Raw genomic sequence first — 115343 nt, forward strand, 5'->3', positions numbered from 1 at the left:
GAACTCTCGACCCTCGCCTTGGCAAGGCGATGCTCTACCACTGAGCTATTCCCGCAATTCCGATACCTTGACGACCTCTTACTTTATACCACTAACTCTATAAGAGTAAGTGGCGTCCCATAGGGGGTTCGAACCCCTGTTACCGCCGTGAAAGGGCGGTGTCCTAGACCACTAGACGAATGGGACGTTTCATTGCCTCGTCGAGGTGGCGCGTATATTACTCAGCCCTTAATGTGCTGTCAAGCACTCTGAAATCGAAACGTTTTATCCTGCCACGAGCCGCGCCTGCTAAATGGGGTGCTTTGATCCCCCCAGCACTTTATATAAGAGCACCCGCTTATTTCTCATATACTTGCTACACCGTCACGGTAATGTCGCTAGCGTGTAAACGCCACACTGGCGGTTTTCTTACCTTTCACACATGCTGAACCTGAACAGGCTATCTACTGTCACTGTGCGTAGTGATACGCTAGCCTGCTTAGTAAGCCTCTGTTTAACGATAACCAGAGGGAGAGGAGATCCCCATGGCGAAAATAGAAAAATCCCCTGATGAATGGCGCAAGCAACTCACCCCGGAACAGTACCATGTGGCACGTGAGAAAGGCACTGAACGCCCCTTCACCGGAGATTATCAGGTCAGTGATGCCCAAGGTATTTACCACTGTGTGTGCTGCCATGCGCCGCTGTTTGAAAACGAACATAAGTTTGATGCGGGTTGCGGCTGGCCAAGCTTTGATCGCCCACTGGGAACACGCTGCATTGAAGAGCACAGCGATACCTCCCACGGCATGCGGCGCACTGAAGTTGTTTGCTCCCACTGCGATGCCCATCTGGGTCACGTATTTCCTGACGGTCCGCCAGACACGACGGGGTTGCGCTACTGCATCAATTCGGTGTCACTAGAGTTTCATCCTGACGAGTAATCGTCACTAAATCCTCGTTCAACGTCAGAAAGGCGGGCGCCATCTGCTAGAATGGCAGCCCGCTTTTTTTGTGCCCGTTTTTCGTGCTTGTATTTGCTTTGCGCTAATTAGGAGAAACTCATGCTCGGCTGGTTCCCCGGACATATGAACAAGGCCCGCCGCCAGATTAAGGACGCGCTGCCCGAAATTGATGTCGTGATTGAAGTACTTGATGCGCGTCTGCCCTACTCCAGCGCCAACCCGATGCTGGCCGAGCTGACTCGCCATAAGCCGGTATTGAAGATTTTGTCGCGGGCGGATCTTGCCGACCCTGAACGTACTGCTGAGTGGGTAGCTTTTTTCGATGCCCAAGAAGATACCCGCGCCCTGGCAATTACCACTACCAATATTCGCGAGCTTAAAAAAATCCCTAAGCTATGCCACGAGCTGGCAGGCGCGGTACGTGCAGATAGAGATGTCCGCGTGATGGTGATGGGCATTCCCAACGTCGGAAAATCGACGCTGATCAACGGGCTTGCTGGCCGCAAAATTGCTAAAACTGGCAATGAGCCCGCGGTCACCAAGCGCCAACAAAAGGTGCGTATCGACGGCCGCGTCGCGCTGATCGACACCCCTGGGGTGCTATGGCCAAAAATTGAAGACCAGGCTAGCGCCTATCGTCTGGCTGCTAGCGGTGCAATTCGTGATACTGCGATTGAGTATACCGATGTAGCCATCGTCACCAGTGCCGAGCTTGCCAAGCGCTATCCTGCAGAGTTGACCGCCCGCTATAAGTTAAAGGCGCTGCCGACTTATGAAGCGCCCGTAGCGCAAGAGGTGGATGCTGATGGCCCACAAAAGCCGGACTTCTTAGCCATTGCCGGTTTTGACGGCCACGCCATTTTGAAAGAAATTGCGAGTAAGCGCGGCGGCTTACGCCCCGGTGGCGAGGTCGACATACACCGCGGTGCCGAAGTACTGCTTCACGAACTACGCGATGGCAAGCTCGGTAGGCTTACTTTAGAAACCCCAGGTGATATTCCACCGCCACCGATACAAAACGACGAAGACAGCCACCTACAATCCGACGCATAATGGGCTGATCATCAGTAACACCCACGGCCACAGGACATTTTGGATAATAACCCCCATGGACACCCCGCAGCCTACAGAATCACACACGCTGAAAAAATCGCACAAACTGCATAACGTCTGTTACGACATTCGCGGCCCAGTGCTCGACCATGCCAAGCGCCTGGAAGAAGAAGGCCAGCGAGTTTTAAAGCTTAACATTGGCAACCCGGCGCCATTTGGCTTTGAGGCACCGGAAGAGATTCTTCAAGACGTGATGCGCAACCTGCCCACTGCCCAGGGCTACTGTGATTCTAAAGGCCTTTACTCGGCGCGTAAGGCAATTATGCAAGAGTGCCAACGTAAACGGATTCCCGGGGTTGGCATTGAAGATATCTACATCGGCAACGGCGTTTCCGAGCTGATCGTGATGTCCATGCAGGCGCTATTAAACGACGGTGATGAAGTACTGATCCCTGCCCCTGACTACCCGCTATGGACCGCCGCAGCGAATTTATCTGGCGGTCACGGCGTACACTACTTGTGCGATGAACAAGCCGATTGGGCACCGGACATAGCAGACATCCGCGCCAAAGTTACCAGCCGCACCCGGGCTATTGTGATTATCAATCCGAACAACCCTACCGGCGCGGTTTACCCGCCTGAAGTGGTACGGGAAGTGCTGGATATTGCCCAAGAGCACAATTTGGTGGTGTTCTCCGATGAGATCTACGACAAGATTCTTTATGACGGCGTAGAGCACACTGCCACGGGTGCATTGGCGGATGATGACCAACTGGTCATTACCATGAATGGGCTATCGAAAAGCTACCGCTGCGCGGGCTTTCGTTCCGGCTGGATGACCATTTCCGGCACGCTAGCCAAACAGCGTGCCAGTGATTTCATTCAGGGATTAACCATGCTGGCCTCAATGCGCCTGTGCGCTAACGTCCCAGCCCAGCACGCTATCCAGACCGCACTGGGTGGCTACCAGTCAATCAATGATTTGATTCTGCCGGGCGGCCGACTATTGGCTCAGCGAGATATTACGATAGAAAAGCTTAACGCCATTCCAGGGGTCTCTTGCGTGACGCCTAAAGGCGCGCTGTATGCCTTTCCCCGCTTAGATCCCAAGGTGTTTAACATTAAGGATGACCAACAGCTGGTGCTGGATTTATTGCTCCAGGAAAAAATCCTGCTGGTGCAAGGCACTGCGTTCAACTGGCCAGAACCGGATCACGTGCGCATTGTTACTCTGCCATGGGCCGATCAGTTGGGTGATGCGCTTGATCGCTTTGCTAATTTCTTGTCTCGTTATCGTCAATAAAAATAGCCATCAATAAAACGGCGACTTGAAACTGACATTAACAGCACGTATCTAAACTGTCATTCCACTAACGCTTTTTAATGACCTTTGAGGGAGAACCTGCACCATGATGCGAATTGTGCTGTTTTTAGCCACTAACTTAGCGGTGTTGCTGGTTGCCAGCTTAACGCTGCGACTGTTTGGGGTGGAAAGTTACCTAAGCAGTCAGGGTATCAACTTTACTAGCCTGCTGATTTTCTGCTTTATCTTCGGCATGGTCGGCTCGCTAATATCGCTGTTTATTTCCAAGTGGATGGCAAAGCGTTCGACTGGCACCGTGATTATCGAAACACCCTCTAATTCAACGGAGCAGTGGCTGCTGGATACGGTGGCTGAACTTTCCCGCGAAGCGGGTATTAAAACGCCAGAAGTGGGCATTTTTCCTGCTCAGCAGTCCAACGCGTTTGCCACCGGCTGGAATAAGAACGATGCATTAGTCGCCGTTTCAGCGGGCCTATTAAACCGTATGCGCCCTGAAGAAGTGCGCGCGGTGCTGGCCCACGAAATCGGCCACGTGGCCAACGGCGATATGGTCACGCTGGCGCTGATTCAAGGCGTCGTGAATACCTTTGTTATGTTCTTTGCTCGGGTCGTGGCTCAGTTAGTCGACAACTTCTTAAGAAGCCGTAGCGACGGCGAAGGTGGCCTTGGTTTTATCGGCTATTTTGCCGTGGTGATCGTGGCAGAAATCGTCTTTGGTCTTGTCGCCTCTGCAATCGTTGCCTGGTTCTCACGCTATCGTGAATACCGTGCTGATGAGGCAGGCGCACGCCTAGCGGGCACCGGCGCAATGGTGAATGCGCTGGCACGTCTGAAAGCGGAAACTGAAATGCCTGACCAGATGCCGGATACCCTGCGCGCGATGGCTATTACTAAAGGCCAAACCCGCTCTTTGCTAGAGCAGCTGTTCGCCAGCCACCCGCCGCTGGACGATCGCATTCGCGCTTTGAAAGAAGCGGCTTACCGTCAGTAAACGCATGTTCGCTAGCTGCATAACACACAAGGCCCGCAAATGCGGGCCTTGTGCTTTCTAAACACCACCTCACAATCAACACACCGTCACCACACAGCTATACGCAGCGCACTTGAAAACCAGCCGCCAGCAATGGCGCTTCCAACACCGTTGCGTCGTTCTCTAACAACACGCGCAGCGTGGCAAACTCTCGACGCAGTGGGTAATTTGACCGGCAGTCATCAAAGCCCTTTTTGATTCCCTGGTGAAACACGTGCCGCTGCAACGCATCGTGGTCGCGGCGCACATCGTAAACCGCGCGCGTGCATAGCCGGAGTGCTTCTTCTATCGGCATCGCTTGCTGCAGCGTTAATGCTGACAGCGCGGGTCGCGGGCAGAGTTCGCTAAACGTAACGCCACTTGGCCGCTCGATATGCTGAGCCAGCGCCTGCTGAATCATCCACGTACCACGCAACTTGCCATCAAGGCTATGCCCGGCAATATGTGGTGTCGCCAGCGCTACCAAATCACGCAACCCGGCATCAATCTCCGGCTCATCTTCCCAAACATCGAGAATCGCCGTGATATCCCCTTTACCCGCTAAACGACTACGTAGCGCCAGACCGTCAATACAGTCGCCCCGCCCGGCGTTTAGCAACACGGTCCCAGGGATTAGGTCATTAATACGCTCAGCATTAAGCAGTTGATACGTGGCATGGGGGCCCTCTTTCACCAGCGGAGTATGCAGGCACACTACGTCGCAGTGTTCGATGACGCTATCCAGCGAGCAAAACAGGCCCGCCTCCTGCACTGCTGCGGGCCCTTTTCCAGGATGTTCTTTTTCTGCGCGAGGCGGATCACACACCATGGTTTCCACACCCAATGCTTGCAAACGCTGCTGCAAACGGCTGCCAACGTTGCCAGCCCCCACAATACCCACCCTACGTGTCAGCAACGACCAACCTTGTCGCTCACTCATCAGCAGCAAGCTGCTAAGCACGTAGTCCACCACGGCGTCAGCATTACAGCCAGGCGCACTAGCAAAGCCAATGCCGCGATCACTTAATAACGCGCGATCAATATGGTCAGTGCCAATGGTGCAGGTACCCACAAAACGGACAGGGCTTTGTGCCAACAGCGCGTGGTTGACCTGAGTAATCGAGCGCACTATCAGTGCGTCGGCATCAGCCACATCGGCAGGACGGATCTCACGCCCAGGCAAGCGATGCAGTGTGCCAAACGATTCAAAACAGAGGTCTGCGGCGGGGATATTAGCGTCGATAACAAGTTTCATAGGCGTTTTCGTATCCGGGCTTTACAATACGCCCGCAACGGCTTGCTGTGCAGGCATGATCAAGAAGCAGTTAAGGAGATGGGTGTGATCGTACGCTGGGAAACCGACCATGACTATGTGTTGGTGCATATTCACCAGGATATGTTTGGCGACTGGATTTTCAGCCGCGCCTGGGGGCAAATCGGCACCCAGTTTGGCGGGCTAAAGCATCAGTTGGCAGATACCCTGGAGCAAGCACAAATGTGGATGGAAGATGAGGCCACTATCCAGGCCTCGCGAGGGTTTCGCAAGGTACTGGAAGCAGCCGATCATACGCCCGAAGGACAGGAAGCCATGCGGCAGTTGTCGCTACTTGATGCACTTTAGGTGCATCTAACTCCATGTTAGCGACAATGATTCAAACCTTAAAGGCTGGTTTAAGAGCGGTTTCAAGGGCTGTCTCAAGGACTGTCTCAAGGGCTATCTCAACCCAAGTAGCGCCGTCCATTGCGCTGATGCGCGCCAATTGGCGGCGCATTTTCGGGCGGTGTGGTAAGTGCCGCCAGCGCAGCCTCATCCAACCAGCCGCGCGCTTGTAACCAAGCGCTCAGCTTATCAAGATCAAAGCCTCGATCCAGCTCTTCCCCATTAGCATCCATCAAAACCGGAATGCGTACGCCATAACGCTCCGCTAGCGTATCGTCGTCGCTGATTTCAATGTGATGCAGCGATACCTCTTGGTTCGCCAACGTTACCACCAGCGCTTCTAACTGAGCGCACAAGTGGCAGCCTAACGTTGTATAAATCGACAGCTGAATCATATCCGATCTCTTTGTGCCCTTACGCTTTATGGCGTAGCAAAAACACGTGATGCAGGTTGGTTCGGCGTTGAAAATCCGGATCAAACGTACGCGATGTAATATCTTCCACTGCATAGCGCTCGCTGAGCCCCTCGTCTAACTTGAAGCGCCGCTGATTGTTCGAGAACACCAGGGTACCGCCGGGCGCAAGACGCGCCATGGCCAGTTCCACCAGCCGCGGATGGTCACGCTGAACATCAAGGGTATCGCGCATTTTCTTGGAGTTAGAAAATGTCGGCGGGTCCATAAAGATCAGGTCAAACTCGGCGTTCGCGGTTTCAAGCCAACGGAAACAGTCATCCCGCACCACTCGGTGTAACCTTGGGTCCAGCTTGTTCAGCGCAAAGTTGTCTCTCGCCCACTCAAGGTAGGTATTCGACATATCGACGCTGACGCTGTCGCTTGCACCGCCCAAGGCTGCTTGCACGGTTGCTGTGGCAGTGTAGCAAAACAGGTTTAAGAAGCGCTTCCCGCTAGCCATCTCGTTAAGCAGGCGGCGCACTGGGCGATGATCCAAAAACAAGCCGGTATCCAAGTAGTCACGCAGGTTAACCCACAACCGAGCGTCACCTTCCTGCACTTCAAAGCGTTCACCGCTGGCATCCCGTTTCTGGTACTGGGCACTGCCCGTTTGCCGCTCACGACGCTTTATATACACCTTGCCTGGGTCGACGCCGAGGGCATCTGGCAGCACTTCCAAGGCATCAAACAAGCGCTTTTGCGCCTGAGCGGGGTTAATTGAGCTGGGTGCGGCGTACTCTTGAACGTGCACTCGGTCACCGTAACGATCGACTGCCAACGCATACTCCGGCATATCAGCATCGTAAACACGATAGCAAGTCTCAGCGCTTTTCTTGAGCCACTTTTTCAGACGTTTTTGGTTTTTCGCCAGTCGGTTGGCAAACATTTGGGCATTTTCCGACACAGCAGGCTTGGCACTGGTACTTGTTTGCTGCGCCTCTCCACCATTTTCTGAGACAGAAGAAACGCTGTCACTGCCTGGCATGCTGGCCGTGTGAGTGGCAATTTCCATCAGCAGCAACTTCGCATCCAGAGCACCGTTCTTCAGCGCATACTGCTTGTGAGCACGTAGCCCAAGGCGATGCCCCAAATCGGGGTTACCGGTAAACAGCGCCAGTGTCCAACCGGGAAACAGCGCTTTCGCCTTTTCTCCCAGCTGGGCATACAAACGCACCAACTCAGGCAATTCGCCTAAGCGCTCGCCATAAGGCGGGTTAGTTATCAATAGCCCACGTTCGGCAGTAATAGTCTCTGGCCTGCTTAGCTGACTTAGGCTCTGCCCATGCAAGGTAATTAGCGCAGGAATGCCCGCACGCATGGCGTTAGCTTTCGCTGCTGTCAATGCCGCCGGACTCTGATCAAAGCCCACCAGCGCCGTTTTACAGCGTTTACGGCCTATCGACGCCCGTGCCTCAGCTTCGCGCTTTAACTCTTTCCACAGCGGCTCGTCGTGGCCTGCCCAGCCCTGAAAGCCAAAGCGCTCCCGATTGAGATTGGGCGCTTGGTCGGCAGCCATTAGCGCCGCTTCAATCAGCAACGTGCCTGCACCGCATAGCGGATCTAACAGCGGCTCACCGGCTTTTGCTCGTTCAGGCCAGCCAGCACGCACTAGCAATGCGGCTGCCAAGTTCTCTTTCAGCGGTGCATGTCCAACATCACGGCGGTAGCCACGGCGGTGCAAACTTTCGCCTGAAAGATCAATTCCCAGACTTAAGTTAGCGCGGTGTAGGTGGGCGTAGATGCGCAGATCAGGCGTTTTGGTATCAACATTTGGACGCTCCTGACCTGCTAGCTGCAGCGAATCAACAACGCCATCTTTCACCGTCTGGGCACCAAACCGAGTATGGCGAATGTGGTCGCTGCGACCATGAAAATCTACCGCCAGCGTTTTGCCTGGCGTTAAATGCTGTGTCCAGGGAAGCCGGGCAACCACGTCACGCACTTGCTCAGCGGTATCAATCATCGGCTCCCGAGCCAACAGCAAAATAATGCGGTTAGCTAGCCGTGACCATAGGCATATGCGATAGGCGGTTGCTAGATTGGCGGAAAAATAAACGCCCGCCACGGTCGTTTTACCTGGCTCGGCTCCTAGCGCTGAAAGCTCATCAGCTAAAAGGCCTTCAATGCCTTTGGGGCAGGTAGCAAGGAGGTTTAGAGGGGCAGTTTGGCTCGACTCAGTCATGTTTATCGCCGCGCGTAAGAGCGCGATATTCCTATATATGGCAAATGAGTTTACGTCTTATGACAATTTGATGGTCGACAAGTGACCCCATAATGAGCTAACAATAAGAGTGTAGCTACTGAAAAACGCATGCGTTGTTTGTCAGGGTTTTATAAGCAACTTGCTTTCAAGACCCTAATTTGTCGAGTCTGCCGCTTTGCCCGTTCAGCACGTGAGTGCTAGGCACTAGCGTTGAGTGGCGGCTTGCCAAAGTTATCTATCGAAATAGCACTGATGCAAATATAGCATTTTTGCCCAGCGTGCTTTTCTTATCAAAGGCTTTCGTGAAAAGAGGTTAGCCAATGAAACGACAAAAACGTGATCGCTTCCAACGGGCTTATGTTCACGGCTATAAAGCGGGCATTACGGGTCGCTCCCGAGATGACTGCCCCAGTCAAGATGTCAATTTACGCGAATATTGGATGAGTGGTTGGCGTGAAGGTCGCGGTGATCAGTGGGACGGGATGACCGGCGTCTCCGGTATCCATAAAAACCCCATGGTGATGACCTAGTTTTTTTACCTTTTTAAACATGACATTTGGAGTACGGAGCCCGCTGACAAGCGGGCTTTTTTATTGCTCAATTATGGCTGTTTCAATGCCTCGGCGCACGCTTTCACTAACCCAGGCCCTTGGTAGATCAACCCTGAATAGAGCTGCACCAAGTCTGCGCCAGCGGCAATTTTAGCAGCAGCAGCCTCACCGCTATCAATCCCGCCCACACCTATAATAGGCAGCGTTGGCAGTTGCGCGCGTAACAGGCGAATCACCCTATTCGATGCTTCAAAAACGGGTTTTCCAGAAAGCCCACCCGCCTCTTCTGACTGAGGGTCACTCTTAACGGCATCGCGAGCTATCGTAGTATTTGTCGCAATAACACCATCCAGCGCATTACGAGCAATACTGCCAGCCACCAGGGCGACCTCTTCTTCACTCATATCTGGGGCGATTTTAACCAGTAGCGGTACCTTGCGGCCTAACGCGCTGTCCAGCGCTTGGCTGCGCGAACGAATAGGCCCAAGCAGTGCATCCAGCTGCTCGCCAAACTGTAATGTCCGCAGCCCGGGCGTATTAGGCGAGGAAATATTGACCGCAATATAATCAGCCACGCTGTGCACCGCCTCTAAACAAAGCAGGTAATCATCGAGCGCATTTTCCACAGAGGTGGTTAAGTTTTTGCCAATATTGATACCCAAAACGCCTCTGTAGTGGCGCTTTTTCACCTGGGCGACAAGGTGCTCAACCCCTTTGTTATTAAATCCAAAGCGGTTAATGATCGCCTCGTGGCCTGCAAGCCGAAACAGGCGTGGCTTCGGGTTGCCTGGCTGCGCTTTGGGCGTCACGGTGCCTACTTCTACAAACCCAAAGCCCAGCGCGCCCAGCGCATCTAAGTGATCGGCATTTTTATCCAGCCCTGCGGCAAGCCCTACCCGATTACTAAAACGCAGCCCCATCAGTTCGACAGGGTCGCTCACAGGCTCACCATATACCCGCTGCACACCACCCACCCGATGCAGAGTATCTAACGCACCCAGCGCCAACCCATGAGACGTTTCTGGATCGAGTCGAAACAACAGCGAACGGGCGAAGTTATACATCAGCGAGGCTCTCCAGAGCAGTGGGCATAAAGCAGACGAGCGAACACGCTACATGTGGGCAAATAGACGACATAGCGCGCGGCGCGCAGAGTATAGCGTAAATCAAGTTATCTTCGCAGCGCTGAGCGGCGAGAAAGGCAATGCCGTGAAAAAGCGATCACAAGAGCGGTATCAAGAACGGTCTCAAGAACCGTTATAAAAAAACCGCGCCCTGATTCAGGGCGCGGTAGGTGGTGTTACTTATCGAGCAAGTCGATAGCTAGCTTGCGACTTACGCTTCGCTATCACTTTCAGCAAGGTCGACCAGTTCACGTACGGCGACGGCAAACAGTGCAAAACCACCTTCACTGCCACCGCGCACCTCGTCAATCAGGTGGCACCAGCGGCGGTGTAGCTCGGCGTGCTGCTCAAGCCACTGAGCCACACGCTCTTGAGTGTCACGACTACCCGCTTCCAGCTTCAGAACACTGGTCGTTAGTGCCAGTTGCTGGCGATCAATATCGTCACGGAAGGTTTCTCGCGCTTGCGCTTGCCACGCATCACGCACTTCCAGCTGGGTCACCTGCTGGATAATCCAAGGTAGCTCTAGACGGCTGCCAATTTCGTAGAACACTTCGGCCACACGCTGAGGCTTCTCATTGGTGACCCGTGCTGCGTGAATAATGCCCAAACCTGCATAGAGACTAGGCGATGCAGCCACCGTAGAGGCTAGCGCTTCTGGCACTCCTGCTTCTAGCAGCTCGTCACAACGCTTACGCCATGTCGCCTTCTCTTCTCCGCTGAGCAGTTCACCAATCCCTTCTTGCAGTTGAGCAAGGCGAGGTCCGAAGTACTCAATTGTATCTTGGGTCGACAATCCCAAATGCTGACGCAGGAACCAGCGCGTCGCGCGGCGAATCATGCGCATCAGGTCGAGCATCATTGAGTACTGCACACGGTTCGGCACTTGGTTGTCCAGCGCCTCAATCTGTTCCCACAGTGCCGTCAGGTTAAACGCGTCTCGAGCGACCACGTAAGCACGAGCAATGTCAGCTCGACCTGCGCCGGTAGAGTCCATTAGACGACGAACGAAGACGATACCCATGTGGTCAACTAGATCGTTGGCCACTTGGGTGGCAACAATTTCACGCTTCAGACGGTGGTCGTACATCTCGGTCTGGTAGCGTTCCGTCAACACCTCAGGGAACAAGCGTTCTAAATGACGATGAATGTAGGGATCATCCGGCACATCAGAGTTGATCAAATCGCCTTTCAGGGTGCTCTTAGCGTAAGAAATCAGCACCGACAGCTCAGGTAACCGCATGCCCTGATCATGACTGGCGCGCTCTTTAAGCACATCATCGCCAGGCAAGAACTCTAATTCACGATCAATTTGACCGGCTGACTCAAGCTCACTGATAAAGCGACGGTATGGCCCCATGCCTTGGTGAGACAGAATTTCTGACAGATCCAGCGCTTGGGTTTGACGATAGTTATCGAGAATGACTAGGTTAGCAACTTCCTCGGTCATATCTGATAGCAGCTGGTTACGCTGTTTGTCGGTCATGTCACCACGTTTAACCACTTCATCAATCAATATCTTGATATTGACCTCATGGTCAGAGCAGTTAACCCCGCCCGCATTATCGATAAAGTCTGTATAAACGCGCACACCTTTAGCGGCCGCTTCCATCCGGCCACGCTGGGTCAAGCCCAAGTTTCCGCCCTCACCAACAACGCGGCAATTCAACTCAGCGCCGTTAATACGCAGCGCGTCGTTGGCTTTGTCGCCCACGTCGGCGTCGGTTTCATCGGAGCTCTTCACATAGGTGCCGATACCACCGTTCCACAACAGATCAATCTTCGCCTTCAGCATGGCGCGGATCAGATCATTGGGTGAAAGGCGCGTTTCTTCGATACCAAACACCTGCTGCATTTCCGGAGTAATCGGAATCGATTTCGCGCTGCGGCTAAAAACACCGCCCCCCTGTGAAATCAGTTCAGCATTGTAGTCTTCCCAACTGGAGCGCGGCAGATTGAACATGCGCTTACGCTCGGCGAAAGCCGCTTCTGCGTCGGGGTTCGGATCGACAAAAATATGCAGGTGGTTAAATGCGCCTACCAGCTGGATTTTATCCGACAGCAGCATGCCATTGCCGAAAACATCGCCGGCCATATCGCCAATGCCCACTACCGTGAACAAATCTTGTTGGGTATTCACGTCGAGGTTTTTGAAGTGACGCTTGACGGATTCCCAGGCACCACGCGCGGTAATTGCCATTTTCTTATGGTCGTAACCGTTAGCACCGCCAGAAGCAAAGGCATCCCCGAGCCAGTGGCCATACTCTATGGATATCTCATTTGCGATATCCGAGAAAGTTGCGGTCCCTTTATCAGCAGCAACGACAAGGTAGCTATCGTCGCCATCATGGCGTACCACATTTTGCGGTGGCACAACTTCACCACCCACTAGGTTGTCAGTGACATCCAGCAGTGCGCGAATAAATATTTTGTAGCAGGCGATACCTTCTTTCTGCTGGGTTTCACGATCAGCATTTTCTGGCATGCGTTTGCATACGAAACCGCCTTTAGCTCCCACAGGCACGATAACCGCATTTTTCACCTGCTGGGCTTTTACCAGGCCTAACACTTCCGTACGGAAATCTTCGTGGCGATCTGACCAGCGCAAGCCACCGCGAGCGACTTTACCACCACGCAGGTGAACACCTTCTACGCGGGGTGAACAGACAAAAATCTCAAATGCCGGACGGGGCTTGGGCATGCCCGTAACTTTCGAGGGCTCCAGTTTATAGGAGATGTAATCTTTAAAACGGCCATCATCCGCTTTCTGGTAGTAGTTAGTGCGCAGAGTCGCTTGAATAAGCTCCATAAAGCGACGCAGCAACTGGTCATCATTGAGGCTGGCGACACTTTCCAGGTTCTCATTTAAACGAGCAATACAGTCATCTAAGCTGCTTGGCTGATGCTTGGGATCAAAGCGCAAGCGGAATAGCTCAACGAGCGCCTGAGTGATTACCGGGTAATTGGCTAGAGTAGCTGCGATGTAATCCTGCGACATACCAAAGCGAATCTGCTTAAGGTAACGGGCATAACCGCGCAGCATGGCGACTTCACGCCAATCAAGGCCAGCACCAATTATCAGACGGTTAAAAGCGTCGTTATCCGCCTCACCGGCCCATATACGCTTAAACGCTTCGCTGAAGGTGTCACGCATTTCGCTTAAATTAACGCCTTCGCGACTATGTTCCAGCTCGAAGTCATGAATCCAGTAACGCTGCTGCGGAGCATTAATGTCATAAGGACGCTCGCCAATAACGCGCAATCCCAGGTTTTCCATCATCGGTAGCACATCAGACAGCGGGATCTGCGTTTCACGATGGAAAAGCTTTAAGTTCATACCGCCCGCTTGCTCTTCCAGGGGGCGATAAAGTGACAACGAGAGATCGTCACCGCTATCCAGGGTCAGTAGATGCTGAACATCAAACACTGCTGTGCGCGCGTTGAAATCTTCTCGGTAACTGGCCGAGAATGCGTCATGGAAGTTATCCATTTGGTGATTGGCACGCTCTTCACCAAAGCCTTCAATCATCGCTTCCTGAAGCTCATCACGCCAGCTACGTGCCAAACGTGCCACTTTGCTTTCTAAGCGCTTAAGATCGTATTGACTTGGTCCTTCACCATTAAAGCGCAGAATAAGCTGAATACGAGCTAAAACCGACTCTGATAAATAGGTGTTAAAGTCGCCAAAATGAGCGTCTAGTTCATCGCATAGCATCGTTTGTATGCGCTGGCGCAGGTCGGTAGAGAACACATCTCTTGGAACAAAGACTAAGCAAGAGTAGAACTTACCGCTGACGTCCGCGCGAATAAACAAGCGCACTTGGCGGCGTTCGCGGATATTAAGAATACCGAGCGACGTGCTGGCCAGGGATTCGGTGCTGATCTGGAATAGGTCATCACGCGGATACACTTCCAACACTTGCAACAGCTGTTTACCGTTATGCCCCTGGGGGTTAAACCCGGCAATATCCATCACAGCTTTCAACTTGCGACGCAGCAGCGGAATATTGCGTGGCGATTCGTTATAAACCGTAGATGTGAACAAGCCAAAGAAGCGCCGCTCGCCGATCACATTGCCGTCGTCGTCATAGCGATCAACGGTAATGTAGTCTGGGTACGTGGGGCGATGCACCCGGGAGTGATGCGCGCTTTTAGCAAACGACAGTAGCTGGGGTACTAATACATAGTCGCCATTCTCATCAACCCCCTCTTCAGTGCGAATACGCTCACGGTAACGCGGCTGATCAAGGCGGAAAACCCCCAGAACACTATTAGGATCGCGCTGCAGCTCTTTGCCTTCCAGCAGGTACTCGTCGTAACCCAGGAAGGTAAAGTTGTCTTTGAGCAGCCACTCTAAAAACGCGATGGCCTCTTCATGATCGTCAGGATCAATTTGCGGGGGGCAGTTTTTCTCTAACTCTTGAATAGCCGACGTGATTTGACCGCACATCTCGTCAAAATCGCTGACTGCGGTTCTAACATCACGTAGCACTTCATGTAACTTATTCTCAATTTTGGTCAGCGATTCAGGATCCGAGTGACGATCCACTTCAATAACCATCAGCGACTCACGCGCCTCAGGCGCATCTTCATCTCTTGGCGAGGCAAGTGCTTTGAGCTGATGCTGACCGTCACGCGCCACGGCAAGCACAGCGTTCTGAATAGCGTGAACCGTCAGTCCGCGACGATTAAGCTCAATCCGTACCGAATCAACCAAAAATGGCATATCTTCGTGCAAAACGGCAACGAAGGTGTGGGTTGACTGCCAGCCATGCTCTTCAAAGTCGGGGTTGAAGATGCGCACCTTGGGATTTTGGGGATCGTGATGCTGTAAAAACTGCCAAATCGACAGTGTGGCCCCATACAAGTCGTCTAAACGCCGGTCAACCAAGTCTTCAACGGGTACCGTGGCGTAGAAGTGGCGAGCAAAGGCTTCGACATCTGCCGCTCGCTCCGGCTCCAGTCGCGCATCCAATCGCTCTTGTAGCTGCTTCAAAAGATCCCGCCGACTCTCTTCAATCGCAACGTAATGCATCCATCACCTCGACTGCCTGGGGCCACAATTTAGGCCAAAAAACGAAGGACAATAGGCCTTTAGGCCACACTATCCACTAGCTTACGCTACCGTTGCTTATCCCCCTAACCATCTGACAGCTTATTCATGGTGTATGCCGCTTATGCATCATAAGCACTATTGACAAGAGCTCTTAAACATTATCGGCAACTTCTCTATTGCCCAGCGCTCTTTCGTGTGAGTAATACACCGCATTCACAATGCTCGGTAAACGGAAACTGATCAAAAAGCGCGAACCGTTCAATATGGTGTGTTTGAGTCAGTATGGTTAAGTTTTCGGCTAGCGTTGCAGGATTGCATGAAATATAGACGATTTGAGCGTATTCGCTGATTTGATGACAACTTTCGGCGTCCAGACCCGCTCTTGGTGGATCGACTAGCACGGTGGAAAACTCATACGCATCCAACGCCATCTCCGCCACTCGGCGACCTGTTTTCTCGCCCTTTAGCGCCAAGGCGAACTCTTCAGCGGACATTCTTGCGACCTGAGCATTAGCTACACCGTTAGCGTCCAGATTGACGTTAGCGCTGGCAACCGAGGTGCGGGAAATTTCAGTCGCCAAAACGCGGCGGAAGTTATCCGCTAACGCAATGGTAAAATTACCGTTACCACAGTAAAGCTCCACCAAGTCTTCATCTTGCCGTCCAGCGGTGGCCTCCTTAGCCCAGCTAAGCATGGTCTGGCAGATATGCGCATTCGGCTGAGTAAAACTGTTTTCGACCTGTTGATACACCAGTTCACGGCCATCAACGGTTAAGCGCTCCCACACATGATCTCGGGTTAGCACCAAGCGCTGCTTGCGAGAGCGACCAATAATCATGATGCCAAGCGTCTCCTCCAGTGCGCGCGCTTCGGCTTCCCAGGCTTCGCCTAGCGGACGGTGGTAGATCAGCGTTACCAAGGCTTCGCCCGACAACGTGGTTAAAAACTCAACTTGAAATAAGCGCCGACGAAGTTCATCGCTGGCAAGAAACGCTTCTCGCAGACGCGGCATCAGCGCATTGATATGCTCACTAGCGACAGGGAACTGATCCAAACGCACGACACGCTTGTTTTTGGGATTGTGCGAATCGACCTCAAACATGGCGTAGAAGAGGTCATCATCTTCATGCCAAATACGAAATTCGCAGCGTTGCCGATAGTGGCTTGGCGGTGAGGGGTAGACTTCAAGCGTGGGCGTGGTGAACGCTGCAAAGGTTTTCTCCACGTAGGCTTGCTTTTCAGCGAGCTGTTCGGCATAGCGTTCTGGTTCTACAGTGGGGATCGCCAAGGTAGTTCCTCATTTAATTAAAAAAACATCAATAGAAACAAACAACCTAACAGAGGGACTACACCGCGTTAGGAATCGTTAATCGTTGTGGTGCGTGAAAACCAAAGCGTGCCAACCCGTTAGCAAGTTGCGACGCCGATGCTGTCGTGAAGCAACGCCCATCTTGAGCGCTGTTGGCTATGGTCGGTACCACTTGCCCTACCCGACGGGCAATTGCGTCGCCAGAATCCACCCACACCAAGGGTACCGGCGACAACCGGATTAGCTCAGTTTTCAACAGTGGGAAATGGGTACAGCCCAGCACAACCGTATCGAGTGCTGGGTTAGCCTGGGTAGCCTGCCATAAAGGTGTTAGCGCTAGGCTTAATCGCTGCTCGTTAATCGGTATGCCGGATAGCCACGCTTCCGCTTCTGTGACCAGTGCATCTGCCGCCACCCTGGTGACCACACAGTCACTCGCGAAGCTATTAATTAACGTCTGAGTATACGGCCTATTGACGGTCGCCGTTGTGGCGAGCAAGCCAATGTGACGTGTCTGACTACTCAACGCAGCAGGCTTGATAGCAGGCACAGTTCCAACAACCGGAATATCTAAAGTTGCACGCAATCCCTCTAACGCTAGGGTGCTAGCGGTATTACAAGCAACTACCAAGACACTCGCTTGACAGGCATCTACTGCCGCTTTACATACCGAGACAATACGCTGTGAGAGCGTCACATCATCACGTAGGCCATAGGGTAGCCACGCATTATCACAGGCATAACACATTGCCAGATGCGGATAATGCTGGCGAAGCGCATGGGCAACCGAAAGGCCGCCCACACCTGAATCAAACAGTAGTACAGGCCCAGACATCACTGCTTAGCCATCCGATACGCGTTGTACATGCCACCCTCCTCAAGCCGCCAATAAAAAACGGGGCGTTAGTTTAACACGCCCCGTTACACCTTGAGTGATCAGCTTGCGCGCTACATTGATGGCACTTCGGCACCACGCAATTCAGCGTAAAGTTCGGGGTACGCTTGCTGTAAACGCTCTAGTTCTTTTTCAGCCCCCTCAGGTAACGCTTGACGAAGCTCCTCCATATCCTCTTCGCTGAAATGCTTATCTATCAACGGGAACAGACCCTCTCTCTCATGACGGAGATAGGCACGGTGTGCATCAAGGTACGCTTTCAACGCCTCTGCAAAGCGATCCATGGGGAGCACGTTATCCATTAGAATCATGTCGATATCATTGGATAAACGGGACAGGCGCGGCTTTAATTTTCGATAGTCACTGGCCATTTGCTCCATCAATGGAAGGTGCTCAGGAGCCTGCTCTTGCAGACGTTCCACGCAAATCTTTTCCAGCGGAGAAGCAAAACCATCCATATAAGACAAAATGTAGTCCACCACCTCACGCATCAACTGGAAGTCGGGCCGTTCACCGCTCACGAGTGTTTTTTGTTTTAGCTGCAACACATGGAGCATTCGCGCCATGTTGGCATGATCTAGACGCAGTTGGTTTAACATCTTGCCGTCTCCTTTGTAAGTGCCTTACCTTTCGCCCATTGCCTACTAGCGCTTAAGCGCATGGCATGAGCTGGGTTCAACTACACTGGTGTTAATCGTTACCATGCGCCTTTGGCATTACCTAGGCAAGCAGGCGCTTATCCGTCGGTTATGCCCAAAGGTAGCCCGACGTAACATTATTTACCACAGACACTTGTTAATCGTTGATTGTTCAACGGCAAGATTTACGATGGAAATTTATAGGGAACGTTTATATGGATCTTTTTGACCGCGTGTCCGTTACCACGAGTGAAGACGCGCCCCTTGCCTACCGTATGCGCCCTCTAACCCTTAACGATTACGTCGGCCAGCAAGCATTAGTGGGGCCTGAAAAACCCCTACGTCGTATGGCAGAGTCCGGTGCCGTGCGCTCAATGATTTTATGGGGGCCGCCCGGTGTGGGGAAAACAACGCTAGCAGAGTTACTAGCACGCGCTTCTGGCGCTCATCTTGAGCATTTAAGTGCCGTCATGGCCGGTGTAAAAGAAATTCGTTTAGCAGTAGAGCGAGCACAGCAACGCACATCACCCACACTTCTATTCTTAGATGAAATCCACCGATTGAACAAGAGTCAACAAGACGCGTTGCTGCCCCATGTGGAGTCCGGCCTGCTAACACTGATCGGCGCAACAACAGAAAACCCCTCTTTTGAGGTCAACTCAGCGCTACTTTCCCGTGCTCGGGTCTATGTACTTAAACCGCTGAGCCATGACGAACTTCTACAGGTGTTATCTCAAGCATTAAACGATGCGGAGCATGGCCTGGGGAAGCGCCGCATCGAGATGGAAGAGGGAGTATTAGAGGCACTTGCTCATGCCAGTGCAGGCGACGCACGTCGCGCGCTGGGACTACTAGAAACGGCCTGCGACTTTACTGAACAGCATGGTGATAAAGAGGTGCTACACAAAGCGGTGTTAGCCGATGTGGTAGGTCATCAATCAAGCGCCTTTGATAAGCAGGGTGACGCTTATTACGATTTATTATCAGCCGTTCATAAATCAATTCGCTCATCACGTCCTGATTCAGCCCTGCTGTATATGGCACGCTTTTTACAGGGCGGCGGCGACCCGCTTGATATTGTGCGCCGCTTAACGGCGATTGCCTCAGAAGATGTAGGAAATGCTGACCCTCGAGCACTCCCCCTGGTCATTGCTGCCTGGGATGCCTATTTACGTTTAGGCGATTACGAGGGCCAGCGGGCGATCGCCCACGCCGCTATTCATTTAGCGGTTGCTCCTAAAAGTAATCGTATTGATCGTGCCTGGAAGGCTGCACAGCAGTTTGTGCAGCAGCAACCACAGCTGGAAGTTCCCAGCTATCTTCGTAACGCTCCCACCAAACTGATGGAGCAGCTAGGACATGGCCAAGGTTATCGCTACGCGCATAACGAAACTTATGGCTACCCTGCTGGCAGCGCTCATGACTGTTGGCCTGATGATTTACCTAAAACACGATTTTATGAACCGAGCGTCTTTGGTCAGGAGAAACGCTTTGGTGAGATAATGGCGTGGCGGGAACAGCAGGACCTAGAAGCAGATCAGGCACCATAAGGTGCCTGATCTATTCATCGTGCGACATTATTGCGAGAGTGTATTGCTCTTCTCACAACATTTTTTACAGCTCTTCGCGGATAACATCCGTACCTTCAGGAATATCAAAATTGAATAAGCTGCGGTCAATGCTACCGTTACGGGTAATGTCGCTAAACGTAATCGCGGTACGCTGACCAGTACTGTCCATCATCCACAGTTCCGTTAAGGTCTGATTGTCAAAGACCATGCTTAGCTCTTCAAATAACGTATCCGCTGAGATAGGAATCAGCGTAAATACGTCATCACCGTTCTGCTGCTCATGAAATACGTCATAGCTAGCAGTTAAATCGCTTGCACTGCCTGAAAGCAACAGCGCGGGTGTATGAGTGACCCGGTCATCCATTGCCTGAACGGTGACTTGCTCAAGATCAGGGTCATAGAGATAAACATCATCACCATCCGAGACGACGACTTGCGTATAAGGCGCATCTACTTCCCAACGTAGCATGCCAGGGCGCGAGAGCCACATTTCTCCACGCGCGCTTTGTAAACGCTCACCTCCACCGTCCAAAATTTGCTGTTCAAACGTCGCTTGATAGTTCTCAAGCGGGTCAAGCCGCTCAGTAAGGCGCTCTGCAGCCTCGTTTGCCCACGCAATAGGCGATGCAAAGGCTAACCCTAGCGCACTGGCTGCTAACGCTAACGCTGATGAGCGTCGAGTATGTGTATCGCGCATTATATTCTCCCTAGGCAGTCATTGCCGGATAGCGGACAAGGCAAGGAGCGTTAAGACGATCCGTGTAGCCTCTCAGACGCAAAACGCGCCGCAGGGTTTCACCTACGGCGCGACTTTCACGCTTATTGCATTATTGAGCCAAGCGCCGGGCACTCATTAACAGACAAGTCAGTGGCCTATCGGTGGCGGTGCCAACACTTCACGGGCACCGTTAGATCCCATAGAGGTAACCACACCGGCACCTTCCATTGCTTCCACCAGGCGTGCAGCGCGGTTATAACCGATTTTGAAGCGACGCTGAACGGCAGATATAGAAGCTTTGCGTGTTTCGGTAACGAACTGAACCGCCTCATCATAAAGCGCATCCTGCTCAGCATCATCGCCATCTACGCCCTCAGCCTCAAGACCCGTCAGTGCATCGGCGGTTACACCGCCTGACAAAATCTCTTCAATGTACTCAGGCGCGCCACGTCGCTTCCAATCATCCACGACCCGGTGCACTTCGTCATCGTCTACAAAAGCACCATGAATCCGGTTAGGTGGCCCTGAGCCAGCGGGTAAGTAAAGCATATCACCATGGCCGAGCAGGCTCTCGGCGCCCCCCTGATCCAGAATGGTACGCGAATCAATCCGCGACGATACCTGGAAGGCCATTCGCGACGGAATATTCGCCTTAATCAGCCCGGTCACCACATCAACAGAGGGGCGCTGAGTAGCCAAAATCAGGTGGATACCCGCTGCACGCGCCTTTTGTGCCAAGCGAGCAATGAGTTCTTCAACTTTCTTCCCGACGATCATAAACATGTCGGCGAATTCGTCGATCACCACCACGATGTAGGGCAGTTTTTCAAGGATTGGCGGCGTTTGATGCATTTCCCATGGCTGTGGCTCCCAAAGCGGGTCGGCAACTTGTGCGCCGGCACTCTCAGCCTCATCTAAACGACCATTAAAGCCTGCAATGTTACGCACCCCCATTGCCGCCATTAATTTGTAGCGGCGCTCCATCTCCGCAACACACCAGCGCAGACTATTTGCAGCTTCTTTCATATCCGTGACCACGGGAGCCAAAAGGTGTGGAATGCCATCGTAAACTGACAGCTCCAGCATTTTTGGGTCAACCATGATCAGCTTCAGCTCATCTGGGGTCGCTTTTAGCAGCATGGAAATCAGCATGGCATTAACACCCACTGACTTACCAGACCCCGTCGTACCAGCAACCAGAAGATGGGGCATCTTACCTAGATTAGCGACAACGGGCCCGCCGCCAATGTCCTGACCCAACGCCATGGTCAGTGGCGAGCTTTCTTGTTGATAACGGTCAGAGTCAATTACTTCACGCAGACGAATCATTGCTCGATGGGGATTAGGTATTTCAATGCCGACCGTTGGACGTCCAGGAATTACCTCAACCACACGTACACTCTTGACCATTAACGAGCGTGCTAGGTCTTTAGCAAGGTTACTGATTTTGGAAACCTTCACCCCAGCCGCTGGCTTAATTTCAAATCGGGTGATCACAGGGCCAGGCCATGTATCAACGACTTCCGCTTTAACACCATACTCACGCAGCCGCACTTCCAAGAGCTCCGCCATATCAGCAAGCTGCTCGTCCGTGTAATTTGGCTCATGCGGCTCTGGAGGCGTCAGCAGTTGGAGACTGGGCACATCCCCTTCTGGCTCATCAAATGTTTCAAACGCTGGACGCTGGCTCTGCAGATGCTCAACGGTCCACAGAGTAGGCCCATTGTCAGATTCTTTTTCCTCAGAAGACGCCTCGTCGGCAGACATGTCATTTGAATCCACCGTCTCAGAAGACTCATCTCGGGGAACCTCAACCCTGGGTGCCTCCGCCCTGGATACCTCAGTCCTGGATACATCAGAATCATGTAGCGTTGGCTCTTGGCGCGCGGCCGTAACGGCTGGTCGTGCGACAGGGAGATCATCTTCCTCATCATCCCATACTGGCTCAGGCACGACTTCAGGTACTCGTTCGGAACGAGGCTCAGGGGGCGTCGCATGTACAGGGCGAGAGTCACCAGCATCTCGCAGCGTGATTGCGGGCGTATGCTCGGGTTCAGGCATGCTGGTAGAAACAGGCGCCATCTCGCGTTCAACGTCGTCGCCTTGCTTAGCTGCATCATGCTGTTTTATTTCATGCGCTGCATAAGACATCGCCTGAGACGTAGCTTGATGCTCTGTTTCATCGCGTGATACGTCTGCCGATGAAGTAAATGGCTGCGTTTCTGCTGGCTGAAAACTAGGTGCAGGATGAGAAGCCGATTTTTCACCGGCTAGCTCATCACGCGCTGGCCGATCGAACGTTGGCTCTGCCTCTCTCGCGGAGAGCGGTACTGAAAGTGTTGGCTCGCTGCTTTCGTCCTTGATGCGCACCGCAAAAGCATCCTCGCGAGGCGCGCTGGGCAATTTTTCCTCGACGTCTTCTACAGCGTCTTCCGCAACCTTTTCCACATCGTTGTTCACAACAGGCTCTATTTTAGGCTCTGTTTTAACCTCTGTTTTAACTTCTGCTTTAGCTTCACGCCGCTCTTCAGCCGTGGTTTCAAGCGGCTGGTCATTAGGCTCAACCGACGGAACATCCTGAGGGGCGTCCATCTCAGAAGCAGGCTGTTCAGCCGCAGTTGAGGATGCACGCTTGGGCATCTCTTCCTCAGGCAACGCACCTGAAAATGCAGCCGCTGCCCATGGAATTGAGGTATCTGTCGTAGTGGTTGAAAAACTAGGCTCACGACGTACGCGGCTGCTTTCTTGGGCGGGTGCTTGCTGGTGACTACTCTCTTTTGTACTTGGGCGTTGCGAGTCACTCTCTGGTTTAGCCGCTTTAAATTCAGCTAGTGGTTTCTCTTTTACTTTCTGAGACGCCGCTTTCGCGGCGGCACGCACAGCAGCACGCTGGGAGCGCCTCTCACGCCCTTTAGCACGCCGAGCGCTGAACCAGCCCCCTACTTTACACAGACGACGACCAAGCTCATCAGCTACCTGTAACCACGACATGCCGCTAAACAGAGGAAAACCGATCAAGATTAGCGCAGCAGAAATAAGACCAACACCACCATTGCTGACAAGTGGTTTTAGAGTGCTGACTAACCCCTCGCCCAATATACCGCCAGAGGCGTAAGGCAAAATGCTGTCAGGATGATAAAAATGCAGCGCACCTAACATCGTCGTGCCGAAGATAAGCAGCACTAATCCTCCGGTGTGGACAGCAATCGCTACCGGATCGATATCAAACCGTACTTGGCGTGACCTCATTAGCCACCAGGCTGCATAACCAAACATTCCCGGCCACCACAAGGCACTTGCTCCCAGCAGTGAATAAAGCACGTCCGCAAGCCAAGCACCAACAGGTCCCATCCAGTTATGAACATCCGTTTCCGGCCCTTGATAAGACCAACCTGGGTCGGCAGGGTCATAACTAAACAGTGCTAATAACAAAAATACGCACAGCGCAAGCAGCACTACGACCACGCCTTCGCGTGCCGAGCCCTGCAAGCGCAGGCCAAATCGACGAGCTTTATCCTTTGCGGCTTTAACTCGCCCAGTTGAGGCCGTTGATGATGGTTGACGCGAGTTACGTTGCGTTCGCTTGTCTACCGCCTTATTTACTTTCAAGCGATTCTCCCTTTACACCTCAATGGTGTCTTTAATCCACTTGCGAGTTTGCATCATACCGAGCATCCTTTCGCCGTCACAGCGCTTCTATCGAAGTGTTCAGTAACAGGAGCAAACAATGCTACCTTGGCTTTCATCGCCACAGCCTATCTTTCCGTCTACCGACCTTGCCCTCGAGTCACCGAACGGCCTTCTTGCCGCAGGCGGAGAGCTCTCCCCCCACTGGTTAATCCACGCTTACCGAAAAGGTATTTTTCCATGGTATAGCGATGATGAACCTATTTTGTGGTGGAGCCCCAACCCACGTATGGTATTGCAACCAGCACAGTTTAAACGACGTCGTAGCCTTGTTAAGCGATTGCGTCATGGTGGCTTTATCGTCACTGTGGATCAACAGTTTGAAAACATTGTTAAAGCATGCGCTGCGCCACGCTCTGGGGAGCCAGGCACTTGGATCAATCAAGATATGCGTCACGCTTACCAACGTCTACATGAGCTAGGCATCGCGCATAGCATTGAAGTACATCTTGAAGGCCAGCTGGTTGGCGGGCTTTATGGATTAGCAATGGGGCCAATCTTCTTTGGTGAATCAATGTTCTCGAAAGTGCCCGATGCCTCTAAAATTGCCCTCGCCCACTTAGCCCATGCTATGCAACACCATGAGGGTAAGCTGATCGACTGCCAGATGCACACACCTCACTTGGCGAGCCTTGGTGCGACAACAGTCGCTCGTAAGACGTTCATCAACTATCTTGAAAAGTGGTTGCCTAACGAGGCATTTAACTTAACGAATATGACCAATGAAGCGCCTATTATACCTGGATCACCGTGGCTTGGTGCCATTGCCTCAGGCCACTCTTCAGAATGGTAAGCGTATTCAAACTAGTCCATATTCAAGCTAGTCCATGTTCAAACTAAGCAAGGAGGCAAGCCGTGAGTAGTAACGCTCCTCGCCGCCCTGTGCGGGATTTGCGCTTCTTCCTAACCGTTCCCCACGCCTGCAGCTATCTTCCTGGCAAAGAGGCAACCACTCTGTTTCTGGATCCCCAGGAATCTCCCGTTCCCGGCGTTTATGACTCACTTTCGTTACTCGGCTTTCGTCGCAGCGGTCGCCACCTATACCGCCCTCACTGCGAGGGTTGCAATGCCTGTCGCTCAGTACGCATTCCTATCAGCGACTTTAGCGCTAATCGCACCCAACGCAAACTCCGGCGTCTTAATGCCGATATTGCTACACGTGTAGTGCCTGCACGCTATGAGGCAGAGCATTATGCACTCTATGCAGACTATATCCGCTTACGCCACGCCGATGGTGACATGTATCCGCCTAGCCGGGAGCAGTATCGTACCTTTTTAACGCTCGAAGAACCCTATGCACACCTTTTAGAGATGCACCTGGATGGGAAGCTCGTCGCGGTCGCGGCATTTGACCAACTTGAACATGGGCTATCGGCTATTTACACGTTTTTCAGTGTCGATAAGGCCTTGGAAAAGCGATCACTGGGAACGTTTGCTATTCTCAAACTTATTGAGCTGTGTGGTGAAAAGTCTCTCCCCCACTTGTATCTTGGGTATTGGATTGAAGAGTGCCGTAAGATGCGTTACAAGCGCGCGTTCACCCCAATAGAGGTGCTCGACGGGCGACATTGGCGGCCTTTAATTTGCTAAACTTGCCAGCTTTTTTGCCTTGATGGCAGGCTTACGGCACAATATAGCGCTGCTTGCTGGGTAACCGTCACCTGACGACACCCATTGAAGTGACTAATTAGACCAAACCATTACGTTAAATAAGTGAGGATCTGCCTATATGGCACGCGAAGATCATATTGAAATGGAAGGCGTTATTGTTGATACCCTTCCCAACACCATGTTCCGTGTTGAGCTGGAAAACGGCCACGTCGTCACCGCTCATATTTCAGGCAAGATGCGCAAAAACTACATCCGCATCCTGACAGGTGACAAGGTAAAAGTAGAGCTGACGCCCTACGATCTGTCAAAAGGCCGTATTGTTTATCGCTCGCGCTAAGCCTTGGTAACGCCTACAAGCAAATACTGCCCGCGCATGCACGCATCTTGACTGAAAATATAGCGTAAGTACGGCGCCGCTCTCTGGAAACGACAACGCCCCGTCGGATGACAGGGCGCTGTGCTTTAGTGAGGCATGAGATAAGGGCTTAATGTAGACTTAGCGCCCTTTTCAGGGCGCATCCGCCATCTCCGACTCCGTTGACAAATGCAGCTCACCTTCTTCAAGGCTAACGTGCACAATGCCGCCTTGATCAGCCAGCTCGCCAAATAGAATCATCTCAGCCAACGGCTTCTTCAGTTTCTCCTGGATCAAGCGAGCCATTGGGCGTGCTCCCATATCGGGATCGTAACCCTTCTCTGCCAACCAGTCTCTCGCGGTATCATCCACTTCAAGCTGTACACGCTTTTCGTCCAGCTGTGCCTGTAGCTCGATCAGGAACTTATCGACTACGTTACGCACAACAGACGTTTGCAGCGCATGGAACTGGATAATACCATCCAAGCGGTTGCGGAACTCAGGCGAGAAGGTGCGACGAATCACTTCCATCGCGTCGGTTGAGTGGTCTTGGCTTTGGAAACCGATAGAGCGCCGTGATGCCTGCTCTGCCCCTGCGTTCGAGGTCATGATCAGAATCACGTGACGGAAATCCGCCTCGCGGCCATTGTTGTCTGTCAAACGACCGTGATCCATAACCTGCAGAAGCAGGTTAAACACTTCAGGGTGCGCCTTCTCAATTTCATCTAGCAGCAATACACAATGCGGCTGCTTGGTGACGGCTTCCGTTAACAGGCCCCCTTGGTCATAGCCAACATAGCCTGGAGGGGCACCAATCAAGCGTGAAACAGTATGACGCTCCATGTACTCCGACATATCAAAGCGTACTAGTTCGATACCCATGATATGCGCCAACTGCTTAGCCACTTCGGTTTTACCAACGCCGGTTGGGCCAGCAAACAAGAAACTACCTACTGGCTTATCTGGCGATTTCAAACCGGCACGGGAAAGCTTAATGGCAGCGGAGAGAGTATCGATGGCCTCATCTTGACCGAACACCAACATTTTCAAGTCGCGGTCGAGCTTCTCTAGCAACTTACGATCAGAACTTGAAACACTCTTTGGCGGAATGCGCGCAATAGACGCCACTACCGCTTCTACCTGTTCAACATCAATAGTGTTAGTCCGCACTTCTGGCGGTAGCATACGCTGGTGCGCGCCTGCCTCATCAATCACATCGATGGCTTTATCGGGTAGGTAACGGTCATTGATATAGCGATCAGCCAAACGAGCGGCACTCTCTAGCGCGCCATCGGTGTACTTAAGCTCATGGTGTTCTTCAAAGCGCGAACGTAACCCTTTGAGGATCTTAATGGTGTCATCCACAGAGGGTGCTAGCACATCCACTTTTTGGAACCGACGAGCCAGGGCGCGATCTTTCTCAAAAATACCGCGGAACTCTTGGAACGTTGTCGAACCGATACACCGCAACTCACCGGAGGAAAGCAAGGGCTTCAGCAAGTTAGACGCATCCATTACGCCACCCGAGGCAGCACCCGCGCCTATTACGGTATGAATCTCGTCAATAAAGAGCACGGCGTTAGGCTGCTTGCGTAATTCACTAAGCAAGCTTTTTAGGCGCTTCTCGAAATCACCGCGGTATTTAGTACCCGCTAACAACGCTCCCATATCAAGCGAGTAAACCACTGCATCGGCAATCACATCCGGCACATCTTCTTCAACAATGCGCTTTGCTAAGCCTTCTGCGATAGCGGTTTTACCAACACCAGCCTCGCCGACCAATAGCGGGTTATTCTTGCGCCGGCGGGCAAGGATTTGCACCACGCGCTCAAGTTCATGATCGCGACCAATCAATGGATCTATTTTGCCTTGACGCGCCTGCTCATTCAGGTTGGTAGCATAACCGGTTAACGGATGCGCAGCCCCTTCAGAACTACCCTCTTCAGCATCTTCACTCTCTTGAGAAGACGGCGATGGAGCAGCCCCATGGCCAGCCACCTTAGAAATACCGTGAGCGATATAGTTAACAGCGTCTACGCGCGCAACGCTTTGTTGCTTGAGGAAGTAAACGGCTTGGCTTTCCTGCTCAGAGAAAATAGCGACCAGCACATTAGCGCCAGTCACTTCACTCTTTCCAGATGACTGCACATGAAATACAGCACGTTGCAATACGCGCTGAAACCCAAGGGTAGGCTGGGTTTCGCGATCCGCCTGACTCTCAGGAATCAATGGTGTGGTCGAATTAATAAAATCCTGCAGATCGGACCGCAGCTTATCGAGATTCGCCCCACACGCCTTTAACACGTCAACTGCTGACGCATTATCCAACAACGCCAGGAGCAGGTGCTCAACGGTCATAAACTCGTGGCGCTTTGAGCGAGCCACGGTGAAGGCCGTGTTCAGGGTAAGTTCAAGTTCTTTGCTCAGCATGGCAGTCCCCTTTTCGCTACTACCTAGGGCGTGTCGCCACCTAGGGCTTGCGTCGGATCAGTTTAGTCGACCGGCACTTTCAACATCGGGTACAAATGGCGCACTTGCAAGGCCCATCGCTAATTTTTTTCAACGCTTTCAGTCAGCAGCTTCGATATCACACATTAAAGGATGCTCGCATTCGCGGGCATATTCATTGACTTGGTAACTTTTCGTTTCTGCAATATCCCGTGTAAAGATACCGCACGTCGCTTTACCTTGGGTATGCACCGCAAGCATGACCTGAACCGCCTGCTCACTATCCATATTAAAAAATTCCTGTAATACCTCAACAACAAACTCCATCGGTGTGAAATCATCATTGTGAAGTATCACTTTGTACAACGGCGGCCGAGCAAGCTCTGGCTCAGCTGGCTGAACGGCTAGATCATCATCATATTCAGGCGCATCTGGCCGAGTCATTCCTGCGTGCAGGATAGCCATGACGTATGGGCTGTCTGTAGTAGGCATAAGCAGCAAGGGTTATCGTCTCTTAGCTGGCAAGTGGTGTCTTACGGCGCTTGAATCATCCATCCTAGCTTGAAACTCACTAACTTTAACTAAGCTAGATTTAATCACTCTGATTTTGCTCTCCAAAGTAAGACGCCCGTTACCAGCAAGGGTTCATGGAAAATACAAAATTAGCATACTAAATAAGACAAAAAACCCTCGCCCACCAAAGCGGGCGAGGGATATCACAGCGTTTTCATGCGTATTGCCCAGCGGCAACGCAGACTGCTGGTGATTTAAGTCTTAACCGTTTGCGACCATTGCAAGGGCTTCATTGAGCGTCTTACTTGGGCGCATGACTTGACTAGCCACTTCCCCATTCGGGTGGTAATAGCCTTTAAGGTCAACAGGCTGGCCTTGCACGCCATTCAGTTCGTCAATGATCTTAGCTTCATTGGCTTTCAGCGTTTCTACCAAACGGGCAAAGCGTGTTTTCAGCTCAGCGTCTTGATCCTGAGCGGCTAGTGCTTCTGCCCAATAGAGCGCTAGATAGAAGTGGCTTCCTCGGTTATCAAGCTCACCCACTTTGCGCGAAGGTGATTTATTGCTCTCAAGGAACTTGCCGTTAGCTTCATCCAACGCTTTCGCCAGCAACTTAGCACGGTCATTGCCAAAACGTTTAGCGAGGTGTTCCAAAGAAGCAACCAGCGCCAGGAACTCGCCAAGGCTGTCCCAACGTAGGTGGTTCTCTTCAAGCAGTTGCTGAACGTGCTTAGGTGCGGAACCACCGGCACCCGTTTCAAACAGACCACCGCCATCCATCAACGGCACGATAGAAAGCATTTTGGCACTAGTGCCCAACTCAAGAATCGGGAATAGGTCTGTCAGGTAATCACGGAGAATATTGCCCGTCACCGAGATCGTATCGAGACCACGAATCACGCGCTCAAGGGTGTAACGCATCGCCCGAACTTGAGACATGATATGGATTTCGAGGCCATCTGTATCGTGATCTTTAAGGTACGTTTTGACCTTTTTGATCAGCTCATTCTCGTGCGGACGGTAAGGATCAAGCCAGAACACCGTCGGCATACCAGAATCACGGCAGCGCTCAACCGCCAACTTCACCCAGTCGCGTATCGGCGCATCTTTGACCTGACACATGCGCCAGATATCGCCCTGCTCCACCGTCTGTGATAGCAGTACTTCACCCGTGTCCAGATCAGTGATGTTGGCAACACCATCCGCTGGCACCTCGAAGGTCTTATCGTGAGAACCATACTCTTCAGCTTTTTGTGCCATCAAACCAACATTGGGAACGGTACCCATTGTGGCCGGATCAAACGCGCCGTGCCATTTACAGAAGTTGATCATTTCCTGATAAATACGCGCGAACGTCGACTCAGGCATAACGGCTTTGACGTCCTTGAGACGACCATCAGCACCGTACATCTTACCGCCAGCGCGAATCATCGCCGGCATCGAAGCATCAACAATCACATCACTGGGTGAGTGGAAGTTGGTAATGCCGCGAGCCGAATCAACCATCGCCAGCTCTGGGCGCTTGTCATGGCACGCATGCAGGTCACTAATGACTTCATCACGCTGGGATTCTGGCAAGGTCGCAATCTTATCGTAGAGATTAGCGATGCCATTGTTAACATCGACACCCAACTCTTTGAAGAGCTCACCGTGCTTCTCAAAGGCGTCCTTGTAGAAAATTTTGACGCAGTGCCCGAACACGATGGGGTGCGAGACCTTCATCATCGTCGCTTTTACGTGCAATGAGAACATCACACCGGTCTTACGCGCATCCTCGATTTCACGCTCGTAAAACTCCAGCAGCGCTTTCTTGCTCATAAACATGCTGTCAATGATTTCGCCGTCCAGCAGCTCGACCCGAGGCTTGAGCACCTTGGTTTCACCGCTGGCAGTGATCAGCTCCATCTTGACGTTGCGAGCGCGATCCAAGGTCATCGACTTCTCGCCGTGGTAGAAGTCGCCACTATGCATGTGTGAAACATGGGTACGCGACGCCTGGCTCCACTCCCCCATAGAATGCGGGTACTTGCGGGCGTACTCTTTCACGGCCTTCGGTGCGCGACGATCAGAGTTACCTTCACGCAATACGGGGTTAACTGCGCTGCCTTTCACTTTGTCATAGCGCGCCTTGATATCTTTCTCTTCATCGCTGCTTGGGTCATCCGGATACTCGGGCAGCTTGTAACCTTGTTCTTGCAGCTCTTTGATCACCGCCCGCAGCTGCGGCATAGAGGCGCTGATATTCGGTAATTTGATGATATTGGCTTCGGGAACCTTAGCCAGCGCACCTAATTCGGCCAGGTGGTCTTCGATACGCTGCTCTTCGGTCAAGTAGTCGGGAAATAAAGAGAGAACGCGAGCCGCCAGGGAAATATCCCGGGTTTCCACCTCGATACCCGCAGCGTCGGTGAAAGCGTCAATAATCGGTAGCAAAGAGTATGTCGCGAGCGCAGGCGCTTCGTCGGTGAGCGTGTAAATGATCTTCGGCGTTTTAGACATTTTGCGTTAACCTCTTTTTTCTATCGCTGTGATTATAGAGATCCTGAGCGACGCGACTTCTTCAACGAGAGACCATGCCGCGAAGCAGGCGGGGCCATTTAATTTGGCTTTCCCGGTTATCAATCGGTGGTTTTTACGGTGGTTATTTCAGTGGAAATTACGACAACTCCGGCACGACATAAACGCTATTCAAAGGCGGCTTTTCAAGAACTGCCTTTGAAATATTAGCCTCAAAGTATACCAGCGCTGCATTTTAATCGCATGAGAGATTGTCGACAAATCAAGGGCACCCTTCTAAAGAGATCATGAGCACTTTATATTTACTGCATAAACCCTATCGTATGCTCTCTCAGTTTACCGACAAACAAGGCCGCGCCACATTAGCCGATGTTATAGATGTGCCTGGCGTGTACGCCGCAGGGCGGCTTGATTATGACTCTGAGGGCCTGCTGTTATTAAGTGATGACGGCAGCCTCATTCACCGTATCGCCCACCCACGTCACAAGCAGCCCAAAACTTACTGGGTGCAGCTCGAAGGGCAGATTAATGATGAGGCAATTAGTGCTCTGAAAAACGGTGTCACCTTAAAAGATGGCCCAACCCAGCCAGCAAAAGCCCGGCGCATTGAGCCACCGGTCATCGCACAACGCGACCCAAGGATTGACCCTAAGCGCCACCCCTCCACCAGTTGGTTAGAGTTAACAATCAGCGAAGGCCGCAACCGCCAAGTACGGCGCATGACCGCCCATGTAGGGTTTCCGACGTTGAGATTGATACGCGCGGCGATTGGCACATGGCAACTTGGCGACTTGGCCCCAGGCGAGTGGCGCAAACAAACACTGCACGCTCCACGCCCCACTAAAGCGCCAAAGCGCAGCGGCGCACCTCGGCACAGGCACTCCAAATGAGCAGTGAGATGATAAAAAATGCCATCATCAGAAGTACCGTTGCCTGCGTGATTCAGCGCAATGACCACTTTTTGATGGTGGAAGAAGCCCGCGGCGGTAGGCAAACCGTGTTTAACCAACCGGCTGGACATGTAGAGCCAGGCGAAGGTCCTATGGTAGCCATCTTGCGTGAAGTGCAAGAAGAAACTGCTTGGCAGGTGACGCTAACCGACTACTTAGGTCTTTATGTCTTCCACACGCCAGAAGGCCTTACCTTTCATAGCCATGGTTTTATAGCCACACCAGACGTCATGCTCTCGTCCCCCATTGATAGCGACATCACCGCCACTCACTGGCTCACATTAAATGACATCAAAGCCCTCGGCAATGCCGGTAGGCTGCGCAGCCCCCTGGTGCTTAAACGGATCGAAAACGCCATTAACGGCCAATGTTATCCCCTGGCCGTGATTCATGAGTGAAGCACTCGAAGCACCAAGCCTCCATCGTGTATAATCAGCACCCAATTGCACACCACTTCAACTGAGGATGCCAATGACATCCACCCATGGCACGTCTATTCCTGAAGCGCCCGAGGCCCAAAAAGTAATTGTTGGCATGTCGGGCGGCGTTGATTCATCGGTTTCTGCTCTCCTTCTACTCCAACAAGGGTATGAGGTTGAGGGCCTGTTTATGAAGAATTGGGATGAAGACGACGGCACCGAATACTGCACGGCAAAAGAAGATCTTGCCGATGCAGAAGCTGTGTGTGAGAAGCTGGGCATCAAATTGCATACGGCCAATTTCGCATCCGAGTATTGGGATAACGTCTTCGAGCATTTTTTAGCCGAATATAAAGCGGGCAGAACGCCCAATCCCGATATCCTGTGCAACCGAGAGATCAAGTTTAAGGTCTTTCTAGACTACGCTGAAATGTTAGGCGCAGATAAAATCGCAACCGGGCATTATGTTCGCCAAGGAGTTCGCGGAGGACGCCCGCGCCTGCTAAAAGGTGTGGATAGCAATAAAGATCAAAGCTATTTCCTGCACGCGGTGCCTGAAGCAGCGATTGCGCGCACCCTGTTTCCGGTTGGTGAGCTTGAAAAACCTGCCGTTAGAGCCTTGGCTGAACAGCACGATCTTATTACCGCCAAGAAAAAAGACTCTACTGGTATTTGCTTTATCGGCGAGCGCCGCTTCCGCGACTTTTTGCAGCAATACCTGCCCGCACAACCCGGCAATATTGAAACGCCCGAAGGCGATGTCATTGGTAAGCATATGGGACTGATGTACTACACCCTCGGGCAGCGCCAAGGGTTAGGCATTGGTGGTCTCGCCAACTATTCGGAAGACCCATGGTACGTAGCGGCCAAAGACCTTGAGCGTAATGTATTGATTGTCGTCCAAGGCAAGCATCACCACCTGCTGTTCACCAATGCGTTGGCCACTGAAGCCATGGATTGGGTAGCAGGTGAACCGCCTGCCGCACAGGGCCGTTACACCGCCAAAACCCGCTATCGTCAAAGTGATTGCCCATGTGAAATCCATGCGCTGCCCGACGGCACTGTTGAGGTGGTGTTTGATGATCCTCAGTGGGCGGTCACACCAGGCCAGTCATTGGTACTTTATGATGGTGAAATTTGCTTAGGCGGCGGCGTTATTCGCGCCACTTGGAATACCACGGAGGCCGCTGCATGAGCGCTACCCCTATTCATCGCGCGCCGGATTCTCAAGCCGCTCGCCAAGCACTGGCACTGGCCGGCGTCTTCCAATCCGCTAGTTTGGTAGATGAACTCGCGCGTACTGGGCAAGTAGATCCTCGCGCCTGGGAAACACTCATCAATGCAACCGTGGACACCAACCCGGAAAGCTTTGAAGCTATTTATGGCGGCCACCCCAATAATTTACGCCGCGGGTTAGAAACACTCGAAGCCCTTGTTGGCCGCAAACAAGCCAATCCTGTGGTTCTCCGCTACGGTTTTTCGCTGCTACTGTTAATGAATAAACTGCGCACTGACCGCCATATGATGGATTTACTTGGTCAAAAGCTATCCCACGTACAGGGACAGGCAGAGCACTTCGGCAGCACTCATGAAAATGTGATTGCAAGCCTGGGCGATGCCTACCAAGAAACCATTTCGACGTTCAAAACCCGCATCGTGGTTCAGGGCGACCCCTCTTTACTGCAGACTCGCATGATGCCCGAGCGGGTGCGCGCTTGTTTGATGGCGGGCATACGTTTTGCGCTGCTATGGCACCAGCAAGGCGGCCGTCGCTGGAAGCTTGTTTTCCAGCGTAAAGCGTTGAGGCGCGCGCTTGATAGCCTTGGCTAAAGCGCCCAAAGATCATCGAGGCACTTCGAGCGATTTCTTTTCGACATATTGCTGTTCGAACCATTGACTTCAGACCACCTTGGAAACTAAGCCATGCAACTCTCTGCTTTGACCGCCCTCTCCCCCGTTGACGGACGCTACGGCGCAAAAGCCGCCGCACTACGGGAGCACTTCAGCGAATTCGGTCTTATCCGTGCTCGCGTGATTGTGGAAGTGCGCTGGCTGCAGCGCCTTGCGGACCACAGCCAAATTGTCGAAGTACCGCCGCTGTCAGTGGAAGCGACGGCTTTTCTTGAGCAGCTGATTCGTGACTTTTCTGTCGAAGATGCCGAACGCATTAAAGAAATAGAGCGCACCACCAACCACGATGTCAAAGCGGTTGAGTATTTCTTGAAAGAGAAGATTGCGGGGCAGCCCGAGCTCAACGCGGTCACTGAATTTATTCACTTCGCTTGCACCAGCGAAGACATCAACAACCTTTCCTACGGCGTTATGCTGGCAGATGGTCTAAAAGCCACTCTACCTACCCTGCATGAAGTCGCTGATGAGATTGCCAAATTGGCCATTGCGCATGCGGCTCAACCGATGCTATCGCGCACCCATGGACAAACCGCCAGCCCTACAACGCTAGGCAAGGAAATGGCCAACGTGGCCTACCGGCTTAAGCGCCAGCTCAAACAAATCGAACGCGTTGAGATTCTGGGTAAAATTAACGGTGCTGTAGGCAATTACAACGCCCACCTGACGACCTACCCAGACATTGACTGGGAAGCCAACGCACGCACCTTTGTCGAAGGTTTAGGACTAAGCTTCAACCCCTATACCACACAGATTGAGCCCCACGACTACATTGCCGAGCTTTTCGATGCAGTTTGCCGCTTCAACACTATTTTGATCGACTTTGATCGGGACGTATGGGGCTATATTTCACTGGGCTACTTTAAGCAGCGCACCGTCGAAGGCGAAATTGGCTCATCGACCATGCCGCATAAAGTTAACCCAATTGACTTTGAAAACTCGGAAGGCAACCTTGGGCTGGCCAATGCCGTGCTTAATCACTTGGCCCAGAAACTACCGATTTCACGCTGGCAGCGCGACCTAACGGATTCCACTGTGTTGCGCAACTTAGGCGTTGGCTTGGCTTACGGCCTGATTGGCTATCACGCTAGCCTCAAGGGTATCAGTAAGCTTGAAGCAAATCCTGAGCGTCTAGCTGAAGACCTGGATAACAGCTGGGAAGTACTGGCTGAGCCAATTCAAACGGTCATGCGTCGCTATGGCATCGAAAAACCCTACGAAAAGCTTAAAGAATTAACCCGCGGCAAGCGTATTGACCAAGCAGGCTTTGCTGCTTTTATTGATACGCTTGAACTACCCGAGCCGGTTAAAAATGAGCTGAAAGCCCTCTCTCCTGCCAGCTATATTGGTAATGCGAAGGCTCAAGCCGAAGCACTTAACCAGCGGCTTGCTGCACTCTAAACGACGCACTGCGTCCTTAGTAAGACGCAGCGCTCATTTGAACTAGGATAACGCCATGAGCCAACACGATAAGCCACTCACATTGCTGGGCGATTTAACGCCCGAAGACTTCTTGGCCAATTACTGGCAGCAGAAGCCGCTGCTGATTCGTGGCGCTATCCCCGACTTTATTAGCCCCATCGACCCCGATGAGCTAGCCGGGCTTGCCTGCGAACCCGGTGTAGAAGCGCGCCTTGTGGAAGAAAATGGGCCTGATGGCCCCTGGCAGGTTTCCCACGGCCCGTTTGACGACGCTACCTTTGAGCGGTTACCGGAAGGCAACTGGAGCCTCCTGGTTCAAGCCGTCGATCACTATGTACCGTCTATCGCTGCACTAATGGATGAATTTGATTTCCTTCCCCGTTGGCGGTTAGACGACATCATGGTCAGCTATGCGCCGCCCGGTGGTAGCGTCGGCCCGCATATCGACCAATACGATGTTTTCCTGTTACAGGCTAGCGGCCACCGGCGTTGGCAACTAGGCGGTAAGCAGCCAGACAACGCGCCCATTATCCAAGGTATCGATCTACGTATTCTTGAAACCTTTGAGATTGAAGCTGACTCTGACTGGACGCTATCACCGGGCGATATGCTATATCTCCCCCCTGGCTGGGCGCACCACGGCGTTAGCCAAACCGACGACTGCATGACTGTTTCGGTGGGGTTTAGGGCACCATCAGCGGATGAAGCCATCACATCCTACGCCGACTATCTAGGAGAGCAGCTTTCTGACTCCCACCGCTATAGCGATGCAGGCATGTCTCCTGCAAGCCAAGTTGGTGAACTAGATGATGCGGCCGTTGAACGTATGCGCCAGTTCGTACTTTCCACCTTGGACAATCCTGAGCAAATAGCCCAGTGGTTTGGTCGCGTCATGACCCAACCGAAATACATTGACCAAGTAGCGCCCCTTGAAGAGCCAATGACGGAAGCTGACCTTGTTGCGCAACTACAAGACGGTGAACCACTTTTTCATATGCCGGGTTCCCGCGTTGCTTGGCGAAGCGATGCCAACGGCACCACGCTCTTTGTCGACGGCGACGGACACTCCTGTTCAATCGAGTTAGCCAAGCGGCTTGCAGACCCATCGCCTATGTATGAAGACGTACTTGCCATTGATGGGGCAGCAGCGCTGATAACACAGTTAGTAAACACTGGAAGCTTAGGCTTTATGGGCGAAGAGGATGATGAGGAGTAGCTAGCGGTGTCGACGACAACAATTATTAACGGTGATTGGAGTACGCTAAAGGATATAGCTTCCGAGATCCGCCGCGTGGTGTTTATCGAAGAACAGTGCGTGCCCCAAGAGGAGGAGTGGGATGGCCATGACGATGAGTGCAGCCACTTCATTGCCTATCTTGAGGATCAGCCCGTGGGGACTGCGCGACTGCTGCCCGATGGCCATATTGGGCGCGTCGCGGTACTCGATAGCGCGCGTGGCGCTGGCATTGGCTATCAACTCATGGAAGCTGCCATTCAGGCTGCTCGAGAAGCAGGCCATACCCATGTAGCGCTGAGCGCTCAATTGCACGCTCTCGCCTTTTACCAGCGCTTGGGATTTGTGGCGCATGGTGGCACCTTTATGGATGCCGGAATACCTCACCGGGAAATGCTGCTAACGCTGTAGTTGCTTTTTTTTCACTACGATTGTGATCAATCAATGAGAGCGCCACTGCTATGTGGCGCTTTTTTTTGCTCCATTTTCAGCTCACCTGACGAAAAACGACTACACAAACAGAGCGTTTCAGCACGCTCCTGTAGTTGAACTACAACCCCTTCTGCCCCCAAGTGACAATTGTTGAACCTGCCGTTCTCGTTGATAGTTATTGCACCGCAGCGTTATGGCGCAACATCGAAGGTAGCCAAACTGGAAACGCTGTAACCGACGTTTAAACAAGCGTCTCAACAATGACTACTCTCCGATGCGACGTTTGACTAAGAGACGTTTTGCTCAGAGACAATTGGCGTAGAGACAGCGCTTTAAATTTCGATAATGCTGAACACATCTTCGCAGGTGCAGCATAAGAATAAGCTAACTTGCGAAATAGCTATCATGACCCCGGAGGAAACAGCTTATGTCAGGACTGCTCGACGATATCAAAGCAATGGCCCAACTGCGCGAAGCTCAAGGCGGCAAATGGGAAGCGATCAAACCTGAATACGCTGCACGCATGCGTGCTCAGAACCGTTTTCATACCGGTTTGGATATTGCACGCTACACTGCAAAAATTATGCGTGACGATATGGCGGCCTACGACGCCGACACGTCTAAGTACACGCAGTCTCTGGGGTGCTGGCACGGTTTTATTGGCCAACAAAAACTGATTTCCATTAAAAAGCACTTTGGCACGACGAAGCGCAGTTACCTCTACCTGTCAGGCTGGATGGTAGCCGCCTTACGCTCCGAGTTCGGCCCACTGCCCGATCAGTCCATGCATGAAAAAACATCCGTCGCTGATCTGATCGAAGAGCTGTACACCTTCCTGAAGCAGGCAGATGCTTGGGAGCTTAACCACCTGTTCCGTGCCCTGGATGAGGCCAAAGAAGCAGGCGACAGCGCTCAAGAGCAAGAGCTAATCAGCAAGATCGATAACTACGAGACACATATCGTACCGATCATTGCTGATATCGATGCAGGTTTTGGTAACGCTGAAGCGACTTACCTGCTGGCCAAGAAATTTATCCAAGCGGGCGCTTGCTGTATCCAGCTTGAAAACCAAGTTTCCGATGAGAAGCAGTGTGGCCACCAGGATGGTAAAGTCACCGTTCCCCACGAAGACTTCCTGGCAAAAATCAATGCAGTGCGTTATGCCTTCCTTGAGCTCGGCATCGAAGATGGCGTTATCGTGGCGCGTACCGACTCGCTAGGCGCAGGCTTAACTCAGAAAATTGCAGTGACTAACGAACCTGGCGATCTAGGTGACCAATACAACAGCTTCTTAGATGGCGATGTCATCGAAAATGCTAGCGACATCAATAATGGTGACGTGGTTATCAAACAAAACGGTAAGCTGGTTAAGCCGAAGCGTTTAGCGTCAGGCCTCTACCAGTTCAAACCGGGCACTGGCGAAGACCGCGTTGTGCTTGACTGTATCACCAGCCTGCAAAACGGCGCTGACCTGCTATGGATTGAGACCGAGAAGCCACACGTCGGCCAAATTGCCAGCATGGTTAACCGCATCCGCGCCGTCGTGCCCGATGCCAAGTTGGTTTACAACAACTCACCGTCATTTAACTGGACGCTAAACTTCCGCCAGCAAGTATTTGATGCCTGGGAAAAAGAAGGCAAAGATGTTTCCGCTTACCAGCGTGACAAGCTAATGGGTGTTGAATACGACAACACTGAACTTGGCCAACTAGCGGATGAGTGGACACGTAACTTCCAACGCGATGGCGCTCGTGAAGCCGGTATTTTCCACCACCTAATCACTCTGCCGACGTACCACACAGCGGCACTATCAACTGATAACCTGGCTAAAGGCTACTTCGGTGATGAAGGCATGCTGGCCTACGTCGCAGGGGTACAGCGTCAGGAGATTCGTCAAGGCATCGCTACCGTAAGACACCAGGACATGGCTGGCTCTAATATTGGCGACGACCATAAAGAGTTTTTCCACGGTGATGCGGCACTTAAAGCTGGTGGTAAAGACAACACCATGAACCAGTTCGGCTAATCACTTAATTAGCACGACACAACAGGGGGCTTAGGCTCCCTGTATTTTTTATAGCACTCCCTCCCCCCTCCTTCTCAAACACTGTGCACGCTTTTACACATTGCTTTCTTAATACTTGTCTACACTTAAGTTCGTGATCTTTCTTGCTGATGGCTAGTCAAAACTAGCCGCTTAGGTTATCTTTGGCGAACGCTGTTCTATAACTAGCTTACGTATTACCACCGCTACGGCTTAGCAGCCATGCGGGTCAAGACACACTGGAGGTTTGAATGAAACGTTTACTACCTATTGCAGCATTGAGCATTCTCACGCTGGCAGGCTGTGCCAACACTGCGCCTTATTCAGGTGATGTGTACCGTGGTAATCAAGCGCAAACAGGCCAAAGCGTGACCTATGGCACCATCGTGGCGGTCCGTCCTGTACAAATCCAGGCAGACAGCCGTACAGGCAACCTGTTGGGCGGCGGTGGCGGTGCGGTCATCGGCGGCCTGCTGGGCAGTCAAGTTGGCGGTGGTTCTGGTCGTCAGCTAGCAACCGTTGCAGGCGCATTAGGTGGCGCAATTGCCGGTACCGCAGCAGAAGATCGCGCTAACCGCATTAATGCGCTGGAAATGGAAATTCGTCGCGACGACGGCACAGATGTGATCGTGGTTCAAAGCGCAGACCGTCAATATCAAGCAGGCCAGCGTGTTCGCCTGATCGGTAGCGGCGCTAACTTAAGCGTAGCTCCATACTAAGTTCGTATTACCAAACGCTTCCTAGCCATTAACACAGGTAGCGCCGTAATAGAAAAATGCCCGACCAAGCCTACTTGGTCGGGCATTTTTGTCGCCTTCGTTAATGGCTAACAAGGCATAATTTAGTGAGCTACTTTATTGCTCGCCCAGCTTGCCAGCTTTGCGATTACTAAACCAATAATGGTCAACAGGATAACGACCAGAAGGATATCGACTGGACGAATCAGCGTTGTAGCCCCCAATACGGCTAATGCTGCCACCCATAAATAGCGATTTTCACCATGTGTTTTTAATACCTCAGGCAGCATTTTATCCAGCCCCTGACTGACACTGCTATCCCAGCGTTTGTTCGCAAAGTAGGCAATTAGCACAAAGGCGATAACCCAAATCAAGAAGATCGTCATAACCAGCTCCAGTGAATGTTGTCTAAAGGGGGAAAAGAAGTTGTCGTAGGGTATCCCCGGTTACCCCGTGGCGCAATAGCGCCAAAGGAGTGAGAGGAGGAAAAAGCCTGCTTACCCCCTGACAAGCAGGCTCTCACGCGTTACCATGTTGGGACATGCACTCACCGAAAGGTTATTAAATGCAAATTGCGCAAAACTCGGTTGTCGCGTTCCACTACACCCTGACCAATGATGCAGGTGAAGTGCTAGACAGTTCCGAAGGCCGTGAGCCGCTGACGTATCTACACGGCGCTGGCAACATTATTCCGGGTCTGGAAAAAGAACTCGAAGGCCGTGCCGAAGGCGATAAGCTGAACGTAAAAGTAACCCCAGAAGAGGGCTACGGTGAAGTTCAAGAACAGCTGATGCAAGAAGTACCTCGCGATGCGTTCCAAGGTGTTGAAAGCATTGAGCCGGGCATGCAGTTCCAAGCCCAGACTCAAGGCGGCCCGCTGATGGTTACCGTCAAGAAAGTTGAAGGCGACACAGTTGTAGTTGATGGCAACCACCCGCTGGCTGGCCAACATCTTAACTTCGATGTTGAGATTGCAACCGTTCGTGAAGCGAGCCAGGAAGAAGTCGAGCACGGTCATGTGCACGGCGAAGGCGGCGTAGAGCACTAAGTTGCTTAACGCGTGCTTATAGGGCGGCCTAGAGCCGCCCTTTTTAATGGGCGCTCCCCCGCTTTACTCCTCAGGGATAATCACCAACTGTCCATAGCGCACGCTACGTGACGATGTCACTTCATCAGAAAACTGCTTCAACGCGCTGCCCTGCCCCTTTAATAACGCCACTTCCAGACAGCTGTCATGATTAATATGCACATGAAGCGTCGATAGCGTTAGATCATGATGATCATGAGAGTGTCGGGTTAAGCGTTTCGATAAATCTCGCGCCGCATGATCGTACACATAGACGAGCGCGCCCATACACGGCGCTTCGGGCGCAACCTCCTCTTTGGCCTGCTTTAACCCACTGCGTGTTAAATCGCGTATCGCTTCTGAGCGGTTTTGGTAGCCGCGCGCATGCATCAATGCATCGACCTCGCTCAGTAGTTCCTCATCCAGCGTTACCGTTACCCGTTGCATATTCTCTCCTAAACTAACGCCGCAAGCGCGGTGCTGCCGTGACTTCCAGCCCTTAGAGTATGATGTTATTGTAAAAACATCATACGGTTGGTTTCTGGGGTGTCTCATGCGTCGTACTATCTTACTGGGTCTGGCGGCTACGTGCGTCGCGTTTAGCTCCCCCGCCATCAGCAAAGAGCAATTGGTGTTGGCAATCGGCGGAGAGCCCGAGCAGGGATTCGACCCACTGCTTGGCTGGGGCCAGTACGGTAGTCCGCTTTTTCAATCGACGTTGCTAACCCGCGGACATGACCTTACACCAGAAGCCGGTTTGGCTACCGCGTGGACACTGTCAGAAGACCGACTCACCTGGATACTCACTCTGCGCGATGACGCTCGCTTTAGTGACGGCACACCGTTGACTGCCAAGGATGTTGCCTACACCTTTAATGCCGCAAAGCAAGCCGGTGGCCGGGCCGATTTAAGCGCACTGAACAAAGCCAGCGCCATCGATAATACAACCGTGGAGCTCTCTTTAAACGCGCCGCGTATTACCTTCATCGATCAGTTAATGACGCTTGGTATCGTTCCTGACGCTAACAGAGAAAACGGTTATCGCGAAGGGTACGGTAGACAACCGCTAGGCTCAGGCCCTTATCGGTTAGTTGAATGGCAAGAGGGCGAGCAACTAATTGTTGAGCGGAATTCCTATTTCCATGGCCCCATACCGCCCTTTGAACGACTGGTGTTTGTATTTACTGGCGAAGAGTCCACGTTAAGCGCGGCCCATGCTGGACAGCTCGACCTTGCCGCTGTAACGCCAGCACTCGCCACCAATCTGCCAAGCGATATGCAGCGCATCGTAATGGAAAGCGTCGATAATCGAGGTATTCTGTTTCCTATGCAGCCTGCCACGGGCGAGCAGGCCGCGTCTGGTGCGCCTATCGGTAACGATGTTACTGCCGATAGTGCGATACGCCGGGCGGTTAATCTTGCCCTTGATCGAAACACCCTCGTTGACGTCGCCCTAAATGGTTTTGGACGCCCCGCCTTTGGCCCTGCCGATGGGCTACCCTGGAGCCTGGATGACGAAGCCTTTACAGCGCCCGACAGCGACCGTGCCAATGCGCTACTCGATGCAGCAGGCTGGGAGCGCCATGCCGACGGGCTACGCTATAAAAACGGCCAGCCCGCCCGTTTTCGCTTGACCTACCCTGCCAGCGACACCAATCGCCAACTGCTCGCTCAGGTAAGCGCCGAGATGGTACGCCCGCTGGGCATTGAGATGCAGCCGACAGGCCGTCACTGGGACGAAATACAGCGTGAAGCACTGCACCAAGACGCCATCGTCTTCGGCTTTGGCAGCCACAGCCCACAAGAGGTGTACTACCTGTTTCATAGCCAGCACGCCGGGTTTGGCTTCTATAACAGTGGCTATTACTCAAACGCGACAGTGGATAACCACCTAGAAGCCGCTCAAGCGGCCGCAGGGGCAGAAGAAGCGAACCGCCACTGGCAAGCCGCCCAGTGGGATGGCAATACGGGCTATGGCTTTAGGGGAGATACTAGCTGGGCATGGATGGTTAACCTAGCCCATGTATATGCAGCCAATACCTGCCTGGACCTTGGGGAATTAGGCATTGCGCCTCACGGCCACGGCTGGCCAATTACCGCCAACCTGCTTGAATGGCGCTGGACGTGCGATTGATTAAGATCCTGGCAAGCCGCTTAGTACGGCTAGCATTGGTATTGCTGTGCGTCGCGATGGTGACGTTTGGGTTAGTCATGCTGTCGCCTATTGACCCTGTAGACGCCTATCTTGGCCCCCAAATGGCACAGGTAAGCCCCGAACAACGCGCCCTGATCGCTGAAAGGTGGGACTTTGATGCCTCGCCTGCCGTTCAATTTGGTCATTGGCTGAGCCAATTGCTAAGTGGCGAGCTAGGTTGGAGCCATATCTACAATCAATCGGTTAGCGAAGTTATCAATCAACGTTTCCAACGCTCTTTTATCTTGCTGGGTAGCGCTTGGCTAATGTCGCTGCTTGTTGGCTTTGCGCTGGGCGTCATCGCCGGTGCGAAAGAAGGCTCACCACTCGACCGGATGATTAGTGGCTACGCCTATGTCACCGCCTCAACGCCTGCTTTTTGGCTTGGCATGCTGGCAGTGCTGCTGTTCTCCGTTTATCTCGGCTGGACCCCGACCTGCTGCGCCGGGCCGGTGGGCGTACTCAACCAAGACGTTAGCATGCTGACTCGATTGCACCACTTAGTACTACCAATGACGACACTGGCCCTGCTAGGCATCGCCACAATCACCCTTCACACCCGCGCACGCATGATAGCGCTGATGAACTCCGAAATCGCCCTTCACGCTTTTGCCCAAGGAGCCAGCCGATCAGATATCGCCTGGCGTCATGGCCTACGTCATGCCAGCCTCCCGGCACTAACGCTCGCTTTTGCTTCGCTGGGAGAGTTGTTTGGCGGCTCAATATTAATCGAGCAGGTATTTGCCTACCCCGGCCTTGGACAAGCCACTGTTGAAGCAGGACTACGTAGTGACGTCCCCCTACTGCTTGGGATAGCGCTATTTACCGCGCTGTTTGTCAGTGTCGGCAATCTGATCGCAGATAGCCTGTATCCACTTATCGACCCACGCATGGCACAGGAACAGCTATGAGGATGATCCAACCACGCTTAGCCGCCGCTGGCTATATTGGTCTTCTACTCATAGTGTTGGTTTTGCTGATAAGTAGCCCATGGTGGGCAGGTCATAGCGCGGCACAAATGCAGTTTGATGCGCGCCTTATGCCACCGAGCACCAGCCATTGGCTGGGCACCGACGCTTTGGGACGCGAGCTATGGTCGCGAACACTGGCTGGGTTAAGGCTCAGCTTTTGGGTAGGGCTAAGCGCTGCGCTACTCGGCACACTCATTGCGTTGACACTAGCGACGCTAGCCACACTTTCAACCACGTTAGATGCGCTCGTTAGCCTGCTGATTGACACACTGCTAAGCGTACCGCATCTGATATTGCTACTACTGTTAGCCTTTGCTTTAGGTGGTGGTACACAGGCAGTGATTATTGCCGTGGCGCTTACCCATTGGCCAAGTTTAGCTAGGATACTGCGGGCGGAACTCTTTTCATTACGCCATGCTCCCTATGTCGCTATTTCCCAGGCACTAGGAAAAAGCCGCCGTTTTATTTTAGTACACCACTTACTCCCCCATTTAATTCCCCAGTGCATTGTTGGCGCACTGTTGTTGTTTCCTCACGCCATTCTGCATGAAGCCGCACTGACTTTTCTGGGCGTAGGTTTAGACCCAACCCAACCCGCTATCGGGGTATTACTCGCCGATGCCATGCGCTACTTAACCGGGGGCTTTTGGTGGTTAGGGGTATTCCCAGGCCTAGGGCTACTGCTGATGGTGCTATCGATTGATCGTTTAGCGGTGCAATTGCGTCGCGCTCTATAACGGGAGGAAGCTAGCATGCTGAATATAGAGAACCTGACGCTGCAATTGCCCTACTACAAGCACTGGTGGCGACGAGAGTGGACCACCTGCATTGATAACCTGTCGTTAAGCATACAACCTGGTGAAGTACATGCCGTCATTGGTGCATCTGGCGCCGGAAAAAGCCTGCTAGCTTACACAATTATGGGTTTACTGCCGGAAGCGGCAAAAACCAGTGGTCAGCTATTTTTTAAAGATGCGCCATTGACCACTGAGCGCCAGCGCCAGCTAAGAGGCCGCCAGTTGGCCCTCATTCCGCAATCGCTCAATGCCCTAGACCCTCTCGCGAGTAGTCAACGCCAAGTCAGTTGGGCGGCTCGCCGGGCAGGGCAAAGCAAGACCGTCGCTTGGCGCAGCGCACAGCGCGCACTAAATCATTATCAGCTCAATCATCACGCCCAACAGGCATACCCCCACCAGCTTTCAGGCGGCATGGCGCGACGTGTTTTAGCCGCCATGGCCCAAATAGGTAACGCTAGCCTGATTATTGCCGACGAACCAAGCGTAGGTCTGGATCCTCAACAGCGCGATCGTGTATTGGCCTCTCTAAAGGCACTCGCGCTTGAGGGGAAGGCCATCATGCTAATTACCCACGATTTGCGCCATGCATTACCCATAGCCGACCATGTAACGATACTGCGCCAGGGAAAGTGCATTGAAGCCACCCCTGCCATTGCCTTTCAAGGCAATGGGGAACAGCTTAAAAGCACCTATGCCTGCGCGCTATGGAATGCGCTACCCGACAACACCTTTAGTACTCAGGTGCGTGCTAAAGAAAGCGCCACCCATGCTGATGCCATCGACCCGCCTAAGGAGCCAACCATTGCTTGATGCGCAAAAAATAACCTTTGGCTTCCGTTCTCAAGCACCTCTATTAACGCAACTTTCGCTATCACTGGAACGGGGTGAATGGCTGGGGCTAAGCGGTGACTCAGGGGCAGGCAAATCTACGCTGGGAAAACTCTTGGCTGGCTTACTGCGGCCACAACAGGGTGGGATTTATGCCGACGATAAGCCATTCCCCTCTCGTGGACTGCGGCCGGTACAGTGGCTGCCGCAATCACCGGAGCTTGCCATCAACCCACGCTGGCGAGTAAAGAAAGTACTCTGCGAAGCATGGTGCCCTTCCGAATCATTAATGCAGGACTTTGGCATCCAACCTGATTGGCTATCGCGTTTTCCAAGTACCTTATCTGGTGGAGAATTACAGCGGGTATGCGTATTGCGGGCGTTAGCCCCAGGTGTGCGCTATCTGATCGCTGATGAAATATCGACTATGCTCGATCCCATCACCCAAGTGGAGCTATGGCAGGCAATAAAAAAGGTTGCCGACCGCCACCAGCTTGGCGTGCTAGTGATCAGCCATGACGCGGCACTGCTAGCGCGATTGTGTACTCGACGCCTCCATTTACAAGGCACGCTTAATGCAGTTCACGACGCTCGAAGCGCCATAAACCAATGCTAATGATTAGCGTGACGCAAAGCAGTAGCCAAGACCCCACCGCTACGCCCTGCCACTGCGCCCAGCGCCAAAATGGCTCTAGCCAGAATCCACCAATACTTGCCCCGAGGTAGTAAAACACCAAGTAAAGCGCTGAGGCACTGCCCCTAGCACCTTGTGCATAGCGCCCTACCCAACTAGAGGCCAGAGAGTGTGCTAAGAAAAACCCAAACGCGTTAATAGTGAGGCCAACAATAATCAGCGGCAGAGCATTGGCCAGCGTTACCGCCGTACCTAGCATCAAAATTAAGATGCCCACGCTCATGCAGCTCGCGGGTAAAAAACGTCCGGCTAATCGGCCTGATACCGTAGAGCCAAGCGTCCCTCCCAGATACGTCAGAAAAATCAGCCCCAAGCTGCTAGCCGCCAATTGATAAGGCTCCTCAGCCAAACGGAACGTAATATAGCTGTACTGATTGATAAAAATAAGAAAGTTAATTCCGCCCAGGCAATAAGCCGCCAACAGCACCGGCGTGCGTAGATGCCCGAGCAGATCATCGGCCGCTTGGCGAAATTTAAAACGCTTGGGTGTAAAGGCCCGACTATTGGGTAGCAGTCGCCAAAAAACCGCGCACCCGGCTACCGTCATGATTCCTACCGCTAAAAATGCCGCCGAGGGGCCACCTAAGGTCGCCGCTCCACCGCCTACAATTCGGCCGCTAATACCGCCCAGCGAATTGGCACCAATATACAGACCAACCGCACTGAGCAAAGCGGGCTTTTCAAACTCATCCCCCATCCATGCAATCGCAACGGCTGGCAACCCGCCCAGCACAAAACCCTGCAGTAAACGCAGCAATAATAAGCTTTCGAACGTAGGTGCAAAAGCCAATGCGAGGGAGAGACCGCCTGCTAATAGCAACGTGATGCGCATAATAGCCTCACGACCAATCGCATCAGACAGCGGGCCAAATACGAGTAGCGCGAAAGCAAGGGAAAGCGTGGAGGCGGACATTAAAAAACTAACACCTAAGGTAGATACCCCATAGGTGTCCTTCAGCCCGGGTAGCAGCGGTTGCGGGACATATAAGTTGATAAAAACAAGGAACGACCCCAGACAAAGAGCCGCAGTCGCGCGCCACCAGGCGCGCGTTCTAGCCTCAATCATGTGATGTCCACACTATACAAAGCTGATAGCAGACATTTACGGCATATAGCGGTTACTAAGCTGGGCTAAGTTGGTCGGCTCTAGCGCGCGCCGAGCCTGCCAATAGTAGCGCTGCCAATAGCTGTTATCCAAACGAGAGATCATGACTCCTTTGGAAGAGGACGCGTGTAAAAAACGGCCATCCCCTACATAAATGCCTACATGGTTATATTGACCTGGAGGGCGGAAGAAGACCAGATCGCCCGCCTGCAGCTCTTGGCGGTCGATCGGGCGTCCCTCATGCACTTGATCACCCGTCGTGCGTGGAAGCTCTAAATTAAACGTATCCAGAAATACATTTTGTACCAGTGCCGAACAGTCGATTCCACTGTCTGAGCTACCACCGATGCGGTACGGCGTCCCAGCCCATCGCTGATGCTGTTCTAATAGTGCCTGACGAATGATTGTAGGTGGCGGCGTCTGAAGGCTACGCAGTTGGCCAGTGGCGTTACTGACCGGGGACATTGCAAGGTTTTCACCTTCTGCCAATCCCGGCAGCGCCATTGAGAAATAATTCTCGGGTGGCTCCATGCCCTGGCGTGAGGCAGAGCCCGCACAACCAGTTAAAACAGCAACAACAGCACAAACACTTACAACACGGACAGCGGTCACAGCGGGGTGTGGCGACGCAACCATGCGCTTAACCTCGTAACAATAAAAATATTTAATGGGAATGAGGTATGAAAAAACTCATTTTTTTTCAAACCCTGGACTATAAGCTAATTACCCTGTGCTTGGCGAGCTTCAATGTAATATTCGCTGATCGCCCGGTAACGTATCGATATGTAGCGGCGCAAAGTGGCGTGGTTTATTACCAGGAAAATCAAGGCTCGCCCAAGGGCCAGCCAGTATAGGGGCACCACACAACCATGCGACTAGCGCCTGCCGAAACCCAGCCAGAAAGCTTTCTCGCTCAGGTGTTTCGCCCATAAAAAACGAAAAACCGGCGTACATTCCCGTGGAGTACTCTTGCCAGCCAGAATAGTGATTAGCTGCCAGCTTATAAGCACGATCCAACACGTCGGCAAACGCTTGCCGGTCTAACCAGCCAAGCTGGCGCGCCGCAATGGCGAGGTCGACTAATTGAGCAATGTCCCAGGCAGCCATATCTACATCGTTACAACCATCTTCATTACTTTGCACCCGACGCAAGCGAAGCAGATGATGGCGCTCCTCCTCGGCACAATCACCCGACTCTAAAATAGCGATTTCGGCATCTAAGCGATCAGGATTAAGTGTGTAGGGCGCATAGTTAATCTGGTACTCCTGGCGATCCCCAGACTCGAGCATGAAGGTCAAAAATTCCTGCATGTCATCAGCACTGGTCAGATGATAATGGCTTTCCACCCATTCGCGGATATCAGCGCACTCTCTAGGGCTTTCCACTTGAGGCTCACTCCACACAGCGCTATTAAGCGGCCCAACCAGCGACATGGCCGTAAAATGACTTAGCGTTGGCCGCTCGCCAGGTTCACACCACGCATCAGGACGCCAATTTAACCAATGGAAAAGACTGCCGGGATCCTCTAAGTGCCAGGCAATTTCATTAATCAGTGAGTCGTGTTCCGGCTCTGGTAAGCAGCTTTCCCAAGCAAACCATGCTTCAAGCAAACGCTTAGGTGTGGCATAAAAGCGACACAGGCAACTACGCAAAGCGTTGGCATGCGTCATCAGTGGTTCACGCTCAAATAGGCTGCTATCTAGCGCCATATGTAAGTAGAACGCGAACTTCTCTGCCATATGAATAGTGGCAGCATGACGGCTAACCCCTTTTACTGCATGACGTTGCTTTAGCTCATCAGGCGTAGGCTGACCAAACGGCGTCTGCGATGGCGGCATAACGCCATGAACGGCGTCTGCGGCAAGCTGATTAAGATGGTGCGCCTGGGCCGGTAGCCAATAGCGCACTAACGCTTGGTGTCCCTCATCAGCATGCAGATCTAAAGAATCCTGAAGATAGACCGCCGCCTCGGCACGGCGCTGCTCTGAAATAGGCGCTGATGGATTCAACTGACGCAGCATTACATCAGGTTCTCGCACGCTGGCCAGGGCCAGTAACCAATGATGGGAAGTATTTCTCCACTGTTTAATGCGTTCACGAGACGCACTCAGCGTTAGCTCATCCAGCAGCGAGCTTAGTGGACATTTCCATGGACTATGAGGCGCCTGCGTCAGTAGCTTATGGCGTGTACTCGGCGTCATACCACGCCGATCGACCCCTTCAAACAAGCTTTGGCCTCGCATATAGGCTTTCAGCACCGCGTACCAATCATGGTAACGACGGCTTATTAAGTCAGCCGCATGCGCTGCGAGATCATCAGCCTCCGCTTGGCTTAACCAGCCGCAACAAGCGCCCGCCCACGCCAATTCAACCAGTCGTAGCCAATCCCAAGCGGCCCACTCCAGTGGCTCACCTTGGCTGACGAATGTAGTCAACACCGGTGCGTAAGGGGCATCTGCAACAGCACCCCGCTGCCACTCTTGCCGCTGAGCATGGTCCATAGTGAGCAGTTCACGGGCTTCGATATCCCAGCTCTGCCGCTCCCCCTGGGCGCTTAACCACAGCATCACTTCAAGCAACTGATCACGATCATGAACCTGCCAGATACGTACTAGCCATTCGGGGGCGTCTGGCCAGTCAGCAGCACTTGCCGGGTAACTGAGCACAGAGCGAAAAAGCGCACATAGACGCCACGGCTGTGCTGATTGGCTCTCTGGCCATAGCGCCTGGGGTTCAGGCAATCGTGCCAGTGCGGCGTCAAGAACTTGCCAAGTGATGCCTTCGCCTTCACTTTCTAAATCCGCTAGCGCCTGACAAGCGTCAATAAAGCGATCATCCGCGCCGGTTTCCCACCCTTTCACGCCAAGCGCTCGGCGCAGGTCGGAAAGCCAAGCGCGCAGATCGCTGTAATCAGACGTAATACGAAGGGTAATATGATGCGCCCACGTTTGCGCCTGAGATTGTGTCAGCCAGCCTGCCGCGCCTGCTAGCGCTGCCCACTCTAGCGCCCCCAATAGTCGATCAGCTTCACCGGCTGGGGCATCCAGCGCAAAAAAGAGCTGATCAGCCAACTCGCCACGGTGTGCAATACCCAGCTGTAGCAGACGTTGTTCGGCCGCTCCCGCATCCACCGTCAGCGGATGCGGCGTAAAGGCCCAATCACACAGCACGAGCTGTTGAGCCCACCAGGCATTCAGTGCATCGGCCAAAAGACACCTCTAAGAAACAGGAAGCTATTAATGAAAATAAAAAAGAGTGAGCAGCCTACACAATAAGGCCGCTTAAAATAAAAAGAGACGTCATTATAACGACATCGTCAAAATGGCATTGCTAAGAGGGCATAGTGTAACGGAAAGTGGCGCGCAGGCCGATAGCGATGAAACGTTAAAACGAGGCAAAAAACGAGCGCCTAAAACAGCACTGCCCGGCGCAGGGCCGGGCAGTAAATAATGCACTAGGTTGGCTATGCTAAGCGCTTTTAACTTTACTGATTATCCATAGCAACACTACTGCACCGACAGTTGCGGTCACCAACGAACCGATAAAACCGCCCGCTTGCAGACCTAACAGGCTAAATAAAAACCCGCCAAGCACTGCGCCAACAACACCGACACCAATATTACCCAAAATACCAAAACCACCGCCACGCATGATGTTGCCAGCGATCCAGCCAGCCAAACCACCAATAATCAACCACGCAATAAAGCCCATAGCGCCTCCTTGATGTTCACTTTCGTCAGGGGTTTACCTATAACATCTTAACTGCAACGTTTTATCCGCAGTGTTTTACGTATAACTGTTGCTTGTCCTACCATAGCATACGGCCCTACGGTCCTACGGTCCTGCCCATTTGATCCCCTTCCTTACAAGGAAACCCTATGATTCCCGATTCTCTCAAGCAATTACTTTCCGATGTAGACGGCCACCAGCAGGTAACCTGGCAAGGGCGCGACATAGCGCTGTTCAAGATGGCTTGGGGAGAAATGGCAATTAGCCTACAGGGTGCACAAGTGCTGCATTTTGCACCCGCTGACGACACCGGCTGGCTTTGGGTTACCCCCACACCGCAGGCGCTTCCTGGTGCGATCCGTGGTGGTATTCCCCTATGCTGGCCCTGGTTTGGCGACGAGCGCTATGCCGATGAAAGCCCTGACCGTAACGGCCCTTTTCACGGGCTTGCCCGTCATGCTCAGTGGCGTTTAGACGCGATTGATGATCACGCTGAAGGTATTGAAGTGCATCTCTCTCCTATCGAGCGCCTACATAGCCAGCTAACCGCTCGCGTCGTCATTCAAGCGAATGCCCAACGCTTGAACGTCGAATTAATTAGCGAAAATATTGGCGAAGTACCGGTCAAAATCAGCGGTGCGCTACATACCTATTTGGCTGTTAGTGATGTGCACCAGTGCCGCCTGGAAGGGTTGGCCGGCGCACGTTATTTAGACAAACTGCGCGGTTTTGGCGAAGACCAACAACAGGGTACGCTGGCCATTCGCGGAGCCGTCGACCGTATTTATCACACCAATGAAGCCGTACTGTTGAACGATGGGCAGCGTACGCTTCGTATTGCCAAACAATCCAGCGATTCCACCGTGGTGTGGCACCCAGACAGCGATTTGCCCAGCGATACGCCAGCCGACGCGGCACGTCACTTTTTTTGCGTTGAAGCTGCTAACACCCGCCTAGATCCAGTATGGCTAGTCCCCGGCGCACAACACCTATTAGGTACGACATTAAGCCGCGGTTAATCCTCGGTTCATCAAGGCTTTGTTATCATCAAGGCAATTAATGTTTTTAAGGGAGACATAATGGATCCACAGCAATGGCTGGAGGCTGCCACCTTTGCCTTTAACCTGATCGGCATGGTGGTATGCTTAGTTGGCTTAACACTTGCGCAAAAAATGCAGCGCCGCTGGCCAGGGTATTGCGTCGCTGTGGTTGGGTTTATCATCGCCACCCTACCCATGCTTTCCCAGGTTGTACTAATAAGGAATTGATAGGATGCGCCAGCCGTTAAGTCGCGAACTGAGCAATTTATTAGAGCGAGGCCGTGACCGGCAATTAAGGCTGGCGGTAACGGGGCTGTCTCAGGCAGGGAAAACCGCGTTTCTAACGTCTCTGGTTAACCAACTGCGCCACGCTGGGGTAGAGGCTCAACTAGACTTGTTACCCGCCGCCCGTGAAGGGCGTTTGCTGGGTGCGCAGCGGTTGAACCAGCCTGACCTTGGCGTGCCGCGTTTCCCCTATGATCCTGGCATGGCGGCGCTACGTGCGACGCCGCCGCGCTGGCCCGAACCCACCCGTGGCATCAGTGAATTGCGCTTACAGCTACGCTACCGCCCTGCCCAACAAGGCTGGTTTACCCCAGATATTGCCCACTTAACCCTCGACTTGTTCGACTACCCAGGCGAGTGGCTGCTGGATTTACCCCTGCTACAGCACGATTTTTACAGCTGGTGCCAGGCGCAGTCACTGCATGAAGGGCCACACCGGAAGGTGTTATTCAGCGAATGGCTAGCGGAGGCTGAACAACTAGACCCTGCCGCCGAGGCTGATGAAGCTAAACTGGCAGCGCTCGCAGATGCCTATGCCCAAGGTCTTCGCCGGGCTAAACAGGCAGGATTTTCCGATCTTCAGCCAGGACGTTTCTTGCTCCCTGGCGAGCTAGATGGCGCGCCAGTACTGCAATTTTTTCCGCTACCTGAATTAAATGCACCTAAAGAAACCCTGGAAGCACTACCTGATACTAGTATTTACGCCACCTTGGCCGCGCGCTTTCGTTACTATCAGCAGCAAGTGGTACGGCCCTTTTATCGTGACCATTTCCGTCGTTTCGACCGTCAGATTGTGCTGGTCGATGTGCTTGGTGCGCTTAATGCCGGGCCGGAACGCTTTGAAGACCTCTCCCATGCGCTGCGCCAGCTGATGCAAAGCTTCGATTACGGCAAGCGCAGCCTGTTGACGCGTCTATTTGCGCCGAAAATAGACCGTCTGGCCATTGCTGCAACTAAAGCTGACCACGTGACGCCCGACCAACACGGCAATGTTGTGCAACTGCTGGAGGCGTTACTTGCTGAGCCACTTAAAGACCTGCGTTTTGCCGACATTCCGGTGAAGGCATTGTCACTGGCTGCCATACGCGCCACTGAAGCCCGTGAAGTGCTCCACGAAGGCAAGCGCACCCCCGCGCTAAAAGGCACTACCCTTGAAGGCGAAGATGTACTGGTCTACCCAGGTGACGTGCCAAACCGTCTTCCGAAACCCGATTTTTGGCTGCAGCAGGGCTTCGACTTTCCCAGCTTTCGCCCAATGTCTGTTGACAGCGAAGCGCTTTCACACATCCGCATGGACGCCGCTATCGACTGGCTGATTGGAGATAAATTGATATGAGTAATCCTCAGCCGCGCCGGGATTTCCAGACAGAAGAAGCACCCGCCCCCAGCCCCGAACAGTTGCGGCAGCGTGAAAGCTTTGCCGCGACTGAATCGCATCAGCCGCTAACTCCCCAGGCAGACCTCCAAGCACTTCCGGAAGCGAGCCTGAGCACACCCCGAAAGCGCCGTTGGGGGTTGATGTTTGCCCTGGTAGGCGGTGCCACTTTGGGCAGCGTAGAACTTGCCACCGGCATTCCAGACGCCTTTTCCCAGTCACAGTGGATGACCATGGCCTGGCAGCTGTTTGGCATTAGCTTGATTGGTTTAGGCGGTCTGTCGTTGTTGAAAGAGCTTGGCCGCCTGCGCCGCTTAAAGCGCCATGACCGATTACGCCATGACCTAGCCGAGCTGCCACAACGCTCTACCAAGCAAGCCCAATCCATGGCAGAGCAGCTCAAGCGCCAGCTAAAACTGAGCGACGATGATCCTCATTGGCAGGCGTTTCAACGCGCCTGCCAGCCCCACCATAGCGGTGAAGAGATACAAACACTGCTGCGCTACCACCTACTGGCACCCCGCGACCGCGAAGCCCAACGCCTGATTACCCGCATGTCTGGCGAAACGGCCATTATGGTGGCTATCAGCCCGCTTACATTGGTGGATATGGCACTGGTGGCCTGGCGCAGCCTTGCCATGGTCGACAGACTCTGCCGACTTTATGGATTGGAACTAGGCTATGCCAGTCGCTTGCGGCTTTTCCGTAATGTGCTGCATAACATGGCCTTTGCTGGGGCCAGTGAACTGGCCACTGACGCCAGCATGGATATGCTTTCGCTTGATTTGGCAGGCAGGCTTTCCGCCCGTGCGGGCCAAGGCTTGGCCACAGGCCTACTGAGCGCCCGTTTAGGGCTACGCGCCCAGCGTCTATGCCGCCCGGTGGCCTTTACGGATGAAGAGCAACCCAAGCTGGCCGATCTACGCCAAGACCTATGGAGGCAAATCAAACGGCTCGATAAAGAGCCTACCCCCGCCACGCGTCATCAAAAGTAAGCGCATTTTGTAAGCTAGCGCTCCCTCCCACAAAGTAGCGCTGAATGCCTTTGTAGGAGGCCGATCTATTTACGCCAAGCGCTGTTCAGTCTCGGCATCAAACAGCACGGCGCGGGCCATATCGACGCGTAGCGACAAGCGTTCGCCGGGGGCAATTGCGCACTTGGGCCCTACCCTAGCGGTGATTTCCTGCTCTCCCAGCGGCAGGCGCAGCAGAATATCGGCACCGGTCGGCTCAACGACGCTTACCTTGGCCTCCATTAATGTCCCTTCTGCTTGCTCGCTCAACCGAACATCCTCCTCGCTGAAGTGTTCTGGTCGCAGCCCAAGAATAATTGGCTTATTCAGCTGTTCCACAAGCCCCGCTGCATTGCGTCCAGAGGGCCATGGCAGCAAGAGATCGTCTTCATCAGGGGTGGCAATACGTAGTGCATAGCCATCGCCCGCCGCCTCCAACGTCGCGCGAATAAAGTTCATCGATGGTGACCCCATAAAGCCTGCGACGAACATATCGACCGGGTTGTTATACACCTCATCAGGGCTACCAAGCTGCAGGATATTGCCATCACGCATCACCGCAATGCAGTCGGCCAGGGTCATTGCTTCGACTTGGTCATGAGTGACGTAAACAATTGTGGTGCCTAAGCGCTGGTGGAGCTTTTTAATCTCGGTACGCATATCCACCCGCAGCTTTGCGTCCAGATTTGATAGCGGCTCGTCAAATAGATATACCTTGGGCTCACGTGCCAGCGCCCGCCCCATGGCCACCCGCTGACGCTGGCCACCCGAAAGCTGAGCAGGCTTACGTTCAAGCAAGTGGGAGATTTGCAACAGGTCGGCCACGCGCTCTACGGCACCGACCCGCTCGGCTTTGGGCACCTTGCGCATTTCCAGCCCAAAGCTGATATTTTGCCGTACGGTCATGCTGGGATAGAGCGCGTAGGACTGAAACACCATGGCAATATCCCGCTCAGCGGGCGTGCGCCAAGTGACGTCTTCGCCGTCGATATAGATATTGCCGCTAGTCACTGGCTCCAGCCCGGCGATGGCGTTCATCAGCGTGGATTTACCACAGCCAGATGGCCCCACCAAAATCAGGAACTCACCGGAGTCAATCGAAATACTGACATCTTTCAGCACCCGCTCGCTGCCGAACTCTTTGCGCACGTTGTGAATTTCTAACGCTGCCATAATGAAAATCCCATTGTAAGACTGCTGACAAAGTTGTTATTCCGGTCTGAACAACCCTTGGCGGGGGCGCTGTAAATCCTTCCCTGGACGCTACTTTCGCCATCCATGGCGAAAGACCCCCGCTACGGGTTGATTCTGACCTTGCTAAAGAAACCTTTAGAAAGTTGTCACCAATCTGATTGTTATTAGCCTTTCACGGAGCCTGCCGTCAGCCCGCGCACGAAATACTTTCCGGCCAGCACATACACCACCAGCGTTGGCAGTGCTGCAATCATCGCGGCAGCCATATCGACGTTGTACTCACGCACACCGGTGGACGTATTGACCAAATTGTTGAGCGCCACCGTCACCGGTTGGGTGTTATGAGCCGAAAACGCTACGCCAAACAGGAAGTCATTCCATATCTGGGTGAATTGCCAGATGACTGACACCACAATAATCGGCGCGGAAACCGGTAATAAAATGCGCCAGAAAATACGGAAGAATCCCGCGCCATCCAGCTTCGCCGCAGAGACCAGCTCGTTAGGAATTCCGACATAAAAGTTGCGGAAAAACAGCGTGGTGAAGGCAATGCCAAAAACCACATGCACCAGAATCAGCCCCGCACGTGAACTGGAAAGTCCTAACCAGCCCAAGGTTTGTGCCATTGGTAACAGCACCACCTGAAACGGGATAAAGCAGCCAAATAGCATCAATGCAAAGACCAATTCAGAGCCTTTAAAGCGCCATTTGGTCAGCGCATAGCCGTTTAGCGCCCCAACCGTGGTGGAGATCAGCACGGCAGGAATCACCATCGCAAAGGAGTTCCAAAAATAACCGCCGACACCTTCACAGCGCATACCAGTACACGCTTCTCCCCAGGCTTTCGTCCAGGGCTCAAGGGTTGGGTTTTGCGGCAGCGATAGCAGCGTTCCCGCACTTATTTCGCTCAACGGTTTGATAGAGGTCATCAGCATGACCACCATCGGCAGGATATAAAACAGCCCCGCCACAATCAGTACGCCATAAAGCACAGCACGCAACAGCCGTGCGGCAGGCGTTTGCCGACGAATCACGTTAGCCATGTTTACGGCTCCTTAGTTCGGAATAGAGGTAAGGAATCAAAATCGCCAGAACACCACCGAGCATTAACATAGCGCTAGCAGAGCCGAGCCCGATCTGAGCACGATTAAAGGCGTGGGTGTACATAAAGGTGGCGGGCAGATCGGTGGCATAACCAGGCCCGCCGCCAGTGAGTGCTACCACTAAATCAAAGCTCTTAATCGCAATATGGGCCAGAATCATCACCGCGCTGAACACCACCGGACGCAGGCACGGCATCACCACCCGCCAGTAAATGCGCGGCAGGCTAGCACCGTCTAACTGAGCAGCTTTGACGATGCTGTCATCAATGCCCCGCAGCCCTGCCAAAAAGAGCGCCATCACAAAGCCGGATGCCTGCCAAACCGCTGCAATCACCAGGGTATAAATCGCCATATCAGGATCAACGATCCAGTCGAAGCGAAACGACTCAAACCCCCAGCTTTGCACCATCGCCTGAATGCCCAGCTGGGGATTCAGCAGCCACTTCCATACCACGCCTGTCACAATAAACGACAGTGCCATGGGGTAGAGATAAATCGTGCGCAGCGCGCCCTCTTGGCGAATTTTCTGATCCAGTAGAATTGCCAACAGCGCGCCAATCACCAAACAAATTACAATAAACAGCACGCCAAACAGCATCAGGTTGGTAGAGGCTATCCACCAACGCTCGTTGGCCATTAGCCGCGTATATTGGCCAAAACCAACAAAATCGTAGCTAGGCAACATACGCGAGCTGGTTAGCGACAACACAAAAGTCCAAAACATAAAGCCGTAAACAAAAAACAGAGACACCGCAACAGAAGGGGCAAGTACCAAACGGGGTAGCCAGGCTTGAAGCCAGCCAGACGCCGTCGGCCGCACTGCAGTGCGCGTCGTGGGTTCACTCATGAGAATATCCCTCGCCAGTCAGCCGCTAGCACCGCCGTTGCGGCGGCGCTAGTTACGTCACTTATTAAAAGTACGCAGTGGCTTAGAAAGAGGCGGTTTCAGCCGCACTTACCAACCGTTCAGCAGCTTCTTCGGCGGGCATATTGGTATCATTGAAGTAGTTGGTCACAACATCAAAGATCGCCCCCTGGACATCCGCGCGCACCGCCATCCCGTGAGCCAAGCTGGGGACTAAACCACCTTCATCAGCGGTGCGCTGGAAGTCAGCAAGCGACTGCTGAGCACAGCTATCAAACTCACTGATATCTAGGTCGGATCGCGCAGGAATAGAGCCTTTGGCAAGGTTAAAAGCTTCCTGGAAGGTTGGCTCTAAGACTAAGCGTGCCAGGGTCTGCTGAGCATCACGCCCAGCGTCGTCGGTCATACGAAACATCGTTAGGCTATCGATATTCAACGTAAAGGCGTCTTCAGTGCCGGGCGCAGCCGCGCACAGATAGTCTTCACCGGCAGTAAGGCCTGCGGCGGTGAACTCCCCTTTGGCCCAGTCACCCATTATCTGGAAGCCTGCAGTGCCTTCAATGACCATGGCGGTGGCAATGTTCCAATCGCGGCCAGACATGCCCTCATCCATCAGCTCACGTAGACGCTTAAAGTCTTCTAGCGCAGCGATCATCTGTTCCCCACCAAGCGCCTCTGGGTCTAGCTCCACCAGCGCCTGCTGATAAAACTCGGCTCCCTGGCTACCCAGCACGACACTTTCAAACACCGTCGCGTCTTGCCACGCTTGGCCACCATGGGCTAGCGGTACAAAACCCGCCTCACGGATGGCTTCACCGGCGGTAAAAAGCTCATCAAGCGTGGTGGGCATTTCAACGCCTGCCGCTTCTAGAACGTCAGGGTTCGCCCATAGCCAATTAACGCGGTGAACGTTCGCGGGAACGGCAACATAGTGGCCGTCGTAGCGCATAATATCGGCAACTATTTCGGGCAGCAGGTCATTCCAGCCTTCAGCGGCAGCGACCTCGTCTAAATTACCCAGAAGGCCGAGCTTGCCCCACTCTTGAATTTCAGGGCCATTAATTAGCGCAGCGGAAGGTGGGTTACCAGACATTGCACGAGACTTAAGTACCGTCATGGCGGTTTCACCACCACCCCCGGCCACAGCAAAATCCTGCCAGCCATAGCCTTCGGCTTCCATTAACTCTTTGAGGACGTTTGCTGCGCGGGCTTCACCGCCGGATGTCCACCAGTGCAGCACTTCCACTTCGTTGGCTTGGGTGGTGCTGGCCGCCATGCTGGTGCCAGCCGCCACGGCTAATGCGAATACGGACTTTTTAAACGTAGGCACGTTAAATACGGGCATATTGATACTCGGCATGAATAGCTCCTACTGTTGTTATTGTGCTGTTGTTTTTGTGCTTATGAGATGTCGTTGCTGATGATGCTCGACTGAACGACTCACAGCAGAGTACGCCACCCTGGCACACAACGGGAGTTACCGAGTCCTGCATAGTCTTGGCAATTTATTAATAGTGTTAGGGTTTTATTACAAGTCAGTAACACTCGTTTGGCGCGGTAGCGTTAACATGGCCACTAGCCCACCTGCCGAGTGATTCGATAAGACGATATTGCCTCCATGGGCACGGGCAATATGTCTGGCAATACCAAGCCCCAGGCCACTTCCACCGGTGTAACGGCTTCGGGAGGCTTCCAGGCGTACAAAAGGTGAAAATACTCGGGAAAGCTGCGCATCAGGAATACCTGGCCCATTATCATGAATGCGCAACGTTACGATGCCCGCCTGCTCTTCCAGCGTTACGGTTGCTTTCTGGCCGTAAAACACCGCGTTTTCAAGCAGGTTTGCTAAGCAACGTTTTAGCGCCAGAGGCTTAACGGTTAGTGGTAACACAGCGCCATGAGGTGACACCTCGCCGCCGTACAGACGTAACCCTTCGGCAATCTCCAACAGCAACGCGTTAAGATCCGTGGGCTGGGGTTCTTCATGCAGGTCCAACCCTTTGACCGAGGCCAGTGCGCCTTTGACCAGCTCACTCAACTCATCAAGTGAGGCGCAAAAACGTTCACGCTGAGCCGCATCATCGAGCATTTCGGCACGCAGCCGCATGCGTGTAATGGGCGTCTTAAGATCATGAGAAATCGCCGAAAACAGCCGCTCGCGCTCATCAATCTGTTCTTGAATACGCCGCTGCATACGATTAAAGGCCGCTGCGGTGGCGGCCACTTCTTTAGGGCCGCCCTCTTTAAGTGGTGGGCTATCCAAGTCATCACCCAACTGGCGTGCTGCTCGGGAAAGCCGCGCCAACGGCCGAGTCACACTGGTAATACCAAGTAACGAAAGCGCCAGCACGCTTAACAGCACCAACACGCCGACTAATAAACGCTCTTCAGACAGCCAACGGTAGCCGCTAAAAATATCCGGCACGCCCAGCAGTGTGGCCACGTAAAGCCAGGTATCCGGAGCCAGCTCCAACTGCACCACTAAGATAGGGGGCGAAAGCGGCTCCATTAACAGACTGTGCTGCCCCCAACGGGGTGGTAAATCGTAAAGCAGCACTTCGTTATTGAAGACACGCAAGCTTTCCGGGCGGGAAAATTCCACCACCACATCGTCAATGGAGAGCTGCTGGGTCAAAATAGAGCGCACGTTGTCTACCACGACCTCTTTTTCCGGGCCGCTGCCAATATCTTCGACATGAATGCGTCGCTCATTCACGCTGACAAAAAAACGCGTGCCGCCCATGCTTCGCAGCTGATCCAACACAATGTGCCGATAATCTACCGGCAGCGAACGGAAAAACCGCATGGTCGAGGCAATACTGAAGGCCATGTTGCTGGAAAGCTCATCTAACTGTTCAAGCTGGCTGGCCCGCACCTGAGAAGTCCATAGCGCATAGCTAGCCGCTTGAGCAACCAGCACACCCGTAATCATAATGACCACAAAGCGCCCACGTAGACTGCTTGGCAACCAACCCGCGAGGATGCGCTTTACGCCCTTCACGAAGCAGCTTCAACCCTAGCGGTTAACACATAGCCAGCCCCACGCACGGTGCGAATCAGTTGAGAGTGCTGTGCATCTTCCCCCAGCCGCTGGCGCAAGCGGCACACATGTACGTCAATCGAGCGATCTAGCGGTGGTGCTTCACGGCCGCGGGTCAATGTGTAGAGATCATCGCGAGTAATGACGGTGGCAGGCCGTTCCAGAAACACCTGCAGTAATTGAAAGTCTGCGCCGGAAAGTGCGGTGCGAATACCTTCCTGGTCGATCAGCTCGCGGGTCATGCGGTCCAGTTGCCAGTCGCCAAAACGTACCCAGCGAGCCTCTTGGGTTGGCGCGCCAGTTGCTGCCGGGCGGGCTCGGCGTAACACCGCTTTAATCCGCGCCAGCAACTCACGAGGATTGAAGGGCTTAGCGATATAGTCATCAGCGCCTAACTCAAGCCCCAAAATGCGGTCGGTATCATCGGCACTGGCGGTGAGCATAATAATCGGCGTATCGCTGGTTTTTCTCAGTTCCCGGCAGATGGTAAAACCGTCATCCCCCGGCATCATGATGTCAACGACCAACAACTCTGGCGCTTGATCAACCAGTTGCTGATACAGCGAATCTGCGCCGTCGGCGGTCAACACGTGATAGCCGTGACGCCCTAAATAGTCTGCCAACAGTTCGCGGATTTCCGAGTCGTCATCAACGACCATCAAGGTAGCGGGCGTGGTTGTCATGGTAGCAATATGCCCTGGGTTATTATTACTCGTTATTATCATTTTAGGGGCTAGATGATGGTGGAGTGGCCATCCTGTCGCAAGCGGCCATCGACCAAGTTACAGCGCGAAGCGTTTTGCTAGCCACCGAGCCACGGCCGCTTCGCCATGATGGCCGATACGCTCAGCGTTGGAAACTCGATCAAAAAGCTCAGGGTGGGCGTTGTTCATTACCTGGGCTTCCCCTGCCAGATTAAGCATTTCAGTATCGTTTAGGTTATCGCCAAATGCTAAGCACTCTGCCGGCGTCAGCTTTAGCTTTTCCAGCAGCGCCGTTAAGGCCACGCCTTTATTAACACCACCCGCCATAATTTCTAAAGAGTCGATCGTTGAGTATGTGATATGTAGGCTGCGACCATGCGCCTCCTGGGCCTGACATTCCAGTTGCGCTAACGCAGCCGGATCGCCTATGTAGAGCACTTTACCAACCCCATCAGCATCCATCGCTGCCTGCGGCACAACCTCGTAACGAAAGCCCGTCGAGGCATGCAATGACAACAGATGCGGTGCGTCGGCATCGATATACCAGCCGCTTTCACGGTAAAGGTTGAGCCTTACCTGGGGCGGGCGCGGCAACTGAATAAGCGTTTCGACATAGGCTGGTTCAAGATGGGTCGCGCTCAAAAGTGTGCCGTCTGGAGCATGGATATATGCCCCGTTGGTACTGATTAAATAGGCCGGGATATCCAACTGATCGCGAAACACGCGCATATCGTTATAGTGGCGACCAGACGCCAGCGCGACATGATGGCCTTGCGATACAAGCGCTCTCAGCACCTCAATAGTGTTGTCGTGCAGCTGGTGGTCGCTGCCTAACAGCGTACCGTCAAGGTCGGAAACGATAAGGCGTGATGTCATGGTGCACTCCTGATGATAGAACTTCTCAGCTTATCCGATTACGCTCGCCGCTCCCAGCCGGACTAAAGAGACTCAGAGCCCTCTAAGACAACGCCGCCTGAAGAGGACTCTTCGCTATCTTAACGCTGGTTAATTGAGCGTCACGACACGGCTATGCCGCTGACCATTGGCACTGGCGCTGCGCAGTAGCACCGTGTTTTCCACCTCGGGTGGCGCGTTGTCCTGATAGACCTGCCAGCTTGCCCCGTCGTCCAAGGAGTACTCAATACTTACTCCCGGCAGAGCGACATTGGCCACTAGCCTACCCGCTTCAACCCGGGCTCCTGGCAGCGGCAGACGATAAGCGATTCCATCACGGTCTAGCCGTGGTAGGACACGCTGGCCAAGCAGGTTGGCAAAACGCTGCCAGTCCTCGATCAACGACTCATCGTCAACAAAGGACGTCTCGCCACCGATGAACGCCTGACCAGGTTGATAATCGAGTTCCCACTCGGCTTGGTGCCAGGCTCGCTCGGCCAACGCTAGCAGACGCGGGAAGATCATGTACTCCATCTGCGTCTCGCTACGTACCGTTTCACCCCAGGCTTGCGCGGAAATCCCCCGAGCACCTTGCCACCCCTCGGCGCTCTCGGAACGAAAGGTATTGCCGTCTCGGTCAACTGAGGTTTCCGCATTTTGCGCTAGATTATCGGGGGCAAAGGAGAACACTTTGCGAGTATCGGTGAAACGTGTCGCCCAGTAGTAGCCTCGTTCGTGTGGATTGACCTCGTAGGGCATATCGAAGTAGAGATAATCTGGGCTCGAAAGAATCACCTCATAGCCCCGCGCCTGCCACTCGGCCACTGACTGGCTACCGCCCCAAAACAGCGGATCCCAGAAATTGACAGCAACCTGCGGCGTCGCAAACTCGGCGGCGGACTCAACATGCTTAAGGCCGTCTTGCCAGGCTGACATCCGCGCTATTCCGTAGCTATCAGCGAGTTGATTGACCTGTAGGGCAAAACGGCTCGGCAGTTCCTCTACAGAGGCGACCTCTCCATCGGCAACGCTCTGTTGGCAAATTGGCGACGCCTCCCAGGGATGGTGCTGATCACTCTGGTCGATAGTTCCTCGCCAGTCGACCGGTTCTTCGGCATCGATATCCTGAAAACCATGACCCAGCAGGATATTCTTGGCTTCATCACCACCAAAGTGCCAGTTGTCCAGCGCCTGGCCCGCCTCTTGGTGCATCAATACCACTTCGCCCATCACTTTATCGACAAAGCGGTTCGTCGACTCAAGACAGGGATTGAGGTAGCTGCGACGATCATAGAGCTGAACCGACAGCGTATTGGACGTATCTTCGGGGTCGATTAATCGATACTCGTTGGCTGCCGCACTATCGCCCTCCTCCATCAGCCGACGATGTCGCGCTTCCATAGCCACCACAGCGGCGCGAGCATGGGCCGGCATATCAATCTCAGGCACCACCTGAATATGGCGAGCCTCGGCATAGCGAACGATATCGATATAATCCTCACGGGTGTAGAAACCGCTACCGGCAGTATCGTCCTCTGGCCCAGAGCCCAGCTGAGGTAAAAGGCAGTTCGTTTCTGCCAGATCATGACAGCGCTTGCTGCCTACTTCGGTTAATTCCGCCAACCCCGGAATTTCCAGCCGCCAGCCCTCATCATCGGTGAGATGGAAATGGAAACGGTTGAGCTTGTACGCAGCCATCTGATCAAGCAAGCGCAACACTGAGGCCTTATCTTTGAAATTCCGTGCAACATCCAGCATGACACCGCGATAGTCGTAACGTGGAGCGTCATCAATGTCCATCGCTGGCACCAATCCCGCCTCATCCATGGCCGCTATTAGCGACTGGACAGCGTAGAAAGCCCCAGTGGCGTCAAAGGCCAGAATATCGGCACCGGACTCATTGAGCTGCAGGCGATAGCCCCCCTCCCGTGCCAATGCTTCATCGAGAACGTCTGACTCAGAGGCCAAGCGGGCACGAATCACCAAGCCTTCGCCACCTTCGTTAACGGGAATGCCGAGCCGTTCGAAGCGCTCTCCCAGTACCGCTAGGCTGGCCTCGCTCAGCATTGGCATCACTAGGCTGATCCCTTCAGATAAATCGAGGGTAGCCTCTCCAAGGCGAAATGATCGCGGTGTTGGCAAAATAGCTCCCCGCAATGCATCGGCGGGCATTGCAGTGGCCTCAGCGTTGCGCTCGAAGCGTGTCTCGGCCGTCATCACCACGTTGTTATCGTCCGGTGTACGCATAAGCTGCTCACCGAAAGGAGCACGGACAAAATCGGTCAGCACTTCGTCACGGGTATTATCGATCACCGCTGTTTCATCGCCCACTGCCAGGTACCAGTTGGGCATCACATCGGTCATGAATAGCTGCCAGTACTCACCCACGATGGGAATTTCCAGGCTCTCTCCTGCGTCCAGTCCAGTAAAGGTGCCATTGGGTTCAAGGCGATGGAGATCCCCTGTGATACGAGTCAGCGACAGTTCAGGGTGATCCATCTGCAGCAGACGACGAATACTCGAGAAATACAGCCCCCAGTCGCTCGCCTCAATGGCCTTATCGGAGGTATTGGTCAAAAGGATCGTCGCAGTGAAACAGGCGGCGTAATCCGCCCCCAATCTCTGGCAGTCGATATCATGCGCCTGTGGCTGATTGGCGGTTACCTTGTACTGCACGTCTAGCCGCTGCGCCAAGTCACGGGCAGACGACGCGTCAAGCTGAGTGGTTTCGCTGGCCTGGGTTGCCGCCGAGTTGATTGCAACCCCGATAGCCAGTGTCGTTAGGGCCTTCGTCAATGTTGTCATTGTTTTCACCTCAAGCATTACAGAATCGAGAAAGGAGCCACGACCGTGAACTTGATGTCGTGCTCATCCTGAAAGGCGTTTTTAAAGCCGCCATCTCCCCAGGAGGCGTAGTCGGTGCGGTTGTCGTAGCGGGTATAGTGCAGTTGAAAACGCGTGCCCTCGGCCCAGCCATTCTGAACTTTGTAATGCACGTCAAAGTTCCAGGCGGACTCACTAAAGCGGCGGCCGGGGTCCTCAAAACCTGAGTAGGGACGAGCATCCCAGCCATAAGCATGAGCCACGCCCAACGACCAACCAGGCAAACTCCAGCCTTCCAGGTCATAGGTAACACCGGCGTAGAGGGACTTCTCGCCATCGTGATTCCAATCGGACCGGGCATCCCACCAGACGTCCATGCGGCCGTTAGACGATGCATAAGGGGTGGTCATTCGCGGCAGGAAGTAGCCCTGAGACCCAGGGGCATGCACCCAGCTAAACTCAAGCCGCCAATCGAAGGCACCTTGATCATAGTGAGCGGTAAGCACCTGTTGCCAGGCAGTGCCGTCATAGACGTCGTTGGCCGAACCATCGTCATGACGGTCACTGGCGGCGTAGGCCTGGTAACTCAAACGCAGAGGGGAATCGTTCAGCTGGGTGGCATAAGAAACCTTACCGAACCCTTGATCCATATAGCCCTGGGCTTGCCCAAAAGCCGCCTCGAGCACCAGGTCTTCGGTGATTTCGTAGCGTGCTCCCAGCGAGTGCAGATAGTCGATCGTCTCTCCATCAGCTTGGCGGAACTCGTAGAAGCTCTGATACCAAGGGGCCTTGTAACGATCAGCATGAAAATAGCTCAGCGATAGGTCACCTATCCTGGCGCCGAGTTCTCCACCGCGATAAGTGCCTGGTAGGAAGGACCAGTTAGGGGCGATGACACTGGTGCCTTGGGGCTGCAGATACCCTAACCGCCCCCACATATCGCCAAACTTGAACTTGAGTGCGGCCCGGTAGAGGCTTGCACCATTCGTTTCCTTACCGTCCCAGCGCTCTTCCCACAGAGTGCTTGCTGGACGAAAATTGAATTCCGTGCCCTGGTGACGGTTCTGAAAGTCGTAGGCAGCAAAGGCGGCTAGATCCAGCCCCACAACGCCCCCCGCGTGACCACTCGAGAAGTCGACAGCCAGATTGGCGGTGGAGTGCTGCAGATTGGAAGCGTAAGCCCCTGGAGTGCCCTCGCCATCCGGCCCCATACCTCCCGAGCGACGATCACGGTCGCGATAGATATAAAACAGGGTGGTCTCAAGGCTGGCCTCTTCCATAAAGCCCTGAGGCTCGTCGGCGGAAGACGTCAAAGGAACCAACGATAAAGTACCGATCAGGGCTAGTTGACCAAAGCGACCTAACGGCTGCCCTTTTTGGGGCGTAGGTATGCTTGATATCAGCATGGCGTCGTATCCGATTGTTGTTGATTTTGTATTAGCGTTGCAGTGATGTGCGCGTTTTAAAGACGTGCGGGGTCTGTGGGGCAGCGCAACGCTGCCCCATAAACATGGGTCTATACGTAGAAGTCTTGGCTAAATCGCCACGGCTCCCCGTTACTCAGCCGTTGCCGAGTAACGGGTGTCGATTACGAGCGTTAGGCTCTTAGTGAATGCGCGATAGTAGCGGCTTGATCGCCGACGATCAGATGCCATGTATTGCCGTTCAACGCTTGGATGCCTCTACATCCCAGTTGGTCAAGCGCTGCGCTGTCTAGACCAGCGCCATCGACTAGCTCCACGCGCAGGCGTGTCTGGGCTTGGACGTCCAGCCGTTGCACGTTGGCATTACCACCTAAGGCAGCCATCCAGCGTTGGGCCACCTCGGCGGGCAATGCCGTCGGTTGAGAAGGGTTTTCGGGGGTGCCAGGGCTATGTTCAGAAGGGCTATGTGCAGAAGGGCTATGAGAAGAAGTATTGGCATCCATCGCCGCTCCACTCTGCTTGAGCGCTTGTCGAATCTCATCTGCGATACCATCCGCGATGGGTCCCATCACTACCTGGAGACCACCGCCCTGGAGACGCATGATCCCCCGAGAGCCCAACGATTTCAGAGCCGGCTCATCAATTGCCTCAGGATTCTCCAGCACCAAGCGTAACCGAGTCGTACAGGCACCTACGCTTTGCAGGTTGCTCGCGCCACCTAACGCCGTGACAAACGCGGGGCCACGCTCACCGAGTGGTGTTGGGGCTGCTGCGGAGGAAGCACTTTCCGGCTCGCGCCCTGGGGTAGGTAGATTAAAGCGGACGATGGCCCAGCGAAATACCGTGTAGTACAGAACAAAATAGACGAGGCCGACAGGCAGCATCAGCCAACCATTGGTGGAAAGCCCGTAAGAGAGTGCAAAGTCAAAGGCCCCTGCGGAGAAGGTGAAGCCAAGCTTCACGTCCAGCCAGTGCAGCAGCGCCATGGAAATGCCCGTTAACACTGCGTGCATGCCATAAAGCAGCGGTGCCAGGAACATAAAGGTGAATTCGATGGGTTCGGTGACACCGGTCAGGAAAGCCGTCAATGCCAGCGAAAGTAACAAGCCACCCACCTGGGCACGGCGTCCTTTTGGTGCGGCATGATACATGGCCAACGCCGCGGCTGGCAGGCCGAACATCATTACCGGGAAAAAGCCCGCCATAAAGCGCCCTGCTTCAGGGTCACCGGCAAAGAAACGATTCAGGTCGCCATTGGCCACTACCCCAGAGGCTGTCTCGAAATTACCGAAGACGAACCACACCAGGCTATTCAGCACGTGGTGCAGCCCCGTCACAATCAACAAACGATTAATCGTTCCGTACACGAAAAGTCCCAGCTCACCGGCGCCAATCAGCCAGTGACCAAGTGCATCAATGCCATGTTGGATGGGCGGCCAAATCACCCCAAAAACAACCCCCATTGCTACTGCAGCTAGGCCAGTGGCAATAGGCACAAAGCGTCGCCCACCAAAAAAGGCCAAATAATCAGGGAGCTGAATCGACTTATAGCGATTATAAAGCAGGCCTGCCACGCTGCCGGCAATAATCCCTGCCAGCACCCCCATATCGATCTCAGGGTTAAGCGCGGTTAGCACCGCATCTAGCACCAGATAGCCAATCACCCCGGCCAGGCCAGCAGCGCCGTTACTATCATCCGCGAAGCCTACGGCTAGGCCGATAGCAAAAATCAGCGCCAGGTTGGCGAAAATGGCCTCGCCAGCGCCAGCAATAAAGGCAATATCCAGCAGATCAGGCTGCCCAAGTCGCAGCAATAGACCTGCAATGGGCAATACTGCGATAGGTAGCATCAGAGAGCGGCCAAGCCGCTGTAGTCCGCCCATTAGGCGGGAACCGAAGGTCGTAGAAGACATTTCAGCACCTCTCAAGGGTCGTTGTTGTTATGTCGGTTTGGTTGGCCTTAGCAAGCCACGCGCTTAAGTGCTGGCGTACAGCGGTCGCATCGTCCAAGGCCAGTAGTGCGGGAAGTTCATCTGCCAGTGCGGCAGCATTCAGGCAACGCAGGGCAGCTTTCACTGCAGGCACACGTGCAGGTTCTACAGAGAGTTCATCGACACCCAGCGCGACGAGCAGAAGCGCGACCCGCTCATCACCAGCGGCGGCACCGCAGACTCCCACGGGGCAGTGTCCTTTCGCGCCGTCTACCGTCGCTTGAATCAGCCGCAGCACCGCGGGATGCAATACATCCGCTCGTGCGGTGAGCGCCGGGTCCTCACGGTCCATCGCCAGGGTGTACTGGGTTAAATCGTTGGTGCCGATTGACAGAAAGTCGGCTTCAACAGCGAGGCTTCTGGCGCACAGAGCAGCACTAGGCACCTCGATCATGGCACCAAGGCGCGGCCGCGCATCGAGCCCCATTTCGCTGGCCAACGTCTCTAAGCGCTTGCGCACTTCGCGCAGCTCGCCAACCTCAGTCACCATCGGCAGCATGATATGTAACGTTTCCAACGGCGTAACGCCGAGTAGCGCTCGCAGCTGGGTCTCCAGCAGTTCAGGCTGGCTGGCCCACAAACGAGCGCCCCGCACGCCCAGCGCTGGGTTAGGTACTGACGGCAATCGCAGATAAGGAAGCTGCTTGTCTGCACCAATATCCAGGGTGCGAATAATCACAGGCTTGCCATCTAAGGCCTTCACCGCAGCCTGATATTCATCACGCTGAGTCGCTTCACTGGGGGCACTATCTCGCTCAAGAAAAAGAAACTCACTGCGCAGTAGGCCTACACCATCAGCCCCCGAATCTGCCGCCAAACGCGCCTCTTCGGCGCCACCGATATTGGCGCATACCTCAATTTCTCGCCCGTCCAGAGTCATCGCTGGCTCATGCGCTAACGCTTGCGCTTGCTCAGCTTCATAACGGCGAGCATCAATGCGCTCTGCCACTTCCGCCCGTTGAGTAGCGCTGGGGCTCAGCGCCAAGCGTCCATTTTCCGCATCTAGAATGACGCTCTCGCTTGTGGCGCTATTAGCAGCGTCGATTAGGCTTGCCCCCATGGCCACGAGGCAGGGAATACCTCGGGCGCGTGCCAAAATGGCCACATGGGAAGTGGTGCCGCCGCCCGCGAGACACAGCCCAGCAGGGTGCTGGGCGGCAACGGCCACCAGCTCTGAGGGTGTCAGTTCATCAGCAACAACGACGGCTCCCTTCGGCAGCTCAGGAAGTGCCGCTTGATGGTCGTCGCTGAGTTCCACCATCACACGGCGCTGCAAGTCGCGCAGATCAGCAACCCTGGCGGCAAGCAGCGTATTTCCGCTCGCCGCAAGCCTTGCGGCCTCGCCATCAAGCGCCTCACGCCAAGCTTGGCCAGCGCTGCGACCTTCACTAATGTGCTGACCTGCCGCTGCCGCCAAATCGGGATCATCGAGCCAGGCGCCATGGGCAGCAAAGATTTCCGCCTCGGCGCTCTGCCCCTGGCGCGTTGCTTGTGCTTCAGCGTTGGCTAACGCCTCGCCAACGCTTAACAGCGCCTTTTTCAAGCGAGCTGTCTCAACGGCTTCGCCCTCGCCCATCAAGGGCACAGCGGGTAGCGGCAATTGATAAGAGACAAGCGGACCGATGGCTAAACCAGGGCTAGCCACTAAACCAGCCAGTTCGCCCTCTTTAAGTGCCACTGCGGTTAATATAGACGACGCAGGTGCGCTATGTTCTTCGGCTTCAGGCGTGGTCAACAGACGCTCGGCGGCATCCAGCGCAGCCTCAGCAGCCTCCCCCTGGGCAGTCAGTTTTAACGTTGCGCCTTCGGTCAGGCCCAAGTTCATTAATGCGCTAAGACTAGCGGCACTAGCACTGGCAGCGTTGTCGCTTGAACCCTCATGTTGCACCGTCAGATTAACGTTATGCTCACGAGCAATAGCACGAAGTCGGGCAGCCGGTCGCGCATGCAGCCCCGATGCCAAGGCTAGGGTCACGCGGCGCTCAGCTAACGGCCCGTCAGCACGTGTATCGGATTGCTCAATAGCCGTGCGGGTTAGCACCAGCAAAGGCTCACCAAGGGAAACCCGCTCGCCCTCGCGGTGCTTCGACGGCAGTAATTGCCAACCAGCCGCTTCGGTGATCACCAGTGGGGTAATCAGCGCACTTGCGCCCAGCGCTAACGCATCGGCATCGAAGCGGCACAGCGGGTCACCAGCGCGCACTTGATCACCTACGGCGACCAAAGGCTCAATACCTTTTCCGTTTAACTCAACCGTATCCAGGCCAAGGTGAAGCAGTAATTCAACACCCGCCTCGGTTCTCAAGGTGAACGCATGATGGGTACGCGCGCACTGCACCACTTCACCATCACAGGGAGCATGCAGGCATTCGCCCAGTGGATCGAGAGCAATGCCCTCTCCCAGGGTTAGGCTGGCGAAAACCGGATCGGGCACTGCTGCTAGGGGTACCACAACTCCCGTTACGGGGGCCTGCAGCGTTAATGATTGACTTGAATCTGACATGGGAGGACTCCCAAGATTGTTGTTATACGTTACAGGGTGCAGGTAACTTTATTGAGGTGCCGAGGGCGATCTGGATCGCTTCCCCGAGCCTCTGCAAGGCCAGCCACCATTTGATAAAAGCTCTGAATCACCGACAGTGGCTGCAGAGCCTCATGACCAGCATCTACCAAGGTCAAATTGCGCTGTACCACGCTCTTGTCGGCAGCAAGGACTACCCGGGCACCAACACTCTTGAGCCACTCGGTTAACTCCAGCAAGCCAGCCTGTTCGGGCCCTGGTGGTGCGAATACCAGCACCGGATAATCAGGGCCAATTAGCGCCATCGGACCATGGCGAACTTCGGCACCGCTAAAGGATTCCGCTTGAATCGCACAGGTTTCTTTAAACTTGAGCGCCGCTTCCTGAGCGACTGCAAGACCTGCTCCACGACCAATCACCATCATCTTGTCAGCATTTAGTAATGCCTCGATGGCCGGGGACCAATCCATCGCCAGGGCCTGGGTCAGTCGTTCTGGAAGTTGTTCCAAAGCAGTGAGTAGCAGGCGGTCTTCCTGCCAGTGGCCGATGAGCTGCGCCATGGCAGAAAGCGTGGCCAAGTAGCTTTTGGTGGCAGCGACACTTTTTTCTTCTCCCGCGTAGAGCGGAATTTCACTATCGCTGGCCGCGCCCAGAGGCGACTGCGGCGTATTGACTAACGCTACCGTTCGAGCCCCAGCGGCAGCGAGGGACTGCTGCATCGCCACTAGGTCAGGGCTTTGTCCAGATTGGGAAACCGCCAAGGACAATTGCCCTGTTAGTCGCCAAGGTGCCTTCGCCAGGGTGGTCAGCGAGGGAGGCAGCGAGGCCACAGGAATGCCTTTACGCTGCATGCATTGGTAGGCGAAGTAGCTGGCGGCATGATCGGAACTACCCCGCGCCACGGTGACTGCGGCAGTCGGCTCGGCAAGGCGCAAGCGTTCACCTAGTGCAGCAAGCAACGCGTGATTACGCTGCAGCTGACCGCGAACACGTTCAGGGGCGTTGCGAGTTTCTTCAAGCATCAAAGACATTTAAGAGGCTCCTTGGGCGTTTCCACAGATATGACGGCCTTCGACATAGACCGCTTGGAGTTGAAGTTGGGGGTCAAGGATGACCAGGTCCGCCAATGCGCCCTCTTGCAGGCGGCCAATGTCGTCGATCCCTAGGAAGTCGGCAGGGAAACGTGACAGGCGATCCGAGGCGTCCGCCAGGGTAAGACCGAGACTAACGAAGTTACGTAACGCCTGACCCATGGTCAGCGTACTGCCTGCCAAGGTGCCGTCAGCCAAACGCACACCTCCCAGACATTTGGTGACGGTCTGCTCACCTAGACGGTAATCACCGTCTGGCATGCCTGCCGCTGCCGTGGAGTCGGTAACCGCATAGAGATTAGGGATGCAACGTAAGGCGGCACGGATGGCACCAGGGTGTACATGCAGCAGATCAGGAATCACTTCGGCGTACTGCGCATGGGCGAGCGCTGCGCCGACCATTCCCGGCTTGCGGTGATGCAGTCCGGTCATGGCATTGAACAGATGAGTAAACCCGCAGGCACCATGAGCCAATGCCTCAACGCCCTCTTCATAGCTGCCAAGCGTATGCCCTATCTGAACCCGCACGCCGCGTTCGCTGAGATGGCGAATTAATGCATAGTGGCCAGCTAACTCAGGGGCAAGTGTCAGTAAGCGGATGGGGGCCAAAGCACACAGCTCATCCACCTCCTCAATCACGCCATTACGCGCATGGGCAGGTTGAGCACCCAGCTTGCCGGGATTGATATAGGGACCTTCCAAATGAACGCCCAATACCTTAGCGGCGTCCGGCTTCTGCGCTTCCATATAGCGGGCGATATCGCCTAACACCTGACGGATCCGCTCATCTGGCGCCGTCATGGTGGTAGCAAGCAAACGGGTGGTGCCAAAACGCACGTGGGTGCGCGCTAGGGTGGCAAGAGCTGTGCCGCCCTCCATGGTGTCGGCACCACCACCACCATGCACATGCAAATCTATAAAGCCGGGAATAATGCGTGGATGGTCATTGGTATCAGGATCTACCGGATCGCCGTCAATGCGCCTAATACGCCCGTCTTCCCAGTGGATCTCTCCCAGGCGCCAGCCCTCAGAGGTGAGAATATTGCCAAACTGCATAAAACCTCCTAGCGGGTCATCTCGACCATAAAGTCGTAATAATCAGTGCGGCAGTAGGTAACGGTAAGCTCCGCCGGAGAGCCATCTGAGAGATAGCCTAGACGCGTCACTTTGAGCAGTGCCTGGCCCTCAGGCACCTCAGCAAGCGCCGCCAACTCCTCGCTGGCATTGATAGCCGTCACATGCTGCAAAGCACGTGCTATGCCTTTGCCGCTGGCTTCCAGCACCGCATAAAGGGATGTATCGACCCGGAGAGGATCGGGCAGCACCGAGATGGGGAGGCAACTCTCTTCGACCGCCATTACCACCCCATCGGCTAAACGCAAACGCTTGAGACGCGCGACTTGGGCATCAGCCCCCAGGCCAAGGCGCATGCTCTCTTCTGCACTGGGGTTGGCCAGCTTGCGTTCCAACCAAAGAGAACTCGGCGTAAACCCACGCTGGGTCAGCAGCTCGGTAAAACTGGCGAGCCGTGACAAGGATTGATTGAGGCGAGGGGTAATAAACGTGCCCGAGCCACGGCTTCGGCGAATCAGCCCAAGTTCTGCTAGGCGATCTAACGCCTTCCGCGCAGTAATGCGCGAAACCGCTAAGCTTTCGGCCAAGTTGCGCTCAGAAGGCAACGCCTCGCCGGCTTGCCAGGCGCCCGTATCAATTGCTTGTTCTAGCTGACGCGCTAACTGCTGATAAAGCGGTGTTGCGCCCTGAGGATCAAGATGTAGCTGAGTAAAGCGTGGGTCCATGAGTGTCTCCCAGTAGCGGCCATACCAATTAGATACCACTATAGACCCAATGAGATACCAATCAAATACCAATTAGCTACAACTATGGTTGAATAGTGACGTTCGAGCTGGCCAATAAGGCAATAAAGCACGCACAAGATTGAACGCAGATCGTTGATAGTTTGGGGCCAAAGCGAACTTCAGGGTAACCACGATTGGCGCGGCCTTTGGGAATCCGTATAGTGGCAGGCTACTCTCGCCAACTGATTGAACACATGCTGCAAAACAACTCATTGCTTGCCCAGCTCAAGCAACAGATCCGTGATACCACCCCACGCGCTGAAGGGGTGATCAAAGCCACCGAAAAAGGCTTCGGTTTCCTTGAAACCGACAGCGGTGAATCTTATTTCGTGCCGCCCCCCGCCATGAAGCAAGTACTCCATGGCGATCGCGTCGAGGCGGTGATCCATGAAAACGGCGACAAAAAGTCCGTAGAGCCTGAAAAGCTGATCGAAGCTGGGCTTGACCGCTTTGTTGCCCGTGTTCAGAAGCGCGAAGACCGTTTAGCCGTTGTGCCCGACCATCCGTCGATTCGCAATGTGCTAAAGGCGCGCATAAAGAACAGCCTGGATGAAGCCACCATTGCTGATGGCGACTGGGTTGTCGCGCGGCTGGTACGCCACCCGCTGAAAGAGAACGATCGCGGCTTCTTTACGCAAATTGATGAGCTAGTGGCTAAGGCCGACGATCCCGCCGTTCCGTGGCGTGTCACCCTTGCCCGCCATGCGCTGGAACAGGAATGCCCGGACGCAGGTACCGAGTGGCCACTGCATGATGAAGGGTTAACCCGTGAAGACCTCACGGCACAGCCCTTCTTTACTATCGATGGCGAAAAAACCCGCGATATGGACGACGCGCTTCACGTGGAAGCGCTGGAAAGCGGCGGCTGGCGACTAAGCGTTGCGATCGCTGACCCAACAGCCTACGTTGAAGAAGGCCACGCGGCCGACCTTGAAGCGCGCACCCGTGCTTTTACGGTCTACTTACCCGGCCAGAACGTGACCATGCTGCCTGAACAGCTGGCGGATGACCTCTGTTCGTTGTGGGAAGGCCAGGATCGCCCTGCCCTTGCCTGCTCGCTGGACATTAATGCCGACGGCAGCCTAGGTGATTACCGCTTTTTTGCGGCTAACGTAAAATCCCACGCCAAACTAGTCTATGACCGCGTTTCCGACTGGATTGACGGTCAAGGCGAGTGGGCTCCCGCTGACAATATCGCTGAACAGCTGAAAGCACTGCGCGATTTGACCGAAGCGCGCACCGCTTGGCGCAACGAACATGCGCTGGTGTTTAAAGATCGTCCTGATTACGTTTTCGACCTGGACGACGCGGGCAACGTCTTAGGCATTCGCACCGAAGATCGCCGCATTGCCAACCGTATGATTGAAGAGTCGATGATTGCCGCTAACGCTTGCTGCGCGGACTTCCTCGCCAAACATATCGGTCACGGTATCTTTAATGTGCACCGCGCTTTTGAGCCTGAAAAAGCCGAATCTGCTCAAGAGTTCTTAGCAACTCAGGAGATTGAAGTTGCCCAGGAAGCGCTGACTGAGCTGGCTCACTACAAAGAGCTAAAGCGCGCTCTGGAAAGCCGTGACGATGCCTGGCTGGACGCGCGCCTGCGCCGCTTCCAAGGCTTCACCAGCATGTCAGCTCAACCTGGCCCGCACTTTGGTCTTGGACTACCGGCTTATGCCACTTGGACGTCGCCAATTCGTAAGTACGGCGATATGGTCAACCATCGTTTGATCAAGCGTGTGCTTAAAGGTGAACAGGCTCCGGCAGAAGCCAGCCAGCAGCTCACCGAGCAACTCACCGAGCGGCGCCGCCTGAACCGTATGGCAGAACGCGACGTAAAAGATTGGCTCTACGTTCGCTACTTAACGCCAGCGGCTCAAAACCAAGACGCCTTCGACGCAGAGATCATGGCGATCAACCGCGGTGGTATGCGAGTACGCCTGTTGGAAAATGGTGCTACCGCCTTCGTACCCGCCCCGCTAATGCACAGCGATCGCGATAAAGTGGTCATTGATGATAAAGAGGGTCGCATTCAGATTGAAGGCGAAGAGCGCTACAAGCTGGGCGACAGCCTGCGCATTGCGCTAACAGAAGCCCGTGAGGAAACCCGCTCGCTGGTCGCCAAACCCACAGAATAACGTTACCTTGCCCCGCCCACGCCACGGCATTGCCGTGGCGTTTTATTTTCCCGCCGCCCATTAACTGTCGCAGAACTGACTTATTTCTTCCTTATGGTAATCCGATGACACCCTTGTAGTTCGGAGGTTACCTTGCACATCGCTGATGTGACCATGTTTCACGCCCCAGCAAGCGGCGGCGTTCGTACTTATCTGCAAGCTAAACACCGGGTGCTAGCGCACACGGCAAACCTACGCACTAGCCTGTTAGTGCCGGGAGCTGAGCGCGATAGCCTGGGTGACCACCACACCTTGCCAGCGCTACACCTCCCCTTGGGCCAGGGCTACCGCTTTCCGCTGAGGGGGTCACGCTGGCGCGATGCGCTGATTGATCTTAAACCTGATCTTATCGAGGCTGGCGACCCTTATGTAACGGCGTGGGCAGCCCTCGCCGCAGGCCAAAAGCTTGGGGTACCGGTGGTAGGCTTTTATCACTCAGACCTTCCGCGCTTAATGGGGGATCGCTTTGGCCGCTACGTTGAGAAACGCTTAACGCGCTATGTCAAAGACCTCTACTGCCAATTTGATAGCGTGCTGGCACCCTGTAACGCTATGGCTAATCGATTAAGGGAGTGGGGAGTCGATAACGTTCGCGTACAGCCATTAGGGGTCGATTTAAACCATTTTCACCCCCAGCAGCGAGATCCCGCCTTCCGCCAAGGCATGGGTATTCCCAGCGATAAAAAGCTGCTGATCTTTGTCGGTCGCAATTCCCGCGAGAAAAATATTGATGTGCTGCTGGCGACGATGCGCCAGCTCGGCAGTGATTACCATTTATTGCTGATGGGTCCCGGCATGCCCCATCAGGTACCCAACAATGTCACTGTCGTGGATCGCTGCTGCGGCGCACATGAAGTGGCCAAAGCACTTGCCAGTAGCGATGCCCTTTTGCATGCGGGCACTCGGGAAACCTTTGGCTTGATCGCTCAAGAAGCGATGGCCTGCGGTATCCCTGTCGTGGGTGCCAGGGCCGGCGCACTGGCCGAAAATGTGCCGTTAGGCGCTGGCATTCTGTGTGAGCCACTCAACCCGGATGCCATGGCCGAGGCATGCACAGCCTTGTTCAGTAATGACATCGCTGCCAGCGGGCGTTATGCCCGTCATTTTGTCGAACGACAGTTCAGTTGGGATAGCGTTATCCAGTCTCTTCTCGAGCACTACATAGACCTTTGCAAAATTGAACGGCCCAATGCCCTCGTCCACCACCACTAAGCCCCAACGACTACTGCGTTTTCGCCCGCTGCATGGTTTGCTACTGGCGGGGGCGCTCTTGGCTCCGCTAGTGCTTACCACTTGGCTGGGCGGTGCTGAGGCGCTGCAGCGTATTAAACATTTTCCATTCGCGTTATTGCTGTTGATGCTGGTATTAGCGTTTCTGTGTTGGAACCTGAATGCAACAAGGCTGCGGCTAATGTTAGGTGGCCGTGCAGGGCAACTTGGTCAACGTGGTGCACTGGGCATCGAACTGGCATCAAAGTTTGCGTTGTGCGCTACGCCTGGAGGGAGTGGAGGACCAGCCACTCTACTTATCCTGCTTGCACGACGAGGCTTTCCTCCCGCCAAAGGGGCAGCGGTGTTTTTGATTGACCAAGGCTGTGATTTGCTGTTCTTCCTTACCATGCTGAGCGGTTTGGTGCTCTTTTCGCTGGCCAGCGATACCCAGTGGCCGCATCAGTCACTAGTACAGTGGTCACTGGTCGGTTTAGCATTTATGGCGACGCTGGTCAGTGGTGTGATGTGTTATTTACCCAGCCTGCTGCGTGCAGGTGGCGTTATAACGACATGGCCAAGCCGTTACCGACGGCGCTGGTTAGTAAGGCGCTTATTACGATGCCGATATGCGCTCAAGGTCACACTCGCGCTTCCTTTTACGACGCTGCTCGCGATGATGATGCTTACCGCAGCGCATTGGCTAATGCGCTATAGCTTACTCTATGTCGCGGTGCTGGGCGTGGGCGGCCATGCCGATTGGATGTGGACGTTTTTAACCCAAATGCTGGCCATGGCGGCCAGCCAGCTGAGCTTTCTTCCTGGCGGCGCAGGTGCCGCCGAAGTGGGCGTTGGCAGTTTGTTGCTGCCCTTGATGGAACGCGAGCAGGCCGCAGCAGCCGTCTTAGTGTGGCGACTGGTGAGCTACCACCTCTATTTAGCGGTGGGGGCGCCACTATTTATTCTGTACAGCTACCGAATGCTACGCAGAAAACCCGACCATAAAACGCCGGAAGGATAACCATGCACCAACGAATAAGGGCGCCCCGAGGGGCGCCCTTATCGCGTGCGACTAGAGGTCGATGGCTTACCAGCCAGTGACTTCTTTCAGTGCATCGCCGATTTCAGCCAGAGAACGCACGGTTTTAACACCAGCATCTTCCAGGGCAGCAAACTTCTCATCCGCAGTACCTTTACCGCCAGAGATGATTGCGCCCGCATGGCCCATACGCTTGCCAGGAGGTGCAGTGACACCGGCAATGTAGGAAACCACAGGCTTAGAAACGTTGGCTTTGATGTAAGCCGCTGCTTCTTCTTCAGCCGTACCACCGATTTCACCGATCATCACGATCGCTTCGGTTTTCGGGTCTTTCTCGAACATTTCAAGAATGTCAATAAAGTTAGAACCTGGAATCGGGTCACCACCGATGCCTACACAGGTAGACTGACCGAAACCATGGTCAGTTGTCTGCTTAACGGCTTCGTAAGTCAGGGTGCCTGAACGCGACACGATACCGACTTTACCCGGCTGGTGAATGTGGCCCGGCATGATGCCAATTTTACATTCGCCAGGCGTGATAACACCTGGGCAGTTCGGGCCGATCAGACGTACGCCCAGCTCGTCACATTTTACTTTTGCTTCGAGCATGTCTAGCGTCGCGATACCTTCGGTGATGCACACGATCAGCTTGATGCCAGCGTTAGCAGCTTCAAGAATCGAGTCTTTGCAGAACGGTGCCGGAACGTAGATCACGCTGGCTTCCGCGCCGGTTTTCTCGACCGCTTCTTTCACGGTGTTGAAAACGGGCAGGCCCAGGTGCGTCTGGCCGCCTTTGCCCGGCGTAACACCACCGACCATTTGCGTGCCATAGGCAATCGCCTGTTCGGAGTGGAACGTGCCCTGGCCACCCGTGAAACCTTGGCAGATGACCTTGGTGTTCTTATCGATCAGGATGCTCATTACTTGCCCTCCGCTGCTTTTACAACCTGCTGAGCCGCGTCGGTCAGACTGGTAGCAGCGATGATGTTCAGACCGCTAGACGCCAGTTTTTCAGCGCCCAATTCAGCGTTGTTACCTTCCAGACGCACAACCACTGGAACGTTAACACCAACTTGTTCAACAGCACCGATGATGCCTTCAGCAATCATGTCGCAACGAACGATACCGCCGAAGATGTTCACCAGAACCGCTTTGACGTTGTCATCAGACAGAATGATCTTGAACGCTTCTGCAACGCGCTCTTTGGTCGCACCGCCGCCAACGTCCAGGAAGTTAGCAGGCTTGCCGCCACTCAGGTTGACGATGTCCATGGTGCCCATGGCCAGGCCAGCACCGTTAACCATGCAGCCGATGTTGCCATCAAGCGCTACGTAGTTCAGTTCCCACTTCGCTGCATCAGCTTCACGCTGATCTTCCTGGGAAGGATCGCGCATCGCTTGAAGGTCCGGATGACGGTACAGCGCGTTGCTGTCGAGTCCCAGTTTCGCGTCGAGGCAGTGCAGATTGCCTTCGTCGGTAATAACCAGCGGGTTAATTTCTAACAGTGCCAGATCTTTGTCATGGAACAGCTTAGAAAGGCCCAGGAAGATCTTGGTGAACTGCTTGACCTGGTCGCCTTTAAGGCCCAGAGCAAATGCCAGCTCACGCGCTTGGTAGGGCTGTGCACCAACCAACGGATCGATTTCGGCTTTCAGAATTTTTTCTGGCGTTTCTTCTGCAACGGTCTCGATTTCAACACCGCCTTCAGTAGAGGCCATGAAGACCACGCGACGAGTGGTGCGATCAACGACGGCGCCGAGATACAGCTCGTCAGCGATATCGGTGCAAGTCTCAACCAAAATTTTAGCAACCGGCTGACCTTTTTCGTCAGTCTGGAAGGTTACCAGGTTCTTGCCTAACCACTGCTCGGCGAAAGCTTTTGCTTCAGCCGGATCTTTAATCAGCTTAACGCCGCCCGCTTTACCGCGGCCGCCAGCGTGAACCTGGGCTTTAACCACCCACATGTCACCGCCGATCTTTTTACACGCTTCTTCAGCTTCTTCGGGAGTGTCCACGGCAAAGCCTTTAGACACTGGTAGACCATAATCAGCAAACAGCTGTTTGCCTTGATACTCGTGAAGGTTCATCGATTCATGCCATTGGTTGCATGTGACTCGAACGATGACCCGCTGCTTTAAAAGAGCGGGGCATCCCCGTACCTTCGTCCCCGCTGATTTCTCACAGAGCCGAAAGTGTTGCGCCACCTGACGGTGGCGCTTGGTTGTTGCTTAGCGAATTACTTGCGCTTCTTACGGTTAGCCATATGAATGGCATGGCCATCTACCGCAAGAGCTGCTTCGTGCACAGCTTCCGACATAGTCGGGTGTGCATAGCAGGTCAGAGCCAGGTCTTCGGCGCTGGAGCCGAATTCCATTGCAATCACGCCCTGGGCAATCATCTCACCCGCGTGCTGACCAACGATATGCATGCCGAGAATACGGTCGGTTTCCGCATCGGCGATAATCTTGGCGCTACCTTCGGTGGCGTTGTTCGCCATCGCACGACCACTTGCCGCGAACGGGAAGCTACCGGTCTTAACTTCAATGCCTTTCGCTTTGGCATCTTGCTCAGTCATACCGACCCAAGCTACTTCCGGGAACGTGTAAATCACGTTCGGAATCGTGTCGTAGTTCATCTCGGCTTTGTGACCAGCGATGATATCAGCGACCATGATACCTTCTTCAGATGCCTTGTGCGCCAGCATGGGGCCACGCACACAGTCACCAATGGCATAAACACCGGGTACGTTAGTGCGGCACTGGTCATCAACAAAGATAAAACCGCGTTCGTCCAGCTCAACGCTCACACCATCAGCAATCACACCCTTGGTGTACGGACGGCGACCAACGCAAACAATCAGCTTGTCGAAGATCATTTCCTGTTCGCCATTGGCATCGGTGTACTTAACGATGACTTCGTCGCCGTTGGTTTCCGAACCAGTCACACGGGCGCCCAGTTTAATATCCAGCCCCTGCTTTTTGAGCAGTTTCTGCGTTTCTTTCGCGATCGCCGTATCGACCATCGGCAAGAAGCTATCCATCGCTTCCAGAACAGTAACTTCAGAACCTAAGCGGTTCCAAACACTACCCAGTTCTAGGCCGATAACGCCAGCACCAATAACGCCTAAACGCTTCGGCGCTTCCTGGAATTCCAGCGCGCCAGTAGAGTCAACAATCAAGCCTTCGGTTAGCGGCGTCGGCGGAATTTCAACCGGCACGGAACCTGCAGCAACTACGATGTTATCAGCGTCGTAAGTGGTGGTATTGCCGTCCAGATCGGTAACTTCAACTTGCTTACCGGAAATCACTTTACCGGTACCTTCAATAGCCGTAACGCCATTGGCTTTAAATAAGCCAGAGATGCCGCCGGTCAAGTTCTTAACGATCTTGTCCTTGCGAGCCATCATTTTTTTGACGTCCATCGTGACGTCACCGGCATTAATACCCATGTCGTCGAAATCGTGCTTGGCTTCGACGAACTTATGCGAGGCTTCAAGCAACGCTTTAGACGGGATACAGCCGACGTTCAAACACGTACCGCCGTGAACGACATTGCCTTCTTTACCAATCCATTTTTCAACACAGGCGGCTTTCAGGCCCAGCTGCGCAGCGCGGATAGCCGCTACGTAGCCACCGGGACCTGCACCGATAACGATCACATCAAACTTGTCAGCCATGTTGGCTCCTTTAGCTTGGTTGCCTCCCCCCATTTGAACCTAAAACGGGCAGGAGGCAAGGTGCGATTGCATTAGAACGCTAATACAGCAGAGGAGGCGGATCAGCGCGCTCCGTTATACGTCCAGCAGCAAGCGAGCCGGGTCTTCCAGCAGCTCTTTAATAGTAACCAAGAATCGTACCGCATCTTTACCATCAATCATGCGGTGGTCGTAGGACAGCGCCAGATACATCATCGGGCGAATCTCGACCTTACCATTCACAGCCATTGGACGATCCTGGATTTTATGCATACCCAGGATAGCGGTTTGAGGTGGATTGATAATCGGGGTCGACATCAAAGAACCAAATGTACCGCCGTTAGTGATAGTGAAGGTGCCGCCGATCATGTCATCCATGCCCAGCTTACCGTCACGACCACGCTTACCGAAATCAACAATGGTGCGCTCAACGTCGGCAATTTTCATGCTATCGGTATCACGCAGCACCGGTACAACCAAGCCACGATCCGTTGATACCGCAACGCCGATATCTTGATAACCGTGATAAACGATATCGGTACCATCAATAGAGGCGTTAACATCCGGGAAGCGCTTGAGTGCTTCAGAAGCCGCTTTCACAAAGAAGCCCATAAAGCCCAGCTTAATATCGTGGGTTTTCTGGAACGTATCTTTGTACTGCGCACGAAGCGCCATGATTTCAGTCATGTCCACTTCGTTATAAGTGGTCAGCATGGCAGCTGTTTGCTGTGCCTGAACCAGACGCTTAGCAATAGTTTGACGCAGACGCGTCATCGGAACGCGCTTCTCGACGCGATCACCTTCCACTGCCGGTGCGGCGGCGGCTGCTTTCGCCGGCGCTGAAGATTTCGCTGCTTTTTTGGCAGAACCATCTTTCACGGCTTTTTGCACGTCTTCTTTCAAGATGCGGCCACCTTTGCCGGTGCCCTCAATCTTGGCAACATCCAGATCATGCTCAGCAACCATCTTACGTGCCGCCGGCGCTAGGATCTTATCGCCGATTTTCTCATCAGAACCTTCATCATCGCTACCCGCAGCGCTTGAAGAAGAGGCACTGCTGCTCTCTTCACCAGCGCCACCAGCACCTTCGGTAAAGATGGCCAGAACCGCTTCGGATTCAACCTGGCTGCCTTCTTCGGCTTTAATTTCTGCCAGTGCGCCGTCGGCAGGTGCGACAACTTCTAGCACCACCTTGTCGGTTTCGATGTCGGCTAACACTTCATCGCGCTTAACCGCTTCACCTACCTTCTTGTGCCATGTTGCCACGGTGCCTTCCTGGATAGACTCAGGGAAGCTTGGGGCTTTTACGTCATGTTGCTTACCACCGCCGTTACCGCCGCTGGCTTTTTTCTCTTCGCTTTTCTCAACAGACTTTTTAGCACTAGCATCGTCAGAAGATTTTTCTTCTTTACTGCTAGACGCGCTGCCTTCACCGATTTTGCCTAACACTTGCTCTGACTCGACGGTCTCGCCCTCTTCGGCCATCACGTCAGTCAGGGTACCCGCTTCCGGTGCGACGACTTCTAGCACCACTTTGTCGGTTTCGATTTCAACAATCAGCTCGTCACGTTCGACGCTGTCACCCGGCTTTTTATGCCACGCAGCCACAGTGCCTTCGGCAACGGATTCCGGAAAGGTTGGCGCTTTGATATCAGTAGCCATGTCGTTTCCCTTATATGTTCTCTAAACCCGGTGGGCGCTTATAGGTTAAAAGCGTCTTCCACCAGCTGGCGCTGCTGTTCAGTGTGGACGGACATATAGCCCGCTGCCGGTGCGGCAGAGGCAGGACGTCCTGCAAATTTCAAATCACGTCCGAGGCCATCTTTCAGCATATCGGCGACGGCGCGCATGTGGTGCTGACTTGAGTACCAAGCGCCCTGGTTTAGCGGCTCTTCCTGGCACCACACGATGTCTTCCACATTGGCATACGCCTGGAGCACTTCCAAAAGTTCTTCTTTCGGGAAGGGGTAGAGTTGCTCAAGACGAATAATCGCCGTGTCATCACGCTCGTTTTCTGCACGCCAGTTGGCTAGGTCGTAGTACACCTTACCGGCACACATGATAACGCGAGTCACCTTTTCTGCTTCAAGATTCGCCTGATCCGGTAGCACCATGTAGAACTTGCCGTGAGCAAGATCCTCTAGGCTAGATACCGCTTCTTTGTGGCGCAGTAGCGACTTCGGCGACATGATCACCAGCGGCTTACGCAACGGACGAATGACTTGACGTCGCATCAGATGGTAAATCTGTGCGGGAGTCGTCGGCACACACACCTGCATGTTGTGCTCAGCGCACAGCTGCAAGAAGCGCTCTAACCGCGCGGAGGAGTGCTCTGGCCCCTGACCTTCATAGCCATGTGGCAACAGCATGGTCAGTCCACACAGTCGTCCCCATTTGGTCTCACCAGAAGAGATAAACTGGTCAACCACTACTTGGGCACCGTTGAAGAAGTCACCAAACTGGGCTTCCCAAATGACTAAGTCACCCGGCGCTGTCGTGGAGTAGCCGTACTCAAACGCCAGCACAGCCTCTTCCGATAGGAAAGAGTCGTGAATGGTAAAGCGCGGTTGACCGTCTGACATATTCTGCAGCGGTACGTACGTAGAACCATCTTTCTGGTTATGGATAACCGCATGCCGGTGAGAGAACGTCCCACGACCAACATCCTGACCGGTAATACGAATCGGATGCCCCTGATCAAGCAGCGTGGCATACGCTAGCGTTTCAGCGAAGCCCCAGTTAAGCCCCATGCCGCCCGCCTGCATTTTGCGACGGTCTTCATAGATTTTAGCGACTTGACGCTGAACTTCGACGCCATCAGGAATCTCGCACATTCTCGCGGCCAACTGCTGCAGACGCTTCATATCGAAGGTAGTGTCTGCATCACCGGTCCACTCATGCCCTAGGTAGGGAGCCCAATCCACAAAGAGTGATGTATTAGGCTCTTGCACCAAGGCATTGGCTACGTGATTGCCCGCCACAAGATCATCGCGGTAGGTTTCAACCATTGCCTTAGCGTCTTCTTCTGACAATACGCCCTGCTCGACCAGACGTTTTGCATAGAGTGAACGCGAAGAAGGGTGATCTTTAATCTTGGCGTACATCATCGGTTGGGTGCCCGATGGCTCGTCGGCCTCGTTGTGGCCACGGCGGCGGTAGCACACCAGATCAATAACAACGTCTTTCTTAAACTGTTGACGGTAATCCAACGCCACTTGGGTCGCATGGATAACCGCATCTGGATCATCGCCGTTAACATGGAAAATCGGCGCCTGAACCATCTTAGCAATATCAGTACAGTATTCGGTGGAGCGCGCATCCAAGGGGTTCGACGTCGTAAAGCCCACTTGGTTGTTAATCACGATGTGTACTGTGCCACCGGTTTTGTAGGCACGGGTTTGAGACATCTGGAATGTCTCCATGACCACGCCCTGACCAGCAAACGCTGCATCGCCATGAACGTTGATTGGCAGTACTTTGCTGCCCTCTTCATCATTACGGCGATCTTGACGTGCGCGTACCGAGCCTTCTACTACCGGCGCAACAATTTCCAAATGCGACGGGTTAAACGACATTGCCAAGTGAACTTCGCCACCAGGCGACATGACGTTAGAGCTGAAGCCTTGGTGATATTTCACATCACCAGAACCACGCTCAATCACCTTTTTACCGTCGAACTCGTCGATCAATTCAGCGGGATTTTTCCCCAGAATATTAACCAACAGGTTCAAACGGCCACGGTGAGCCATGCCAATAACAACTTCTTTAGTGCCATAGCCGCCGGAGCGCTGAATCAACTCGTCCATCATCGGAACAAATGATTCACCACCTTCAAGACCGAAGCGTTTGGTACCTGGATATTTAGACGCTAGGTAATTTTCCAAACCTTCGGCAGCGGTAAGGCGCTCAAGCACATGCTTACGCACATCGTCGCTGAATTTCGGCGCACTGCGCACCGATTCAAAACGCCGTTGCAACCAACGTTTCTCTTCGGTATCGACAATGTGCATGATCTCGCAACCGATAGAGCGACAATAGGTCTGCTCCAGCGCATCAACAATCTCACGCAGCGGTGCTTTATCAATACCTAAAAAAAACGAACCGGTCTGGAACTCGGTGTCAAGATCAGCTTTAGAAAGCTGATGAAATGACAGATCGAGGTCTGGGACGGGGGTGGGATTACGCAGTCCTAGCGGGTCGATATTGGCCTTCTGATGACCACGAAAGCGGTATGCGTTAATCAGCTGCAGGACCTTCACCTGCTTTTTATTCTCACCGCTATCGGAGGCGGCGGCTACCCGGCCTGGGCGACTTTCACGACCCAGTTGGTAGAACTGATCACGAGTGGGGCTTAGTGGAACATCGTGGGAGGCACTGCCCTCAGAACGAGGCAACTGATCAAAATAGCTGCGCCATTCATCTGAGACAGAATCAGGATCGGCGAGGTACTGCTCATAAAGCGCTTCCACGTAGTGGACATTGCCACCACTAACGTGAGAGGAACGCCACATCAACTCCATTATGCCTTGTTGCATCTCTCGGTCACCCTGCACTGATGGGGTGGTATCGGTATCGCTGCAATCGCGCAACGACATCGCTATTGCCCTGCCGGCGGGGCGGGACATATGCCGGCGGCGCCGACCGATGGCCGGAAGCCCTATTCATACTAGCTGTAAGTACTACATTTTCACTACGTACCACTTCAGTACGCTCTATTTCATACGTACTATTATACCTTCGTCTACTTACTACGTTAATACGAAGGCTTCTTTTATCTAGTCGTGCTCAATCAGTTCATGCTCAAAAGCCGGTACTTGCGGCACCGGCTTTTAAACTTGACTGGCTAGGTAGTGCGACGTGTCGCCGCACCACCTAACGCCCCTATGATAACAAGCGAAGCGCCACGATTTAAGTGGCTTTGTGCAGCAACTTACGTAGCGATCGCATTTTTTTCATAGGATTAGGCGTTTACGTCGCATCAGCCAACAACATTTCACGAATTTTACCAATTGCACGGGTCGGATTTAGCCCTTTTGGACAAACCGCAACGCAATTCATGATGCCGCGGCAACGGAACACGGAGAACGGATCTTCCAGGCTGGTAAGACGTTCGCGGGTAGCCGTGTCACGTGTATCCGCAAGAAAGCGATAAGACTGAAGCAAACCAGCCGGACCGACAAACTTGTCTGGATTCCACCAGAACGATGGGCATGACGTGGAACAGCAGGCACACAGAATACACTCATACAGGCCATCGAGCTTGTCGCGCTCTTCTGGTGATTGCAGACGCTCAATCGCTGGTGCAGGCTCATCGTTCTGCAAGTACGGCTGAATGCGCTCGTACTGCTTATAGAACAGCCCCATATCCACAACCATATCGCGGATAACCGGCAGACCCGGCAACGGGCGCAAGGTCAGCTTATTGCCTTTCACAACATCTGACAGCGGCGTAATACATGCCAAGCCGTTTTTGCCGTTCATGTTCATGCCATCGGAACCGCATACGCCCTCACGGCAGCTGCGACGGAACGCAAGTCCGCTATCCTGCTCTTTCATCAGATGCAGAACATCCAGCACCATCAGATCGCGGCCTTTAGTATCGACCTGGAACTCCTGCATATAGGGCGCGGAGTCGGTTTCCGGATTGTAGCGGTATACGGATACCTGAAGGTTAGACATGGTGACTCCCTCTCGTCAGTGCAGAGATTAGTAGGTGCGAACCTTAGGCTCGAATGTATCAACAGTTTTCGGCTTGAAGTTAACGTCGCGCTTCTTCAGCTCTTTCGTGGCCGGGAAGTAAAGCGAGTGCTTCAGCCAGTTGACATCATCACGGTCAGGATAGTCGTAGCGCGAGTGCGCACCACGGCTCTCATTACGCTCAAGGGCAGCAATCGCCGTTGCTTCTGCCACTTCCATTAGGTTATCAAGTTCTAAAGCTTCAACACGCGCCGTGTTGAACGCATTGGACTTGTCAGGCAGGTGCGCATTGGCAATTCGGCTGCGCAGATCCGCCAGTTTCTTGACACCTTCCTGCATATTCTTCTCTTCACGGAATACACCGAAAGAGGTCTGCATGATGTCTTGGAGCTCTGCTTTAAGCTCAGGAATGCTCTCGCCACCTTCCGATTCATTCCAGCGCGTAATACGTTTCATCGCTGATTCGATATCAGATTCAGAAGCATCCAGGTAATCAATACCTTCGTTCAGCGCGCCTTCAATAAACATCCCCGCCGCACGACCGAAGACCACCAGATCCAGCAACGAATTACCGCCCAAGCGGTTAGCGCCGTGAACCGATACACACGCCGCTTCACCACAAGCAAACAAACCGTTAACGATATGATCGTTGCCGCTTTCGTCCTGGGTAATTGCCTGACCATGAATATTGGTCGGAATACCGCCCATCATGTAGTGGCAAGTAGGCACGACAGGAATCGGATCTTTAGCAGGGTCAACGTGAGCAAACGTTTTCGACAGCTCAACGATACCCGGCAGGCGCTTACCAAGAACTTCTTCACCCAGGTGATCAAGCTTCAAGAAGACGTGATCGCCCTTCTCGCCACAACCACGACCTTCCAGAATTTCCATGACCATTGAGCGTGCAACAACGTCACGGCCTGCCAAGTCTTTGGCGTTCGGCGCATAACGTTCCATGAAGCGTTCGCCATCTTTATTGATCAGGTAACCACCCTCACCACGGCAACCTTCAGTGACCAGCGTACCCGCACCATAAATACCGGTCGGGTGGAACTGCCACATTTCCATGTCCTGCATCGGGAAGCCAGCACGTAACGCCATGCCGATACCATCGCCAGTATTGATCAAGGCATTAGTAGTAGAGGCGTAGATACGACCTGCACCACCCGTGGCCAGAACAGTGGCTTTCGATTTAACGTGGACAACTTCGCCAGTTTCGATGCACATGGCGATACAACCAACCACATCACCGTTGCTGTTTTTCACCAGATCTACCGCGTACCACTCATTCAAGAACGTGGTGTTGTTCTTGAGGTTGTTTTGGTAGAGCGTGTGAAGCAGTGCGTGGCCAGTACGGTCAGCGGCTGCGCAGGTACGTGCCGCCTGACCGCCTTCGCCGAAGTTTTTCGACTGGCCACCAAACGGACGCTGATAAATACGGCCATTATCAAAGCGCGAGAACGGCAGCCCCATGTGCTCAAGTTCAAACACCGCTTTCGGGCCTTCTGAACACATGTACTCAGCTGCGTCTTGGTCGGCAATGTAGTCGCCGCCTTTAACAGTGTCGTACATGTGCCAGCGCCAGTCATCGTTCGGATCTGACGATGCGATGGCGCAAGTAATACCACCCTGGGCAGAAACCGTGTGAGAGCGTGTCGGGAACACTTTGGACAGTACGGCTGTCTTTTTGCCAGATTTGGCAAGTTCTAAAGCAGCACGCAAGCCAGAGCCACCGCCACCGATGATAATGGCGTCAAATGTCAGGCTACGAAGGTTAGACATGTATCAAGCTCCCCACAGAATTTGAATGCCCCACACCAGATATACGAAGATGGCCAGAATAATCAGAGTCTGGGCACCCACGCGCAGGCGAGTGGACTTGAGATAATCGGTGGTGACCGTCCACAAACCGATCCAGGCGTGCGCTGCAATGGAGACAAATGCGAGCAGCGAGAAAATACGCATCCAAGTTTGATCGAACAGTCCACTCCAAGCGTAGTAATCCAGATTAGGATTGAGCAGCAGGTAGGCGACGATAAAGACGGTATATACAGCCAAGATTACCGCTGAAACGCGCTGCATTAGCCAATCGGATAACCCGCTACGGCCAAAACTTGTGATGTTGGTTACCATACCCAAACTCCTGCCAGGATGATCAGAACGACACTGACGACAACAGTGATTTGTGCTTTTTTCACGCCACCTTCTAGGGTCACGCCGATATCCGCATCCATCAACAGGTGTTTGATACCTGCTACAAAATGGAATGCCAATGCGGATAACAATCCCCAGGCAATGAACTTGGCGAAAAAGTTATTGGCCAATGCGTTGCTGACGGCATCAAAGCCAGCCGGAGACGATAGTGATTTACCCAGCGCCCAAAAAGCGAAAATCAGGCCAACGAAGAGGATGACACCCGTAATACGGTGTGTAATCGACGTTAGCGCCGGTAGTGGGAAATGTATCGTAGTAAGGTCTAAGTTTACGGGTCGTTTGCTATTCACGGCGTTATACACACTCTCTTGGCCCGCTCTGCGACAGGTCGGGCATGGCCCGAGCGGGCAGTGGTTGCTGGAAGGGGCTCGGCCGTTGCCAAGTCGAGCACGACCTCCTACCTGCCGGTCGCGCGCCGTGGATTATAAGAACCTTCGCCCCTGCTGACAAACCGAACTCAAGCTTAACTCGACTATGGTGCAAGAAAAATGAGGTCAACCTGAGTCGATTTTGCGTTGCAGCATGGTTATAGTGACAGGAGATTGATGGTTTGATAAGTCCGTTAACGTGTCGTCAACCCCCTGACGCCTCTACCACGAACTCCACGCTTATCATATACAAAGATTATCCAACACAACAACAGCTGTACAAGGATACCTAGCGCTTAGGCTAATTGACAAAATGTCGCACACTTCTATAGTAGGCGAGCCTTTTCGCCGGCGCGGTATGCGAAACAACGACATTACGTCCCAAACCGAATTCGAAAGGAGGCCAGCATGGCTGACAGGAAAGCGACATTGACGGTAGACGGTCTAGAAAAATCGATCGAACTACCCATGTATTCCGGCACACTTGGCCCCGACGTCATCGACGTACGCGGCTTAGGTGCTGAAGGCCTGTTTACCTACGATCCCGGCTTCATGGCCACCTCTTCCTGCCAGTCCGCTATCACTTATATTGATGGCGGCAAGGGCGTGCTGCTTCACCGCGGCTACCCTATCGACCAACTGGCCAAAGAGTCTAATTTTGTCGAGGTATGCTACACCCTACTATTCGGTGAACTGCCTAACGATGAACAGTATGCAGATTTCGAGTCGCGCATTCGTAACCACACCATGGTGCACGACCAAATCAACAATTTCTTCAAAGGGTTTCGCCGCGATGCGCACCCAATGTCTATTCTTTGTGGCGTCGTTGGCGGCCTAGCCGCCTTCTACCATGACCACATGGACATTACCCAAGAAGAAGATCGCGTGATCAGCGCTATTCGCCTCATTGCAAAAATGCCGACCCTGGCCGCAATGTCGCACAAATATAATGTTGGCCAGCCGTTCAACTACCCCCGCAACGACCTGAGCTATGCAGAAAACTTCCTCTACATGATGTTCAGCAATCCGTGCGAAGAGTACAAAATCAACCCAGTGTACGCGAAAGCCATGGACCGCATCTTTATGTTACACGCGGATCATGAGCAAAACGCCTCGACCTCTACAGTACGCTTAGCAGGCTCAACCGGCGCCAATCCCTTTGCCTGTATCAGCGCCGGTATTGCGGCACTTTGGGGCCCAGCACACGGCGGTGCCAACGAAGCCGTACTGAATATGCTTGATGAAATTGGCGACGACTCTGAAGAAAACATTCAGAGGTTTGTCGACAAAGCAAAAGATAAAGACGACCCCTTCAAGCTGATGGGCTTTGGTCACCGCGTATATCGCAACTTTGACCCGCGCGCCAAAGTAATGAAAGAGACCTGTGATGAAGTCCTTGCCGAGCTTGGCTTAGCTGACGACCCGCAGCTCAAAATCGCCAAGCGCCTAGAGCAAATCGCCCTTGAAGATGAGTACTTCATTGAGCGTAAGCTGTATCCAAACGTCGACTTCTACTCTGGCATCATTCTCAAAGCCATGGGCATACCGACCAATATGTTTACCGTTATTTTCGCGGTATCTCGCACCATTGGCTGGATCTCTCACTGGCATGAAATGCTCAGCGAAAGCTACAAAATTGGCCGCCCACGTCAGCTGTATATCGGCCACGATATGCGCGACTATCCTAAAAAATAACGCCACGGTAACAACGTAGCGTGACTAGGATAATAAAAGGCCACCCACGGGTGGCCTTTTGCTTGTCGTAAATTCTCTTTTCTTTATTACTTTACACATAACATTCCAGCCCCCCCTAATACTCATCACACACCCACAAGGTGCTCTATGCGAACCATCACTACTGTTGCTTTTATTGGCCTGGGCGTTATGGGCTACCCCATGGCAGGCCATCTTGCCAAACAAGGCCTTACAACGCGTGTTTACAACCGCACAAGCAGTAAAGCAGATACCTGGGCAAACGAGTATGGCGGCACCGCACATGCCACCCCCAAAGAAGCCGCTGACGGCGCTGACCTTGTTTTGATATGCGTAGGCAATGACGACGACGTCAGGCAAGTAACTATCGGCACCGATGGCGTGCTGAGCAGCATGACAGCCGGCACCTATCTCATCGACCACACGACTGCTTCTGCTGACCTCGCTCTGGAACTAGACACCACCTGCCGCGAGCAAGGCGTAGCCTTTTTAGACGCCCCCGTCTCCGGCGGGCAGCAAGGGGCTGAAAATGGCGCACTAACGATTATGTGTGGTGGTGAACAGACACACTTTGACGCTGTCCACCCTATCCTTAATCACTACGCTCGTGCCGTCACACTGATGGGCAGCGCTAGCAGTGGCCAGCTTACTAAAATGGTTAACCAGATCTGTATTGCTGGCTTAGTGCAAGGTCTTGCCGAAGGCCTTCACTTTGCTGAACAAGCAGGACTGGATCAACAACAGGTAATTGATGTGGTATCCAAGGGTGCTGCTGGCTCATGGCAGATGGAAAACCGCCACAAAACGATGATTGCCAATGAGTACAATCATGGATTTGCAGTGGACTGGATGCGCAAAGATTTAGGGATTTGTTTAGAGCAAGCTCGTCGACTGAGCGCCACGCTACCCGTCACCGCCCTTGTTGACCAATTTTATGCTGATGTGCAACGCATGGATGGAGGACGCTGGGACACTTCGTCGCTTTTGAAACGCCTCCAAAAGCCAGAATAATGCTTGACTTTTAAGCGTCTCAATCTTGAAAAGGGTTTTCCACACTATCTGTGGATAACCCTGTTCACAACCACTACAAAACGTCCCACAATCGCCATGAACAGTGACCCAGCCTTAAATTGATCATTTTTTAACCTAATATAACTTATTGATTTAAAAGGAATAATGCTAAATCACTGATTTTTTGAAACAACAGCTCAGGGTTGTGCACAACCCCTTCCGCAAACTTGCAAAAGTGGACAAGTCAAGCACAAAATCGTCCAAAAACGATTGAAATGAGAATGATTTCAGCCAGCAGCTATAATAACGGGAACGCAAAAACCGACAGATGAGTTACCTCATTGTCTTTAATTAAAATGCGTATTTTGAGAAATGTTTGCCGACAATAAATCTGCAAATAAATTTCGGGGAAGTAGGAGATGGCGTCCCATAGGGGGTTCGAACCCCTGTTACCGCCGTGAAAGGGCGGTGTCCTAGACCACTAGACGAATGGGACGTTATTAACCTAAATAAATACGGCCTTGAGACACTATATTGAAAACTTTGAATTGAAAATTGACAACCAGAGTTTTCAATATTGGTGGAGCCTAGCGGGATCGAACCGCTGACCTCAACACTGCCAGTGTTGCGCTCTCCCAGCTGAGCTAAGGCCCCACATGTCTCGAAGACGGAGCGTATGTTACTGATTACGCCCGCCTTCGTCAAGCCTTTCAAGCACCCTTTTCAAGCACCCGTATCACAGGCACCTCTGGAAAGCCCGCTAGTGCCGAGCCCTAAACATCAACTAGGCATTAGAGATCACGAAACTCCTTTTCAAAGCGTTTGGCTTGCTTCTTAGAAACACCGCCTAGTACTTCAATGGCATTACGTAGCCGTGCTCGCGTCACGTCAGAACCTAAGATTGCCATGGCATCCATTACAGAGGTACTCGACGCACTGCCAGTAATGGCAATAAAGACAGGGGCTAGGAAAGCCTTCATCTTAATATCGAAATGCTCAGCAAGCACTTTAACCTCAGCTAAGAGCACCTCTTTCGTCCATGCAGGCACGGCTTCAAAACGCCACACCAAGAACTGCAGCAGCTTAACCAGCTCTTCTTTCTCAAGCTTCACGCTAGCAAAGTCGTTTTCCGTTAGCGCAGGCAACCCAGAGAAGAAGTGCCCCGCCAGCGGGATTACTTGGGAAAGGGTTTCCACACGTGGACGCACCTGAGGAAGTATTTGCTTCACGTACTCTTCATTGAATGCCCATTCCCGAAGCGCCTGAAGTAGCGCGTCGTCATCTAAGTCTTCACGAATATAAACGCCGTTCAACCAGGTCAGTTTTTCCAAATCAAACACTGGCCCACCTAACGATACTCGCTGAATATCAAACTCAGCCATCATATCTGACAGGCTAAACTTCTCGCGTTCGTCAGGCATCGACCAACCCATACGGCCTAAGTAATTAGTGACGGCCTGAGGCAAGAATCCCATACGACGATAATAGTTAATCGACGTCGGATTTTTGCGCTTAGATAGCTTGGACTTATCGGGATTGCGCAGCAGCGGCATATGGCACAGCTGCGGCATTTCCCAGCCGAAGTATTCATAAAGTAACTGATGCTTAGGCGCTGAATTAATCCACTCTTCACCGCGCAGTACATGGGTAATGTTCATTAGGTGATCATCAACCACGTTTGCCAGATGATAGGTAGGCATGCCATCTGACTTCAGCAGAATTTGCGCATCAACTTGCGCCCATTCAACTTCGATTGTGCCGCGCAACATATCGTTCACCACACAAACGCCGGTACTCGGCACCTTCATACGAACGACATAAGGCCAACCTTCCTGTTCACGACGAGCCTGCTCATCCGCAGCCAACGCTAAATCAACGGGCTTCAAAGCCAAGTGCATACCAGCCGCTTTGCGAGCTTCCCGCAGTTCATCCAACTCTTCACTGGTGCGGTAACACTTAAAGGCATGCCCCGCATCCATAAGCTGCTGGGCGTACTGAGCGTAGATATCACCACGCTCGCTTTGCCGATACGGGCCGTGAGGGCCGCCCACATCAGGGCCCTCATCCCACTCCAGCCCCAGCCAACGTAACGAATCTAAAATCATCTGTTCTGATTCAGCGGTAGACCGAACCCGATCGGTGTCTTCAATGCGCAGAATGAACTGGCCACCGTGCTGGCGCGCAAAACAGAGATTAAACAGCGCGATATAGGCAGTACCTACATGCGGATCACCCGTTGGAGAAGGCGCGATACGAGTACGAACGGTCATCAAAATGTCCTTTTGGCAATAAAGCGTCTCGCCATTATACGCACCCTTACGGCAACCAGCAGTACCTTGCAGGGAACGAGTTTGACTTAAAAGCGTCTGATCAAAAGTTGGAAGCTCACTGATAGGAAGATGCGCGTTAAAGCACAATCGCTTAGTATGGCGCAGCCCCTATGATTCGTGTCCATACTTGAGAGCGCCTCGCGATTTTTAGTATGCACAGAGCGCCGCCGAATAGGGTGGAAGTACACTCAACGAGCTTGTTTAGCTCATCGATAGGAAAATGAAATGGAATCGCTAGGCTCACGTATAAAGCAACTGCGGCTTCGGGCCAAGCTCAACAAAGCTGCCCTCGCACGTAAAGTAGGCGTATCAGATGTCACCATTTCTTACTGGGAATCCGGTGCGATCAAACAAATCGGCCACGAACGCCTTGTTGCGCTCGCTGATGCCCTTGATTGCTCTTTGGCAACCCTGCTAGAAGGTGACAGCGCCGCCCCTCTGTTGACCCTGACACATACTGGCCCCCTCCCCTGGGAACAGGTTCAGGCAACTATGATGACGGTGCCGCATCATCTGCCGCTAAAGATTGACTGGAAAGCTCCCTGCATAATGGCAACTCCCGGCCAAGAAACGGATTTCTCACCGGTGTCAGCAGGCGACTTAGTGCTATTAGGCCCTACCCATGTGTTTCACAAAGCTGGTCATTATCTGATCCAGCAAGAACAAGGTTATGTTATTGAGCATTTTGCTAAAGCGCCCAGTGACACCACCATACATGCGGTACTGCTAGCACACTGGTCTCCTGCCTAAAGCATTTTTATCTCCCCCACGTCCTACATTTCTTCAACTACGTCCACCTGGTCGCGCGTACGTCTTGGTTCACTGCCCACTAAGAAACTGCGCGAGTAGGTGGCAACCTGCCCTAATCCATGGCGAGTTTGACTAACCAGCTCGCCAGCCAAGTGCTCCCCTTCACTTCCAATGCGCGCCTGAACAACTTCTGGCTGCACAGATGCTACTGAAAGCTGGACCTGCACAATATATCGTCCATCCGGTAAGCCACTGCCAGAACCAAAGGGGCCAGCATTAAACCGCCCTTGTAAAACACTGGTACGCTCCTGCCAACGCACTCGGCTTATCTCACGCTCAATAGTTACCTGAATAAGAGCGCCATCCGGCAGGTTGGTTTCGCCTTCTACCATTAAACGACGATCAGAGCGCAGAGAGGCCCTAGCCGAAATGGCTACAACGAGAGGATCGACCACCTCTTGTGGTTCAGCGCTTTGCTGTGGGCTAGGCATTTCAACGACCGACTCAGGCGGATCTGAGGGTGACTCCTCCTCCTGACCGCCACAGCCAGCCAGCAGCAGCACGATCACCAACACTAAACTGATACCACCTAGTGTCTTATGCATAGAGACTCCTCAACAACGAAATATCAGCTTACCACTGCCTAGCCCTCATCACATTGAATTAGACCGCAAAAGAAGCAAAGTGCTGCAGGGCTCACAGGGGTTATTTCATTGACAAACGAAACTAATTTCGTTTTGTAGATTCAATACCTACGCGCCGGACTTTGAACAAGCGACATCTTCCACCTTTGCCGGCCTCTACCTTCACAATTAAGCAGCGCCTACTTTGTACTCAAACCCGCTTTTTGCGTACAATCGCTCGCCAATGACTCCCCCGCTGTTAAGCAACCACGACTGGCTTATACCGCATCGAATGATGCAAGTGATTGATATGACTAAAGCAAGCCCAGCAGACGCTGCTCGTCTGTTTTCTGTGGCCCCCATGATGGATTGGACAACCCGCGATTACCGCGCGTTTGCACGCACGTTAACCAAGCGGACATTGCTGTACACCGAGATGGTGACCACTGGTGCCATTTTGCATGGAACGCCCCGTGAGCGCTTTTTAGGCTATAGCGATGTTGAGCATCCGATAGCGTTGCAACTGGGTGGCAGCGATGCGGGAGAGCTGGCCGAGTGTGCAGCCATTGCCGAGGCGTGGGGGTACGACGAGGTCAATCTGAATGTCGGCTGCCCCAGCGACCGAGTGCAGAACAATATGATTGGCGCTTGCTTGATGGGCTACCCTGAAAAAGTGGCAGAGGCGGTGAAAGCTATGCAGGCGGCAGTGTCGATTCCGGTCACGGTGAAGTGCCGTATCGGGATTGACGATCAGGATGAAGATGCTGACTTGGCGCGATTTATTGAGATCGTAGCGAATGTCGGTTGCGACGTCTTTACCATTCATGCGCGCAAGGCATGGCTGCAGGGTTTGTCGCCTAAGCAAAACCGGGATGTACCGCCCCTTAACTACCCCCGCGTGTATCGTCTGAAACAGAGCCACCCAGAGCTGCATATTGGCATTAATGGGGGGATTAAAACCCTTGCCGAGTGCAAAGCCCAGCTTGAGCACGTAGACAGTGTGATGGTGGGCCGCGAGGCGTATCAGAACCCGTGGCTACTCGCCGGGGTCGATGAGCAGCTGTTTGGTGAAGTGGGGCCAGCGCGCACGCGCTTGGAAGCGGCTAACGCATTTCGCCCGTATATTCAGCAGCGGTTAGATGAAGGGGCCAAGCTGAATCACATAACCCGCCATTTGCTGGGGTTATTTCAGGGCTGTCCCGGTGGCAGACGCTTCCGTCGCCACCTGTCTGAGCACGCGCACAAAGAGGACGCGGGCCTGCGGCTTTTCGATGAAGCGCTTAGCTTAGTTCGCGAACCCAAAACAGAGACCCAGGAAGCACTACAACCCGCGACCTAATTCGGCTTACATGTTAATACGTCGCCTAGCGACTTGGGCGCGCTAGGCGTAAAACGCCGCTATAGATTGCGGCCGGGCGACAGCTTACCAACGTCGATTGATGGGTAATCTTTATGGGACCAGACCTTGGTTAAATCGAAGGGGTTGATGCGGTATTTTTTGGCATCATCACGCATATTAATCGTGCTAACCCAATAAATATAAAATTATTACTGTTCCAACCCCAGCAGCTCCTAATGCACCGAGAGCATCTATTAAATCATTTCCAACAATTTTCAATACATTTACATAATAATAGCGTCTAATTAACTGAGATATACCGTTCGACGTTACACTGAATATGGCAATGGTGGTCTCGATTTTTTCTATTCCCATTAACCACAGTAGTGTCGCTAGCAAAGTAATTAAAACAACGCTAGCTCTAAAGGAAAGCCATTTAGCAGAATTAATAGATGTATTGCCACCGTCTACCAAGCCCTCCGCTGTTGCCATTTTCTTGGGTAGAAGCCGTCTCCAAAAACCTTGGTTAGAGTCCAATAGATGCGATAAAACCATGTGCATACACCAGAATAGTTGAGCGGAGTGAAAAACAGCTTGCCATGTAATACTTAACGATCACTTAAACATTCATTAATTGGTGCGGCTCTGGCACAGTTGGCTAATATCTTCTGCCTGCTGGTAAACGTCCGTTGCTATGTCAAGCAAACCCAGTACGCTGTGAAATAAGTTATCGTGCGAGGCGGCTTGATCAGAGATTTGTCGTAGGCAGTCCGTATCAAGCCCTTGCTGCTGTGAAAATGAGCTGGACAGCCACCAAACCATAGGCACATGCGTCTGTTCGTCAGGGGCAATGGCGTAGGGAATACCGTGCAAATAAAGCCCTTTTTCGCCCAGTGACTCACCATGATCAGAGAGATAGACCATTGCTGTTGCGTATTCATCCTGATGCTTTAGCGTCTCAATCACCTGATCCAACACAGTGTCGGTATATAGAATGGCATTGTCGTAGCTGTTGGTAATGGCATCTCTTGAGCACTTGGATAAATCAGCGGTAGTACAAGCGGGAACAAAACGTTCGTAGTCATCAGGGTAGCGTTGGTAATAGCTGGGGCCATGGTTGCCTAGCTGGTGCAGCACGACCACCTGATCAGCTGAGGTACCGCTAATTTGCGTGGTTAAAGCTTGAACCAGTGCCTCATCCAAGCATCGCCCATCTTGACACAAAGACGCATAGTCCTCTGGCGCAAGCGCTTTTGTCGTCACTCCCTCGCAGACGCCTTTACAGCCTGACTGGTTATCAAGCCAGGTGACCTCTAAACCGGCGTGGGCTAATACGTCCAGCAACGATTCATGTTGCTGTGCATAAGATTTAGCGTAATCGGCACGTCCCGGTAATGAAAACATGCAGGGTAATGAGACTGCTGTGCTTGTACCACATGAGGAAACATCTGAAAAATTGATAACGTCAGGCTGCTGGGCAAGCTTAGGTGTGGTTTGGCGTTCATAACCATTTAACCCCCAGTTCGACGCCCGTACCGTTTCGCCCACCACAATGACGAGTAGTGTAGGTTTGTCGCCCACTTGCGAACTGATACGGGCGTCCTCCCCCACAGGAGAACGCACCGTATTCGCGGTAGCGTGTTGGCTGGAAAGAGCCTGCGCCATCGAAACAATATAATTACCAGGGGTCACCAAGTAGCGAAGCTCTTTATTGTTGCGCATGAGTGACGACAACTCTTGATAAGATAAGAAGATCGCCAACAGCAATATAGCAGTGCTGGCAAGACAATAAGCCGAGCGACGTAATATTGCTTTCTTCCAGGTTGAAGGTGTTACTTTAACTCGCCAAATCATGACAGTAGGCAAACCAAAAAAGATCGCCAAATGAATCAGCAAACCAACTGTGAGCAGTTCCTGTGCTTCGTTAGTGTCCGTTTGAAGCACATTTTCTAGCATGGAGGTATCAAAATAGGTGCCGTAGTAACTGGTAAAGTAACTAACGAAGGCGGCAATTAGAAACAGCAAGATTAATAAGGGTTTTACCAGCATTCGAAAAGCAAGGCTAACGAAGACCAAATAGTTAAGACAGGTCATCACCAAAAACATATTGACAAAGGTTAGCCACGTTTTGGCGGCAAAAGGGTCATAGCCAGCAAAGGCTTGTTGCCAAAAAGGGACATTGTAAAAAACACTGAAGATGACAACGGCCCATAAGACAAGCTGCTCCGTGCTTAATGCGGGACGATAATGCCAAACGGTGTCAAAGGTTTTTGAAGGCAATGATAGCAAAGAGGACATCGAAAGGATCTCTGTATGAAAAGATTAATGAACGCTTGGGCGTAATAAAAATCTTGAAAGAACAAAACTTACGGTCCAACAAATCATGACGGTCCAGAGGTCATGGGAGAGAAAGTGCGCCCCGCGAAACTGTTGAGTGATTCCAAACGTAAGGCCAAGCCCTAAACCCAGTGCGAGCCCTGCCCATCGCCATTGGGGCCGTATGGCGGCAAAAAAGAAGTAGCAGGCTATCCACGTATATCCTGCGCTGGCATGCCCGGCGGGAAAGCAGGCGGACGCTGGCATTGAGGAAGGCCGCATGTTGAACAAGCCAATAAAGTCACGTGCTCCACCATAGCGAACTAAATCCCAAGGGCATTCCATGCTCACCAGGTGTTTAATAGTTGCTACAAGTAACGCTGAAAGAAGCGTTGTGGGAAAAAGATAAAAAAGTGGCGTGCGATACGCTTTAAGACAAGTAACCGTGGTGCTTAGTATCAATAGTAGGAGTGTGGCTAACCCCATAGCCAAGCTTAGCCATTTACCGCCTTTATGAAGGATATCTTGGGTAAGATAGATATCTTTCCATGCCCAAGCATTACCCTGAAGGCGATAGATAAAATCAGTTATCGTGAAGTCTATATTTAAAGCACTAAAAACCGACATGACGATTAGAAACAAAATCCATGCGCATGCTACTGGTTTGATAACATTTAGTTGATCAGTACGCATAGCCATACACCCATCATCATAAAAATGGTCATCATGACGGCGGCAGCTCCCATGTCTTTAGCACGCCCGCTAAGTTCGTTATTTTCTAGTCCGATACGGTCAATCGTGTTTTCTATGGCGGAGTTAATGAGTTCCACTATCACTACAAGGGTGAGTGAAGAAAACAACAACGCTTTTTCTACAGAAGTGGCATTAACAAAAAATATAAAAGGGTAGAGAATGAGACAGAGCATCACCTCTTGTCTAAAGGCAGATTCATTTACCCAGCAAGCTTTTATACCCGACACTGCATTTATAGAGGCGCGAAAGATGCGTTTAACACCCGTGCCATTGCGTTTTGGTGTAGTTGAGATAGGCAAGACAGTACACTCGATAACGTAATAGTAGCGTCACTATAAAGTGCAAAACTTAACGAACAGTTATGCCGTTAATTCAGTCGCTAGAACATAAGTGGTCATCACTGTGTGGTGGTGCTACCCACTGCATTGGCTGGCTTACTGGTTGAATTCAGATGAGTGTGCTATTTGGAATAGTAAGTTACCGTATTTAAGAAAAGCTTAAGTTTTGGTAGCGAAGATAGCAGCTTGTCGATTGAGGGGATCAGCATGCGCGCACTGCTAATAGAAGATGACCCCTTGCTTGGGGATGGCATTAAGACGGCCCTAGAGCGTGAGGGCTACACGGTCGATTGGTTTATGCTTGGCCGCGAGGCAATCAGCGCTATCGACAGCGATACCTTCAGTGTGATTATTTTGGATCTTGGCCTGCCCGATATGGACGGTATGCAGGTACTGCGTTTACTCCGACAGCAATCTACTCTACCTATTCTGATTTTGACGGCTCGTGATGCGATGGAAGACCGTATTGGCGGTTTAGATGCGGGAGCGGATGACTATGTGCTCAAGCCGTTTAATTTGCAGGAGCTACTCGCCCGTTTGCGGGTCGTAATGCGGCGCGCTGAGGGGCGAGCCTCGCAAATATTAACGCTGGGTGCACTGAGCATTGATGAAGCTCGTCATACAGTGAGTTGGCGGGGCAAAGACGTAAAATTGGGTCGACGCGAGTATGCCTTATTGCTAGAGCTAGCTAGACACCCGGACAGGGTGCTATCTCGCCCTCGTTTAGAAAGTTTGCTGTACGGCTGGGGCGAAGAAGTAGAGTCCAATACGGTGGAGGTTCACATTCATCATCTGCGTAAAAAGCTTGAAAAGCATTTGATTATTAACGTGCGCGGGATTGGCTACCGGCTGGATAGCCAGGCGCAATGAGATCGATACGGCATTATCTGCTTCGCACGCTAGCCATTACCATGGTTGTCGCCGGGGGTGTTGCGGTTACCGCGGCTTATTTAATTACCGATCACGAGCTAGAGGAAATTCTCGATACACAGCTCAGTCTGCATAGCCGGATTGTGGCTAGCCAGCTCGATCCCAACGCGACCATTGACGACTATGCTCGCCTGGCTTCGCGTATGGGCCTTCCTGAACATCCAGCTCAACTATATCGCGACGGTAACCCAGTGCCCGTGAGTAGCTCTGAATCAGATCCCAAGCTTTATCATGAGGAAGAGCTTAAATTAGTCCTGGGTTTTTGGAATGCCGATGGCTCACCCAAGCTGCTAGGAGGCAAATGGAGTGATGCAGGCCCCTTCCCTGCGCCTTTAAAAGAGGGTTTTCGCTGGGAAAGCTACGACGGGCATCGTTGGCGAGTTTTCAGCATGTTCGATGTTGCCAGCGATACCTGGATTAGCATGGGGCTGCGAGGTTCGTTTCATGATGCAGTGGTGGAGCGCATTACCTGGAACAATTTGTTGCCGATGCTCCTGTTGCTGCCACTCCTGCTTTGGCTGATGAGTCGTATTATCCAGCGGGGTATTGCCCCCATCCAAGCGCTTTCCAGGCAGGTACAAGGCCGCTCCGCGCACGACCTGCGTAAAATTGATCATTCGGTTCCTCAAGAGCTTAAAGGGTTACGCCAATCGCTAAACGACTTTATCACTCGGTTGAAAGAAACCTTAGAACGCGAGCGGCGCTTTACTGCAGATGCAGCCCATGAGTTACGCACACCCTTGGCGGCGCTGAGAATCCACTTAGATAATGCGCAGGCAGGCGGAGAGCAATCATTACAAAAGGCTTATGTCGGGGTTGAACGGCTTCAGCGGGTGGTAGAACAACTGCTTATTTTGGCTCGATTGGACCAAGTTGCCATAACCTCAACGGCCACTATCGACCTCTATCCGATTATTGCTGAATTGGTAGCCGAGCTGTGGCCACTCGCTGAAGAGCGTCATCAGCACTTGAGGCTAATAGGCTTAACCCAGCTGGAGGTTCGTGCCGACGAAATTGAGGTAGGAATTCTCTTTCGCAACCTACTGGATAACGCCCTACGCTATACGCCGAAAGGCGGTCAAGTGGAGGTAGAATTAGCGCTTTGGGAGGGGTTGCCTCAACTCACAGTGAGAGACACGGGCCCCGGACTCCCCGAAGCACTTTTGGATAAAGTCACTGAGCGCTTTAGGCGCGCTGCTGGCCAGGGTACCACCGGTAGCGGATTGGGTTTATCGATTGTCTCGGAGTTGGCTCAGCGCCAAAAAGCACGCCTTACGCTTAGTAATCGCACGCCCAACGGGCTAGCGGCAAGTGTGACGTGGGAGCAAAACCAACATCAAGATAGTTAATTAGCTTCAACATAGAGATCGCCACAGCAATTACTGTTTAGTCGCAACAATTGTTGAAAATGACAATCACTGCTCATCAGCAATACCAAGCGGTAAGTAATACGTACCACGCACCAAAGCCGAGTATCAATACATCGCATCAGGCTGAGGCGTCAGGCTTGATTGAAAATTTTCAATCGCCGTCTCAGCTTCTTCAATCTCATCAAAGCGGGCAATGTGATAAAGCGCTTCACCTTCGTTCGCTAGTGGCAGACGGCTCATACCAATAACAATGCCGTCGGCCATAGAAAGCACCTCACCTTCATCATTGCCGAAGGGATCTGCCACTTTACCGAGCACCTCGCCTTTTGCTACCCGAGCGCCCAGGCGCACCTTGGGGCGCAAAATGCCGTCGATAGGCGCCCTCGCCCAGCTGGAACCATTGGCAAGTTCAGCAGGCATTGGCGAGCGGCGACGCTGCTCGCCCGCCAGCATGCCTAAACGGCGCATCACGCGTAAAACGCCACGTACGCCGGGGGCAATTGCCCACTCATCAAAACGTAGCGCCTCACCGGCTTCATAAGTAAGCACCGGAATGCCACGATTTTGAGCATAGTGGCGCAAGCTACCTTCGCGAAGCTCTGCATTGAGTACCACGGGGGCACCAAACGCATCGGCCATGCGCTCAGTTTCACTGCCAGGCTGCAACTGAGCACGAATTTGCGGAAGATTGGTGCGATGAATAGCACCGGTATGCAAGTCGATAATATGCGTGGCGTGATCGACAATTTCATCACGAAATAGCGCCGCAATGCGCCCACCTAGCGAGCCCTTTTCACTGCCCGGAAAACAGCGATTCAAATCGCGTCGATCTGGCAAATAGCGCGTTTGCTGTAAAAAACCGAAGACATTGACGACGGGCACAGCAATTAACGTGCCACGCAAGCTATTGATTGCCTTGGAACGCAGCAAGCGACGAACAATCTCGACCCCATTAATTTCATCGCCATGAATCCCACCGCACACCAGCATGACCGGACCATCTTTACGCCCATGCACGACTTCAACCGGAATATGCAGCTGCGTGTGGGTATATAGGCGTGCCACAGGCACATCAATTTGTAAGCGTTGGCCAGGCATTACAGTGCGCCCAGCCAGGGTAAAAGGTGCTCGCGCCATGCTGAAAATCCTATAGCGTGCCTAATAACGGTTTCGTTTCGAAACGGCGTTTCCAAATAAATCTTATACGCTTTTTACTGACAAATGACGAATTTGTTAATCCACGTTATGAGCTAAAGTAATTAACCATACAGTTTTGAATGTAAAAAGTGGTGCACATAAGATAAAATGTGCTTATCACGTGTCAATTACTGAGGTTACGTTTTTATATGGCAAGAAAAACCAAAGCGGAGGCTGCTGCAACTCGCGAAGCGCTGTTGGATGCGGCTGAAGAGGTGTTTTTCGCAAAAGGCGTAGCTCGCACATCGCTGGAGCAAATTGCTCGTCACGCCAACCTGACGCGCGGTGCTGTTTATTGGCATTTTAAAAATAAAGGCGACCTTTTTATGGCGCTAGTGGAGCGTGTGCGTATGCCCTTCCAGTCGCTAATGGAAGAGGTAAACAACGCCGACCCGACTATCTCACCACTAACTGCCATACAACTTGCCTGCCATGCCGGCTTAAACCGCATGGAGCAGCCGTCCCACCAACGCATTTTATCGATTCTGCTGCATCGCTGTGAATTCTTTAGCGATATCAACCCGATTCAGATGCAGGACGAGATCGCAGACGAGTGTTTTGATGAAATGCTGTCGGTATTTCAACTGGCCCAACAGCAGCAGTTGCTACGCGATGATTTAACCCCCGAGGTGGCAACGCGTCTTATGCAGGCGGCACTGGGTGGCTTGTTTCATGATTGGTTACGAAACCCAGAATCGTTTTCATTGCGCGAACGCGGCGGTGAGATCATCGATACATTGATCACCATGATGAAGCGCTAACCATCTCGCTGCGATGCAGCAATACACCTATACTGAGCAGATTGTCAGCATAGGATAATTTTATGGATGCATTGGAATTTGTTCGTATCCGCGAACTTGATATCGCTGTACGCATTTGGAATCCCGACGCACCCCGCACGCTGATAGCATGGCATGGCCTTGCGCGCCACGGCGGTGATTTCGAAGCCCTAGCCCATCAGCTGGGCAGCGAATGGCGTATTCTTGCACCAGACACGCCTGGTCGCGGCCTTTCCAGCTGGTCACTGTTCCCTGCCCACGATTATCTCTACAGCCACTACATGACCGTGGCGATAGGCGTGCTAGATCATTTTCAATTAAAGCAGGTCGACTGGCTGGGCACTTCCATGGGCGGGCTATTGGGCATGCTGCTGGCTGCTGACAAAACACATCAACATCGGATTTCTAGGCTTATCCTGAACGATGTTGGGCCTGAGTTGAATAAAGATGGCCTAATCGCGCTCTCCAGTTATTTCAGCCTAACCCACCGCTTTACGAGCTTTGTAGACCTACAAAAAGAGCTGACACAGCACTATGCAAGCTTTGGAATTACCACTGATGATGAATGGCGAGCGCTGGCATTGGGAAGCGCTCGGCGACTACCTGATGGTAGCTGGACCTATCACTTCGACCCCCGTATTGGCGAGCAATTCATCCATGACACACCGCGAGACACATGGGCAGATTGGGCGAACGTTCACTGCCCTGTGATGGTGATTCGGGGTGCCGAATCAACGTTACTGGATGCCGAAACGCTGCCACGTATGAAAGAGGTGCAACCCGGTTTAGTTACTTTCACCGCCTCAGGGTGTGGCCATGCTCCTATGCTGAATCAACCCGAGCAAGTAACACCACTCCGTCAATTTCTCGACACGCCACTAAGCGCCTTCCCACGCAGTAAACCAACAAGCGCCACCGCTACATTGAACCCTATTGGCCAGTGGCTCGTTAAGCAATGGCGGCGCCTATTTGGCTAGACAATACGTTGGCTAGACAATACGTTGGCTAGACAATACGTTGGCTAGACAACACTCGCTAGGTGGAATAGCCGTTTGAATGGTGCTTGCGGTGCAAGCGCAGCTTATTCACGCGAACGCGCGTATCGAGATATTGTTGCTCAAGCACACTGCGGTACGCGCCTTCGTTGGCAAGATATTTCACAAGCACTCGGCGCTCGCCAGCTTGCGGGCAGTCCCCCGCTTTGCAATGCAATTTGACTGCGCTGCTGGGTTCGTTTTCCAGCTGAGCAGATGCATATTCATCATTTTGACGTTCTGAAACAACGACCGTAGCGCCTAATAAACAGCGACGTTTGAACGGCTGATAGCGATGAAGCGCGCGTTGTAATGAATGGCACACGGCTGCCGCAACTGGCGACGCAACCGCAAATGAGATCCACAGCACGAGCACGCCGACAGGCACCCTCAACATACCCAGCGATAACCAGCGGAGGACTAATAACTCAATAGCCAACGAAATAGCACCCGCAAACAGTACCAAGAAGCTTAATGCAAGCGTGGCAGGCACACCTGCAAAGCCGAGTGATACCAGTGTACTGGCCATATGATCGTCGCGTAGACTATCGCGCTCAAATAGCTCCAACGGCGCAAGCCTGACCAGCACCAGTAACCAGTAGAGCGCTATCAAAGCCAACAAGAAGGTAAAAACAACTGTTGGAAATTGCAGTACGGCGGAAACAAGTGATTGCATCATGGCGTGTTCTCCTCCAGACAAAGCCTGGTGATGTTTTCGCTTGACGTTATATTTATTAGCACAAGCTAAAAACAGGGTCTCTTTTAGCGTAGACCACCTTACGCGTTTATGTGTTTAGCTACCTTGACTGCCATCACTTATCGACCAAAAACTAAGCCCTGCGTTTTGTACAAAAACTGCTTCAACTCACCGCACAAAGGCGGCGAGCTGAGACAACTAATCAACTAAGATAAATTACCTTAAATCAGCGACGCCCCCGCAGCTTATCCCTTAACGTTTGCAACCTGCTTTTAACTTCATCTAGGGTATGGCTTTCGCCCATCAAACCACGAATAGCCTGAAGCTGATGTTCAAACAGCCCATGATGGTGAAGATCCTCAGGGGTTTCTTCCCGACCAAGCGGCAGGATATTTTCGAAGTAGGTTCCCCCCAGAATACGCCGTAAAACGCCCTCTCCCAGAAATGCTTCATCACTGTTCAGAGTGCGAGTTGCCCGCAGCAAGCGACGCACATCGTATTGACCAGGATAGATGTCCGGCACCTGCTTCTTGAGCCCAAGTAAGCTATAAACACCAATACGGGCAGTTCTTACCGAGCTTTCCAGTGTGAACACGACATCGTTATGGGTTTCTACAAACTGCCCCATGCAGGCTAGGTTGGTACAGCCTTCAGGAACCACGCTGGGGCGATCTCCCTTGGCTCTTGGCATGAATTGAGCGGTGATATAAGGCATTAGCGCGATACGTGTTTTGGTGGCAGCCAGTATGGCGTCGAGCTGATCAATCAGGCCAAGGTGATAACACATCTCAGTCAGCACTTCTTTCCCAGTACACTCAGGCATTGGCTTTTTGACATAATCGCCGGGCTTGTCCATCAACAATGCGTATGTCCATAGCACAATCACATCATCGGGCTGGTCGGGAAAATGCGGTTGGCGATTACAGGTAAAGCTCATTAACCAGGAGGAGTCGGTAAAGGTGATAATCCCACCTGTAGCCGTGAATCCTGAATAGGGATCATTAACCGACAGTTCTTTAAGTTTATCCATCAGAGGCGAAGGTTTACAGGTAAGCGTTACTGACTCCCAGGTAGAGCGTGGAACGTCCCCGCAGAACTTTTCTGGCTTCCCGAAGATATCTGATTTTTCTGCGAGATTCTTCCACAGTTGCCAGCCTGATCCCTCGCCAGCCTGCACGTTGTCTTTCAACTGTGGAACGGTGTCATCATCGCCATAAGCCGTATCTTCGGTCATAGAACCGGTGGTGACAAACACCAGATCGCGAGTGCCGATAGGGATAGACTTATCGCCATCACTGCCTCGGCACTGAAGAGCGGTGACGGTTCTGCAGCCGTCCTGGGTATCCATGTCCAGGTTCTCGACAACCGTGTCGTACTGGATATTCACGCCCTGATCTTGCAGCCAGTTCATCAGCGGTCGAACAAAACTGTCGTACTGGTTGTACTTTGGAAACACCAGTGACGTCATGTCGTTAAGCCCATCCATCAAGTGCAGAAAGCGATGCATGTACAGCTTCATTTCAAGTGCTGAATGCCAGTTCTGGAAGGCAAACATAGTGCGCCAGAAGGTATAGAAATTGGTTTCCAGAAATCCTTCACTGAACCACTGCTCTACTGTGACATCATCCAGATCCTCTTTGCGTGCTAGCAGTAGCTTAACAACCTCTAACTGCTGGCGTTTGGTGAGATTCATGGTGGAAAAGTCTTTGATCTGGCCCTGCTTTTCCAACAGGCGCGCTTTTGACCAGTTTTTGTCGGCATCATTCACGATGCGGTACTCATCCAGCACCGTAAATGGTGGCGGTAACTCCAGAGCCGGTATTTCCGAGAAGACGTCCCAGAAATTCTGGTAGGTCATCTCCATTTCACGACCTCCACGCACGATATAGCCTTCTTCCGCGTTGCCAGCACCATCCAGCGAGCCACCTTCTATGCCCTGTTCCTCTAGGAAGGTGATATTGCCAGCCGGCATGTGGCCATCACGAATCAGAAAGAAGGCAGCAGACAATCCTGCAATGCCGCCGCCAACGATCCAGGCACGGCGCCCCTCAATCCCCTCGGTCGGAAGCGGACGGTGATTGGTGTAGCTTCCATGCAGATCGGCAGGTGGGAATGACGTATCGATACCGTTGTGTAAGTGTCTTGATGAAGCATCTGGCGCAATATCGAGAGGCTGTCTCTCGAGTGCTTCAATATGGGTTTTCAGCGTTGAACCAGATGTTGTTGAGGCGTTAGATTTACTCATTGATAGATATCCTTTTCTGGGTAGCCACTATCAATTAAGTGTAGTTTAAAAAACTCACTAAACGCCTAAAACCATAAATAATTAACACAGAAAGCCGCTTAAGCAGCAGTATTTATTACAAGCATCGGCAATAACAGAGATAACGCATTCAAAAAAACGGGCACCATGAAAACAGGGTGCCCGCTAGCAAGTCACTAAACAGCGTTACGCTTAGTCATGGCCTAGCGCTGCCTGCTCGTTGTTACCATCACGGTCGGGGTGGCGTTTCCGATAGAGCCAATCAGACACCGTGGCAATCATTGCGTAGAAGCTTGGAATAAACAGGCTTCCCAGCACGGCAACAGACGCCATACCGACCGCAACGGTGGTACCTATGTGGTGGCTGCTCACATCGCTCGCGCCAGAAGCCAGTGCCAATGGCAAGGTACCGAAGATAAAGGCCAGTGAGGTCATAACGATAGGACGGAAACGAAGCTCCGCGGCAGTAATCGCTGCTTCACGAATCGATTTACCATGCTCTTTGCGCTGCAACTCTGCAAACTCAACGATAAGGATCGCGTTCTTAGCGGCCAAGCCAACGACCACCAGCATCCCAATCTGGACATAGACACTGGTATCCAGGCCTCGCAACGCAATACCACCCACGCCGCCCAAGAAAGCAAACGGCGTGGCAGTAAGTACCGCTAGTGGTAACGACCAACTCTCATACTGTGCCGCCAGTATCAAGAACACCATCAAAATACCAAACACAATGGCGAGCAAAGCGGTATTACCAAGGTTAGACTCTTGGTAGGCAGTCCCCGTCCAGCCCATTCCCCAGTTTTGGCCCAATGTTTCCTGAACCACTTCCTCCATCGCCTCGATAGCCTGTGTAGAGCTATAGCCTGGCGCTGGATTACCCTGGAACTGAGCCCCCGCATAAACACCGAAGCGAGAAACAACAGATGGACCCGTTTGGCGTTCGAGCGTTACAAACTCAGAAAGAGGAATGCGCTCACCATTGCCACCACGTACATAAACGCTACTCATATCATCGGGCGTTTTACGGAATTTATCTTCATTCTGTAAATAGACCTGGAAGTTACGGTTTTGGTAGCTAAAGAAGTTCACAAAACCATTACCGAAGGTGTTAGCTAGCGCCGAGTTGATATTCTCAAGGGCGACACCATAGCTCAGCGCTTTTTGCTGATCTATTTCCGCACGGTAAGAAGGCACATTGACGTTAAACGTTGTGAAAACGCGGCTTAATGCAGGATGCTGGTTAGCCGCCTGCATAATTTGCAATGACGCTTGATACAGCTCGCGAGGTGACGCGCCTTCAAAAGATTGCAAATAACCAGTGAAACCACCCGTTGTTGAAAGCCCCATGATCGGCGGTACGTTAAATGCCATCGCCGAACCACCATCAATGCTCGCCCCCAACTGCATAATACGGCCAACCAACTCATTAGCCGTTAAATCGCGTTCTGCCCAGGTTTTCATGTTGATAAACATAATGCCCCGTGCGGTATTGACCGCACTCGACAGAATGTCGTATCCCGCGACAGCAGAGGAGTACTCAACGCCCGGAATGGCTTCTATCTGTGAGCTAAGCTCATTCATATAGGCTTGAGTTCGGCTAAGCGATGCAGCATCAGGCAATGAAACGCTAACCAGCACGATACCTTGGTCAGTTTCCGGCACAAGAGTGGAAGGCGTATTTGCATAGAGCCAGTAAGAACCGGCCCCCACCGCCACAGTCAGCGCAAGCGCTAACACCCAGAAACGCACCAGCTTTTTCACAAACCACATATAAGCGGCGGTAAAGCCAGCGAAGAGGCGGTCAAACAGACGCAGCGGTGTGGTAATTGCACGCTTAAACGCGGACTGTTTGCTTATGTGCAGGTTATGCTTAATGAAGATGGCCGACAGCGCAGGGGTGAACGTCAGTGCCATCAGCGCCGATAGCGCCACCGATATCGCCACGGTAATCGCAAACTGCTGATAAATCTGGCCGGTAAAGCCACCCAGGAACGCCACGGGTACAAACACCGCAGCCATAATCAGCGATGTGGCAATAACCGGGCCACCCACCTCTTTCATCGCGCGGATAGTGGCATCACGAACCGTAATATCATCCTCTTCGCTCAATACCCGCTCAACGTTCTCCACCACTAGAATCGCATCATCCACCACGATGCCTATCGAAAGCACCAAGGCAAACAGCGTTAACAGGTTAATAGAGAAACCAAACAAGTAAAAACCAGCAAAAGTGCCGATAACCGAGACCGGCACGACCGACATGGCAATGACCGTAAAGCGCCAGTTCTGCAAGAAGATGAACAGAATCACGATAACAATCAGAAACGCTTCGACGAAGGTTTTTAATACGGTTTCTACCGAGGCATCAATAAACAGCGTGGTGTCATAAGGCGTTACATACTCAAGCCCTGGCGGAAAACGTCCCGATAGTTCTTCCATCGTGGCACGCACTGCTTCAGCGGTTTCCAGTGCGTTGGCACCCGGCTGCTGGTTAATAATAATGGGCGTCATGGTGGCGCCGTTTAAACGAGCATCCACGCCATAAAACGAAGCACCCAGCTCAATACGCGCCACATCCTCTAAACGAAGCGAGGAACCGTCCGGATTGGTGCGCAGAAAGATATTGCGAAAATCATCGGTTCCCGATAAACGCCCACCGGCAGTAATCGTATAGGTATAAGCACGCGGTTCACTTTGCGGTGTTGCCGCTAAGTTACCTGCGGGAATTTCGGTATTCTGCGCGCGAATCGCACTGGCCACTTCACTGGGCGTGAGGTCATACTGAGCCAGCTTGTCAGGGTTCATCCACACCCGCATCGCAAACTCACCGCCGCCTAACACTTCGGCATTACCTACGCCGGGCACTTGGCGTAGCTCATCCAAGATATTAAGCGTGGCGTAGTTTTGCATGTAGATTTTGTTGTAGTCACCGCTAGGAGACGTCAAGGCAACAAGCATCAGGATAGAGTCAGAGCGTAACTCAACCGTCACCCCTTGAGACTGAACCGCCTCAGGTAACTGCGAAAGCGCGCCCTGCACTCGGTTATTGACATTGATGGTGTTGATATCTCCATCAGTGCCAATGTTAAACGCAACACTCAGGCTCATAAGACCGTTATCAGCGCTGTTTGAGGTCATATATAGCATGTCCTCAACACCATTGATGGCCTCAGCAAGCGGTGCCGCGACGGTTTGCGCAACCGTCTCAGCATCTGCCCCGGGGAACTGAGCCTGAACTGACACAGTGGGAGGTACAACGCTGGGATACTGCTCTATCGGCAGTATTCGCATCGCCATCGTACCTACCAGCGTCAAGATAATCGCCAAAACGGTGGCGAAAATCGGTCGGCTGATAAAGAAGTTGGAAAAGTTCATTATTGCGCGCCCTCTTCCCCTTCAGCGGGCTGTGCGTCAGCCGCCTCATCCTGCATTGCCTCTGCCTGCCCGGTTTCTTGCTGGGCGTCTTCCTGCTCAGCTTCAGCGACGATGTCGGCAGCGTTACCTTCAAATGGCAGGGGGTCAATTAGCATTCCCGGCTCCAGACCAGCGGGGTCGCCTACGATGACACGCTCGCCAGCAGTAAGGCCATCATGAATGATTTGCCATGGACCAGCCACTTCACCGAGCTGAACCGTGCGCTCACGCGCTTTATTTTCATCATCGACAATAAAGACCCGCGGCCCCATCAGCCCCTGAGTAACGGCAATTTCTGGTACGGCCAGCACATCAAAACGCTTCAAGCCTTCAATACGAACCCTTACAAACTGACCAGGCAACACAGCACCCTCAGGATTCACAAACGTTGCTGACGCTTGAACCGTGCTAGTGCCGGTATCAACACGAGAACCCAGGAAGTCCAAACGACCTTCAAGCTCAGTGCTGTCGCCGCCATGTTGTCCTGGCACGCTCAAGCGCGCGGTAATGTCTGATGCATTACCGCTCTCACCCAGTTGTCGACGCAACTCAAAGGCATCACGTTGAGGTAGTTGAAAACGAACTTCAAGAGGATCAAGCGGCGTAATAGTGGCTAACTCAGTTCCTGGCGTTACCAAATTACCAACGTTTATCTGGCTTAAGCTGATCATGCCAGACACGGGGGCGGTAACG

At 53.1% G+C, this 115343-nt stretch carries 93 protein-coding genes, 3 tRNA genes and 1 pseudogene (1 of these 97 running past the window's edge); 40 read left to right on the forward strand and 57 right to left on the reverse strand.

Annotated elements, in window-relative coordinates; all coding sequences use genetic code 11:
- Positions 1-110: 110 nt before the first annotated feature.
- Positions 111-186 (reverse strand) — tRNA-Glu (locus JFC11_RS00005).
- 338 nt (positions 187-524) lie between these two features.
- Here JFC11_RS00005 and msrB point away from each other — a divergent pair.
- From msrB to htpX, 4 genes are all read left to right on the forward strand, one after another.
- Complete coding sequence (gene msrB / locus JFC11_RS00010) at positions 525-923, forward strand: peptide-methionine (R)-S-oxide reductase MsrB (protein ID WP_038482587.1); 399 nt, start codon at positions 525-527, stop codon at positions 921-923.
- A gap of 120 nt (positions 924-1043) precedes the next feature.
- Positions 1044-1997, forward strand: a complete 954-nt coding sequence (ylqF, locus tag JFC11_RS00015; protein ID WP_193085087.1) for a ribosome biogenesis GTPase YlqF — start codon at positions 1044-1046, stop codon at positions 1995-1997.
- A gap of 55 nt (positions 1998-2052) precedes the next feature.
- Positions 2053-3300, forward strand: a complete 1248-nt coding sequence (locus JFC11_RS00020; RefSeq protein ID WP_038482582.1) for a pyridoxal phosphate-dependent aminotransferase — start codon at positions 2053-2055, stop codon at positions 3298-3300.
- A 106-nt stretch (positions 3301-3406) separates the two neighbouring features.
- Positions 3407-4312, forward strand: a complete 906-nt coding sequence (htpX, locus tag JFC11_RS00025; protein ID WP_038482579.1) for a protease HtpX — start codon at positions 3407-3409, stop codon at positions 4310-4312.
- Between the two features lie 97 nt (positions 4313-4409).
- Here htpX and pdxB read toward each other — a convergent pair whose 3' ends face one another.
- The gene (pdxB, locus tag JFC11_RS00030; RefSeq protein ID WP_198348424.1) at positions 4410-5585 is read right to left on the reverse strand and encodes a 4-phosphoerythronate dehydrogenase PdxB; all 1176 of its coding nucleotides are present in this window, start codon (positions 5583-5585) and stop codon (positions 4410-4412) included.
- 84 nt (positions 5586-5669) lie between these two features.
- On the opposite strand from pdxB, the gene JFC11_RS00035 reads away from it, so the two are divergent.
- Positions 5670-5951 (forward strand): hypothetical protein, encoded by a 282-nt coding sequence (locus JFC11_RS00035; protein ID WP_038486583.1) that lies wholly within the window; start codon positions 5670-5672, stop codon positions 5949-5951.
- A 98-nt stretch (positions 5952-6049) separates the two neighbouring features.
- Here the strand turns inward: JFC11_RS00035 and JFC11_RS00040 are convergent, their stop codons facing one another.
- Together JFC11_RS00040 and rlmKL are read right to left on the reverse strand one after the other, a co-directional pair.
- Positions 6050-6385 carry a glutaredoxin family protein gene (locus JFC11_RS00040; RefSeq protein ID WP_095602345.1) on the reverse strand — a complete coding sequence of 112 codons (336 nt, stop codon included), beginning with the start codon at positions 6383-6385 and terminating at the stop codon, positions 6050-6052.
- 19 nt (positions 6386-6404) lie between these two features.
- Positions 6405-8627: a bifunctional 23S rRNA (guanine(2069)-N(7))-methyltransferase RlmK/23S rRNA (guanine(2445)-N(2))-methyltransferase RlmL gene (rlmKL, locus tag JFC11_RS00045; protein WP_038482570.1), complete on the reverse strand. Its 2223-nt coding sequence runs from the start codon at positions 8625-8627 to the stop codon at positions 6405-6407.
- A 341-nt stretch (positions 8628-8968) separates the two neighbouring features.
- Here rlmKL and rmf point away from each other — a divergent pair, with 341 nt between their 5' ends.
- Positions 8969-9178, forward strand: coding sequence for a ribosome modulation factor (gene rmf / locus JFC11_RS00050; RefSeq protein WP_009722578.1), 210 nt, complete (start codon positions 8969-8971; stop codon positions 9176-9178).
- 71 nt (positions 9179-9249) lie between these two features.
- Here the strand turns inward: rmf and JFC11_RS00055 are convergent, their stop codons facing one another.
- The 5 genes from JFC11_RS00055 to JFC11_RS00075 all read right to left on the reverse strand — a co-directional run bounded on the left by JFC11_RS00055 (position 9250) and on the right by JFC11_RS00075 (position 18183).
- Positions 9250-10263 (reverse strand): quinone-dependent dihydroorotate dehydrogenase, encoded by a 1014-nt coding sequence (locus JFC11_RS00055; protein WP_120385490.1) that lies wholly within the window; start codon positions 10261-10263, stop codon positions 9250-9252.
- Between the two features lie 271 nt (positions 10264-10534).
- Positions 10535-15358: an NAD-glutamate dehydrogenase gene (locus JFC11_RS00060; protein WP_038482563.1), complete on the reverse strand. Its 4824-nt coding sequence runs from the start codon at positions 15356-15358 to the stop codon at positions 10535-10537.
- A 194-nt stretch (positions 15359-15552) separates the two neighbouring features.
- Positions 15553-16668: a tRNA (uridine(54)-C5)-methyltransferase TrmA gene (gene trmA / locus JFC11_RS00065; protein ID WP_198348425.1), complete on the reverse strand. Its 1116-nt coding sequence runs from the start codon at positions 16666-16668 to the stop codon at positions 15553-15555.
- A gap of 58 nt (positions 16669-16726) precedes the next feature.
- Positions 16727-17524 (reverse strand): glutamate racemase, encoded by a 798-nt coding sequence (murI, locus tag JFC11_RS00070; protein ID WP_038482557.1) that lies wholly within the window; start codon positions 17522-17524, stop codon positions 16727-16729.
- A 113-nt stretch (positions 17525-17637) separates the two neighbouring features.
- Positions 17638-18183 carry a hemerythrin domain-containing protein gene (locus JFC11_RS00075; RefSeq protein ID WP_038482554.1) on the reverse strand — a complete coding sequence of 182 codons (546 nt, stop codon included), beginning with the start codon at positions 18181-18183 and terminating at the stop codon, positions 17638-17640.
- Positions 18184-18437: 254 nt separating this feature from the next.
- Here JFC11_RS00075 and JFC11_RS00080 point away from each other — a divergent pair, with 254 nt between their 5' ends.
- The gene (locus JFC11_RS00080; RefSeq protein WP_198348426.1) at positions 18438-19772 is read left to right on the forward strand and encodes a replication-associated recombination protein A; all 1335 of its coding nucleotides are present in this window, start codon (positions 18438-18440) and stop codon (positions 19770-19772) included.
- 64 nt (positions 19773-19836) lie between these two features.
- On the opposite strand, the gene lolA is transcribed toward JFC11_RS00080, so the two are convergent.
- Both lolA and JFC11_RS00090 read right to left on the reverse strand, forming a co-directional pair.
- Positions 19837-20490 carry an outer membrane lipoprotein periplasmic chaperone LolA gene (gene lolA, locus JFC11_RS00085; protein ID WP_038482548.1) on the reverse strand — a complete coding sequence of 218 codons (654 nt, stop codon included), beginning with the start codon at positions 20488-20490 and terminating at the stop codon, positions 19837-19839.
- 168 nt (positions 20491-20658) lie between these two features.
- Positions 20659-24120, reverse strand: coding sequence for a DNA translocase FtsK (locus JFC11_RS00090; RefSeq protein WP_198348427.1), 3462 nt, complete (start codon positions 24118-24120; stop codon positions 20659-20661).
- 118 nt (positions 24121-24238) lie between these two features.
- Here JFC11_RS00090 and aat point away from each other — a divergent pair, with 118 nt between their 5' ends.
- From aat to infA, 3 genes are all read left to right on the forward strand, one after another.
- Positions 24239-24991, forward strand: a complete 753-nt coding sequence (gene aat, locus JFC11_RS00095) for a leucyl/phenylalanyl-tRNA--protein transferase (protein WP_198348428.1) — start codon at positions 24239-24241, stop codon at positions 24989-24991.
- 62 nt (positions 24992-25053) lie between these two features.
- Entirely contained in the window at positions 25054-25788 is a 735-nt protein-coding gene (locus JFC11_RS00100) for an arginyltransferase (RefSeq protein ID WP_038482539.1), read from the forward strand.
- A gap of 139 nt (positions 25789-25927) precedes the next feature.
- The gene (gene infA, locus JFC11_RS00105; protein ID WP_007111068.1) at positions 25928-26146 is read left to right on the forward strand and encodes a translation initiation factor IF-1; all 219 of its coding nucleotides are present in this window, start codon (positions 25928-25930) and stop codon (positions 26144-26146) included.
- Positions 26147-26317: 171 nt separating this feature from the next.
- On the opposite strand, the gene clpA is transcribed toward infA, so the two are convergent.
- The 3 genes from clpA to JFC11_RS00120 all read right to left on the reverse strand — a co-directional run bounded on the left by clpA (position 26318) and on the right by JFC11_RS00120 (position 31624).
- Positions 26318-28594: an ATP-dependent Clp protease ATP-binding subunit ClpA gene (gene clpA / locus JFC11_RS00110; protein WP_095602355.1), complete on the reverse strand. Its 2277-nt coding sequence runs from the start codon at positions 28592-28594 to the stop codon at positions 26318-26320.
- A gap of 138 nt (positions 28595-28732) precedes the next feature.
- A complete protein-coding gene (gene clpS, locus JFC11_RS00115) occupies positions 28733-29077 on the reverse strand; it encodes an ATP-dependent Clp protease adapter ClpS (protein ID WP_174412716.1) in 345 nt (114 codons plus the stop codon).
- A 309-nt stretch (positions 29078-29386) separates the two neighbouring features.
- Complete coding sequence (locus JFC11_RS00120) at positions 29387-31624, reverse strand: NADP-dependent isocitrate dehydrogenase (protein WP_095602356.1); 2238 nt, start codon at positions 31622-31624, stop codon at positions 29387-29389.
- A 305-nt stretch (positions 31625-31929) separates the two neighbouring features.
- Here JFC11_RS00120 and JFC11_RS00125 point away from each other — a divergent pair, with 305 nt between their 5' ends.
- From JFC11_RS00125 to JFC11_RS00165, 9 genes are all read left to right on the forward strand, one after another.
- Positions 31930-32532 carry a pseudouridine synthase gene (locus JFC11_RS00125; RefSeq protein ID WP_198348429.1) on the forward strand — a complete coding sequence of 201 codons (603 nt, stop codon included), beginning with the start codon at positions 31930-31932 and terminating at the stop codon, positions 32530-32532.
- 8 nt (positions 32533-32540) lie between these two features.
- Positions 32541-32990 (forward strand): NUDIX domain-containing protein, encoded by a 450-nt coding sequence (locus JFC11_RS00130; protein ID WP_198348430.1) that lies wholly within the window; start codon positions 32541-32543, stop codon positions 32988-32990.
- Positions 32991-33063: 73 nt separating this feature from the next.
- Positions 33064-34206, forward strand: coding sequence for a tRNA 2-thiouridine(34) synthase MnmA (gene mnmA, locus JFC11_RS00135; protein WP_198348431.1), 1143 nt, complete (start codon positions 33064-33066; stop codon positions 34204-34206).
- A complete protein-coding gene (gene hflD / locus JFC11_RS00140) occupies positions 34203-34841 on the forward strand; it encodes a high frequency lysogenization protein HflD (protein WP_095602360.1) in 639 nt (212 codons plus the stop codon). The genes mnmA and hflD overlap by 4 nt, the downstream gene beginning before the upstream one ends.
- A gap of 93 nt (positions 34842-34934) precedes the next feature.
- Positions 34935-36320 carry an adenylosuccinate lyase gene (purB, locus tag JFC11_RS00145; protein ID WP_095602361.1) on the forward strand — a complete coding sequence of 462 codons (1386 nt, stop codon included), beginning with the start codon at positions 34935-34937 and terminating at the stop codon, positions 36318-36320.
- A gap of 55 nt (positions 36321-36375) precedes the next feature.
- Positions 36376-37557 carry a cupin domain-containing protein gene (locus JFC11_RS00150; RefSeq protein ID WP_120385502.1) on the forward strand — a complete coding sequence of 394 codons (1182 nt, stop codon included), beginning with the start codon at positions 36376-36378 and terminating at the stop codon, positions 37555-37557.
- 6 nt (positions 37558-37563) lie between these two features.
- Positions 37564-37986: a GNAT family N-acetyltransferase gene (locus tag JFC11_RS00155; RefSeq protein ID WP_198348432.1), complete on the forward strand. Its 423-nt coding sequence runs from the start codon at positions 37564-37566 to the stop codon at positions 37984-37986.
- Positions 37987-38434: 448 nt separating this feature from the next.
- A complete protein-coding gene (locus JFC11_RS00160; RefSeq protein WP_120385504.1) occupies positions 38435-40033 on the forward strand; it encodes an isocitrate lyase in 1599 nt (532 codons plus the stop codon).
- Between the two features lie 269 nt (positions 40034-40302).
- Positions 40303-40770: an outer membrane lipoprotein gene (locus tag JFC11_RS00165; protein ID WP_030070161.1), complete on the forward strand. Its 468-nt coding sequence runs from the start codon at positions 40303-40305 to the stop codon at positions 40768-40770.
- A 122-nt stretch (positions 40771-40892) separates the two neighbouring features.
- Here JFC11_RS00165 and JFC11_RS00170 read toward each other — a convergent pair whose 3' ends face one another.
- Positions 40893-41174, reverse strand: a complete 282-nt coding sequence (locus JFC11_RS00170) for a hypothetical protein (RefSeq protein ID WP_120385505.1) — start codon at positions 41172-41174, stop codon at positions 40893-40895.
- 179 nt (positions 41175-41353) lie between these two features.
- Between JFC11_RS00170 and JFC11_RS00175 the strand changes: the two genes are divergently transcribed.
- Positions 41354-41836, forward strand: a complete 483-nt coding sequence (locus JFC11_RS00175) for an FKBP-type peptidyl-prolyl cis-trans isomerase (protein WP_009722554.1) — start codon at positions 41354-41356, stop codon at positions 41834-41836.
- Positions 41837-41899: 63 nt separating this feature from the next.
- Here the strand turns inward: JFC11_RS00175 and nikR are convergent, their stop codons facing one another.
- Complete coding sequence (nikR, locus tag JFC11_RS00180) at positions 41900-42301, reverse strand: nickel-responsive transcriptional regulator NikR (protein ID WP_038482498.1); 402 nt, start codon at positions 42299-42301, stop codon at positions 41900-41902.
- 106 nt (positions 42302-42407) lie between these two features.
- Between nikR and JFC11_RS00185 the strand changes: the two genes are divergently transcribed.
- Genes JFC11_RS00185 through JFC11_RS00205 form a run of 5 tightly spaced genes read left to right on the forward strand, consistent with a single transcriptional unit; the run spans position 42408 to position 47260 of the window.
- A complete protein-coding gene (locus JFC11_RS00185) occupies positions 42408-43988 on the forward strand; it encodes an ABC transporter substrate-binding protein (protein WP_198348433.1) in 1581 nt (526 codons plus the stop codon).
- Entirely contained in the window at positions 43979-44959 is a 981-nt protein-coding gene (locus JFC11_RS00190) for an ABC transporter permease (protein WP_319618834.1), read from the forward strand. The genes JFC11_RS00185 and JFC11_RS00190 overlap by 10 nt, the downstream gene beginning before the upstream one ends.
- Positions 44956-45756, forward strand: a complete 801-nt coding sequence (locus tag JFC11_RS00195; protein ID WP_095602368.1) for an ABC transporter permease — start codon at positions 44956-44958, stop codon at positions 45754-45756. Before JFC11_RS00190 ends, JFC11_RS00195 begins: the two co-directional genes overlap by 4 nt.
- A 15-nt stretch (positions 45757-45771) precedes the next feature.
- On the forward strand, positions 45772-46626 hold the full coding sequence (locus JFC11_RS00200) for an ATP-binding cassette domain-containing protein (protein ID WP_232482727.1): 855 nt from the start codon (positions 45772-45774) through the stop codon (positions 46624-46626).
- Entirely contained in the window at positions 46619-47260 is a 642-nt protein-coding gene (locus tag JFC11_RS00205; RefSeq protein WP_198348435.1) for an ABC transporter ATP-binding protein, read from the forward strand. Before JFC11_RS00200 ends, JFC11_RS00205 begins: the two co-directional genes overlap by 8 nt.
- On the opposite strand, the gene JFC11_RS00210 is transcribed toward JFC11_RS00205, so the two are convergent.
- From JFC11_RS00210 to JFC11_RS00225, 4 genes are all read right to left on the reverse strand, one after another.
- Entirely contained in the window at positions 47217-48404 is a 1188-nt protein-coding gene (locus JFC11_RS00210) for an MFS transporter (protein WP_198348436.1), read from the reverse strand. The genes JFC11_RS00205 and JFC11_RS00210 overlap by 44 nt on opposite strands.
- A gap of 36 nt (positions 48405-48440) precedes the next feature.
- Positions 48441-49079 carry a C40 family peptidase gene (locus JFC11_RS00215; protein ID WP_038482480.1) on the reverse strand — a complete coding sequence of 213 codons (639 nt, stop codon included), beginning with the start codon at positions 49077-49079 and terminating at the stop codon, positions 48441-48443.
- Positions 49080-49187: 108 nt separating this feature from the next.
- Positions 49188-51653, reverse strand: coding sequence for a DUF1266 domain-containing protein (locus JFC11_RS00220; RefSeq protein ID WP_198348437.1), 2466 nt, complete (start codon positions 51651-51653; stop codon positions 49188-49190).
- Positions 51654-51912: 259 nt separating this feature from the next.
- A complete protein-coding gene (locus tag JFC11_RS00225) occupies positions 51913-52155 on the reverse strand; it encodes a GlsB/YeaQ/YmgE family stress response membrane protein (RefSeq protein WP_009722543.1) in 243 nt (80 codons plus the stop codon).
- A gap of 167 nt (positions 52156-52322) precedes the next feature.
- On the opposite strand from JFC11_RS00225, the gene JFC11_RS00230 reads away from it, so the two are divergent.
- The 4 genes from JFC11_RS00230 to JFC11_RS00245 are packed head-to-tail and all read left to right on the forward strand — an operon-like array spanning position 52323 to position 55868.
- The gene (locus JFC11_RS00230; RefSeq protein ID WP_120385512.1) at positions 52323-53192 is read left to right on the forward strand and encodes a D-hexose-6-phosphate mutarotase; all 870 of its coding nucleotides are present in this window, start codon (positions 52323-52325) and stop codon (positions 53190-53192) included.
- A 60-nt stretch (positions 53193-53252) separates the two neighbouring features.
- Entirely contained in the window at positions 53253-53441 is a 189-nt protein-coding gene (locus JFC11_RS00235) for a hypothetical protein (protein ID WP_198348438.1), read from the forward strand.
- A 4-nt stretch (positions 53442-53445) separates the two neighbouring features.
- Positions 53446-54834: a YcjX family GTP-binding protein gene (locus JFC11_RS00240; RefSeq protein ID WP_198348439.1), complete on the forward strand. Its 1389-nt coding sequence runs from the start codon at positions 53446-53448 to the stop codon at positions 54832-54834.
- Positions 54831-55868, forward strand: a complete 1038-nt coding sequence (locus JFC11_RS00245; RefSeq protein WP_038482464.1) for a YcjF family protein — start codon at positions 54831-54833, stop codon at positions 55866-55868. The genes JFC11_RS00240 and JFC11_RS00245 overlap by 4 nt, the downstream gene beginning before the upstream one ends.
- A 69-nt stretch (positions 55869-55937) precedes the next feature.
- Here the strand turns inward: JFC11_RS00245 and JFC11_RS00250 are convergent, their stop codons facing one another.
- The 14 genes from JFC11_RS00250 to JFC11_RS00315 form a co-directional block, all read right to left on the reverse strand.
- Positions 55938-57059 (reverse strand): ABC transporter ATP-binding protein, encoded by a 1122-nt coding sequence (locus JFC11_RS00250; protein ID WP_089038748.1) that lies wholly within the window; start codon positions 57057-57059, stop codon positions 55938-55940.
- 185 nt (positions 57060-57244) lie between these two features.
- Positions 57245-58123, reverse strand: a complete 879-nt coding sequence (locus JFC11_RS00255; RefSeq protein ID WP_038482458.1) for a carbohydrate ABC transporter permease — start codon at positions 58121-58123, stop codon at positions 57245-57247.
- Positions 58116-59030, reverse strand: a complete 915-nt coding sequence (locus JFC11_RS00260; protein WP_198348440.1) for a carbohydrate ABC transporter permease — start codon at positions 59028-59030, stop codon at positions 58116-58118. Before JFC11_RS00260 ends, JFC11_RS00255 begins: the two co-directional genes overlap by 8 nt.
- Before the next feature lie 82 nt (positions 59031-59112).
- Complete coding sequence (locus JFC11_RS00265) at positions 59113-60408, reverse strand: ABC transporter substrate-binding protein (protein ID WP_038482451.1); 1296 nt, start codon at positions 60406-60408, stop codon at positions 59113-59115.
- A 168-nt stretch (positions 60409-60576) separates the two neighbouring features.
- Complete coding sequence (locus JFC11_RS00270) at positions 60577-62049, reverse strand: ATP-binding protein (RefSeq protein ID WP_198348441.1); 1473 nt, start codon at positions 62047-62049, stop codon at positions 60577-60579.
- Positions 62046-62771, reverse strand: coding sequence for a response regulator (locus JFC11_RS00275; protein ID WP_198348442.1), 726 nt, complete (start codon positions 62769-62771; stop codon positions 62046-62048). The genes JFC11_RS00270 and JFC11_RS00275 overlap by 4 nt, the downstream gene beginning before the upstream one ends.
- A 99-nt stretch (positions 62772-62870) precedes the next feature.
- Positions 62871-63668, reverse strand: coding sequence for a Cof-type HAD-IIB family hydrolase (locus tag JFC11_RS00280; RefSeq protein WP_198348443.1), 798 nt, complete (start codon positions 63666-63668; stop codon positions 62871-62873).
- A gap of 129 nt (positions 63669-63797) precedes the next feature.
- Positions 63798-66491, reverse strand: coding sequence for a beta-N-acetylhexosaminidase (locus JFC11_RS00285; RefSeq protein ID WP_198348444.1), 2694 nt, complete (start codon positions 66489-66491; stop codon positions 63798-63800).
- 17 nt (positions 66492-66508) lie between these two features.
- Complete coding sequence (locus JFC11_RS00290; protein ID WP_198348445.1) at positions 66509-67915, reverse strand: OprD family outer membrane porin; 1407 nt, start codon at positions 67913-67915, stop codon at positions 66509-66511.
- A gap of 191 nt (positions 67916-68106) precedes the next feature.
- On the reverse strand, positions 68107-69846 hold the full coding sequence (nagE, locus tag JFC11_RS00295; protein ID WP_198348446.1) for an N-acetylglucosamine-specific PTS transporter subunit IIBC: 1740 nt from the start codon (positions 69844-69846) through the stop codon (positions 68107-68109).
- Position 69847: 1 nt separating this feature from the next.
- The gene (gene ptsP / locus JFC11_RS00300) at positions 69848-72427 is read right to left on the reverse strand and encodes a phosphoenolpyruvate--protein phosphotransferase (RefSeq protein ID WP_198348447.1); all 2580 of its coding nucleotides are present in this window, start codon (positions 72425-72427) and stop codon (positions 69848-69850) included.
- A 29-nt stretch (positions 72428-72456) separates the two neighbouring features.
- Positions 72457-73476 carry an SIS domain-containing protein gene (locus JFC11_RS00305; protein ID WP_099049299.1) on the reverse strand — a complete coding sequence of 340 codons (1020 nt, stop codon included), beginning with the start codon at positions 73474-73476 and terminating at the stop codon, positions 72457-72459.
- Positions 73477-74592 carry an N-acetylglucosamine-6-phosphate deacetylase gene (gene nagA, locus JFC11_RS00310; RefSeq protein WP_198348448.1) on the reverse strand — a complete coding sequence of 372 codons (1116 nt, stop codon included), beginning with the start codon at positions 74590-74592 and terminating at the stop codon, positions 73477-73479.
- Positions 74593-74600: 8 nt separating this feature from the next.
- Positions 74601-75335, reverse strand: a complete 735-nt coding sequence (locus JFC11_RS00315; protein ID WP_038482427.1) for a GntR family transcriptional regulator — start codon at positions 75333-75335, stop codon at positions 74601-74603.
- Between the two features lie 254 nt (positions 75336-75589).
- On the opposite strand from JFC11_RS00315, the gene JFC11_RS00320 reads away from it, so the two are divergent.
- From JFC11_RS00320 to JFC11_RS00330, 3 genes are all read left to right on the forward strand, one after another.
- Complete coding sequence (locus JFC11_RS00320; RefSeq protein WP_089040889.1) at positions 75590-77530, forward strand: exoribonuclease II; 1941 nt, start codon at positions 75590-75592, stop codon at positions 77528-77530.
- A 132-nt stretch (positions 77531-77662) separates the two neighbouring features.
- On the forward strand, positions 77663-78781 hold the full coding sequence (locus JFC11_RS00325) for an N-acetylglucosaminyl phosphatidylglycerol synthase (RefSeq protein WP_198348449.1): 1119 nt from the start codon (positions 77663-77665) through the stop codon (positions 78779-78781).
- Positions 78759-79799, forward strand: a complete 1041-nt coding sequence (locus JFC11_RS00330; protein ID WP_198348450.1) for a glucosaminyl phosphatidylglycerol flippase — start codon at positions 78759-78761, stop codon at positions 79797-79799. The genes JFC11_RS00325 and JFC11_RS00330 overlap by 23 nt, the downstream gene beginning before the upstream one ends.
- Positions 79800-79865: 66 nt before the next feature.
- On the opposite strand, the gene sucD is transcribed toward JFC11_RS00330, so the two are convergent.
- The 9 genes from sucD to sdhC all read right to left on the reverse strand — a co-directional run bounded on the left by sucD (position 79866) and on the right by sdhC (position 91712).
- Positions 79866-80738 (reverse strand): succinate--CoA ligase subunit alpha, encoded by an 873-nt coding sequence (sucD, locus tag JFC11_RS00335; protein WP_009722518.1) that lies wholly within the window; start codon positions 80736-80738, stop codon positions 79866-79868.
- The gene (sucC, locus tag JFC11_RS00340) at positions 80738-81904 is read right to left on the reverse strand and encodes an ADP-forming succinate--CoA ligase subunit beta (protein WP_095602385.1); all 1167 of its coding nucleotides are present in this window, start codon (positions 81902-81904) and stop codon (positions 80738-80740) included. Before sucC ends, sucD begins: the two co-directional genes overlap by 1 nt.
- Before the next feature lie 149 nt (positions 81905-82053).
- A complete protein-coding gene (lpdA, locus tag JFC11_RS00345; protein WP_198348451.1) occupies positions 82054-83493 on the reverse strand; it encodes a dihydrolipoyl dehydrogenase in 1440 nt (479 codons plus the stop codon).
- 114 nt (positions 83494-83607) lie between these two features.
- A complete protein-coding gene (odhB, locus tag JFC11_RS00350) occupies positions 83608-85173 on the reverse strand; it encodes a 2-oxoglutarate dehydrogenase complex dihydrolipoyllysine-residue succinyltransferase (protein ID WP_038482415.1) in 1566 nt (521 codons plus the stop codon).
- Between the two features lie 38 nt (positions 85174-85211).
- Positions 85212-88046 (reverse strand): 2-oxoglutarate dehydrogenase E1 component, encoded by a 2835-nt coding sequence (locus JFC11_RS00355; RefSeq protein WP_038486567.1) that lies wholly within the window; start codon positions 88044-88046, stop codon positions 85212-85214.
- Between the two features lie 433 nt (positions 88047-88479).
- The gene (locus JFC11_RS00360; protein WP_009722513.1) at positions 88480-89190 is read right to left on the reverse strand and encodes a succinate dehydrogenase iron-sulfur subunit; all 711 of its coding nucleotides are present in this window, start codon (positions 89188-89190) and stop codon (positions 88480-88482) included.
- A 27-nt stretch (positions 89191-89217) separates the two neighbouring features.
- On the reverse strand, positions 89218-90990 hold the full coding sequence (gene sdhA / locus JFC11_RS00365; protein WP_009722512.1) for a succinate dehydrogenase flavoprotein subunit: 1773 nt from the start codon (positions 90988-90990) through the stop codon (positions 89218-89220).
- Between the two features lie 3 nt (positions 90991-90993).
- Positions 90994-91341: a succinate dehydrogenase, hydrophobic membrane anchor protein gene (gene sdhD / locus JFC11_RS00370; protein WP_038482412.1), complete on the reverse strand. Its 348-nt coding sequence runs from the start codon at positions 91339-91341 to the stop codon at positions 90994-90996.
- Positions 91335-91712, reverse strand: a complete 378-nt coding sequence (sdhC, locus tag JFC11_RS00375) for a succinate dehydrogenase, cytochrome b556 subunit (protein ID WP_171880175.1) — start codon at positions 91710-91712, stop codon at positions 91335-91337. The genes sdhD and sdhC overlap by 7 nt, the downstream gene beginning before the upstream one ends.
- 486 nt (positions 91713-92198) lie before the next feature.
- On the opposite strand from sdhC, the gene gltA reads away from it, so the two are divergent.
- Both gltA and JFC11_RS00385 read left to right on the forward strand, forming a co-directional pair.
- The gene (gene gltA / locus JFC11_RS00380; RefSeq protein ID WP_083002030.1) at positions 92199-93485 is read left to right on the forward strand and encodes a citrate synthase; all 1287 of its coding nucleotides are present in this window, start codon (positions 92199-92201) and stop codon (positions 93483-93485) included.
- Between the two features lie 147 nt (positions 93486-93632).
- Positions 93633-94514, forward strand: a complete 882-nt coding sequence (locus JFC11_RS00385; RefSeq protein WP_038482403.1) for an NAD(P)-dependent oxidoreductase — start codon at positions 93633-93635, stop codon at positions 94512-94514.
- Positions 94515-94934: 420 nt separating this feature from the next.
- Here JFC11_RS00385 and JFC11_RS00390 read toward each other — a convergent pair.
- The 3 genes from JFC11_RS00390 to gltX all read right to left on the reverse strand — a co-directional run bounded on the left by JFC11_RS00390 (position 94935) and on the right by gltX (position 96784).
- A tRNA-Glu gene (locus JFC11_RS00390) sits at positions 94935-95010 on the reverse strand.
- 82 nt (positions 95011-95092) lie between these two features.
- Positions 95093-95168, reverse strand: a tRNA-Ala gene (locus JFC11_RS00395).
- Positions 95169-95305: 137 nt separating this feature from the next.
- Entirely contained in the window at positions 95306-96784 is a 1479-nt protein-coding gene (gltX, locus tag JFC11_RS00400) for a glutamate--tRNA ligase (RefSeq protein ID WP_038482400.1), read from the reverse strand.
- Positions 96785-97069: 285 nt separating this feature from the next.
- Between gltX and JFC11_RS00405 the strand changes: the two genes are divergently transcribed.
- Complete coding sequence (locus tag JFC11_RS00405; protein WP_038482396.1) at positions 97070-97594, forward strand: helix-turn-helix domain-containing protein; 525 nt, start codon at positions 97070-97072, stop codon at positions 97592-97594.
- A gap of 23 nt (positions 97595-97617) precedes the next feature.
- On the opposite strand, the gene JFC11_RS00410 is transcribed toward JFC11_RS00405, so the two are convergent.
- Positions 97618-98199, reverse strand: coding sequence for a hypothetical protein (locus tag JFC11_RS00410; RefSeq protein ID WP_198348452.1), 582 nt, complete (start codon positions 98197-98199; stop codon positions 97618-97620).
- 328 nt (positions 98200-98527) lie between these two features.
- Between JFC11_RS00410 and dusA the strand changes: the two genes are divergently transcribed.
- On the forward strand, positions 98528-99556 hold the full coding sequence (dusA, locus tag JFC11_RS00415; protein WP_198348453.1) for a tRNA dihydrouridine(20/20a) synthase DusA: 1029 nt from the start codon (positions 98528-98530) through the stop codon (positions 99554-99556).
- A 65-nt stretch (positions 99557-99621) separates the two neighbouring features.
- On the opposite strand, the pseudogene JFC11_RS00420 reads toward dusA, so the two are convergent.
- From JFC11_RS00420 to JFC11_RS00440, 5 genes and pseudogenes are all read right to left on the reverse strand, one after another.
- Positions 99622-99726 (reverse strand): annotated as a pseudogene (locus JFC11_RS00420) (catalase); the annotation flags it as partial.
- Between the two features lie 16 nt (positions 99727-99742).
- Positions 99743-100111 (reverse strand): hypothetical protein, encoded by a 369-nt coding sequence (locus JFC11_RS00425; RefSeq protein ID WP_038482390.1) that lies wholly within the window; start codon positions 100109-100111, stop codon positions 99743-99745.
- A gap of 75 nt (positions 100112-100186) precedes the next feature.
- Positions 100187-101854: a phosphoethanolamine transferase gene (locus JFC11_RS00430; RefSeq protein WP_198348455.1), complete on the reverse strand. Its 1668-nt coding sequence runs from the start codon at positions 101852-101854 to the stop codon at positions 100187-100189.
- A 24-nt stretch (positions 101855-101878) separates the two neighbouring features.
- A complete protein-coding gene (locus JFC11_RS00435) occupies positions 101879-102565 on the reverse strand; it encodes a phosphatase PAP2 family protein (protein WP_198348456.1) in 687 nt (228 codons plus the stop codon).
- On the reverse strand, positions 102547-102924 hold the full coding sequence (locus JFC11_RS00440) for a diacylglycerol kinase (RefSeq protein ID WP_232482728.1): 378 nt from the start codon (positions 102922-102924) through the stop codon (positions 102547-102549). Before JFC11_RS00440 ends, JFC11_RS00435 begins: the two co-directional genes overlap by 19 nt.
- Positions 102925-103170: 246 nt before the next feature.
- Between JFC11_RS00440 and JFC11_RS00445 the strand changes: the two genes are divergently transcribed.
- On the forward strand, positions 103171-103833 hold the full coding sequence (locus JFC11_RS00445; RefSeq protein ID WP_198348457.1) for a response regulator: 663 nt from the start codon (positions 103171-103173) through the stop codon (positions 103831-103833).
- On the forward strand, positions 103830-105242 hold the full coding sequence (locus tag JFC11_RS00450) for an ATP-binding protein (RefSeq protein ID WP_198348458.1): 1413 nt from the start codon (positions 103830-103832) through the stop codon (positions 105240-105242). Before JFC11_RS00445 ends, JFC11_RS00450 begins: the two co-directional genes overlap by 4 nt.
- Positions 105243-105368: 126 nt before the next feature.
- Here JFC11_RS00450 and JFC11_RS00455 read toward each other — a convergent pair whose 3' ends face one another.
- Positions 105369-106400, reverse strand: coding sequence for a succinylglutamate desuccinylase/aspartoacylase family protein (locus tag JFC11_RS00455; protein WP_038482376.1), 1032 nt, complete (start codon positions 106398-106400; stop codon positions 105369-105371).
- A gap of 209 nt (positions 106401-106609) precedes the next feature.
- Between JFC11_RS00455 and JFC11_RS00460 the strand changes: the two genes are divergently transcribed.
- Together JFC11_RS00460 and JFC11_RS00465 are read left to right on the forward strand one after the other, a co-directional pair.
- Positions 106610-107221: a TetR family transcriptional regulator gene (locus JFC11_RS00460; protein WP_038482373.1), complete on the forward strand. Its 612-nt coding sequence runs from the start codon at positions 106610-106612 to the stop codon at positions 107219-107221.
- Positions 107222-107283: 62 nt separating this feature from the next.
- Positions 107284-108216 (forward strand): alpha/beta fold hydrolase, encoded by a 933-nt coding sequence (locus tag JFC11_RS00465; protein ID WP_198348459.1) that lies wholly within the window; start codon positions 107284-107286, stop codon positions 108214-108216.
- Between the two features lie 58 nt (positions 108217-108274).
- Here the strand turns inward: JFC11_RS00465 and JFC11_RS00470 are convergent, their stop codons facing one another.
- From JFC11_RS00470 to JFC11_RS00485, 4 genes are all read right to left on the reverse strand, one after another.
- On the reverse strand, positions 108275-108949 hold the full coding sequence (locus JFC11_RS00470) for a hypothetical protein (RefSeq protein WP_198348699.1): 675 nt from the start codon (positions 108947-108949) through the stop codon (positions 108275-108277).
- 247 nt (positions 108950-109196) lie between these two features.
- Positions 109197-111215, reverse strand: a complete 2019-nt coding sequence (locus tag JFC11_RS00475; RefSeq protein ID WP_198348460.1) for an oleate hydratase — start codon at positions 111213-111215, stop codon at positions 109197-109199.
- A 210-nt stretch (positions 111216-111425) separates the two neighbouring features.
- Positions 111426-114611 carry an efflux RND transporter permease subunit gene (locus JFC11_RS00480; RefSeq protein ID WP_198348461.1) on the reverse strand — a complete coding sequence of 1062 codons (3186 nt, stop codon included), beginning with the start codon at positions 114609-114611 and terminating at the stop codon, positions 111426-111428.
- A protein-coding gene (locus JFC11_RS00485) for an efflux RND transporter periplasmic adaptor subunit (RefSeq protein WP_038482361.1) crosses the window boundary here: on the reverse strand, positions 114611-115343 show its 3' portion. Its footprint extends 536 nt past the window's final position; 733 of the gene's 1269 nt are visible here — the last part of the coding sequence; its start codon lies off the right edge, out of view; the stop codon is at positions 114611-114613. The genes JFC11_RS00480 and JFC11_RS00485 overlap by 1 nt, the downstream gene beginning before the upstream one ends.

It is taken from the genome of Vreelandella alkaliphila (genome assembly GCF_016107625.1).
In the GTDB taxonomy this organism is placed as follows: Bacteria; Pseudomonadota; Gammaproteobacteria; order Pseudomonadales; family Halomonadaceae; genus Vreelandella; species Vreelandella alkaliphila.

Bases quoted from the DNA above. Each gene is read 5' to 3' on its own strand.
- mnmA (WP_198348431.1), top strand. From the start codon at position 33,064: ATGACATCCACCCATGGCACGTCTATTCCTGAAGCGCCCGAGGCCCAA.
- JFC11_RS00125 (WP_198348429.1), top strand. From the start codon at position 31,930: ATGAGCACTTTATATTTACTGCATAAACCCTATCGTATGCTCTCTCAG.
- JFC11_RS00385 (WP_038482403.1), top strand. From the start codon at position 93,633: ATGCGAACCATCACTACTGTTGCTTTTATTGGCCTGGGCGTTATGGGC.
- JFC11_RS00435 (WP_198348456.1), bottom strand. From the start codon at position 102,565: ATGCGTACTGATCAACTAAATGTTATCAAACCAGTAGCATGCGCATGG.
- JFC11_RS00430 (WP_198348455.1), bottom strand. From the start codon at position 101,854: ATGTCCTCTTTGCTATCATTGCCTTCAAAAACCTTTGACACCGTTTGG.
- JFC11_RS00275 (WP_198348442.1), bottom strand. From the start codon at position 62,771: ATGACAACCACGCCCGCTACCTTGATGGTCGTTGATGACGACTCGGAA.
- JFC11_RS00080 (WP_198348426.1), top strand. From the start codon at position 18,438: ATGGATCTTTTTGACCGCGTGTCCGTTACCACGAGTGAAGACGCGCCC.
- JFC11_RS00210 (WP_198348436.1), bottom strand. From the start codon at position 48,404: ATGATTGAGGCTAGAACGCGCGCCTGGTGGCGCGCGACTGCGGCTCTT.
- JFC11_RS00450 (WP_198348458.1), top strand. From the start codon at position 103,830: ATGAGATCGATACGGCATTATCTGCTTCGCACGCTAGCCATTACCATG.
- JFC11_RS00185 (WP_198348433.1), top strand. From the start codon at position 42,408: ATGCGTCGTACTATCTTACTGGGTCTGGCGGCTACGTGCGTCGCGTTT.
- JFC11_RS00240 (WP_198348439.1), top strand. From the start codon at position 53,446: ATGCGCCAGCCGTTAAGTCGCGAACTGAGCAATTTATTAGAGCGAGGC.
- JFC11_RS00280 (WP_198348443.1), bottom strand. From the start codon at position 63,668: ATGACATCACGCCTTATCGTTTCCGACCTTGACGGTACGCTGTTAGGC.
- infA (WP_007111068.1), top strand. From the start codon at position 25,928: ATGGCACGCGAAGATCATATTGAAATGGAAGGCGTTATTGTTGATACC.
- ptsP (WP_198348447.1), bottom strand. From the start codon at position 72,427: ATGTCAGATTCAAGTCAATCATTAACGCTGCAGGCCCCCGTAACGGGA.
- JFC11_RS00175 (WP_009722554.1), top strand. From the start codon at position 41,354: ATGCAAATTGCGCAAAACTCGGTTGTCGCGTTCCACTACACCCTGACC.
- clpS (WP_174412716.1), bottom strand. From the start codon at position 29,077: ATGGCTATCCTGCACGCAGGAATGACTCGGCCAGATGCGCCTGAATAT.
- dusA (WP_198348453.1), top strand. From the start codon at position 98,528: ATGACTAAAGCAAGCCCAGCAGACGCTGCTCGTCTGTTTTCTGTGGCC.
- JFC11_RS00455 (WP_038482376.1), bottom strand. From the start codon at position 106,400: ATGGCGCGAGCACCTTTTACCCTGGCTGGGCGCACTGTAATGCCTGGC.
- JFC11_RS00260 (WP_198348440.1), bottom strand. From the start codon at position 59,030: ATGAGTGAACCCACGACGCGCACTGCAGTGCGGCCGACGGCGTCTGGC.
- JFC11_RS00120 (WP_095602356.1), bottom strand. From the start codon at position 31,624: ATGTCTAAAACGCCGAAGATCATTTACACGCTCACCGACGAAGCGCCT.
- JFC11_RS00480 (WP_198348461.1), bottom strand. From the start codon at position 114,611: ATGAACTTTTCCAACTTCTTTATCAGCCGACCGATTTTCGCCACCGTT.
- rmf (WP_009722578.1), top strand. From the start codon at position 8,969: ATGAAACGACAAAAACGTGATCGCTTCCAACGGGCTTATGTTCACGGC.
- JFC11_RS00250 (WP_089038748.1), bottom strand. From the start codon at position 57,059: ATGGCAGCGTTAGAAATTCACAACGTGCGCAAAGAGTTCGGCAGCGAG.
- nagA (WP_198348448.1), bottom strand. From the start codon at position 74,592: ATGCAGTTTGGCAATATTCTCACCTCTGAGGGCTGGCGCCTGGGAGAG.
- nikR (WP_038482498.1), bottom strand. From the start codon at position 42,301: ATGCAACGGGTAACGGTAACGCTGGATGAGGAACTACTGAGCGAGGTC.
- gltA (WP_083002030.1), top strand. From the start codon at position 92,199: ATGGCTGACAGGAAAGCGACATTGACGGTAGACGGTCTAGAAAAATCG.
- murI (WP_038482557.1), bottom strand. From the start codon at position 17,524: ATGTCTGGGCCTGTACTACTGTTTGATTCAGGTGTGGGCGGCCTTTCG.
- ylqF (WP_193085087.1), top strand. From the start codon at position 1,044: ATGCTCGGCTGGTTCCCCGGACATATGAACAAGGCCCGCCGCCAGATT.
- JFC11_RS00245 (WP_038482464.1), top strand. From the start codon at position 54,831: ATGAGTAATCCTCAGCCGCGCCGGGATTTCCAGACAGAAGAAGCACCC.
- sucD (WP_009722518.1), bottom strand. From the start codon at position 80,738: ATGAGCATCCTGATCGATAAGAACACCAAGGTCATCTGCCAAGGTTTC.
- odhB (WP_038482415.1), bottom strand. From the start codon at position 85,173: ATGGCTACTGATATCAAAGCGCCAACCTTTCCGGAATCCGTTGCCGAA.
- JFC11_RS00060 (WP_038482563.1), bottom strand. From the start codon at position 15,358: ATGCATTACGTTGCGATTGAAGAGAGTCGGCGGGATCTTTTGAAGCAG.
- JFC11_RS00225 (WP_009722543.1), bottom strand. From the start codon at position 52,155: ATGGGCTTTATTGCGTGGTTGATTATTGGTGGTTTGGCTGGCTGGATC.
- JFC11_RS00160 (WP_120385504.1), top strand. From the start codon at position 38,435: ATGTCAGGACTGCTCGACGATATCAAAGCAATGGCCCAACTGCGCGAA.
- JFC11_RS00265 (WP_038482451.1), bottom strand. From the start codon at position 60,408: ATGCCGAGTATCAATATGCCCGTATTTAACGTGCCTACGTTTAAAAAG.
- JFC11_RS00040 (WP_095602345.1), bottom strand. From the start codon at position 6,385: ATGATTCAGCTGTCGATTTATACAACGTTAGGCTGCCACTTGTGCGCT.
- JFC11_RS00405 (WP_038482396.1), top strand. From the start codon at position 97,070: ATGGAATCGCTAGGCTCACGTATAAAGCAACTGCGGCTTCGGGCCAAG.
- hflD (WP_095602360.1), top strand. From the start codon at position 34,203: ATGAGCGCTACCCCTATTCATCGCGCGCCGGATTCTCAAGCCGCTCGC.
- sucC (WP_095602385.1), bottom strand. From the start codon at position 81,904: ATGAACCTTCACGAGTATCAAGGCAAACAGCTGTTTGCTGATTATGGT.
- gltX (WP_038482400.1), bottom strand. From the start codon at position 96,784: ATGACCGTTCGTACTCGTATCGCGCCTTCTCCAACGGGTGATCCGCAT.
- JFC11_RS00170 (WP_120385505.1), bottom strand. From the start codon at position 41,174: ATGACGATCTTCTTGATTTGGGTTATCGCCTTTGTGCTAATTGCCTAC.
- JFC11_RS00235 (WP_198348438.1), top strand. From the start codon at position 53,253: ATGGATCCACAGCAATGGCTGGAGGCTGCCACCTTTGCCTTTAACCTG.
- JFC11_RS00215 (WP_038482480.1), bottom strand. From the start codon at position 49,079: ATGGTTGCGTCGCCACACCCCGCTGTGACCGCTGTCCGTGTTGTAAGT.
- msrB (WP_038482587.1), top strand. From the start codon at position 525: ATGGCGAAAATAGAAAAATCCCCTGATGAATGGCGCAAGCAACTCACC.
- JFC11_RS00410 (WP_198348452.1), bottom strand. From the start codon at position 98,199: ATGCATAAGACACTAGGTGGTATCAGTTTAGTGTTGGTGATCGTGCTG.
- JFC11_RS00425 (WP_038482390.1), bottom strand. From the start codon at position 100,111: ATGGTTTTATCGCATCTATTGGACTCTAACCAAGGTTTTTGGAGACGG.
- JFC11_RS00230 (WP_120385512.1), top strand. From the start codon at position 52,323: ATGATTCCCGATTCTCTCAAGCAATTACTTTCCGATGTAGACGGCCAC.
- purB (WP_095602361.1), top strand. From the start codon at position 34,935: ATGCAACTCTCTGCTTTGACCGCCCTCTCCCCCGTTGACGGACGCTAC.
- pdxB (WP_198348424.1), bottom strand. From the start codon at position 5,585: ATGAAACTTGTTATCGACGCTAATATCCCCGCCGCAGACCTCTGTTTT.
- JFC11_RS00055 (WP_120385490.1), bottom strand. From the start codon at position 10,263: ATGTATAACTTCGCCCGTTCGCTGTTGTTTCGACTCGATCCAGAAACG.
- lolA (WP_038482548.1), bottom strand. From the start codon at position 20,490: ATGCGCGATACACATACTCGACGCTCATCAGCGTTAGCGTTAGCAGCC.
- JFC11_RS00075 (WP_038482554.1), bottom strand. From the start codon at position 18,183: ATGTTAAACCAACTGCGTCTAGATCATGCCAACATGGCGCGAATGCTC.
- JFC11_RS00290 (WP_198348445.1), bottom strand. From the start codon at position 67,915: ATGCTGATATCAAGCATACCTACGCCCCAAAAAGGGCAGCCGTTAGGT.
- JFC11_RS00305 (WP_099049299.1), bottom strand. From the start codon at position 73,476: ATGTCTTTGATGCTTGAAGAAACTCGCAACGCCCCTGAACGTGTTCGC.
- JFC11_RS00150 (WP_120385502.1), top strand. From the start codon at position 36,376: ATGAGCCAACACGATAAGCCACTCACATTGCTGGGCGATTTAACGCCC.
- JFC11_RS00200 (WP_232482727.1), top strand. From the start codon at position 45,772: ATGCTGAATATAGAGAACCTGACGCTGCAATTGCCCTACTACAAGCAC.
- JFC11_RS00020 (WP_038482582.1), top strand. From the start codon at position 2,053: ATGGACACCCCGCAGCCTACAGAATCACACACGCTGAAAAAATCGCAC.
- aat (WP_198348428.1), top strand. From the start codon at position 24,239: ATGCTACCTTGGCTTTCATCGCCACAGCCTATCTTTCCGTCTACCGAC.
- JFC11_RS00195 (WP_095602368.1), top strand. From the start codon at position 44,956: ATGAGGATGATCCAACCACGCTTAGCCGCCGCTGGCTATATTGGTCTT.
- sdhD (WP_038482412.1), bottom strand. From the start codon at position 91,341: ATGGTAACCAACATCACAAGTTTTGGCCGTAGCGGGTTATCCGATTGG.
- JFC11_RS00475 (WP_198348460.1), bottom strand. From the start codon at position 111,215: ATGAGTAAATCTAACGCCTCAACAACATCTGGTTCAACGCTGAAAACC.
- JFC11_RS00460 (WP_038482373.1), top strand. From the start codon at position 106,610: ATGGCAAGAAAAACCAAAGCGGAGGCTGCTGCAACTCGCGAAGCGCTG.
- JFC11_RS00130 (WP_198348430.1), top strand. From the start codon at position 32,541: ATGATAAAAAATGCCATCATCAGAAGTACCGTTGCCTGCGTGATTCAG.
- JFC11_RS00255 (WP_038482458.1), bottom strand. From the start codon at position 58,123: ATGGCTAACGTGATTCGTCGGCAAACGCCTGCCGCACGGCTGTTGCGT.
- JFC11_RS00285 (WP_198348444.1), bottom strand. From the start codon at position 66,491: ATGACAACATTGACGAAGGCCCTAACGACACTGGCTATCGGGGTTGCA.
- lpdA (WP_198348451.1), bottom strand. From the start codon at position 83,493: ATGGCTGACAAGTTTGATGTGATCGTTATCGGTGCAGGTCCCGGTGGC.
- JFC11_RS00315 (WP_038482427.1), bottom strand. From the start codon at position 75,335: ATGGACCCACGCTTTACTCAGCTACATCTTGATCCTCAGGGCGCAACA.
- JFC11_RS00355 (WP_038486567.1), bottom strand. From the start codon at position 88,046: ATGCAACAAGGCATAATGGAGTTGATGTGGCGTTCCTCTCACGTTAGT.
- JFC11_RS00470 (WP_198348699.1), bottom strand. From the start codon at position 108,949: ATGCAATCACTTGTTTCCGCCGTACTGCAATTTCCAACAGTTGTTTTT.
- JFC11_RS00320 (WP_089040889.1), top strand. From the start codon at position 75,590: ATGCTGCAAAACAACTCATTGCTTGCCCAGCTCAAGCAACAGATCCGT.
- JFC11_RS00445 (WP_198348457.1), top strand. From the start codon at position 103,171: ATGCGCGCACTGCTAATAGAAGATGACCCCTTGCTTGGGGATGGCATT.
- JFC11_RS00360 (WP_009722513.1), bottom strand. From the start codon at position 89,190: ATGTCTAACCTTCAGGTATCCGTATACCGCTACAATCCGGAAACCGAC.
- clpA (WP_095602355.1), bottom strand. From the start codon at position 28,594: ATGCTGAGCAAAGAACTTGAACTTACCCTGAACACGGCCTTCACCGTG.
- sdhA (WP_009722512.1), bottom strand. From the start codon at position 90,990: ATGTCTAACCTTCGTAGCCTGACATTTGACGCCATTATCATCGGTGGC.
- htpX (WP_038482579.1), top strand. From the start codon at position 3,407: ATGATGCGAATTGTGCTGTTTTTAGCCACTAACTTAGCGGTGTTGCTG.
- nagE (WP_198348446.1), bottom strand. From the start codon at position 69,846: ATGTCTTCTACGACCTTCGGTTCCCGCCTAATGGGCGGACTACAGCGG.
- JFC11_RS00165 (WP_030070161.1), top strand. From the start codon at position 40,303: ATGAAACGTTTACTACCTATTGCAGCATTGAGCATTCTCACGCTGGCA.
- JFC11_RS00330 (WP_198348450.1), top strand. From the start codon at position 78,759: ATGCCCTCGTCCACCACCACTAAGCCCCAACGACTACTGCGTTTTCGC.
- rlmKL (WP_038482570.1), bottom strand. From the start codon at position 8,627: ATGACTGAGTCGAGCCAAACTGCCCCTCTAAACCTCCTTGCTACCTGC.
- JFC11_RS00465 (WP_198348459.1), top strand. From the start codon at position 107,284: ATGGATGCATTGGAATTTGTTCGTATCCGCGAACTTGATATCGCTGTA.